This window comes from Mesosutterella porci (assembly GCF_022134585.1).
Lineage (GTDB): Bacteria > Pseudomonadota > Gammaproteobacteria > Burkholderiales > Burkholderiaceae_F > Mesosutterella > Mesosutterella porci.
In genome coordinates this window covers 57,672-171,137 of record NZ_JAKNCT010000004.1, presented here as the reverse complement: position 1 = coordinate 171,137, position 113,466 = coordinate 57,672, and the positions used below count along the sequence as shown (strand labels likewise).

Here is a 113,466-nt window from a genome sequence, read left to right as displayed (position 1 = left end):
GACGTAGCGCAGGCCGACGTTCCAGCGCCAGTTTTCCTTGATGTCGCCGCAGCTCGTACGCTCGAGGTCGAGGTAGGTGTAGGCCTGCTTGCTGAGATTGAAGTTCGCGCCCACCGCGTACTCGACCCAGCCGCCGTCGAGCTCGTCCTTGTAGGAGCGGCTCGCCAGCGCGTTGCTCGCCTTGTACTTGTAGTCGCCCTCGAACTCATAGGCGCCGGAGACGCGGGCATAGATCGTGCCCTTCTTCTGCGGGAGGTTCAGGCCAGCGCGCACGCCGAGCCGGCCCACCAGAGAGTTGAAGTTGTCCTGGTCGATCGTGGTGCCGCTCGCGGAGCGGAACTTGTCGCCGTCGACATAGCTGTAGGTGAGCTCGGCCTGGGGCTCGACGAAGACGCTCTCGTTCACGTTCCAGTGCCAGCCCGCCTCTGCGCTCAGGCTGAAGGCGTTGTTGTCATAGGAGCCGCTGAAGCCGTTCAGGCTGAAGTCCGTGGAGATGCGTCCGTACTTGCCGATCAGGTCGACGAAGAGGCCCGAGTCATCCATCCAGGTGCCGTAGACGGAGAGCGTGTAGGTGTCGCCGTCTCCGCTGCCCTTCTTGTAGCTCGTGTCGCTGTCGGTGTAGCTGAAGGCCGCGCCGAGCTTCCAGTTGTGCGGCAAGTCGAAGTCCGCGCCCAGCTGAACGGAGTTGTTCTTCGTGGTGAGGTTCTGCGCCCCGTATTCCTGCTCGGAGCCGTAAACGCGGACCCAGGTGCCGACGCCCTTCGCGCTGTCGCGAAGCTCGCCCATGCGCTTTTCGAGGTCGTTCGTCTCATGGCGCCAGGTGAGGATGGAGGCCTTGGACAAGGCGCCGAAGGCTTCCTGGCGGGAGTTCCTGCTCTCGACCACGGCGCCCACGGTTCCGTCGGCCTTGGTCTCGCGGGTGATCGCGCCCACGATGTCGCCTTCAGCCACGTTCTGCACGAGATCGACGCCCTGGGTGCCGCCGTTCACGCTGAGAGACCGCAGGGTGTCGAGGTCGGAGGCGCTCGAAGCCTGGTCAGCGGTGATGCCGACATAGTTTTCAGTGATCTTCGGAGTCGATCCGGAGGCGACCGAAGAGACGTTCACCTTGGCGCTCTTTAGCGTTCCGTTGGTCTTTTCGGCAGCAACGTTGAGGGTGCCGCCCGTGCCCGAGAGGGTGGTGACGTCAACCGACTGGGAAGGCGACTGCGTCACGTTGATGACGCCGTTGTCAAGCTTCACGGAGTTCACGGCGAGGGCGGAGGACTTTTCGCCTTCCTCCCAGGGCTGAGGATCCGTCACGTTCCAGGCGGCGCCGTCGGAGAGCGCGAGGTTCAGCCCGGCCACCTGCCCGTTCTTCTGGATCTCCTCGTCGGTCCAGGATTCCGGAACCTGGCGGAAGACGTTGCCAGTCCAGGAGGAGCCGCTGCCCTTCAGATTGATGTTCACGGTGGCGTCGATCTCGTTGCCGGAGCCGGCAGCGCTGCCCGGCGTCTCGAAGGCGATGTCGCCCTTCAGGACCACGGTGCCGTCGCCCTTCTGGTTGATGTTGGTGGTGGAGTGTCCGCGCACGTCCATGAGCGACATGTTGTCGGTTGCCGTAAGGTCGCCGTTGATCTCAAGATAACCGTTGGAGTAGGCCGACATCGCGTATCCGTTCGGAGCGCTGATGGTGGTCTTTCCGCCGTTGATGACGACAGAGGCGGTACCTTCAGGCGCGGTTTCCTGATCCGTGTTGTTTTGCGTGAGCACGCTCCAGAAGCCGTCGGAGGTGACGCTGATGTTCTGCCCCGCGAGAACGACGTGCCCGCCCTTAAGGGCGAGGACTCCGATCGCACTCTCCCCGCCTGTCGCGCTCACCGTCAGCCGGCTGGTTTCGGAAGTGCCGATGTTCAGCTCGCCGGAAGTTGAGGCCTGAATCGCCCTGGGATTGCCGTAAACCGCAATAGTGTCGCCCGAGGCGGTGCCGACGGCGCCGCTGCCGTTGGCATAGAGCGCCTGGCTGATGGGGTTCGCCTCCGATCCCACCGTAATCGAAGGATCGCCGACCAGGTTAAATGAGGCAGACTGCTGGGCGTCGAGCGTGAGCGCGCCGGCAGACGCAGACAAGGCTGCCGCAGTTACAGCCACAGACAGAAGGCTCAGTGAATATTGCTTCATTGTTATTTCATCCCCCTCAAAATTCGAATGTGCCACCGTGATTATTTCAACCGGTCCCTTGAGCCATGGCCTTCGCGGTCATGTGTAAACTATTTTAAATAGTGCAAAATCTATAAATCCATGGGAGGGGGTAGAGTTTGTTCCATATTGACGTAGAGTATTTTGTGTATATTTTTCTGCCGGAAAATTCGGATTTTGACTTCTGAACTTTTTAGGTGTAAGGTTCAAAGACGTATTTATATTCTGAGGATAGGTTTTCTGATGATCCGCCAGCTGTCCCATTTCGACAGCATGTGCATGTGCATGTGCCAGATGACGCGGCTTTCCAAAGCTGTAGCGTCCGGTTCTGCACGGTCAGAAAAAAGATAGTCCTTAAAGCAGAAAACCAGATCCGCTACAAAGAGAAGAGCCGCAGACAAAACTGCGGCTCTTTTTTTATTCGCATTCGTTTATTCAGGCAGGGAGAATTCAACATGGCAAATCGTCTTACCATTAAGGGCCAGGTCACCATTCCGAAGGAAGTCCGGGATTTTCTGGGGCTCAAGAGCGGGGACTCGCTCGTTGAGTTTCGGATCAATCCGGCCGGCGCGGTCGAAGTCGTGAAGGCGGCCCCCAAAAACCGGGCCTCGGAATCGCGCCGCTCTTCGGCGCGATGTCATGCGCGCCCCGGCATCGATGTCCTGTCGCTGCTCTCCGGGGTCTGCATCTGAGCCTTCTGCGCGCCTGAAAAAAGGCGCGGCTTTAAGAAAAAAGAAGAGAAGCCCCCTTCCCTCTTTTTCAGGCATGGTCCGCTGAAAGCCCGGCACCCGCAGCCCGGGGCCCTCCCTCCCCTCGAGGAAGGAGCTCCCCCAAAAGCGCAGGCGGCCCGCCACGAGGATTCGAGGCGGGCCGGAGGAATAAAAAGCGGCAGTGCCTTTTTTTAAAAGAGCATTGCCAAAAAGGGCTGAGCTTGTATCTTGGCTCTCGGTCTCAGCCTTCCACCGAGTCGGGACGAACGCTGCCTGGCCCCGGCTCCGTGTAAAACTCATGATGGATGTCTGCTCCCTCGCAGATGTAGATCACGGTCTCCGCAATGTTCTTCACGTGGTCGCCCACCCGCTCGATGGATTTGGCGATCCAGGCCGCGATGATCTCGGAGCGCAGGGCTTCGCGCTTCACCCCGTGGGTTTCGATGAGGCCGGCGATCAGGGCGTGGAACACGTCGTCGATGCCGCGGTCAAGCCCGATCACCTGCCGGGCCACGACCGCGTCGCGGTCCTTGAGGGACCGAAGCGCCTCGCGGATCATGAGGTCCGCGGTGCTGAAGGCGGGCGCGAGGGCCGCGGCCATCGTCTTGCGGGCCGGGTCGGCCGGATCGAAGTAGCCGATCGTCCGGGCGATGTTCCTTGCCTCGTCGCCCATGCGCTCCAGATCCACCGAGACGCGGCTCACGCCGAGCATCAGCCGCAGGTCTCCGGCCGCAGGCTGCCGGCGGGCGAATATCGACTCGATCTCCCGGTCGATTCTCACCTCCCAGCCGTTTACCTCGGAGTCCTTGCGGACCACCTCTTCGGCCCGGCCGTCGTCAAAGGCCTGCAGCGCGGCGCCGGCAAGCGCGAGCTGCGCGCGCACGAGCTGCCCCATCGAAAGCGTGTGGGCGAGCAGCTCTTCGAGCTCACCGTCGAATTTCGCGACAATATGCGCGTTCATCTCTTCTTCTCCTTTTTCCGCGCCCGGTCAGCCGAAGCGCCCCGTAATGTAGTCCTCGGTTTCCTTTTTCTTCGGGTGCGTGAACATGTCGGAGGTGGCGCCCACCTCGACGATCTGCCCCAGATAGAGAAAGACGGTGACGTCGGAGACGCGGGCCGCCTGCTGCATGTTGTGCGTGACGATCACCACGGTGTAGTCATTCTTCAGCTCGTCGACGAGGTTCTCGATCTTGGAGGTCGAGATCGGGTCCAGGGCCGAGCAGGGCTCGTCAAGAAGCAGCACTTCGGGCTTCACGGCGACGCCGCGCGCGATGCACAGCCTCTGCTGCTGGCCGCCCGAAAGGCTGGTGCCGGGCCGTGCGAGCTTGTCCTTCACGTCATCCCAGAGCGCGGCCTTCTTCAGCGCCCACTCGACCCGCTCGTCAAGGTCGGCCTTCGAGATCTTCTCGCGCAGACGCACACCGTAGGCGACGTTCTCGTAGATGCTCATCGGAAACGGGGTCGGGCGCTGGAAGACCATGCCCACCCGAGTGCGCAGCGCGCAGTCGTCGACCCCGGGCCCAAGGATGTTCTGCCCGTCGAGCAGGATCTCGCCCTCGGCCCTTATGCCCGGGTAGAGGTCGTACATGCGGTTGAAGGTGCGCAGCAGCGTCGACTTGCCGCAGCCCGAGGGGCCGATGAAGGCGGTGACGCAGCCCTTCGGGATCGTGAGCGAGATGTCTTTCAGGGCCCGCGAGCTGCCGTAGTAAAAGTTCAGATGCTTCACCTCGATCTTCGCCTCGCGGGCGCGCGGATCAGTCGAACTGGTGAAAAGCGATTCATATCCGTTCATAGTGGCTTGCTTTCCAAATAACCGTTAGTGTTTGCCGCGGCGGAACTCTCGGATGAGAATGGCCGCAAGGCTCATGGCGAAGACGAGCACCACAAGGACCACGGAGGCGCCGTACTGCAGGGGCCTGGTCGCCTCGATGTCGGTGCCGGAGGTCGCCATCACGTAGATGTGATAGGGCAGTGCCATCACCGGCTCGAAGAGCGAGACGCCCTCCTTCGGCGTGAAGAAGACCGCGCCCGTGTACATGATCGCGGCGGTTTCGCCCGCGGCGCGGGCGAGCGCAAGGATCGCGCCGGTCATGATGCCCGGCAGCGCCGAGGGCAGCACGATCTTCATGATCGTTTCGCGGCGCGTGGCCCCGAGGGCGAGGCTCGCCTCACGCCAGTCGCCCGGAACCTGCTTCAAGGCGCTTTCCGTCGTGTTGATGATGATGGGCAGCGACAGCACTGCAAGCGTGAGGATCCCCGAAAGGAGGCTCACCCCGAACCCGCAGAAGACGGAGAAGAACGTTAGGCCGAACAGCCCGAAGACAATCGAGGGGACGCCTGCGAGGTTGGCGATCGAAAGCCGCAGCAGCACCACCGCGGGCGTGTCGCGGCTGTACTCGTTCAGGTACACGGCGCTCGCCACCCCGAGGGGCAGCGCGAAGAAAAGCGCCCCCAGCGCGAGCAGCGCCGTACCGACGATGCAGGGGAAGACCCCGCCCGCGGTCATCATGTCGCGCGGCGGCTGCGTGAGGAAATCCCAGCCGAGCACGGGCCAGGCGTTCACGATGAGCACGCCCAGCACGCCGAAAAGCGCAAGGACGCTCGCCGCCGCCGCGAGTCTCATGGCCGCAAAGCCTGCGAAGCCCGCGGCCTGCCGCAGCCCGAAATTTTTGAGTTTCATGATCCCTCCTTCAGCGCAAAGCGCCGGGTGAGGTTCCAGGCGATCACGTTGAAGACGAACGTAATGAAGAAAAGGACCAGGCCTGCGGCATAAAGCGCGTGGTAGTGCTCGCCGCCCACGGCGGCCTCGGCCATTTCAGCAGCGATGCCGGCGGTGAGAGGACGCACGGGGTCAAAGAGACTTTCGGGAAGGATGCCGGCCCCGCCCGCGACCATGAGCACTACCATCGTTTCGCCGATCGCACGCGAAATCGCGAGCATCACGGCCGTGCCGATGCCGCCCAGGGCCCAGCGCAGCTCCACGCGGCAGAGGGTCTCCCAGCGGGTGGCTCCGAGCCCGAGGCTTGCCTCGCGCATCTGGGCGGGCACGTTGTTAAGCGCGTCCTCGGAGATTGAGGCGATCGTCGGCACGCACATGAAGGCGAGCATCAGCCCCGCGTTGAAGAGGTTGAGCCCCGTGGTGAGGTTGAACGTCTGCTGCAGCCAGGGCGCCACGACCACAAGGCCGAAAAAGCCGATCACCACCGAGGGCAGCGCCGCCATGAGCTCGATCACGGGCTTGAGGAAGCGGGTCACCGCCGGAGGAAAGGCGCAGTGCATGGCCGCGGCGGTGAGCACTCCGATCGGCACCGCGATCACGGTCGTCACGGCGGCGACCGAAAGAGATCCCACGATCATGGCCCCGATTCCGAAAACCGGAGGATCATCAGTCGGGTACCACTCCGTGGAGAAGAAAAACTGACGCAGGGGGACGTCCCTCAGAATCGGAAACGCCTGCGTGAAAAGAAACACGACAATGGCCGCGAGCGCGAGAACGCTCACGGCTGCAACGGCTGCGAGGGAATTTCTGAAAAGCCCCTCGTGCCTGTCGCCCGCGGGGGCGGCCGCAGAAGAAGTCATTCGATTGAGCCTTGCATTAAAGGCTCCCGCGAAAGGGAGGAGAGAAACCCCCGCGGGAGCACTTTTTTTCAGTAGGAACAGCCGGACCGGTTACTTGCCAAGAGGAACGTAGCCCGCCTTGGCGACATACTGCTGGCCGCTCCTGCTCAGGGTGTAGTCGATCAGCTTCTTCGCGTCGCCCGCGGGAGCCTTGGCGGTGAAGAGGAAAAGGTCGCGGGCGATCGGCCAGGTCTTCTTGCGGGCGGCTTCAGCGGAGGGCTTGACGCCGTTCACCGAGAGGCCCTTCACCTGCTTGCCGAGATAGCCCACGCCGATGTACCCGATCGCGTTGGGGTTGCCGGCCACAGCCTGGACAACGCCGCCGTTCGAGCTCTGCAGCAGCGCGCGCTGGGAGACGCGAGTCTTGCCCATCACGAGCTCCTGCCAGCATTCGAACGTGCCGGAGGAGGAGTCGCGGCCGACCACGACGATCGGGGCGTCAGAACCGCCCACTTCCTTCCAGTTCTTCACGTTGCCGGCGAAGATCCCGCGGATCTGATCCTTGGATAGGCCCGCCACCTTGTTCTTCGGGTTCACCACCGGAATGATGGCGTCATGAGCGATCGTGATCTTCACGGGCTTGATGCCGTGCGTTCCGAAGTCAGCCACTTCCTTTTCCTTCATGTCGCGGCTGGACATGGCGATGTCGGTCGTGCCGTCGCGCAGAGCCTTGATGCCGTTGCCGGACCCGGTTCCGGAGATCGTCACCGTGATGTCCCTGTGCTGCTTGTGGAAGGCCTCGGTCACCTGCTGCATGATCGGCAGCACCGTGGTGGAGCCGTTCAGGTTCAGGGTGCCGGCGAAGGCAGAGGAGGAGAACATCACGGAGGCGGCCAAAAGGGCAGCGACGGCAGCCTTGGAACGCAGGAACTTGAGAGTCATCTTTTATTTTTCCATCAGTAGAAAAGAATTCAAGTGCGGGTGCTTTCCTCCCGCACAGGTTGAAAGTATGGAGAGGCGTTGTGTCAGCCCCGTGACGGTTTTGTGACGGTTTGATGACAGAAAAATAAATTCACTCAGACTTTTGATTTTTTTGCATTAGACGCAGGCCTGCCGTCGAACAGGCGGCAGGCCCTGAGGAAAAATCCGGCTGGGGGAAAAAGGGCTTTCCCCCGTTTCTTCCATAACCAGCCCCCGCCGAGAGGTCCTGCGGCAGGCGCCTCTCAAACCCCCTGTGCCAGGTTGAACAACTTACATTATTTTAAATGTTAAAAAATATTGATATATCATTTTTATGAACTTGCTTTCTGCAATTGCAACGCGGCGGTCTTATGCGCGTTCTGGTACACGGCTGACTCCGGCAACCTCCTCGTGTCTGCGGGGTACTCAATCAGCGGGGTCAGCTCCAATATGCTTAACGCCGGCCTCATCTACCGCTTCGGCGGCGACTTCAGGCACGCCGTGGACTACAGGCAGGTCGCGCTTGACGCTAAGAACCGCTCGAATGATCTCCAGGCACAGCTTTCTGCCTCCAGGACCCGCGAGGAAAACATGGCCAAAGACCTGCAGGCGGCCCGCGATCATTCCAATCAGCTGGAGTCTGAGCTGACTGCTGTCAAGGCGCAGCTTTCCAAGCTGGCTGCAAAGGTGGAGGCGCTTACCGCCAAGTAAGCCGCTTAAGCGGAAAGAAGCCCTTGGCTCCCCCCGCCCGACAGGGAGCCGGGAAACGTGAGAAGGGGATTTTTCAATCGAAGAATCCCGGTGGGATCTCCGGCTCAAGGCAAACGAGCCGGGGATCCCTTTTGTTATGCCCCCTGCCACGGCCGGCGCCAGCTTTGTCTGCAGGAAATCAGTCATCCGGGATGATTTGGCCAGCCCGATCCGACTGACTTGCTTCGCCTTGCCTAGCGGCTTTCCCCTTCCAAAGAACCTCTCTCTTTCACAGGCCGGTCCTTTCCGGACTCCTGGCGTCCCTGACGGAAAGGTGCGGGCAATAGCGGCGATTAACTTTTTATAATTTTTAATTAGATTTATAAAAACAGTGATTCATAATTTTTTCAACATTAGAAATTCAGAAATACTGTGCTGAAATTTAGATCCGCAGCCTAAAGCCTCCAATGGCTGTCTGAACTGCGCTGCGGCCTTCTTGCGCCTGCTATTCCCGGCAGCACCATGCGCCCTTTCAACCTCTTAGAAAATCCTCTTGCTGCTTTTTCGCGCGCTTAAACTTGAATCCCGGCGCGTTCCGCGCCTGACTTCGGAAAATCACGCCATGGCCGAGCCGCTTCCCAGCAGAAACATCAGTCTGAAAAAAAGCCTTTTCAACAAGGACTTTGAGATCTTCCTGAGCCTCTGCGAGACTCGCTCCTTTCGAAAGACGGCGCAGCTCGCGGAGCTGTCAGTCGCCTCGGTCTCGCGAATTTTGAGCGAGCTCGAGGCCTCGCTGGGGGTCCTTTTGTTCGACCGCTCGCGCCGCCCCGCCTCGCTCACGGCCGAAGGCCGCCGCCTGGAAAGCGAGCTGCGCCCCTGCATGCGGCAGTTTGAAAAAAGCGTTACGGAAATCCGGCTCATGAGCCGCATCAGGCCTTCCCTCAGGATCGGCTTCATCGACAGCTTTTCCTACGACATCGCCCCGGCCTTCATCAGAAAAATGGCCCCGTCGCTGCAGAGGATCTCGTGCCTCACGGGAGGCGCGGACCGCCTCTGCGAGCGGCTTGCCGCTCGGGAAGTGGACGTCATCCTTTCCATCAACCCCTGCTTTGAAGCCCCGGGACTGCGCCGCTTCGAGCTGCTCACCGAACCCTCGGTCATCATTTTCCCACGCAGCGCAGCCCCCGCAGCCTTCAGTCCGGGCAGCTGGCGAGAGCTCGCCTTCTGCGGTCTGCCCTTCATCCACAACTACCGCTCGAGCGGCGGGGGCAGGCTTGAGGACGGGCATTTCCAGACCCACGACATCCCCGTCTGCGGCAACATCTACACCGACAGCATCGGGATGCGCATGAAGCTCGTGGCCCAGGGGCTGGGCTGGGCCATTATCCGACCGCTGTCTCTGCTGCAGCACCTGGAGCTCCTCGAGGAGCTGCGCGTCCTGCCCTCTCCCCCGCCGGGACTGTCAAGATCCATCTACGTCCTTGCGGAAGCGAGCGTCCCCTCCGAGCTCTTCACCAGGATCATCACGGAGCTGCACGGCATCATCCGGGACGATATCCTCGGGCGCATCGCGCCGCTGCTGCCGCAGGGGACTGCGGGCATCGAGCTCCGTCCTCTGCCCGAAGCCCCGAAGGACTAGCCCTGGCAGGCCTGCCCGAAGGCAAACGGAATGGCCGCCATCACGGCTGCGGCATCTGAGAGCACCGCGTCGTTTACGAGAAAGGCGGGATCGTGCTGAGGCTGGCCAACGCCCTTTCCCTCGTCCTTCATGCCCATGAAGTAAAGACAGGACGGAACCCGGGCGGAATATTCACGAAAGTCCTCCGAGCCCGTGAGCATGTCGACGTCCTTCACACGCCCGCTTCCTAGAATCGCGCCTGCCGCGCTGCGCACCACCGAGACCATCGCCGGGTTATTCATCACGGCCGGCCCGTTGATGAGGAGGCTGTATTCGGTCCTGCAGCGATGGGCCTGCGCGGTGAGCGATGCAAGCTCCCCCAGCCGCTTGCCCATAAACCGCACCAGATCCTCGCGCGCTGCCCGGATCGTGCCCGAGAGCGTTACTTCCTGCGGGATCACGTTGGTCGCGGTCCCCCCGTGGATGGTGCCCACCGTGATCAGTGCGGGTTCGATCGGACTCGTTTCCCGCGAGACGATCGTCTGCAGACCGCAGACGATCTGGGAGGCCGTCGTGACCGGATCGCACCCCAGGTGAGGGCTCGCGCCGTGAGTGCCCTTGCCGATCACCTTCAGGCTGAAGCGCCCCGAAGCCATCATAGTCGCGCCCTCGCGGACAAAGACCTTCCCGGCCTCGAATATCCCCCAGACGTGCATGCCGAACATCGCGTCCACGCCTTCGAGCGCGCCGCTGCGCACGACGTAGCCCGCCCCAGAGAGCGGCTTTTCAAAAATCTTCGTGCGCGTCTCTTCCGCGGGCTGGAAAAAGATTTTCACCCGCACCGGCAGATCTTTCTCGTATAGCTTCAGGATTCGGGCGGCAGCGAGCATGCAGGCGGCATGGGCGTCATGCCCGCAGGCGTGCATGACCCCGGGGTTCTTCGACTGGTAGAGCAGCCCTGTCTGCTCGGCAATCGGCAGCGCGTCGATGTCGCAGCGCAGCCCCACGCAGCGGCCGCCCTGCCCCACGTACGTGCAAAGCCCCGTTCCGACCGGGCCGAACCCCACCTGGATGTCCCTGTAGCCAAAGGACTCAAGCTCCCTGCGGATGAACTCCGTGGTGCCCGTCTCCTTGAAGGAAAGCTCGGGGTTCTCGTGCAGATGGTGCCTCCAGCCCACGATCGAGTCCTGCATTGCGCGGGCCTCGGCCTTGATTGCCTCATAAATATCAGGATTCATATTGCGCCTCTTTTATGTCCGCCCGGGCCGTCCCTTCCTCCCCCTCCCCCCCCAAAAAAAAAATGAGAGAAAGAGGCGGTCGGGACCGGCCTGCTTCAGCCCAGAAGAAGATAGTTGCCGATCATCATCACGATCCAGCCCCCGAGCATCGGGATCGCCGTGCGGCGGATGATGGCGATCGGCGTGATGCCGGCCGCGGCGGCCACCACAATCGTGGCGCCCGCCACTGGCGAGATACCGCGGGCGAGCCCCGCCGTAAACTGCATGGAGGAGATGAGCTGGGTCACGTCCCCGCCCAGGCCCGCGGCCACATCGGTCGCGATGGACCCCAGACTCGTGAGCGCGCCCACGCCGCTGCCTGTGAGGAAGGCGACGATCGCGATCAGACCCGAAAGGACACCGGCCATCCCGGTCATGCCGAAGCCACCGTAGTTCGCGCATTTGAGAAGCAGGTCAATCAACCCGCACAGCTTGATGCCGGTCGCGAAGATCTGAGCCGCGATAATGAGCGAGACGATCGTGGTGAAGAGCGACCCCATGCCCTTGATCATCGCCATTGCGTCCTCGCAGACCTTCATCAGGTCGCGGCGGCGGATGAGCTCAACCACGACGCCGATGATCCAGGCGAGAAAGAGCGCGGTCACGGTATTGAGCTGGATCGACTGGTAGCCGAACTTCGAGAACACGCAAAGGAGCGCGATCGGCAGCACCGGCAGAATCGCATAGCCCGAGGGGCCGACCGGCATCAGCTTTCCGCTGTCAAAAACGGAGTCCGTATAGACGTCATCATTCTTCCGGTCGTAGTAGCGCTGAACGAAGAAATTGAGCACCGCGATCGTGATGATCATCGGGATCGCAACGGGCAGCTGGTACTGAACGAAATAGACAATCGGCTCGATGTCGGCGATTTTGGCCGCGAAGAGGGCCGTGCCGGTGCCGGGCCCCATGCCGATCGTGCCCGAGCAGAAGATGGCGGCCGCCGCACCCGCCCGGGAGACTCCGAGCTTGAGCAGGATCGGGTACATCGTGGTGAGCAGCAGCATCGCCAGCCCTCCGTGGCTCGGGACGACCGGGCACATCGCCGCGCCCAGCATATAGCAGAGCGCGAGCACGAGGTACGGGCTCTTAAGCGCCTTAAGCGGGGAAATGCAGACCTTCACCAGGGCGCCTGAAGCGCCGATGCGCTCCATGTACTTCGCAAAGCCCCCGGCCACCATGATGATCATGCCGATGCCGGCTACCTGCTTCACGCTCGCGAGCCGGATCAGGTCGACGAGGTCGAACCAGACAAGCCCCGTGGACTTCGCGCCTTTGGGGAGGATGTGGTCGGCCCCGAACAGGATCGCAATCGCGATCATGATCAGGCCCGAGCCCAGAAGGACAATGACAGTGGGATATCGCTTGATGACAAGCCACCCTGTGGCAATGGTCACAAGCACCGCTAGAAATGACGCCAGATATTCCATGGTGAGGTCTCCTCATGAAAACTGCCTGTTGTTCTGGAATTGCGCGGATTCAGAAACAACTATCTGACTTCGCGTCAAATTTTTAAATCATGTTTCGCGGTGCGAAAAATGACGTTTTATTTTCTGCCGGGCCCTGCGGTCAACAGAGGCGGCTCAAAAAAGCCGCCGGCGGAATGAAGGCTGGCGCCGGCAGAATCACGCTTTCATTGTTATTTAATAGTTATAAACAATCGTTCTATGATTTTTTCAAGGTGAAATAAAAAGGTTGCCCCGGCTGCCTGACGTCGTGCGCTCAAAAAAAGCGCAGACCTTCCGCCCTTAAAGACGGGGAGACAAAGGAGAACTTCCCCGGATTTTCCTAAAGGAGCAGCGTTCGGCAGGCGGCTTTCTCTTGCCCGCCGCCCCGAAACCCTTGGCAAAGCCCTTTTTCCCCCGATGCTGAGACTTCAGGCCGGGGACGGCGCCCCGGCCCTGCCCCCTCTTTGCTTCCTGCCCTTTTGGCCTATCCCCTGCGCTCAAGGCCCCGCCGCCCTTCTTTCGGAGGAGAGGGAAAACCTGAGTGGCTTTGTCGGATATTATTCGTAAAATAAAAATCATTCTCGATACGAACCAAAGGGCCTCGATCGCAGAAACGCTTTTTTCGGCCCTTTTTTACGCCAAGGAAAAACATCCATGTCTCTCATCAACAAGGAAGTTGCCGACTTCACCGCCTCCGCCTACCAGGCCGACAAGTTCATCACCGTGAGCAAGAAGGACATTCTCGGCAAGTGGTCCGTCTTCATGTTCTATCCCGCGGACTTTACTTTCGTGTGCCCGACCGAGCTCTCCGACCTGAACGACCAGTACGAGGCCTTCAAGAAGATCGGTTGCGAAGTTTTCTCCGTGTCGACCGACTCCCAGTTCGTGCACAAGGCCTGGCACGACGCCTCGGAGACGATCCGCGCGCTGCGCTTCCCGATGCTCTCGGACAGCAACCATGAGCTTTCCCGCGACTTCGGCGTGCTCATTGAAAAGGCGGGCCAGGCCGAGCGCGGCACCTTTGTCGTGGACCCCGACGGCCGCATCAAGGCCTACGAAGTGGTGGACGGCAACATCGGCCGCAACGCCGAGGAACTGCTGCGCCAGGTCGAAGCCCTGCAGTATGTGCGCGAGCACGGCGACCTCGCCTGTCCCGCCCGCTGGAAGCCCGGCAAGAAGACCCTGAAGCCCGGCATTGATCTCGTCGGAAAGATCTGATCGCTCTTTTCCCGGGGGCTGAACCCCGGGAAAAGCGGCCGGAATTGCAAACACGCTGCAGTTTTGGGGCGGCAGAATAAGAATCCCCTAAAAAGAGGGCTTAGTCTGCCGCCCAATATGTTGCCCGGCGCAGAGGCAGCCCGCCTCTGCAAGGAACAAGGTGGCGACAGACTGCTGAATTCAGCGTCAAGAGAAAAGAGTCCGCCTTTTTCCGTTTTATCAACTTAAACGGGGCAGACTTTTTAAGGGACAAGAGGCAAAAGCAGCCAATCCGCTTTCAGGAAACCCACGCCTCTGTTATTTATAGTAAGTTTTATACCATTGGGCGAATTTCCCCAGCCCTTCTTCAATGGTCGTTTCCGGCTTAAAGTCAAAATCGCGCTGCAGCTCGCTGACATCGGCATAGGTCTGGTACACATCGCCGGGCTGCATGGGCAGATATTCCTTTTTGGCTTTTTTCCCCAGGGCCTGTTCCAGGACTTCGATGAAATGCATCAGCTGTTCTGGCTGATGGTTGCCAATGTTATAGACTTTATAAGCGTCGCCCAGTTCATTTTTCCTGGGCGGATTGCACAGCATGTGTTCAATGCCGGTAACGATGTCGTCCACGTAGGTAAAATCCCGGTACATATCCCCGTGGTTGTAGATCTGGATCGCTTCTCCCCTGCGGATTTTATTGGCAAACTTGAAATAGGCCATGTCCGGGCGGCCAAAGGGCCCATAAACCGTAAAGAAACGCAGTCCCGTTGCCGGAATCCCGTACAGATGACTGTAGGCATAAGCCATCAGCTCGTCAGACTTCTTGGTCGCCGCATAGAGACTGATGGGATGATCCACATTGTCGGCCGTTGAAAAAGGCGTTTTCTGCTGATTGCCATACACAGACGAGCTGGATGCGAACAGCAGATGCGCGACTTTATGTCGGCGGCAGGCTTCAAGGATATTGAAAAAACCCACAATATTGGAATCAATATAAGAACGGGGATGGTCGATGCTGTAACGCACCCCGGCCTGGGCCGCCAGATTCACAACGATATCCGGATGAAAGGACTCAAACAATCCCATCACGGCTTTTTCATCGGCCAAATCACCTTTGACAAAGGTGAATCGCGGAAACCGGCCAAGAATAGCCAGGCGGCTTTCCTTTAAAGAAACATCATAGTAATCATTGAGGTTGTCAAATCCAAGGACAGAGGCCCCCAGCGACAGCAGCCGCCTGGCCAGATGAAAGCCAATAAAACCGGCCGCCCCGGTTATCAATACTTTGCTTGTTTTGTCAAACGCTTTGAAATCTGCCATAACAGTCGGCACCCTGTCTTTGTTTCAGGCACGGGAAAAAACAGCCCGCGCATATGCTTTCTAATTGGCTTCGCCTGATTCTTCAGCCTGGCTGATTAGAAATAATCGCCGAAGCACGGCCCTTTAGATTTTACAGCGATCCGTAAATCCCTATTGCGGCAGCCGAATCGTTTAAAGATGCAGTTTATAGCGCATCCGCAGCCACGAATACCAAAATATCCCCTTAAAATATCCCGCCAGATTTCCATGCTTTTTCTGATATCGTCCCCACTGTTGGAAATCATGATAATTTTCAGGTTTTTTAATCGGCAGAATATTCGTAACAGTGGGCCAGGGCGATAAAGCATTATATTTGCGCCATTGGGCATCGAAGGGCGTCAGGACCATGTTCCACGGCTTTCTTCTTCCGGCCCAGTGAATAAACACTCCCTGGTCAGTATCATAATCATCTCCGCCGTCCGTTATATTATAGGCATGCGGCAGAAAATAAAGATTTCCGTCAAAAACCAAATTCAGTATATCCTGGCTTTGCCCTAAAAAACGCTCTTTCGGTTCGCATTGGAAAGAAAAGGCTTTTTCCGTAATATGGTCTTTCTCCCACTGCTTACAGTCCACTAGCATAATGCCATCGTTGAAATATCTTCCATTCTTTAGCTTCAAATATTCAGATCTGTATTTGACGGAATCAGGACGATCAGCGGCCGCGGCTATGGCATAGCCTTTCATATCCAGGTGCATCAGAGGCTTTAATGAAGAAATGCACATGGTATCGGAGTCCGCATAAATATACCTGTCTGCATATTTTCCCAATACCTTCGGCATATACAGTCTGACGTAGGTTACACGTGAGAAACGTGAAACCTTAATATGGAAATCCTTAAACGGCTCCATATTCACACGATATAAATAGCAGCAGCAGTGAAATTTCTGGGCTGTTTTCCTAATGTTTTCCTCACTGCCATCGCTGTACCCGTCTGTAAAAATGTGAAATGAAAGCGACGCACCCTTATTGTTTTCTATGACAGAAACCATTGAGGCGCCCATAAACGGAATATACGCATCGTTAACGTTATAAGAAACGTGAATTTGCTCCCGGGCATCGTCGGCTGGCAGATAATTAAATATTTTTTCTGACGCAATAAAATGAGATACATCAAAAAACGACGATTCAAACTGTTTCACGATCCTGTTCCTCCGAAGCCGCAGAGATTATTCACAAGCATAAATTAATCAATCAGGCGCATGATCAACGATCCAGGCAGCAAATAGGGTAATTACCGGATTTCAATGAGTCAAGCATTGGTAATTAAAGGCATTTAAGAAATAAGGGCGCCCTTTTGTTTTCCAATGAAGGTTTCATGGCGGATGGCCGCTGAGTAATGCTCCGCCACAGGGGCTGACCCTCTCATTAATACAGCGTGAAAAGCCTGTACAGAAATGCGGCTCTCAGAGGACATCCTTCTGTCGTCCGGCACACGGCAGACGGTCCGCCCGGGAGTAAAAAAAAGCATCGAGAATTGTTCACGATGCTTGATTTTCTCGAACCTCCCGGAGTCCTGGAAGACCAGAAAACCGGGAGCCCGAGCTTCAGGCAGCCTTAAAGCTTTCAGCGCCTTCCGTCCGGGCGGTCTCCCGGACCCCCGCGCTGCGGAGCCGGCCCCCTCGCATCGCGCGCAGGCGGCATGGCGGCCGGATGCCGACGGCGGTATTCAGGGGCGTAATGATGGCGGTACCAGTCGTTCTTCACGAAACGCACCGGACGGCCGCAGGCGTCGTAGCGGCTGCAGTAGTGCCTCCAGTCGCGGCGTTGGGCTTCCGGAACGTTGAGATACAGGATCGAGGTCCCGGCGATCGCCGCGCCGATCGCGACGATCGGGGTCGAGTTCCAGACGTCAGGCCGCAGGCCGTTCACCATCGGGATAGCGCCCCAATAGCCCGAGTCGCCGATTGAAATATTGACCTGGGTGGCCGCACCGGCCTGAGCCGCACCGATCATGAGCGCGGCTGCTGCCGCAGCAGCCTTGCCTGCCATGCTGTTCATGTGATTCTCCTTTTCCGGGCCCCGGAGAGAAGCCCGGTGCTCACAAGCATACCCGTCCGGAGCGGAGGAAACCGTCACGAATTTTAAGTTTGGGCCCGGAATGGTTACAGCCTGTTGTCAGCTGTAACAAATCAAGCCGCGCCGGGCTTGAGCAGATCGCGGGTGAGGCGCTTGTAGATCTCAAGCGCGTTGGTCACCTGCTCGGGGACCCCGTACTCGTTGTCGCCGTGCATGTTGCCGCCTGAGGGCCCGAAAGTGACCACAGGAATGCCGAGCGAGACCGCGAGAATGTTGGAGTCGCACACCGAGGGGTCGTAGGCTACCGGCAAATCCACCCCGGTCACATCGCGGTAGTGGCGCTGCAGGGTCCGCACGAGCACGTGGTCTTCCGGTATGGCGAAGGCCTGCATGTAGGGGCTCTTGCGGGGCTTGAGCCGCACGGAGACCTTGCCGCCGAGGCCCAGGGCGTTCGCCGCCTCCATGATCTGCGAGATACAGAGCTCCGCGGTCTCGCCGGGCACCACGTAGCGGTCGACGAACATGTAGCAGCTGTCGGGGACGACAAGCGCCCCGGCGCTGCCGCCGCTCAAGTAACGGACGCACCAGGTCCCGCGGTTGAGCTTCGGGTGCGAGAGCGTGGGCAGCGCTTCGATCGCGGCGGCGAGCTTCCCCGCGCTGATGAGGGCGTTCTCCCCCACCTGCGGGTAGCGGCTCGCGTGGCCGGCCTTGCCCTTCACCGTCACCTCGAAGCTGAAGCGTCCGCGGAAGCCCACTGCGACGTTGTCATAGCGGCACTCGGCCATCAAGGCGAGGTCCGCATGGATCACGTTCTCTCGCACGAGCTCGTAGGTGCCCTGCGAGAGCCCCTCCTCATCGGAGACGAAGCAGGCCATGATCTTCCCTGCGAACTCGCTGCGGTGGGCGCTGAAGTAGCCGATGGTTGAGAGGATGGCGGCGTCTCCTCCCTTCATGTCCATGGCTCCGCGGCCGTAGACCTTCCCGTCGATCAGCGTAGGCTTGAAGGGATCGGTCATCCAGGCCTCGCGGTTCACGTCCACCGTATCGATGTGGCCGATGAAAAGCAGCGTCGGGCCGGGCCTTCCGCTGTCGAGAACCGTCCAGACCGAGGGGCGCTCGTTCTTCTCGTCTTCCGGGAAATAGCTCATATGCACGATGAGCCCGAAGGACTCGAGCGTTTTCTTCACATACTCCGCGGCCTTAGCCTCGTGGCCCATGACGGAGTCGATGCTGATCAGGTCGTACCAGCGCTGAAGAACTTCTTCCATGATTTTCTCCCCTCTGAGTCAGTTCGCCTCGGAAGCGGCCCCGGCCTGCGAATTCCCGCTACGGCGGGGCAGCTTTGCCGAGCCGATGCCCGTGAGTGCGATGAAAGCCGAAAAGACAATGGACAGCCAGAGCATCGGCGCATAGGGCAGGAACGCGAGGTTCGCGACACCCAGAGTCGCCGCCGTGTAGGAGCCGGTCGTCGACCAAGGCACGAGCGGAGCAAGCCCCGTGCCGGTGTCGAGCATCATGCGCATCAGGTTCTTGCGGTCGAGCCCGTACTCCGAGAACATATCCTTCGTCATCGTGCCGATCACCGGATAGCTCACGTAGTAGGCGCCCGTGATGAGGAAAAAGAGCGCGTGCAGGCACATGATCGAAAAGCTCATCACGCGGGGGCTCGTAGCAAGGCGCTTCACGAAGTCGAGCAGCACGTCGGCCACGCCCGCGGTGCGCAACGGCGCGCCGAAGATGCCCGCCGCCATCAGCAGCCCGATCGTGCTCAGCATGCTGGTGAAGCCGCCGCGGTTGAGCATTTTGTCAACGAAGGCCGACCCGGAATGCCCGGAGTAGCCGCTGTAGAGGCTGGTGAGGACGGTCTTCAAGTCCATGCCCTGAAGAATCATGGCGAGGACCGCGGCCACCGCAATGCCGGCCACGAACGTGGGCAGCGTGGGCTTCTTCCAGACGATGAGCCCCACCACGACCACGAGCGGAAGCAGCGTGATCACCGACAGGTTGAAGGTGTGTGCGAGAGTCGTGAGGATCTCGTCGTAGACTGCGCTTTCAGCCACACCGCTCTGGAAGGAGCTGCCGTATATGAAGAAGAAGACGAGGCTGATCAGGTAGGCCGGCCCCGTGGTGAGAAGCGCGTGCCAGATCCCGGACATGAGCGGGGTGTCCGTAACGGTGGCCGTGATCACGGTCGAGTCGCTCAGGGGCGAGATCTTGTCGCCGAAGAACGCCCCCACGCAGACCGCGCCGGCGGCGGCCTCCATCGGGACGCCCAGGCCGGAGGCGACGCCCATGCAGGCGACGCCCACGGTGGCGAGCGTTCCCCAAGAGGTGCCCGCGAAGGTGCTCATCAGCGTGCACAGAATGCAGGCGACCGGCAGGAAGAGCGCCGGAGTGATCACCTGCATGCCGTAGTAGACCATGACGGGGATGGTGCCCGCGGCCATCCAGCTTCCGATCAGGACGCCCACGGCGAGCAGAATGAGCATTGCGATCAGCATCGAGGCGATGATGTCCTTGATGCCCGTCTGCAACTTCGAGTACGGGACGCCGAAAAGCACCGCCATAAGGCACATGACAACGCCGTCCACGGCAAGCACGATGCGGACGTTCACGGAGAGACCCATGAGGCCGTAGACAATGATGAGGACGCCCACGACAAGCATTGAAAGGGCCTGCCAGGGCTTCACGATGGTATGTTCTGATTTCACTTCATTCTTTCCGTTTAAGAAAACCCACCCGCCTCCGGTGCTGCTTGAAAAAAGGAGGAAGGAGACGAAAAGGCCAGAACCCAACCGGGAACTCAGCCTTTTTCCCCTTCGGGGCGAACGAAAAGAATGTTCTTCGAAAAAAGAAAAAGCGCGAGAGTAACCGGCAGCGCTCCGCCCGCGCGAACGACCGTCCCGCGGGCGACAGTCCGCAGGATCTTCTCCTGCGGCCCAGATCCGAAAAACTCTGAAGCAGCTTCTTCGGTCTTCGGCGGTTCCCCCTTTGGCAGCTTCCGGCTCTTCAGCCCTTTGTGTGGAAGCCGCGACTCATGAGTCCCGCGCCTCTGCCTTGTAACGAAATATTTTAGAAACTAATGCTTCCCGCGGCAATGAGGACTGTGCCTTAGTCTTTTAGGCCGCCGGGGCGGCCCCTTCACCCGCCGAAGTCTTAACTCCCTCTGGGTAACGGGGCCTTCAAGACCGGAGCCCGGGGCCTGGGGGGTTCAGCGCTGCTTTTCGATGAGGGCGTAGAAAGCCTCGCCCGCGCTCACCGACTCGACCACGGTGCCGCCCGGGCATTCGCCCCCGGCGCCCGGCAGCGGCTCATGCGAGCAGAGGATTTCAGGCTGGCGCTTCAGGCGCTCGGGATGGTTCTGCAGCCGCGCGATCACCTCCTGGCCCGGGTAGCAGCCCTTGTTGAAGGAGACCCCGCCCAGTTTCTCAAGCCCCACCGCCTGGGGGAGAAAGCGGCCCGAGGTAGCCGCAAAGACCATGGGCAAGCCGCAGGAGATGTCGGCGAGCCACCACAGCCCCTCGGGGGCCTTCGGGGCGTCAAGACGCGAAAGCGCCCCAGGCTCCCCGAGGACGATCACTCGCGGGAACGCGGCCTCAAACGCCGGCACCCGCCCGGGATCCGCGTCTGACACCCGCACCGCGGTGAGCCCCTCGGAACGCGAGGCCTCCCAGGGCTTTTCGGGCACCGAGAGCCCCGCCGCCTCGAGCACCCGCGCGGCCCCGCCCCCGGCAAGGCCGGAAACGCGGAGGCTTTCGGTGACATCCTCGAACTTCACCTTCGAACGGAAGACATAGAGACGTATTTTTTTCAGGAATGCCGGGGCGAGGCCGCGCGGAATGAGAAGAAGAAAGCTCTCGGTAGCCTCGCGCACGATCCGCGGGGCGGCGATCAGCCGCCCCTGGGCGTCAGCCCAGCCGGTGAGCTTCGCCCCCTCGCCAATGTCGGAGATGCGGCTGCAGAAGAGCCGGTCGAAAAATCCAAGCGCATCCGCGCCTGAGGCGCGGATTACCGAAAGCGACTCAAGCGGCGAGAGCGCCGCCCCCTGCCCGAGCCCGCGGCAGTCCTGCGGGCTTACCGCCCAGCTTCCTTCCTGCATCATGGCCTGATGGCTCCTTTTCATCCTGGCTGCAGGCGCTTTTCGCGCGCCTGTGCTCCACAATGCAGGAAAGGATACCCGAGTTGGAGAAAAACTGCGTTCCCTGGGGAGCCCGCTTGACCGTGTTCCCCCTGAGCACGCCAAAATTGTCGAGCCTTCCCGGATCAGCAGATCAATCTCCCGCTTTACCGTATCTCGGTAAAAGTAAAAGAGCGTCTTCTTCCCGTTGCGACACCAGCTCTTCAAGATTTCCATGACGACGAAATTTTCGAAGAACACACCTGCGTTGTATGCCTGCCTCAGCGCTGAGAGCCAGGCGGCTGGCGCAGCCACGCGGCAAATTCTGTGTCCGTGAAGTAGAGCCGGGACTTTTTGATGAGTGTTTGCCCAATATTCTCGCAAAAGGGCGAAAGCAGATAGACGCCCCCCGCCGCCACGACCCCATTGAGCCATCCCCAGGCCGTTTCTGCCGCGACGCCGGCTTCCTTTTGAAGCGGGCCGAGAGCGAATTCCTGTCCATTGCGGGCGTCCAGAACTGCGACGAACTTCTCAAAGACCAGGATGTGCCGAACCCCGGCTGCCGGGATGCCCTTTTCAACGAACGCTCCGGGCAGATTCTCAAAAAACGGCCCTTCTGATCCGGATCATCCTGCGCCGCCGCGGGCCAGGAACCCTGCCCGATGATCTGCCGGATCTCTTCCTGTGTCAGGGAATCGAGGCTGTCCGGAGAAAGATCTCCGGCCGACAGAAAAAGTCTCTGCCGCAGTCCTTCCCCCTGCCGTTCATAAAGATTCAGGGGAAAAAGCTCAGAGGAGACCGCTCGTCTGGACGAAGCCCTGGTGATCACGACCTCCCGCATCCGGGGAAGACAACCGGAGTTCAAAGGTTTCAGACCGCCTAAGGGAGCACCTCATCTGAATGGCTGAAGAAAAAAACAGAGCTCTTGTGCATTCAGGCCGCCCCCCGCAGGCACCCGGGGCAAAAAATCACTGCTGCACAAAGGGCTTTGCCTTTATTGAGCCAGAGCTCAATGAAATAAAGACAACAGTCTCTGCTTCCTGCGCCTTCCTGACTGCCCGGGGCTGCTCTCCAGCCTGCTGCCCAGTCAAACGCCCCGGAAAGCGAAGCCTTCCGGGGCGTTGCTGTTCTTCTTAAGAAGCTGTTTTCCCGAGCTCAGCGGCGGATCACGACGCCAGCCTCGGGAGTGAAGGCCGCCTCGATGATCGCGCCCTGCTCCACGAGCTTCGTGCCGGGCAGGAACGGCACCGACATCGAGTAGGGCTTTTTCTGCCCGGAGCCGGGCAGCACCACGTCGTAGTCGACCCGGTCGCCCTCGAAGTAGCGGTTTACGATCTCAAGCGGGAAACCCGATTCGCCGGGCTGCGCGATCCGAAGATTTTCGGGACGCACGACAAGCAGCGCCTCTTCGGCCTTCTTCGGGGGATTCTGCCGGCCCATGCGGGCGCGCAGCTTCCGGCCGCCCACCTCGAAGAGCGCGTAGCCGTTCTCGTCGGAATCGAGCCGCCCCTCGATCAGGTTCGCCTGTCCGATGAAGTCCGCGACAAAGGCCGTGGCCGGGTCCTCGTAAAGCTCCATCGGAGTGCCGAGCTGCTCGATGTGGCCGTGGTTCATCACCATGATGCGGTCCGACATCGTGAGCGCCTCCTTCTGGTCGTGCGTGACGTAGAGGCAGGTGACGCCGAGCTCCTGCTGGATGCGGCGGATTTCCGAGCGCATGTGCAGCCTCAGCTTCGCGTCGAGGTTCGAAAGCGGCTCGTCCATGAGCAGCAGCTGTGGACGCAGCACGAGCACGCGGGCAAGCGCAACGCGCTGCTGCTCGCCGCCCGAGAGCTGGTTGGGATAGCGGTGCTCGGCCTTTTCGAGGCCCACCATCGCGAGCCCCTCGCGCACTTTCTTCGCGATTTCAGAGGAGGACTCGCCCCTCACTTTCAGGCCGTAGGCAACGTTGTCGAAAATCCTCATGTGAGGAAAGAGCGCGTAGTTCTGGAAGACGAAACCCATATTGCGCTCGTTCGCGGGGAGGTTCGTGACGTCGCGGCCGTCGAGCAGGATGCTGCCGTCAGTGGGCGAGGCAAAGCCCGCGACCATGCGCAGCGTCGTGGTCTTCCCGCAGCCCGAGGGCCCGAGGAAGGTGAGGAACTCGCCCGGGGTCACCTCGAGGTTCACATGGTCGACCGCCCAGAACTTTTCATTGTCCTTCACATAGCTGCGGCAGAGGTTTTTAAGGGTAAGAGCAACCGACATTTCAGTGAACTCCGATAGCGTCGCCGCTGCGGCAGAACAGGCGCGCGAGAAGCGCCATCACGCCCGAGGCGATGAAAATGAGGATGATGAGGACGATGGAGAAGGCGCAGGCCTGGGCGAACTGCAGCTCGGTCATGCACTCGAGAATCCGGGTCGTGATGAGCGACCACTGCACCGACACGAGGAAGATCGTCGCGCTGATGGCGGTCATCGAGTGGATGAAGAGGTAGCGCATGCCGGCGAGCACCGCGGGCAGCACCATCGGGACCGTGATCGAGAAGAAAGTACGCACCGAGGAGGCTCCGAGGCTGCGGCTCGCCTCTTCGATCGAGGGGTCGATCTGGGTGAGCGTGGCGATCACGTTCCGGATGCCGGCCGAGGAGTAGCGGAACACATAGGCCGCGATCAGGATGTAGACGGTGCCGGTGAGCACGATCGGCTCGCTGTTGAAGGCGAGCACGTAGGCGATGCCCACCACGGTGCCGGGCAGCGTGTAGTTAAGGAGCGAGACGGTCTCGAGCAGCTTGCTGCCGCGCACCCGCAGCCTCGTGGTGACATAGCCCACGACCACGGCGAGCAGCCCGCCCAGAGGCGTGCCGATCACGGCGATGAGCAGCGTGTCCTTGATCGCCTTCATGCCGAAGGTGAAGACGTACTCGTAGTTCTCGAGAGTGAACTCGTTGTTCACGCCCCAGACCTTCACGACTGAACCAAGCAGGATGATGGCGTAGATGTAGAGGATGAAGGCCGAGAGCAGCGCCACCACGCCGACGATGAGCGAGGAGAGCAGCAGCCCCGGACCCTTCACGCTGCTTCTGCCGCCCGCCTTGCCGGTCACCGTGACGTAGCTCTTCCTGCCCACCCAGTAGTTCTGCAGAAAGTAGACGACCAGGGCGGGGATGAGGAGCATGAACGACAGGGCCGAACCGCCCTTGAAGTCATACATGCCGGTGATCTGCAGATAAGCCTGCGTCGGCAGCACCGGGAAGGAGTGGCCGCCCAGGACCTGCGGCGTCGCGAAGTCGGCGAGCGAGCAGGAGAAAACGAGCAGAAAGGCGTTGGCGATGCCCGGGGCCGCAAGCGGCAGCGTCACCGTGCGGAACACCCTCAGGCTCGAGGCGCCGAGCGAATAGGCTGCGTCCTCGAGGTTGGGGTCGATGCGCGAGAGAATCGTCGAGAGCGTCATGAAGGCGACCGGGAAGTACGTGAGCGACTCGGAAATGTAGGTGCCCCAGAAGCCGTAGAAATTGAAGTCGTCGATGCCGAAGAAATCGAGCAGGATGCCGTTCGGACCGAGCGAGAGGGTGAGTGCGATGCTGCTCGTGAAAGGCGGGGAGATGAGCGGCAGCAGCGTGACTGCGCTCACCGCGAGCTTGAGCCAGGTAGGCAGCCCGAGGCGGGTCACCGCGTAGGCGAAGATGAAGCCGAGGATCGTGCCGGTGAGCCCCACCGAGCAGCCGAGCAGGATGCTGTTCACCGCGGCGCGCTGATCGTACCAGCTGCCGAGGAAGGGCTTCAGGTTGTCGAGCGTGAAGCTGCCGTCCACGAAGAAGGCAACGCCCAGAAGCCGCAGGAAAGGATAGATGACGAAAACGCCCAGCAGCAGCCAGAGCATGAGAACCGTCAGTTTCGTGCTCAGGTCGCGCTGCGTCGTTGCTGCGCTGTAAGCCATGATGAGATAGGTCTAAAAGGCTGTGCGGAAAAGCGCGGGCGGCTGCGGGGAAAAGCGGCCCCGGGTAAGAAATGCGGGCCGCGGCAGCGGCCGCCGCGCGCGAAAGCGGCCCCTTTCGGAAGCTTCCGGAAGGGACTTCGCGCCTGCGGGGAAAAGGCAGGCGCGGTCGCGCTTCTTACTTGATCACTTCGTTGATCCAGCGCTCGGTGTAGGCCTTGCGGTGCGCGCCCTTCCAGGCGACGTCCACCGACACGGTCTTAATCTTCGAGAGATCGAGCAGCGGGTTCGTCGTCTTCACGTCGCGGCGGGTCGGGACGTAGTTGATCTTGTTCTTCACGATGAACTCGGCGAATTTCTTGGAGGCCGCCCAGTCAACGAACTTCTTCGCCTCGGCCGAATGCTTCGCGCCCTTCACCACGCCGGTCGCCTCGATTCCGAAACTCACGCCGTCGGACGGATAGGTGATCACGACCGGGTAGCCCTGCTGCTGGATGTCCAGGGCGTCGACGATGTAGAAGATGCCCGAGGCGCACTGGCCGGTCGCGATCGGCATCGCGCCGCCCGCGCCGCTCTTCGTGTACATCTGCACGTTGGCGTTGAGCTTCTTCTGGAACTTGAAGGCTTCTTTCTCGCCCTTCACCTTAACCAGGGAGTAGATGCGCTCGGTGGCGGTGCCGGAGGTGCGGGCGTCGGCCATCTGAAGGTTGTTCTTGTAGCGGGGGTCAAGCAGGTCGTCCCACTTGGTCGGGGGATTCATGTGATTCTTCTTCAGGAACTTGGTGTTCGTGAGGAAGCAAAGCGGGATAATGCCGATGCCGGTCCAGTGATTCTTGGGATCGCGGAACTGAGCCGGAATCGCGTCGGAATCCTTCGGGCGGTAGGACTCGAACACGCCCTCGCGGACGCCTGCGGCGTAGGTGTCGGCCGGGCCTCCGAGCATCACGTCAACCTGGGGATTCTTCTTTTCCGCGGTGAGCCTCGCCAGCGCCTCTCCCGAGGAGAAACGCAGGAAGTTCACCTTGATGCCGGTATCCTTCGTGAACTGCGCGAAAACCTTGGAGGCGTACTTTTCGGGCATGATCGAATACGCATTCAGTTCTGCCGCGGACACCGAGCCCGCCAGCACACAAAGCCCCATGAAGAGGGCCGAGAGCCTGAGTTTCATAAATTTATCCTTTTGGTATGGTCCGTGCGCCCTCCGTAAGCCGCTTGCACAGGGCGACATGGCGCCGTCCGGGTCGAGCCGGTGGGAGGCTCTTTCGGAAGCGCGCTTTTTTATACCTAAAAAGTCATGACAAGGCAAGTGCTTATAACCCCTTTTACCATCCGCTCCGTTGCCTTCAGCTTTCCAGGGGAAGGACCTTCGGTTTGATCCATGTCAATCTGCACCGTTCTTTTATTGCTAATGATTCTTATTTCCAATATGATTCTCGTATCAGGTCCACGGGGTCGGACCTGGTGAAAGCAGACAAGACCGCGGAGCGTCTCCTCTCCGCCGTCTTTGGGTAACTTTAGGGTGTGGCGCACTGGCTGCCACACCCCTTTTTTCCCCTGCGCTCTTTTATACTGTGATTTTCAACGGCTTAACTTTCAGGGCTGCAAATGAGACAGTGCATGGATGCGCCCAATCTGCATCGCCGGCTGAGGAAAATCATCGGCCAGGTCCAGGCTATCGACCGCATGGTCGACGAGGACATTCCCTGCGAGGACGTGCTCTCGCAGATCAGCGCGGCCAAGACCGCCCTGCACCGCTGCGGGCAGATCGCGCTCGAAGGCCACATCAGGCACTGCGTCCGCGACGGCATCGAGCACGGAGACGCCGAAAAGACGATCGAGAGCTTCACGAAGGCGGTCGAGCGCTTTTCCAACATGGGCCGGTGAGGGCGCGGCGGCCGGATGGCTTGACAGGGAGCGGGGGTGCATTATACCGATACCCCTATGTGTATAAGGAACAGCCATGTCCTTCTCCCTCGGGCTCGAGCGCCGGGAAGGCCTCAGCCGCAGCATGCCCGTGCTTCTTCTTGCCGTCGCGACCCTGGCGGCGAGCCTGTTTTTCCCGGGCCGCTTCATGCTTTGACATCCGCGCCGACGTCCTCGTCACGATCGCCCTTGCCGCCTCAATCGCCCCGGACGAGGTTTTCGCCGCAGGCGAGGTCGCGCTTGTCATGCAACTGGGCTCCCTGCTCGAGGATAAAACGGCCGCGCGGGTATCGAGCGGCTCGTGAGGCTCACGCTGAAGACGGCCTGCGTCCTCTCGGGCGGAGCCGAAAAAGTGATCCCCGCCTCTGAAGTGCGCTTGGGCGACCGGCTCCGGGGCCTGCCCGGCGAAACCGTTCCGGTCGACGGCGCCATCGTTTCGAGCTCAGCCTCGGTTGACGAGTCGGTCATAACCGGGGAACCGATTCCCGTGGGCAAAACCGCGGGCAGCGAGGTCACCAGCGGCACCACGAACCAGTTCGGGGCCTTCTTGATGAGGGCCTGCCGCACCTGCGGGACCTCTCGAGGCGGACGATGACGACGATCTGGCTGAACCTCGCCTTCGCGATGCCGTTCTACTTTGTCGCAGTCGCCCTCGCTGCTACGAAAATCCCCACCTCCGTCAACGAAGCCCTGGTCTTCAACGCGGGCTCGGTCTTCGTGACCGTCTGCTCGGCGCTACTGCTCAACTGGAAGAAAGGAGGCGGCTCCGGGCCCACGGCTCTTGAAGCCTGAAGGCCCTGCCGCGGGCTTCGGGGTTCTTCCGGCCCCTAGCCGGGGCCGCCCGAAGCCTGCAGGGTGCCGGCCGCCCCGGCCTGCGCCCGCTCGAGGGTCTCGCGACGGTAACCCCAGCCCGCGAGGCACCCCTCCCCGGGGGTCTGATTGAGGAGATGAAAACGGACCCCGCGCCGCACGAAACTGCCCGCGCAGTGCCAGTGCCCAAAATACCAGTCCCTCACCCGCGGCAGCCTCTGAAAGATGGGCTCGAGCGCGTCCTCCGTCGCGCGACCGGAGATCCACTCGGGCTTCAGGCCGCAGATCCCGCACACCTTGTCAAGGCAGCCCGCGGGGCAGGTGTGGGAGACCACGGCATCGACCGAATCGAGGTCGCTGCGCTTGAGAATCCGCTCGAGCTCCTCCTGTCCCATCTCCTCTTCGGCAAACCAGGTCCTGCCCTCCTCGCGGTACGCGCGGTCGATGGAGAAGGCCCCGCCCGCGAAAAGCACGCGCCGGCCCCGGATCACCGCGGTGCTGCCGCGCGGCGCGTAGTAGAGACCGGGCGCGACGCGGATCGGCTTTTCCCAGCCGCGGGTTTCCACGAGGCGACGCAGCAGCGCGTGGTTTTCATGGTTGCCGTCGCAGAAGAAAATCCGGGTGCCGGGATGCCGCAGCCCCTCGTGGAAAAAGCCCTCCCCGGCGCCTTCCTCGAAATCGCTCCGGCGCCAGTAGCCGAAGTCTCCCGCCACGATGCAGACCGAGGGCCGGAGGATCCCGAGCGCCCCCTGCAGGAAGGAAAAGTCGGCGTGCGTGTCACCGCAGAAAAGCACCTTGTCGAGGCCGTGCATGCGAGCAGTCTCCAAAGAAAGAAGGCGGGAAAAGCCCCGGAGCGGCAGGCGCCGCCCGGACCGGACTCATTTTATTATGGTGGAGGGCGCGGCACGCCGCCCCCGGCTTAGAGCAGGGGAAGAACGCATTTTCGCGCGCACCGCTGAAAAAAGGAGGGCGGGCAATGGAAGGAAAGAAAAAGGCAGGGGCCGGCAGCCACCCCGCGGGCTGGACCGAAGGCGCGGAAGAGCTCCGCATCAAAGTCCGCGGGCCCATGATCCGGGTCATTTCCGAAGCGGTCTATTCGCAGGCGATCGGATCCCGGCAGGCCACGCAGCTGCGGATGACGCTTTTCGTGCCGAACTCGCCCGGAGCGCACCCCGCGGTGCTCTTTTTCCCGGGCGGCGGGTGGCTGCAGGCCGCAAAGGATCGCTTCATCGAGTGCCGCCTCGCCCTCGCCCGGGCGGGCTTCGTGGCGGCAACCGCCGAGTACCGGACCCTCCCGCAGGCCTTTCCCGCCCAAGTGCAGGACGGCCGTGCGGCCGTGCGGTTCCTGAGGGCGCACGCCTCCGATTTTTCGGTCGATCCGACGCGCATCGGCGTCATGGGGAATTCCGCGGGCGGCTGGCTCGCGCTCATGGTGGCTTTCAGCGGCTCCCGCAAAGGCTGGGACTCGGACGAATGGAAGGACTTTTCGTCTGCGGTGCAGGCCTGCTGCGCGCTGCATCCCGTGACGCAGCTCTCAAGCCTCTCCGAAGGTCTTTCACCTGAAGGCCGCGCAGCGCACTCGGGGCCGGCCTCGGCCGAATCGCTCCTGCTGCACGGCATCTCCTTTTCCGGCGCGGGCCGAGCGCTCGACCCCAAAGAGGAGGCTGCCGCGGGGGCTAGCCCCGAAGCGCTTCTGCGGCGGCGCCGCAGAGGCTGCACGCTGCCTCCCGTGCTCCTGATGCACGGCACAGCCGACCGGCTGGTCTCGCCGCTGCAAAGCGCCGCACTCTATGAGCGGCTTCGGGCCCTGGGCTCGCCCGCCCGGTACCTGCTGCTCGAAGGCGTCGACCACTCTTCCGATCCCTCCTGGTACCAGGAGGAGGTGAGCCGCGAGATCGTCCGCTTCTTCCGTCAGGCACTCGGAGCGGTCAGGGAGGCTTAAGGCGCGGGCTTCCGATCCAGCCTTTCAAGCTCTGAAGAGGCCACGGGCTCCATCCATTTGGTCTTCGCACCCTCGCCCGGCACCTCGATCGCGATGTACTGGTCAGCTGCCGCAGGCGGCCCCGTACCGGTACTTTACTCCCGCGGGGATCGAAACCGTGCCGCCCGGCAGAGGCTCGTGCAAGGGTCTGCCCCACTCCTGAAACCAGCCGTGGCCGGAGACCGCGATCAGGATCTGACCGCCGCCGCGGGCAGCCTCGTGCACGTGCCAGTTGTTCACGACGCCCGGGGCGAAGGTGACGTTGTAGACGCCCATCGGGGAGCCGGCGAGCTTCGCGACGAAACTGCTGCCGGTGAAGTAGCGGGCATTGGCGGTGTTGGGCTGCCCCACGGGGAAGGTGGAAAGTCCTTCGGGCGCGGCCGCGGTGTGCTTCCCGTCGTCCGCGTACACCTCGCAGATGATCGGAAACGCGCTCCAGGCCTTGGACCAGCCGCAGTAGAAGGTGAGGTGCGTGACCAGCGCCACGGCCTCCTAGCGCTTGCCGCCGTGCCTTCGCCCGAGGATCGGGTGCGAGCGCAGCTGCGGATACAACCCAGCCGAAAAGAGTGCCGCGATCGTGATGAGGCTGCGGTCGCGCAGCGACAGCACCCGCTCCCTCGCCCAGACCTGCCCGAAAAGCACATCGTCGTTCAGATGGGCGAACTGCGGCGCGAGGTCTTCCAGGCGGTCGTGGCCCGCCGTCTGCTTTTCAAGCCCCGCAGCGGGGTGCAATGCGAGGACAATGGCGGCCGCTAGCCCTGCAATGCATTTCTTCATGATGCTTCTCCCTGTCTGTCAAAATGTGAGCGGCTCTAAGCGCAGGCCCGCCTGCTCAAGGTCGGCTTCCATCAGGGAGGCGATCTGCGCGTTGTTCTCCTCCTCGAAATGGAAGTGGCTGTTGCCGCGGATGCCCTTTTCCGGCAGCGACACGACGCGGCACTCGACACCGCGCTCGGAAAGCGCCTTTGCAAAGACCCGCGCGCTCTCAAGCGACTTCTGCCAGAAGGCGGTGGAGTCGATGTCCTTCGGACCGTTTCCGATGTAGTCGCCGTAGTAGAAAATCACGGGAATGCGGGCCCGGGCTGCGGCCTCGAACTCCGGGGAGCCGGGCTGAGGCGCGCGCCCGGGCTCGATCAGCACGAGGGCGGAGGCCTCGCTCAGATCCGTCTGGAAAACCACCGAGCAACCCTGCGCGTGCGCGATGTAGACCGGCTTCCTGCCGGTCTTCGCGCGGGCGTCAAAGGAACCGGTGTTGGGCGTCATCTGCCTGAAGAACTGGTTCTGGGCGGCGGCGCCCTGCGGGAACTGCGAGCCCGCGTAGCGTTCCAGGGCCACGCGCCCGATGCGAAAGTGCGTGTACCAGGCCTGATCGCCGGGAAGGTAGTCCTTGCCGCGGCCCTTCTGCGTGGCGTCGAGCGCGTCGCCGGTCAGGGAAACCGCAGCCTCGGCTGGTCGACGAGAAACACCGGGTGTCCCATTTCGAGGAAGAGCTGCGCGAACCCCGGGCGGCCGTCCGGCGTCGTCATCCATCCGATGCGCGACTGCCCGTAGCCGTGCAGGAACACGACCGGGGCCCTGCCGGCGCGCGCCGGGATCTGGTAGAAGACACTCGCGTGGTCAACGTGCGCCGTGTTGCCGGCGCGGGTAAAGTCAAGCCAGTTGCGCTTTGTGTCGTAGGCACCCGGCAGCGGCCCGGCCACCGTGCCGCCGGAGGAAAACACGCCCTGCTCCGCAATGGCGAGCGGGGCGGCCTGGGCGGCGGTCCCGGAAAGTGCGGCGGCCATAACCAAACGTTTAAGCATATCCACTCGCAGCCCTTTACAAAAACAATCTTTATATATGAATATATTGAAGAAAAATGATAATGTACAATGACAAAAACGCATTGCACAATCATCTTGACTTATAGCAGGATCGTCTACTATGCCCCGCCTTGTTGAAATCGGTCTGCTGCAGCAGCTTGAAGCCTTCTCAAGGCTGGGAACGCTCTCGGCCGCGGCCGAGGAGCTGCACATCACCCAGCCCGCGCTCACCCGCTCCATGAAAAAGCTGGAGGACCGGCTCGGTGTGACGCTCTTCGTAAGGGGCAGGAACCGCCTGGAGCTCAATGACAACGGGCGGCTTGCGGCCCGCCTCGCCGCCCAGGCGGTGGCGGCCGACGAGCAACTCGTGCGCGAGGTGCGCGCGGCCGACCTCATGCGCCGCACCATCTCGGTGGGCTGCTGCGCGCCGGTGCCGCTGCAGGAGGTCACGCTCGCCCTTCAGCGCCTTTTCCAAGGCAAGACCGTGGCGGCCTCGATCGTCCCGGACCCGAGGCTGCTGCCCGGGCTGCTCGAGGGGACGCTGCAGCTCGCGGTGACGCACGTCCGGCCGCAGGAGCCGGGCCTGTGGTCCGAGCCCTGCGGAGAGGAAACGCTTTTCATCGCGGTGCCGCCCGATCATCCGCTCGCGGGGCGCGTGAGCGTGCGCTTCAGCGACCTCGAGGACGTCCCCTTCCTGCAGTTCTCTGAGGTGGGCTTCTGGTCCGAGCTCGTCCGGTCCCGGATCCCGAGGCCGCACCTGCTGCTGCAGCAAAACCGCGAAGACTTCACCGAAATCGCTGCCGCCACGGACCTGCCCACTTTCTTTACCGATTATTTCTTCAGCCGCGGCGACCGGATCACGCGCAACCGCAGGATCATTCCGATCGACGACCCCGAGGCCCGAGCGGTCTACTACCTGGTCTGCCGCGAGACGGACCTGCCGAAATTCAGACCTCTTTACGCGCGGCTGCCGCTTTTCGGCAGGACGCTGCGCCCCGGCCCGGGCAAAAAGCCGGCGGGCAGCGAGCCCTGAATCCTTAGTCTGCGTCGAAGTTCGGATGCATGTTCGCGTAGCTCGCGAGCACTTCGGGCGTGGCCGTGTAGTAGCGGCGGGTGCCGTCGAGCCTGGCGATCCTCGCCAAGTCCTCTCCGCTCAGGCTGAAGTCGAAGATGTCCGCGTTTTCATCGACGTGGACCGTGCTCTTCGAGCCCGGAATCACGATAAAGCCCATCTGCACGTGCCAGCGCAGGATGACTTGGGCGGGCGTCTTGCCGTAGCGCGCGCCGAGCTCCGCAAAGAGCGGGTGATCGATCAGGCTGCGGTCGCCGTGTCCGAGGGGGTACCAGGACATCAGCCGAATCCCCTCGGGATCGAGCTTCTTCCTCAGCTCGGTCTGAGCGAAAAACGGATGGGCCTCGGTCTGCAGGACCTGGGGCTTCACGCGGGCCCCGGCGAACAACTGCGCGAGCTCCGGAGCCTCGAAGTCCGAGATGCCGATCGCGCGGATCTTGCCCGCCTCGTAGGCTCGCTCGAGCTGCTCATAGCCCGCCTGCCAGTTCCCGGCGGGCTGGTGGATGAACAGCAGGTCGATGTAGTCGGTGCCGAGCCGCCTGAGGGTTTTGTCGACCGCCTGGGGGGCCTCGTAGACGCTCACCCAGAGCTTGGTCGACAGAAAAACGCTGCGGCGGGGCAGTCCCGACTCGCGGATCGCGCGGCCCACGGCGATTTCATTGCAGTAGGCATTGGCCGTGTCGATCAGGCTGTAGCCGTGCGCGAGAGCGTGACGCACCGCTTTCTCCGCGTCCCTCGGGGCGATGAGGAAGGTGCCGAGCCCGAGCGCGGGGATCCGGACTCCGTTGTTCAGTTCAAAGCTGTCCATGATTTTTTCCCTTTTGTCGTCGTTTGCAGAAATTGCAGAAAGTGATCCGGGCCTCAGAAGCCCTGGGAGGCGAGGAAGCGCCGCACCTCCGAGTCGGAAGGCACGCCCATGAAGCAGACGCCGCGGCGCCATCTGCCGCCGCGGGCGGCCTTCTTCAGGTGCCGACCGCTCAAGCCGTAGGGCGAGCCCTGGGAGATCGCAAACGGAATCACCGTCCGGTCCTCGAAGTCGACGCGGCGCATGAACTCATCGAACACCCAGGGGGCTTCGCCCCACCAGAGGAGATATAGCCGATGAAGACCGTGCCCACGCCTTCAAGCCTCGGGCAAGAGGAGAGATCAAGCTCGACCCTGCGCCCGGGCGTCCCCATGCTCGCGGTTCACCCGCGAGGCGCGGTCCGTCCAGCCGAGGTCCGCGTTGCTGTAGGGACGCGCGGGCCGGATCTCAAGCGTGCGACCGCCGGCGGCCGAGGCGATTTTTTCGGCCGCACGGCGCGTAGTGCCAGTGGCCGAGAAGTAAGTCACCAGGACCGAACCTTTGTTTTGTTCCGTCATTTTTATGATCCTCAGTCATTATCCTTTTCGTGACGGATGGAAATTTAGTCTCTGAAATCCGGCTAGTACAATGCTTTATCAGGCTTCTGCTATAACATTTGATTATATTAGCCGGGCGGCGCCCCTTCGGCTGGGAGCCTGCCGCGGCGCGACCGGCCGTATACTCGAAGCTGAACCGGAAGAGGAAAACTCCCCCCGCTTTACCCCCGAAACCTTCTGCAAACATGGACAGCACCAACTCCAACCTCCGCGCGGGACTCGCGGCCGGGCTACTCGCCAACGGCATCTGGGGGCTTTTTCCCCTTTACTGGCATCTGCTCGGCGGGGCAGCCTCCACCGAAATCCTCGCCCACCGCATCGTCTGGTGCCTGGTCTCGCTTGCGGCCGCCCTCGCGCTTACGGGACGGCTCGGGGCATGCGCGCGGGCGGTGCGGGCACTCGCCTCCGACCGCAGGCTCGCGCTCACGCTTTTCGCCGCCACGGTCTTCGCGAGCGCGAACTGGCTCATCAACATCGTGGGGGCCAACACGGACCGGGTGGTGGAGCTCGGCATCGGGATGTTCATCACGCCGCTGGCCACCGTGGGCCTCGGCATGGCGTTCTTTCACGAGCAGCTCTCAAGGACGCGCGTCGCCGCAGTGGCGCTCGCCGCGGCCGGGGTCCTCATCATGATCTTCGAGCTCGGGCGCTTTCCCTGGATCGCAATCGGGGTGTCGGCCTCCTGGGCCGTGTACGGGGCGCTCAAGAAAACCGTCCGGATGGACCCCTGGTACAGCATCACCGTGGAGCACGCGATGATGGCTCCGTTTGCGCTGGCCTGGCTCGCATGGCTCGCCGCCTCGGGCGAAGGCGTGTTTCTCGCTCCCGGGCGCGCCGCGCTGTCGCTCGAGCTCATGGGAACCGGCCTTCTCACCCTGATCCCGATGGTCTCCTTTTCCATCGCGGCGCAGAAGCTGCCGCTCATCCTCCTGGGCATCATTCAGTATCTGAACCCGGTGATGACGCTGCTGCTCGGACTCTTCTGGTTCGGCGAGCCGATCAGCCGGGGCGAGGTGATACCGCTCCTTTTCATCTGGTCGGGCATCGCGCTCTACCTTGTGCCTTCGGCCGTTGCGGCGCTGCGTGAAAAAGCCCGGGAGGCGCTCTGACCCCGGGCGCACGGTGCTGGTTCCCTAAAAAAGACAGGCGGAGTTTCCTCCGCCCCCTTTGTTGTCTTCGGGGCCCCCGCCCGGTCTGGAAACCAGGCGGGAAGCGTCTCCCTTTTTCCTTCAGTTAAGCGTGTACATTGCGATCGTCACCACGACCACCGCGATCAGAACCGGCAGTGCGGTGCGCTTGACGACCTCCATCGGGTTCGCGCCCGCGATGCCAGCCAGAATGATGACGCCGCCGGCCACCGGGGACATCGAGCGGCCAAGGCCTGCCGCGATCTGGGCCACAGCGCCCAGCTGGACCACCGTCATGCCGAAGTCGGCCGCGTGGGGCGTGATCGCCTCATTGAAGGCGAGCGCTGCGGCGTTGCCCGAGCCCGAAATAACAGCCATGATGAAGGGGCCGGCCGCAGCCGAGAACATAGCGACCGACTGCGAGCCCTTCATGGCGTTCACGAGCGCGCCCGTAAGTCCGATCGACTTCATGCCGGCCGCAAAAAGAGCGGCTGCGGCGATCAGGATCACCACGTTGTTGAAGCCGTCGCCCGCGCCCTTGCAGAAGCGCTTCGAGCACTCGCCCGCGGGCTGCTTGTGCACGAGCCCCACGAGCATGCCGAGCGCCGTGCCGATCAGCATGCACACCGGCACCGAGAAGGTCTTGGTGGGCAACAGCCCCACCTGCTTGGAGGCGATCACGAGCAGGAAGAGCGGGACGATCGGGATGAGCGCCATGATCGGGTTTACCTTGAAGTCCCCGTTCACGCCCGAGGCCTTCTCGTCAACGTCCTTCGTACTCCCGACGCCTTCCTTGAGGAAGAAGCAGACCGCGGCGAGCACCACAGCGGCGACAACCACGCCGATCGCCGAGGGCAGCGCCTCCTGCATGATCACCACCATCGCGTCGGCCTCCGGGATCTCGCCCGCCTTATAGGCGATCGTGGCGATCTGAGGATTGAACATGAGCCCCGGGCTGATCACCGAGCCCCAGGTTCCGAGGAAGACGGCCGCGGCGGCCATCACCGGACGGACCCGGAGCGCGATGAGCGCCGGGATGAGCAGCACGCCGACGGCGGCCGCGACGCCCGCGGCCGAGGGCAGCACGATGTTCATGAGCCAGGTGATGATCACCGCGCCCGGCACCACGATCGCCGGCACGTGGGTGAGCGGCCGCACGAGGGCGTTCACCAGGTGATCGGAGCACTTCGTGTAGGTCATGACCGCGCCGAAGCCCATCACCGTGACGATGGTGGGCACGAGACCGCCGTTGACGAGCTGCTTCACGAAGGCGTTCACCGCAGCCGACACCGTGGTGTCGGAGCCGACGATGAACTGCCCGATCACGGCCATGAGCAGGCCCGAGAGCGCGAGAACGAGCCGCGCCTCGTAGTTTTTATAGATGAAGTAGAAGGTGATCAGTACGATCGCAAGGCCAATCCATATCATGCCTTATCTCCTTTAAGTGCCCCGGCGGGCCTTCCTCTGGAGGCAGGGGAAAGGCTTCGCTTCAGCTTGAAAAAATCCGATTCCGCCTTTAAAGCAACGCCTCGAAGGCCGCATCGAGCTTCGCCTTCGCCTCGTCGATCGCCTCGCAGCGCGAGGCGACCCAGCGCTCGTCCTCAGAGAGCCGCCTGCCCGCGGCCTCGAGCCCCGCCTTCGTCGAGGCGGGGGCGGGGGAGCCTGTGCCTACCCTCGTACGGACCACGTAGCCGGGCGAGAGGTACCTGCGGAACTCTTCTTCGGACATCGGCAGCTCCTCCTCTTTGCCGAGCAGTTTTGCCGTCACCTCGCGGAAACACTGCTGCGCCTTCTCGTAGGGGAAGTTCTTCGGGATCCAGCCCTCGCTGCGCGCCACGGTCACCACGGCACTCGCGAAGTTGTGCCCAACCCTGAAGGGCAGGGCGAACTCCATCTGCAGCCCTTCGGCTAGCGCCATCGTGCAGGTCCAGTCGTTTTCCAGCTCCTCTAGCGCCCGGTCCTTGTGCACCCGCAACAGCTCGAAGGTTTTCTTCGCGAGCGCGAGCAGGTGCACCGCCTTCACAAAAACCGCGGTGTTGTCCTCGCTCACCGACTCCTTGTTGTCGTACATACCGAGCGGCAGGTTGTGGGCCCGGATGAAGCACGTGTTCACCGCGCCGATCACGTCTCCCGCCTTCGCGCGGGCCTTATTGATGATGCCCGGGTTCCTCTTCTGTGGCATCGCGGAGCTGCTGTAGGTAGAGTGCTGGTCGAGCAACAGCCAGGGGCGGGTCTGAGCGTACTGCTGCGCGATATCGGCGAGCAGCGTCGAGATGAGCACCGCCGCGCGGCCAGCCACCCCGGCCTCCTCGAGCGGCACGTCAAAGAGACTCACCTGAGAGCTGTCAAGCGAGTTCGTGATCGGGCCGTCGAAGCCCAGTAGCTCGGCGAGCCTCCCGCGCGACAGCGGCCAGGCGGAGTTCGCGAGGACCGCGGAGCCCAGCGCGCAGCGGTTCACCCGCGCGTAGCCCTCGCGCAGCGCATCGAACTCGCGCTCGAAGGCCTCGAGGAACGCCCAGAGGTAGAAGCCCAGCGTCACGGGCATCGCCTGCACGCCGTTCGTGTAGGCGGGGATCAGGGTCTCGACGTGCTGGAGCGCGATCGACAGCAGTGTGCGCCGGAACTCGTTCATCGACTGCGCGAGATCGAGCACCGAGCGGCGCAGCCGCCCCTGGTTGAGGGTGGCGAAGATATCCTGGCGGCTGCGGCCGGTGTGGATGAGCGTCGCCTCCTGGCCACACTGCTCGATGAGAGCCTTCTCTAGCGGCATTATGTCAGAGAGCGGCGGCTCGCCCGGTCGCGTGAACTTCTCCTCGGCCTTCTTCTGCGCCCGGGCGATCCGGCTCACCGTCTCGGGCGGCAGGATCTTCTGCTCGGCGAGCATGACGAGGGACGCCCGGTTGATAATGAGCTCCCAGAAGCCCCAGTTTTCCGCTTCGGCCCGGGCGCTCGTTGAATGAGGAATGTCCCGCCCCCAAGGGCAGGTGTTGGTGATTTCCATAGAACACCTCTTTTTTTCCAAGCCGGGCGCGGCCCGCGCCCTTGAAGAATCCGGGGACGCTGCAACTCATCCGACCGCAATAGCTAATTGCGCCTAGTTTAAGAAAACAGCCCTAGAAACTCAAGATGCCCGCAAAAGCTCCGTCTTACCTGATCTTCAAAATAATTTTTGCTCGACAGGGGTTGATTTCTAATCCGCAATTGTAATAAACGCTTTGGGCCGATCCCCTTCCCTGCGCGGCCATTCGTTGCAAAATTAAAAATCCAGAGAAAATTCTTTTGGTGCGGAAACGAAGACATGGCAGCCTCAGTTCAGACAACCGCCTCCGGGCAAGGCGGACTTCCGATGGCCGCTGCCGTTTCCGGTTCAATCCGGGAGCGGTCTTTTTTTGTCCCGCAAAAAGCCCGCCCTTCCGGGCCTCGCGCGGGAAGCGCCGCTACCGGATGTCAATCATCTTTTCGGTCTGCAGGCTCAGCCTAAGTTTGCCGCTGCGGTTGATGACGTACTCAAAGCACAGCCGGGTGGCCTCCTTGTCCTGAGACTTCGGCTGAAGGCAGAAAAGCTTGTCCGGGTACGCGACCCGCAGCGGCTTCATCCTTTCGAGGTCCGCCTCGTTCCCGATGACATACTTGATCTCGTCAGCCCGGCGGGCCATACGCGGAACGAGCTCCCCGTTCGGGACGCCGAGCTTGGGGGAAACGACCACGTAGACGTAGTCCGGGAAATCGAAGTCGACGTGCCCGGAGGTTTCAACCGCGATGTCCAGCCCCCGGGCCCTGAGCGACTCGCATAAGGGGCCGATGTCCTGCTCGCAGGGCTCGCCGCCCGTCAGGATGACCAGCGGAATGTTTGGGTACCGGCCGGTGATGTCCCGCACGAGCGCTTCCTTTTCAATGAGCGCGCAGCCGGCTTTCCGGTCCTTTACGAAGATTTCCGATGCAGGCACGAGCGAGGCGCACTTCGCGCCGCCCTTCCACGTGTACTTCGTGTCGCACCATGGACACCTCACGGAGCAGCCCTGGAACCTCACAAACACCGCCGGGCAACCGGTTTTCGCGCCCTCGCCCTGCACGGAGGGGAAAATCTCGTTGATGTAGTAGCTCGTCATCTCAAAGCGAAAAAGCCGCCGAACATTTTCTTGTCTCCTCCACTTCGCACCTGACGAGGGTCACGCCCGTTCCCTCGAGCTGCTTCGGGGCGACGACCCGGACCAGATGCTCGGCGATGTTCTCCGCGGTCGGGTTGAACGGGACGAACACGACCGCCGGGTCGAGCCTTCGCAGATCTTCGGCGATCGGATCCTTCTCCCAGATCAGGAACCGGTGGTCGTAGTTTTCCTCAAGCCACTCGCACAGCCGCGCCTTGATCACGCTGAAGTCGATGACCCTTCCAATGTCGTCGCGGTCCCCCGCGCAGGTGAAGGTGATCCGGTAGTTGTGCCCGTGAAGATGCGCACATTTCCCTTCATGGCCGCAAACCCTGTGGCCGCAGGAAATATCATGATATCTGGTGCAGGTGATCATTTCGCTGGATCCCTTAATGCCTTCGTGAATCGGATTATCTCAGAAGATTCTGCGCGCGGCCGAACCGGGCGGCGCAGCGCGCGGCCTGCAAAAGACCCGCCGGCATTTCCGAAACCTCTTTTCGGAAATGTCGGCGGGCCGTCGGAAAGCCGCTGCGCTGCGACTCAGCGCAGCGGTCTTCCCTCAAAAAAAGCGGGCGGGGAAATATTAAAGCGATTTCACCGCTTCGCTCAGGCGCTTCATGGCTTCGACCAGATAGGAGCGCGGGCTGGCCACGTTCATGCGGACAAAACGCTCGCCCTCGACGCCGAAGGTATTGCCGGGGTTCAAACCGAGCTTCGCCTTCTCGACCATGAACTTGTCGAGCTCGGCCTGGGTCTTGAAGGGCAGTCCGCGGCAGTCGAGCCACAGCAGGAACGTGGCGTCAGGCATATAGGCCTTGATCTGCGGAATGTTCTTCGTGATGTAGTCGACCACGTAGCGGTGGTTCGCCTCGACGTAGTCACGGATCTGGTCGGCGTAGTAGTCGCACTCCGTGAAGGCCTTCACGTAGCCGGCGATGCCAAAGCACTCGCGGCCGAGCTTGCAGGAGGCGAGGGCCGCCTGGTACTGCTTCTGCACTTCGGGGTTCGGGGTGACGACCGAGGAGGTGCGCAGGCCCGCAATGTTGAAGGTCTTGGCCGGGTTCACGGCGACCACGCACATGTTCTTCGCCTTCTCAGAGAGCTTCGCGAAGACCTGGTGCTTATGGGGCGCGAACACAAAGTCGGAGTGCACCTCGTCGGCGAAGATCGTCACACCGTTGGCCGCGCAAATGTCGGCCATGCGGTTGAGCTCCTCGGCGGTGAAGCAGCGGCCGGTCGGGTTGTGCGGATTGCACAGCATGAAAAGCTTGCACTTCGGATCCTTCGCGCGGGCCTCGAAATCCTCCCAGTCGATTTCCCAGCGCCCGTTCACGAACTTGAGCGGGTTGTTGGAGGCGTAGCAGCGGTTTTTCACCGTCACGGCCGTGAAGGGGGGATAGATCGGGGTTTGCATCAGCACCTTGTCGCCCGGCTCGCAGAACGCCTTCACGGCCACGGCGAGCGCCGTGCCGGTGGAGGGGACGAAGTCGACCATGTTCTCAGTAATGTCCCAGTCGTAGCGGACCTTGCACCAGCGCACCGTCGCCTTTTCAAAGGAGCCTTCCTGCACGTAGGGATAGCCGTAGATGCCGTGCTTGGCCACCTTGATCATCTCATCGATCACGGGCTGCGGGCATTTGAAGTCGGTGTCCGCGATCCACAGCGGCAGCACTCCCTTCGGGTACTTGAGCCACTTGGAGCTGTTGGTATGGGTGCGGTCAACCACTTCATCGAAATTGTGCTTCAGGGTCATTTTCTACTCCAAAAAAGAATGCGGTTGGATTCAGGGGCAGCTCCCGCCCGAGCGGGAGCCTGCCGCCTGAACTTAGTACCAGAACATGAAATAAGCCACGAGGGTCACGATCGTAGCCACAAACATCGGGATGCAGGTGCGCTTGGCGACCTGGAAGGAGGAAACGCCGGCGATGCCCGAAATGGCGATCAGGGCTGCCGTGATCGGCGAAGAGACGCGGCCGAAGGAGACGAGCACCTGAAGCGGGAAGATGAGGGAAACGATCGGGGCGCCGACGGCATGAGCGATCGGCGGGACGAGCGGGGCGAACGAGAAGAAGGCCGCGTTGCCCGAGCCCATGATGAAGGCCATGATCCACAACAGCAGGCCGCCGATAACCACCATGGCGGCAAGCCCGAAGCCCGCGTCATTGGCCGCGGAGATCAGGGTACCCATCGCACCGGACTTGATCAGACCCTGGGCGAAGTACTCGCCGCAGATGATCAGGGAGACGACGCCGACGAGGATCTTGCCCATGCCTTCAAAGAAGAGCTTGAAGGTGCCGAGGATCTTGCGCAGGTCGCGCCAGCGGATCAGCTCGAAGATGATCGCGATGATCGTGGAGATCACCATGGCGGTCACCACGTCCATGCGGATCGTGGAGCCGGCCACCTTCGAGAAGAAGATGATCAGGAACAGCGGGATGATCGGCAGGATGGCGTAGATGCGGGGCGCATCGACAGGCTCCTTCACCGACTTCTCGCCCGCGAAGGTCTTCACGTGCTCAGGATCGAAGTGCCAGCCCTCGCGCTTGTCCCACCAGGCCTGGACGAACATCTGCACGAAGGTGAGGATGACGACAAGGCCGATGAAGAGCGGCAGCTGGTAGTACACGAAGTACTCGGAGACGTCCATCTGAGCCACCTGCGCGGCCATGTTGGCGTTGCCCGAGCCCGGGCCCACGTCCATGAACTGGCAGCAGCCGATCACGCCCAGGGCGGAAAGCGGGCTCACGCCGGAGCGGACGAGAATCGGGTAGAGCGTGCACATGAGCAACAGCCCGAGACCCGCATGGGACGGCACGAAGATCACCATGATTTGCTCGACCAGGAACGCAGCGCCCAGCAGCAGGTACGGGTTCTTGATCTTCTTGAGCGGCTTTTCAAAAACCTTGAAGAGCGCGCTCGAGGCACCGACGTACTCCATGTAGCGGGAGAAGCCGCCGATCGCCATCAGCATGAGGCCCAGGCCGCCGATGCGGGTGGCAAAGCGCGTGCTGAAGACCTTGAAAATATCGAAACCGCCGAAGTGCGTGGTCTGCTTGGCCGGCAGCAGGTCCCCGAGGCCGAAGATCCACGTGCAAGTGAGCAGAATCAGGCCGCCGATGAACAGCGCGGCCTGCGGGTAGTAGCCCTTCACAAGCAGGTAGACCACGATCACGAGGGTTATGCCGGCAATGACGAGGCTTAGCATAAGAATCCCCTTTGGATGTTTTTTGAGTGTGTTTTAAACGATTGCTACCGCCGGTTTCTCAGCGCACGGCGATCGCTTCGACTTCGAGCTTCGCGCCCTTCGGGATAGCACCCACCTGGAAGCAGGAGCGGGCGGGAGCATCCTTCGGGAAATACTCCGCGTAGACCTTGTTGAAGACGGCGAAGTCAGCGATGTCGGCAAGGAAGCAGGTGGTCTTCACGACTTTGCAACAGCAGGACCCGGCCTGCTCGAGAATGGCCTTCACGTTTTCAAGCGACTGGCGGGCCTGGGCCTCAATCCCCTCGGGGATTTCACCGGTGGCGGGGTTCACGGGAAGCTGCCCGGAAACGAAAATGAGACCGCCAGCCGCGATGCCCTGGGAATAAGGTCCAATCGCCGCAGGGGCCTTGGGAGTTGCAATAACTTCCTTTTCCATTCGAAAACTCCTTTGAAATTGAAAACTGCAGACCGTAGTTCAGACTCCGCCTGAGCCGGCCTCCCAGGTCTTGCCGCTGTCCTTACCGGAATCAGCAGACCTCCATCAGAAGGAAAGCCCTCAGTCCTCAGGGGTAGTACATCAAGTCTAAATACCGGTATACCAACGAACGATATTGTGAACCCGGAACGGTTATGTTCTGAATTATTACTTACCCCCGAACATAAGCGGAAATCGAAACTTGATTTATTGAAAATTGAAACGATGATTAAGACCGTATTTTCATTAACTTAGTGAGCTATTCAATACGGCGGAGCCGGGAGGATTTGTAGATATGGAGAAAGTTCTTAGGGTAAAGTACTTATATCGCTCTGCAAGGTGTGCGGACGCAGGGCATCAGCCAAACCGCCGCCTCCAGATAAAAGCGGGTCTGCCTGTGGCTTTGGCTGAAAAGAGCGCTAGAGGCCGGCCGCCGCTGCGATGTCTCCGGTGCTCATGCCGGCTGTAAGCGCGCGGTACTCCCCTGCCCGGGTCTTCACGACCCCCATAGGCAGGCCCCGCGTCCCGTTCCAGCGAGCGAGCTTGGAATTCGCCCAGACCTTCATACGTACCTCCTGCGGCAGCTTCCAGACCTCCTTCTGGTCCACGGGAAGGCCTCGGAAGGCTTCGTCCCCGAAATGCTCGACATGTTCGTCCAGCTTTTTCCAGGGATCCCCGCTCATCAGGATCATCGTCGCCTGCGGGTCGGAGTTGAAATTGACGGCCGCAATCGGCAGCCAGTGGACGCAGAGCCTGTCGGCCAAGGGCTTCGCAGCGCGGAAAAGAGCCATACTCTTCGGGCACTGGAGATCGATCGCCACATAGGCCTCCACCCTCCCCTCGGGTCCCGGCGTCGGCACCGTCCAGCCTTTCTCGGCGAACTCGACGAACATTTTCTCTCCGTCCCAGGCGGGCGGAGGCAGCGCGGGTTTCAATGCCATTTCATAGGCGCAGGCAGATGCAATCATTCCGAACTCATTATTTGAAGTCAGATCGATTGAAGGAAGTATGCCACAAAAGGGGATGGCAGATAAAGCAAAGCCGCATCCCGGAGTCTCTTGTAACCGGGAAGCGGCTTTGAAGGTCCAAGGCAGAGGCACAGCCTCCGCCCTTCCTCAGCTAAAGGAAATCAGAACTTGTGGACCAGACCGAAACCTGCCTGAACCTCATTCGGGTTGGGGTTGCTGTTAGCTTTTGCGTAAGAAGCGCCCTTCGCCTTTTCCTGAGCGTAACCGACAAGGCCGTAAACGCTGGTCCGCTTGGAGAAAGCGTAGGTGTAGCCCGCCGCGACGTTCCAGCGATGGAACTTCACATCAGAATCGTCGATATCCTTTGCATCGCGATAGCCGACTGCGGCGAGGAAATTACCGCCAAAGGCTGGAACTTTCGTGCCGAGCTCAAGACCCCAACCTTTAACCGCGGTCGTATTCTTGTCCTTGTTCTCGACCTTATGCGTCACATTCTTCAAAAGCTTGAACGAATCCACAACGGAGCCGACGTCTTCGTTATCGAAGTAAGTCGCTTTGGCAAAGACCTTTGCAGGTCCAAAATCATAGTTGCCGCCAAGAATGATGCTATAGCCGTCATCGACGTGATATCCTTTTTTGCCGGTCTTAGAGTCGTACTGATTGCCCCACATCGTATAGTCGCCGACAAGCACCACCTCGTACTTCGGTGCTTTGTACTGAAGGCCCAGGGCCGCGTAGCGGGTCGCTCCAGCCGTATTTTCATTGGCGTCCTTTTCCTTCTGGCTGTCTCCCTTGAAGGAATACATTGCTCCGGCCCTGAAGCCGCCGAACTTCGGAGTCATGTACGCGAGCGTATTGTCATAGCGGGTATAAGCCGAGCCTGTGGAGCCATTGCCCTTGGCGGTGTCGCCGTAGGTCATACCGAAGGCGGAAACGCCGCCCAGCATGGAGACCGAACCGCCGATGCCGGCAATGGACATCAATCGGCCGGCATAAAGAGTACCGTACGCGCCGGAGACATTCACCTGAGCCTCACGGCCGAAGAGTCGGCTGCCCTGAGTGCTCACGCCGTCATCGGAGGTGAACCCGGACTCCAGGACGAACCCGACCTTGGCGTTGCCAATGTCTTCCGTGCCCTTCAGGCCCCAGCGGGAGCCGGTGGTGAAACCGGACTTCATTTCGAACGTGTCAGTCGAATCAACCCCCTTCTTATCCAGATCCTGGTGGGTGTAGACGAGGCCTGTATCAATGCGGCCGTAGAGGGTCACGGACGGGGCTGCGAAAGCAGAAGCTGCAAAGGCTCCGAGGATCGCAACCGCAACCAAAGACTTTTTCATCATATTTTCTCTCCTACCAATGAAATTGAATTTTGGATGATGAGGGCAGATCTCATCCGTTGAAACTAGTCCAATAGTGGCACTGCTTCGGGCGTTTGTCGGTAAGCAATAAAACAAAAGAGTTTTGCATGATCTGCAAAGCTCTATCAAGAAAACGCCTAAGGCATTAAATCCTAATGAATTTTATCTATACAGATCCAAATTCCCCGGCAGAATCCTTCTGTTGCGGAAACGTAACACCGATGATTTAGCCCATCGCCCTTTGCCTTTTCCACAGAAAAGAAGAACCGCAATTCGGAATACCGAAATGCGGTTCTTTCGCTTCAAGTTCAAGGCGGAAAGCATGTTCCGCCTTTTTCTCAGCTAAGAGAAATTAGAACTTGTGGACGAGGCCGAGGCCGACCTGAGCGGCGTTCGGGGTGCGGGCATCCTGACCACCCTTAGCCTTTTCCTGAGCGTAGCCAGCGGCAGCGTAGACGTTGGTGCGCTTGGAGAACGGATAGGCGTAGCCGACAGCGGCGTTCCAGCGATGATACTTGATGTCAGTGTGGTCCACATCCTTGGCGTCACGATAGCCGACGGTGGCGAGGAAGTTGCCGCCGAAAGCCGGCACCTTGGTGCTGACTTCAAGGCCCCAGCCCTTGACAGCCTTGGTCCCGTTGCCAACGACCCCCGTGTCTTTGTTAGTAGCATCAAAAAGCTTGAAGGAGTCAAGAGCGTTGGCAGCGTTGTCGAAGTAAGTGGCCTTGGCAAAGACCTGGGCAACGCCGAAATCGTAGTTACCGCCGAGGACGATGGTGTAGCCATCATCAAGATCCCTACCGTACTGATCATTGCCCCACATCGTGTAGTCACCAGCCAGGACGCCGGTGAACTTGCCGCCCTTGTACTGCAGGCCGGCAGCAGCGTAGCGGGTGGCGCTCGCCTTATTCTCAGCACCACTCACATCTTTCTTGTCCTTATTCTTCGCGAGGTCATTGCCCTTGAAGGAGTACATCGCAGAAACCGTAAAGCCGGCCATCGTCGGGGTCTTGTAGGCGATGGTGTTGTCATAGCGGTCGTAGCCGGAACCAGTCGAGCCCTTCATCGTGCCGACAATGCCGTAGCCGTTCGGGAAGGCGGAAACGTTGCCCAGAAGGCCGAGAGAGCCGGCATCGCTCACGATGGTGGCGAGACGGCCGGCGTACAGAGTACCGTAGGCGCCGGAGACGTTCACCTGAGCCTCACGGCCGAAGAGACGGCCATCCTGGCCGCTCGTGCCGTCGTCAGAGTTGAAGCCGGACTCGAGGACAAAGCCGACCTTGGCGTTGCCAATGTCTTCCGTGCCCTTCAGGCCCCAGCGGGAGCCGGTGGACCAGCCAGTCGTCATCTCGAGCGTGTCGGTGGAATCAACGCCCTTCTGATCCAGATTCTGGTGCGTATAAGCGAGGCCCGTATCGATGCGGCCGTACAGAGTCACGGACGGAGCAGCGAAAGCAGAGGCGGCAAAAGCGCCGAGCAGAGCAACTGCAACAAGAGACTTTTTCATTTGATTTAAAACTCCTAATCCAGCCTCGGCTGAGGCTTCTTTGGTTAAGAACAATCGGACATAACCCGAATGTCCCCTGTGTCTATCCTGCCAAGACTTGCCGACTTAGGATATAGGGTTTTTACCAATAATTCGCCGGCCTTCTGTTTTAGAGTGCATGTATTCATTTGTTTTCACTGTATAAATTTATAAATTGAAAAACTCAGGTCTTTTAGTTTTTTTACATTGAAGTGTTGTTAAAAAGCAACATTTCCGTTTCCGCTGTCGTTTCAACCGATCTAAGAGGAGCTTTAAAAAGCTGCTTTGCCACAGCCGAGCCCCCTGCGGCGCTCAGCTCAGCGCAGTGCTTAAAAAAACACCGCTCCGTCAGCTTTGTCCCTGTACTGTTCCCCGCCGCCCCCGGAGCTGGCTTAATCGAAATCAATTTTCCATTCACCGCAACGGGAGATTTTTCCCTGCAGTCTTCATCTCTCCAGCCAACCGCGTCTAACCTGGTCCGTCAGAGACAGACAGACGCGGCATGCGTCTCCCCGCGCATCTTTCTTCTGAGGCTTAAATACCGGCCGCTCCCGAATCAGATTCGGGGCCTGCTTGATTTTCCTTGCGCGGCCGTGCTGTAAAAACGCACCAGAGCCGGTTGACGGACACCCTTCTTCCAACCCCAAAAGGTTCAGGAGTCCGGCTATAACAATGACCGTTTAGAACTAACCCTAAGCCGCCGTTTCAGGATCCCGAGCGGCGGCGGCTCCGGAATCCCAGCTGCTTGAGCCATGGGTTGTAAATCTTCTGAACGAAGGAAGGGGAAGCAAGCTCGGCTCGCAGCCAGCCCGCGAACTCCTCCGACGAAGAGCCCTTCGGATTCATGTTCTGGGCTTTGAGCCACTCGAAAAAAGCATGCGCATTGAAGCCGGTCGCCTCGACCTTTTTGGCGTTCCGACCCGCGAGCCAGTCCGCGTACATGGGGATCTGCCGCATGGAAAGCGTCGCCTGCGCTTCCGTGAGCACCGTCTGGGCCTTCACCTGCGCTGCGCCCTCCTCGTACTTCGCGGGTTTACCGCTGGGAAGCACGGAATAGGGCTTGGGCTGGAGATGGAAGATCAGCCTCGTCACGCGATTGTGTTCGCCCTTCTCGATTTCGAGCTCAAGCCCGAACTTTGTATAGGGTGAAGCGTTGATCTGCCGCACTGCGACGTCGAGAATCCGCTGCTTGAAATTGCCGAAGAGCCGGTAGGCGCTTCCCAGGTTGAGCGCCTTGCGCAACTCCTCCACCGTCGTGATGAACGTCCTCTTCGGATGGTTCTGGTACTGGAGCGCCATCGTGTAGATGCGGACCGCGTAAACGCTTTTGAGGCCTTTCAAATCCACGAGCTCGAACTCAGTGAACCGCTCCTTCAGCTGCTGGATGAACGGAATGAACTGCTCGGTGAAGTTAAACCCGATTTTTCCATCCCCGTAAGACAGGGCTGCGAGGAAGTGGAACTGCACGTAGTTTTTCTTGTCCGGGTGCTTTTTATAGGCCTCATACTGAGTCCTGAAGCCGCTTCGCAGCGACGGAAAGGCGTCGAGCGCACTCATGGAAATCGTGGCCGAGCTGTGGAAGAGCGTCTGCGAAGCCTTGGAAAGCGCTGCATACACCTCCTGCTTGCGGGTTCCGAGCATCATCACGTCCTCGGCTGAAACATAATAGGTTTCGCTCGGCCTGATTTCCTCATCGGGCTTCACCGAGGCGATAGCGGCCATAACCACGCGAAGCTCGAACAAATCCAGCTTGTAGGAAGCAAAATTGAGCGGATTCAGGTACCGCACCATTTTGCCGTCTTTTGAATGATTGGCCATCGAAAAACCCGCCTCTGCACAGAATGGAGAAATCGTACGCCCGCATTGAAAAGGCTGCAGGATTTATCCACAGGCCTTGAGCCATAACAACAAAATACTTTGTTATACCCAGGCACGGCAGACGTAATTCGAACGGTACGGCATACGTTATAACAATACACGGCAAAGGTTATATCAACGGTACGGTCTCCGTTATAAAAAAGAGGCCTCTATATATAAAAGAAAAGAAAAGATTTAAAAATACTAAAAAAGAAAGTACAGAAGCTGTGGATAACAAGCTCAGAAAACAGAGCTTCCTCACAAAAAACAGGCACGGCAGACGTTATACCGAACAGCCATTTTTTTTACCATCAGTACGGAAAACGTTATATCAAAAAATGAGCTTCAACACGCATATCGTTGTTTAAAAATAAAAAAACAGATTAACATCGAAAATTCGGCACCTGTCCGGGCTTGTTCTTTCCCTTCTTCAGCCATACACGGCAGACGTTATAGAAAGAACTAAAAGACTCCAGCCCGCTCTGGAACGCAAAAACAGAAAGTTTTTCCCCCCTTTCTGCGTCCTGCATCCCGTGTTTTTAAAAGACATCAAACCAACCGCCCAGCCCTCTTCCCCGCGGATTCGGATTTAAACACAGGAAAAAAAAAGAAACCGAAGACAAAACGGCCGTCACAACCGGTACGGAAGACGTTATAGCGGCTCTCCTTCTACCTGCCCATCGGGTACGGAAGACGTTATATCTCCTGCAGACGGCCCGCCACTCAATTTCAGAAGTCCCTAAAGGGTACGGCAAACGTTATAGCTAAAGAAAAAAGGAAAGCCCGCAAGGGTACGGAAAACGCTATAGCTACGGAAGGAAAGACGATGCTGCGAACAATACGGCATCCGTTATATCTTATTTCACCGAAAGCTTCAGACACAGATCTGCATCCCATTGATCTTAAAAAATTATTTTCAAAAGCGCTCAGGCGTACACCGCAGGCACGGCAAACGTTATACCTAAAGCACCGCTTCAAGAGAGCCGCCGGGTACGGGAAACGTTATTTCATGATGTCTCCTGAAGTACGGAAAACGTTATAGCCCACACGCTCCGAGAGCTTCCAGGCAGCCGGTTCTCTCCAAGCCTTTTTTCAACACTAAATAAACTGTGAAATTAAATTTATTTAATTGTTAAACACACCGAATACAAGCTTGGAACAAACTTAAAACACATTTAATCTGCCTGCCAAAGGCTGGTGCCGGTTTCTGCTCTGCCTGCACCGCGTTTTCCCAAAAAGAAAACTCAATCCAATATTGAATATGTATACAATGTAGATACAATTGTTTAACAGCAATAAAATACCTTGTTTAAAATTTATAATTTGTGGCTTCATCCTCTGCTGTGTAATATTCTCTAGCGGAAAAAGAGGTTGATTTCTCCGCTTTTTCCCAACTCCGTGAAGAGGACGCAAAGTGATCATCGCTGTAGCCAACATCAAGGGCGGTGTTGGAAAAACCAACATCGCCGTTTCCATAGCGACTTACCTGCTCACGCAGAAAGCCAAAACGGTTTTCCTCGTCGACACCGATGAACAGGAGTCGGCCTCGATGGCCCTGAAGGTCCGCAAGATGCTGGGGGTGAAGCCCGCCGTGCCCTTCAAGCTGATCACGGAAGCGAAGGAGCTCAGCTGGAATCTTGAAGAACTGAAAAAACAGTACGACTACGTCATAGTCGACGCGGGGGGCCGCGACACAGAAGCCCTGAGGGCGACGCTTCTTCGCACAGATATTCTTCTGGTCCCCTGCCCTCCCGGAAGCACCGACATCTGGTCTTTCAAAAAGAAGCTGGGCAGAATCGTCGCCGATGCCAGAAAAATCGGAGGCAAATTCAAGGCCTACAGCTTCCTGTCCCGGGCTGACGCGAAGCTCGGCTCGGCCGACAACATCAACGCTCAGAAAATCATCGAGCAGGTGCCTGAATTTAAGTTCGTCGATGCGAGAATAGTGAACCGCAAGGCCTACGGCATCGCTCTGGGTTCCGGGAAATCGGTCTTCGAGCTTCGGCCGCGCGATATCAAGGCCTGCAACGAAATCCGGTATCTGGTTGAAAAAACCATTCCGTTGTGATGGATGTAATACAATGTGTTAAAACTGCTGAATAAATACATTTCAGCTGTTTAGTACTGTTTCTAAAAATTTTCGAGTGCCAACATGCCTAATACCTTCTTTGATCCGGATATGGATGAAAACAGCTCTGCCCCTGCGGAAAAAGAAGAAGCCGCAGACGGCTCCCTCTCGGCGAAGGAAAGAGAGTTCGTGCAGAGAAAGCCCGGGCGGCCGCGCCTCATCAACAAGCGCCAGCAGCTCACAATCTACCTGCCTAAGGAAAAACTGCAGGAAGTTGATAAGGTGGCAAGCGACTACGGAATGACTCGAAACGGTTTCATCAACGCGGCGATTTCCCAGGCTCTGAACAACGGCCTCATGGTTCGCTGAAGGCTTGCCCGAGCAAAACACCGGGCGCCTCCGGGCGGTCTTTTTTTCCGCGCAGAGATCCGTGCTGCTCCGGACAGCGCCATCCTCAAGCCGCCCTTTCACCTCCTCTCCCGGGGGAAGCGGCGCTGAAGACCGGACGAAAGGCACACACCGGAGCTCTTCGCGTCTCAACGTTCCCCTTCACCTTTCCCTTTTTCCTTTGTTAAATTTCTGGCGGTTCCGGCCGCAGACCGCCATTTCACTGTCGCTCTGAAACCCTTTATCTAAATTTTCAAAATATTTGAAAATAATTCAAATCTGATTTTTTCAACATTAAATAAAGTTTTTTAATGCTAGAAGTTCAACGGCCAGCACTTCTGGCAGATGCAGAATAACGAAAGGCAGAGTCGTTTTTTTACACTATTTTAATTGTGTAAAAACATCGCTCTATAATTTTATTGATTCTTTAAAACATGGCAGGCGGAGGCCTGTTTCTGCAACTTTCCCAGAGAAGTCTTGGAGACGGAAAAAAGTAAGGCCCAGAAAAGGGGCGCTGTTCTTCCGGTTCCGTAAAGCAGAGATCCCCCTTGCCGGCGATAACGTAAACAAAGAAAAGAAAAACGTATATTTTGAAAATGTATTAAAAATTCTGAAAAATAATGAATAACATGCTAATAAATATTAAAAAACAATATTAATCAATTAAACCAAAGTTTGACAAAGCACCGGGAAGAAAGAGAGGAGCTTCCTCAGGAGCCATAGGAGAAATGAGGCCTGCAAGGAGATCCAGAAAAAGGCCTGAGGAAAAGTGGGGCAGCAGGGATCCGCGGTGTCCAGCCAGCCCCGCTGAAAAAGCTCCGATAAGGCGGAAGGAGCCTGATGCAACTTTACCGCCCAGGCTGGCCCGCAGGGTGACACGTCCGGCGGGATCGGAAGCAAGCCGGCTGCAATGCTACACAGAGGGTTTTCTGCTTATTGGACCATAACGTCTCGAAAGACCTTAGGCTCTGCATCCGGGCGTCGGGAGGTCTTGAAGCTTCCAAAGTTACATCCGAGTTTGGAGATTCATCTAGAAAAAAACTAAAGCTCTGCCCGGAATGAAAGGCAATTAATACAAGTTTTATAAAATGTTAATAAACAATTATAACCAATTTAAACGATTGTTTGAAATGTTCTCAAAGCTGAAAGCCTTTACCCGAAAGAGGCGGGCAGAGGCTACGCTTTCAAGGTTCCCCGAGGATCAGTAGGGCTGCAGGCGCCAGGACCGTATGCCAACCGTCGAGTGACAGACGGCCAGGAGCACGGGAAGAAGCGAGGCCAGGAAAAAGAGCGGAGCCTGCAGCCAATGGAAGGGGCCCGCGGGAACGACCGCCGAGGTAAGAAAGAGGGCGCTCAGGGCTGCGAGGACCACAAGCATCGAGCCGCAGATTCTCGTCGGCAGCTGCACGATTCCGACCAGGAAAGCGGCGCAGGCCGAGAAAAGCGCTCCGAAGAGGCACGTCAGGGCGAGGAGGGCAGAGGCGCTCCATTGAAAACCTGTGCTGTTCAGTCCGATGGAGTTCAGAAGATAGGGCAGGGAGTAGACCGCGGCCCACCAGATCGCGCAGAACAAAATAAGCGTGCGTTGCGGGAAGGCTCGCCACTGCCAGGGCTGCTTGTACGGGCCCATCGAAGAAAAGGCCTTCCGGCGGCCCCAGGCGAGGAATGCGCTGTAGACTCCCGCGCAGACGAGCCAGTCGATCAGACCGGTTGCGATCACGTGGGAGACGAAATGCGCTCCCTGCATGACTCTCGTAAAGCCGCAGAAAGATCCAAAGAGGAGGGCGAACCAGAAAGCAGCCCGTACAAGCGGCCGGCTTATGCCTCTCAAGGCGAAGTAAAAGGCGAAGAAAACAAATCCCGTTCCCGCGTGCCCCGCGGGCCAGCAGTTCCCAATCTGCGGGAAAAGAGAAAAAGAGGGGTTTGTGAGGGAAAAAGTTCCCCCGAACTCGCCCAAATCCCAGGGGCAGGCGACGCCCGTCGTCCGCTTCAGCCACCAGACCAGAACTGCGCCGCACGCCATGGCCGTGAGCACATAGATTTCACGCAGCGTCGTGAGATCTCTGGGCAGGGAGCGGTTCTTTCTCCAGCGGAGGGCGAGGCTTGCCATCATGGCAAGGGCGACGGAGAAAGTAATGAACTTGGTCGCTGTGTGGGTCCAGAAGACAAAGGAATCGCTTCGATGCCATCCCCAGCCCTCCGTGAAAAAAAGATGCGAGATTGACAGGTCGAGGGCGTGGGGCGGGTTGATGACGAGAATCGTCAGAAGCGCGAGCGGCACGACCAGGCACGAAAAGAGGGAGAGGGGCGGAGGATTCTCCGCTCCGCCTGAAATATACCTGCCGCTTTTCACGTTTGCTGCGTCCGTCATTGCTCGCTCCAGCTTGGGTTGATCACCGGTAGCAGTATCCGGCGGAGGCGGTCAAGAACCCGACAAGGCTGCGTCTAAAGAGCGTCAAAATGGACCGACATTTTAAAAATATTTTTTGAATTTAAATAAATATTTTAAAAATTGAATTATTCGTGTATGAATGTTGATTAAATGTTTAAACAAATGAGAAACAAAGCGGGCAGAAAGCGGCGGCGGAGCCGGAGCAGGAAAAGGCTGAGCTTTGAGCCACGAAAAAATATTTCTTGAGCAACCATGCTGGGAGCGGTAGTCTGGAAGCCGCCGGGCGCAGGCTTCCACAACGGAAGATTTCTCCCCGGATCTAAAAAAGGAGACTGCTGATGGCTATGCAGATAACAAGAAGAGGCTTCCTCAAGGGCGCAGCGGCGGGCGCTGCCGCAGCGGCCGCGGCCCCTGCCCTGGCGATTGACAGCGAAGCCGACCTGCACTGGGATCGGTCGGCGGACCTCGTCGTGATCGGCTACGGCAATGCGGGCTGCAACGCGGCGATCGAGGCTGCCCGATGCGGGTGCTTCCGTTCTGATTCTTGAAAAGATGGGGCAGGGCGGGGGAAACGTGTCGGTTTCAGCCGGCGGCTTTGTCGTTCCCACCGACAAGAAGGAGTATTTCACATATCTAAAGACGCTCTACGAGCTGTCGCGCTCGGAATGGGATGAGCAGATCCTGAGGGTCTTTTGCGAGGAGTCCGCTGAGCTTCCGGCGTATTTCGCCCGGCTAGCGCCGGAAGCGAAGATCGCGGTCTACGGGCATGCCGGCTACCAGCAGCTTCCGGGTGCGGGGAGCGTGAACAAGATGTCGTTGCGAAACGTCCCGGGCAAGAAGGGAGGAGACCGGCTCTTCGGGGTGCTCGCGCGCGCTGTTGAGAAGCGGGGCGTCCCGGTGCTGCTCAATACGCCTGCAAGGCGGCTCATCGTTCGGAAGGGAGAAGTGGTGGGCGTCGAAGCGGAGCAAAAGGAAAAGACGCTCCGAATTCGAGCAAACAAGGCGGTTCTCATTGCCTCCGGCGGCTTCCAGTGCAATCCGGATCTGATGAAGAAATACGTTTACGGGAATCCCATGTCGTTTCTCGGCAGCCCCGGCCACACGGGCGACGGGCTTTTGATGGCTCAGTCAGTGGGGGCGGGCCTCTGGCACATGAACGCGGTCTCCGCTCCGCTCGGTGTGAACGTGCCGGGGGTGAAGGCGGGCATCGCGCTCGTCACACGGCAGCCCGCCTTCATCTGGGTCGACCAGGACGGAAGGCGGTTTGTCAACGAGAAGAAGCTCGACTACCACTGCTCCTGGATGGCGGTGAACGGCTTTGACGCGATCAACCACCGCTACCCGCGCATTCCCTGCTTCATGGTGATGGACGAGACCTACATCAAGGCCGGTCCGATCGCGACTGCCGGCGCTTCGGGCTACGCCATCAACCGCGAGGGCTATGTCTGGAGCCGTGACAACAGCCGTGAGATCGCCTCGGGCGTCATCGTGAAGGCTGACACGCTCGAAGAGCTCGCGAAGAAGCTGGGCATGCATGATCCGAAGGTGCTGGTCGGGCAGGTCGAGCGCTGGAACCGGGACCTGAAGGAAAAAGGCGTCGATACAGAATTCGGCCGCACTCTCACGGCAGACCCGAAAATGAAGACCATTTTCGCCGGCCGTGACGTCAGGGCTTGGTCCGCGCCTTTATCTGAGAAAGGGCCCTACTACGCGATGAAGCTGGTTCCCGTGCTTTACCACACGATGGGCGGCCCCCGCCACTCCATCCGCTCCGAGTGTCTGGATCCTTATGGAAAGCCGATCCCAAGGCTCTTTGTGGCGGGCGAGGCCTCGTCGATCTGGGGGCTCACCTACCAGGGGGCCTGCGCGAACGCGGATGCGATCATTTTCGGGCGGATTGCGGGCCGGGAGGCGGCCAAGCTCAAAAGCTGGGCCTGATGACGCTTAAAAAAGAAATTCCGGCTCCGGGGCGTGTCCCCGGGGCTGTGTACCTTATCTAGAGCTATATTAAATTTATTAAAACAGCCTTTTTTGATTTTTTCGAAATTTAAACAATGTTTATTAATTTTAAAACAACAGTGATGAGCCTCTAGATAGAATAAACTTTAGGAAAGTTTAATTCAATGTTTATTAATTGCTGAAGACGTTTATAAAATTTAAAAAGCATTAAACACATTGTTTTAACGATAGAAAAGCTTAGAGACCATGAGAGGGAGGTCTCGGAAAACTGGCGCCGCGCCGGGGGCCTGCCTGCGTGGAGGCGCCAAAAGAGAGGTGGAATGCTTAAAAACACTGTTTCAATCATGAATCACTATCGAAATAATTTTAAATAATATTGAGATAATGTGGGGTGAAGAAGTCAGGCAATGGCGGGTAGCCGCCGGTCCTTCGGGTTCAGATGCCGACTTTTACCGTTTCTAAAAATCAAAACAATGGTAAAAAAATGTTTAAACAGATTTAAAGAAGATTGCTTTGATTGGGGCTCTTCCTGCGCAGCAGCCTGCAGCTCTTTTTGAGGATCGGGGAGACGCCCTCGAGCTCGCGCATCATCCGTTCCCTGAAAGCGGCTGTGGCCGCTTCGGCGACCACCTCGAGCCTCTCCGGCAGCAGTCTGCCGGAGACCGCCCACATGGTTCTCGTCACTCGGCGGCTGCCGGGCAGCGGTCCCGAGTGCACGCCCTTCAGGAACTGGCGGCCGCACCAGAGGTTCGTGGGCGGGATAATCGTCCAGCCCTCCTGCTGGGAGACAAGCCCGACCAGCGTGTTGGCGAGCTCCGTCACCGTGCAGAAGTTAGCCGCCGTAGTGCTGCGGGCCCGGTCGCGGTGGTCGATGACGCCCGCCATCGTGACGTCCATCAGCTTCAGGATTGCGGTCATGTCCTTCACGCAGGGCCAGAAGTCGGCGATCACGTCCATCGACTCCATGGTGAAGGCATAGGGCACGCCCTTGTAAGTCATCCACACAGCGTCGAAGTCGCTCTTCACGCGTGCGCACAGCCCGGCTGTCGTCTCGAACGTCCAGGGGGTCTTCTTCTGCGGCATGATCGAGGAGCAGACCGCGCAGCTGTCGGAGACCTCGACGTAACCGAAGTCGGGTGTCGACCAAACCCGCATGTCAGTGGTCATGCGGGCGATGGTGTTCGCCATGATGGAAAGCGCTCCCATCACCTCCATGAGGTAATCCCTCGAGCAGACGCAGTCGATCGAGTTCCGCACAATGTCGTCGAATCCGAGCAGCTCCGTCGTGTACCTTCTGTCGATGTTCCAGGTGGTGCGCCCATCGAGCCGCCGCCCAGCGGATTGAGGTTGATCGAATCCCAAGCGCGCGAGAGCCTCGAGTAGTCGCGGGCGAGGGCGAGCGACACGGCCGAGAGGTAGTGCCCAAAGGTCATCGGTTCGGAGGGCTGCAGATGGGTGTAGCCCGACATCACGGCGTCTTCGTTTTGCCGGGCGAGAGCGATGAGCGTCCTGCGGAACTTGTTAATGAGGGTGCAGGGGTCGAGGTAGGCCTTGCGGGTCACCATGCGGTCGACGGTGGCGTGCAGGTCATTGCGCGAACGGGCCGTATGCTGCTGGCCTCCCACCTCCATGCCGACCCGACCGATCAGGTAGTTCTCAAGGTTGAAGTACATCTCCTCGAGCGCCGGGGTGATCTCGAAGTCGGGCTTGTCGCCCATCGCCGCCATCTTCCGCGCGACCTCCAGGTTCCGCGCGACCTCCAGGATCTTCGCCGCGGCGGGGGCGCCGATGATGCCCTGGCGCGCGAGCATGAGGACGTGGGCCTTGTTGATGTCGATGTAGCTCTGGTAGGAGCGCTCCACTTCCTCGTCGGTGAGGGTGGGCTTGATCATGTATCCATCACTTCCGGGGCCGGCGGCTCCTTGAGCCGGCCGCGTTCAATCGCCTGTGCCATTGCGAATTATCCTCTTCATAAAACAGAAACCGGGCGTCGGATCTGCCCGCTACTTCATTGTGGCGTTGGGCCGCCGGCGGCCGCGAGGAACCTATGGAAAACTTATCCATTAGCTTTAATTCTGTTTAATTTGGGACCTTGCCTGTCTGTCCCGCCACGGTTTTTCCGGAGACTGCACGCCCATGAATAAGCGGCGTTTAAGAAGATCATTTAAATGAATTAATCATTTTGCGGACAAGCCCTTCTCTCGTTTAAAAAGCGAATGCGGTTTGAATGTTTTAATTTGAGAGGAGAGGGCTTCTCATGCCGAAGAAAATCCACAACCTTCCCATCACGGGAATCGCGAGCTTTGCCAAGTACCCCATCTGCACGAACCTCGACGAGCTCGACGCGGACGTCTGCGTGATGGGCATTCCCTACGACCAGAGCACGCCTTACCTTACAGGTTCCAAATTCGGGCCGAGGAGGATCCGCGAAGTCTCCTGCCACTACGGCCGCGGCGATGAGGGTTTCTGGGACCCGGAGCGGCAGGAGCAGTATCTGGCCGCGCCTGTGAGGGTGGTCGACGGGGGAGACGTGGACATCCATCCGATGGATTTCCATGAAACCTTCGACAACATCACAGAGACCGTAAGGAAAAACCTCTCCAAGGGGGCGCTTCCCGTCATGATGGGCGGCGACCACTCGGTGACCTATCCCGAGGCCCGGGCTTTTGATCAATTCGAGGACCTCTGCATCGTTCAGTTTGACGCGCACCTGGATTTCGGGCAGCGCACTTACACAAACGGTAGCCCTATGAGGCTCATCTCGCAGCTACCCCACTTCAAGAAGATGTGCCAGATCGGCATGCGGGGACTGGGCAGCAACACGCGCGAGGACTTCCAGGCTGCGTATGACTTCGGCTCAGTCGTGATCCCCGCGCGTCAGGCGCTCGAAATGGGAGACGCCGAGGTGATCAAAAAGATCCCGCAGGCGAAAAACTACTTCGTCACGATCGACATCGACGGCTATGACATGAACACCGCCCCCGGAGTGGGCTCCCCTTCGCCCGGCGGCCTCAACTACGTTTTTGAAACCGACGTGCTCGAGGGCATCGCGAAAAAGGGTAACGTCGTGGGGTTCGACCTCGTGGAGGTGGCCCCGCAGTACGATCCCACGGGCATCACGCCGAGGTTGGGCGCGATGACGATGCTCGCCTTCATGGGGTTTATCATGAAAGAAAAGGAGAAGAAGGGGCTGCTGAAGCACCGTTCATGATCCCCTCTGCGACGCGGCTTCAATGAGGCCGCGGCGGCTTTGCATCGGCGCCCGAGCTGAGGTTCTGCGGTTTGGGCGCCGCGCTTTCTCCTCTATGCACGGAGGTTCGGAAAGAGGACCCGTGCGCTTGCTTCTCTCCTCTTTCCTCATCTGCCCATGGTCTGTCCATGGCGCAAGGAAACAGAAAATGACCCTTCCGCAAGATACGACCCGGGGCCGGCCCATCAGCCGGAAAAACCGTGCCCTCACGCGCAGTCAGGCGCTTGAAATCGTTCGCGCGTCTGACCACTGCGTGCTCTCCACCTGCGACAAGGCGGGCGTTCCCTACGGAGTGCCGGTGACGCCGGTTCTCGTGGACGAGGTGATTTACTTTCATGCCACCGCAAGGCCCGAGAGCCGCCGCCGGGAAAACCTCCTCATGAACCCGGCGGTGAGCCTGTGCTTCATCGGCAAGTCGACTATCATCGAAGACCTCTTCGGCGTGGACTACGCGAGCGCGATCGTGGCGGGGAAGGCGAGCCTTGTCACCGAAGAGGACGAAAGACTGCGGGCGATGAGAGCGATCATCGCTCGACACGCGCCCCATAATCCCCCGGAGCTAAACGAGTCCTATCTTAAAAAGGGACTGCCGTTCACCCAGGTCTGGAAGGTGGAGATCGAAAGTGTGACGGGGAAGGCCCGGGTCGGGGCTGAGCGCTGGAAGTCCGGCGTGTCGCTTAAAACCCTGGAGAGATAAGCCTTGCATTCATCTATAGACACCGGCGCGCTCTGCGTCGTTTTTTCCAGTCGCAGCGGCAACACGGAAAAGCTCGCCCGCGTCGTGTCCTCTTCTCTGTCTCTCCCCGGGCCACGGCGCGCGTCAGACGCTCCGCCCGAGCCCGGAGCGCTCACCTTCTTCGGTTTTTGGATCGACAAGGGCGCGATGGACGCAGAGTCACTCGCTTTCCTCAGGCGGCTTGACGCCGCGGCCGCAAAGGCTGGCCGTACCGCTCGCGCCGCGCTTTTCGGGACCATGGGTGGAGACCCTGCGGGACCGAGGGCGAAGAAATACGAAAAGACAGTTCGCGAAGCGCTCGCGCGGGAGTGCCCGCATCTTGCCGTGGTGTCCCTGCAGCTCTGGCAGGGGAGAATCGCCCCGGAAGTGGTCGCGTCGCTTCGTGCGCTTTACCCCCTCTCTCCTGCGACGCTGCGGTCGATCAAGGAGGCCGCGAAGCACCCGGACGAGAAGGACGAAGCTTCCACCGCGGCTTGGGCGCTTGAAGTGGCTGCTCCGGCCCCGGCTTTCTGAAAGAGCCCCGCCCGGAAGGACGGGCCTCCCTTCTTCTTTTACTTTTCCAGGGCTTCGGCAGCGGCGTTCTGGCCCGAGAGCCGCCCGAGTACGATCGCGATCGTGAGGCCCTGCCCGTACTGGCTTGCCGTTTCGCCTGCCGCATAGAGCCCTGGGATCGGCCGCCCGCCGCGCGAAAGCGCGCGGCACTTCAGGTCGCGCATGACGCCCCCGAAGGTGGTTTGGCCCGCGGGGCTGACTTCTGACCGTAAAAAGGCGTCTTGTCCAGCCGCGAGAAGATCAAGACTTTGCGGCCGCATTCGGGATCCTTCTCGAGCCGTAGACCGATTCCCAGGCTTCAAGCGTCTTTTGAAGTTCGGAGGCAGGCAGCCCGAGCTTCCCGTTGAGCTCCGGCACGGTCTTCCTCTCGACGAAATAGCCGTTTTCCCTGTAGCCCTGCATCACCTTTGTGCGCTCCACCGAGGCTTCGTCGAAAGATGAGCCGGGTGCAATCCCCCCTGGGGGGTGCCGCGCGCTTCAGGCGCGGTTTCGGCTGTGCGGCGGAGGCAGGAACCGCGTGATCACGGCCGCAAAGACCGACAGCAGCACAACCAGCGCCATCGTGGAGGAAATGCCCCACTTGTCCCCGAACCAGCCGAGGGCCGGGGCAAGAATGCCGCCCGCGCTGAACGAGATGCCGAGCGTGATCCCGGAGGCAAAGCCCACGCTTTTCGCGAGATAAGACTGCCCGAGCACGACGAAAGGCGAATAAGTGATGTTGAAGGCGAGGCTGATCGGGATCAGCATCGCGTAGACCCAGGCGAGGCTGTGCGGCAGGACCGCAAGCGCGATTGCGGGCACGAGCAGGAGGCTCCCCAGCCGGACCATTTTGACGCAGCCGAACCGGTCGGCCAGCGGGCCGCCGAGGAACGTGCAGACGATGCCCGAAAGGGCGATCACGGTGAGCGTCGCGCTCGCGGCTGAGTTAGAGGTCCCGAGTCCGTAGATGCAGTAAAGCGGCAGGAAGCTCATGATCCCGGTGTAGCAGACCGAGCGCAGGACGATGAAGGCTGATAGCTTCCCAAAAGACTTCCAGTCGTTTTCCCGATCTTCGGCGGCCGCGGAAGGCGCTTTTCCGGAGGAGGACTTTAAAGGAGCGGGGGCGGACGCCCGGATGCGGCCGCCGAAAAGCAGTAGCGGCACGCCAAAAAGAACCGAAACCACGCCGTAAAACGCAAGGCCCTTAAGCCCAAAGGCTGTGAGCAGGGCGACCGCAATGAGAGGGCCGAGCCCGAAGCCGCCGTTGCCGCCCACCGAGAAGATGCTGATCCCGGTGCCGCGTTTTCCGCCCGAAATGGCGTTCACGAGTTTTGCGGCCTCCGGGTGGAAGATGGCGCTGCCCACGCCGGAAATGAGGATCGCGGTGAAAATCGCCCAGTAGTTTGTGAGAAAGCCCGCGAGTGCGAAAGTGACGCCGCAGAGTATGAGCCCCAGTCCCATGAACCAGTTCCTAGGCCCCCGGTCAGCAAGCCACCCGAAGATGGGCTGCACGATGGTCGACAGGCATGACGAGGCGAACATGAAGCCCGCAACCGACTTGTAGTCGAATCCGTAGGCCGCGATGAAAAAAGGCAGCACGGCGGGCAGCGACCCCAGGTTGAGGTCGGTGAAAAAGTGCGAGATGGCTAAAAGCCCAAGATATTTCTTATTCATAGAGTTTCAGGGAAGGAGAGCTTCGAACCCCGGCAGGGCGGGTGTTTTTGAGGGGATGAAAAGGAAGCTTACTGCGAAAGGATCCCCCGCGTCACGAAGGGCCTCGAAGGAGAGCTGAGTCCGCAGGAAAGGGCGCCTGCTTGACGCTCTTTTGACGTGCTCTTGACAGTCTCAGGAGTTCAATGCTCAGCGTGAAACTGTTCTCTTATCGAAGAGCTTTATGTATTCAACGATGAGGCTCAGGCCGATTTCCCCGCTGCAGTGGGCCGTCTGGTTTCTGCTGCCGGGGGCGGTTCTCGCCTGGATAGTTTTTGCGACTCCCCACGCGCTGGACATCGCGCTGAGCAGCCCCTTTTATTTTTCTGACGGCTTCTCCCTTAACCGGGCGCCCTTCATGCTCTTTCTGCACCGGGTGGCCCGGGTGGTGCCGATCGGCACGGCCGTCCTTGCCCTGGTGATCGTCCTGCGCACCCTGCGCGCCCGAAAGGCGTCCGGCGGGGGCTTCCTCGACCTGAAGCATCTCTTCTACCTGCTGGCCGCCATGCTCGCCTGCGTGATGCTCGTGAAGTTCCTGAAGACGACGACCGGGGTCTACTGCCCGGTGCGGGTCGACGTGTTCGGGGGCGAGGAGCCGATCGCCTCTCCCACCTTTTCCTGGTCTGCGCGCCCGGGCCACTGCTGGCCCTCAGGGTTCGCGGGAACAGGCTGGTGTCTTTTCGCGCTTTATTTCGCCTTCCGGGACCGGAGCGCCCTTTATGCGAAAAGGGGGGTCGCGCTCGCACTGGGGGTCGGCCTTTTCTGCAGCGTCGTGCAGGTGATCCGCGGCGAGCACTTCTTCACCCACGTGCTGGGTACCGCCCTGATCGACTGGCTGGTGTGCGCGTCGCTTTACGTGCTCTTCTTTGCCCGGGACATCATCCGCGCCGCGGTTCAGAAGAAAAGCGCCACGGCGGGCTCAATGACATTGAGCTCTTTTTCAAGCAGGAAAAAAATCGCGGCAGGGCAGGCGGCCGCGGCAATCGGCGCGGCGGGCGTGACTTCATGCCGTTCAGGAACCAAATGAGAAACAGCAGGAAGAGAAACGTGCTGAGATAAAAGCCGATCCCGGAGATGAGGACAATCCAGGCCTGAAGGGAAAGGAACAGGATCACAGTCTTTCCGGACAGCGCCCCGGGCGCTTCAAAAAAGGGCTTGAGCCCTCTTTTGGTGCGTTTCACCGGGGCGTGCGCTCTTCCTTTGGGATCAGGCGGCGACGTAGGGGAGGATAAAGAGCGCCAGGGCGAGGACGCAGGCCGCCGCTACGACCGCGACCCAGATCCGGTATTCGCGGTCCATTGCGGCGCGCTCCTTCGGATCAGGCTGGTCGGCCGCCCCGGAGGCCTTGAGGTCGAGCGAGAACTCGCCTCCGCGGCCGTACCTGCGGCTGCAGACGAGATAGATCGCGATTCCGATCACGCACCAGACGATCCCGGTCACAAAGGCCTCGCGGTCGAGCTGCGTCATCATGGCGAGATAGATGAGGGCGCTCACCGGCGCGCCGACTGCGATTAAGGGAGCCCTGTAGGGGCGCTCGAGCTCCGGGTGGCGGCGCCGCAGGGCCCAGGCTGCGACGATTCCGATCACATAGTAGAAGAGGTCGGCGAAAAGCGAGAGCGAGGCGATGTACATAAGGGAGTTGGTGGCGATGAGCGCGACCGTGAGTACGCCCAGCGTCGCCACCGCCACGTACGGGCACTGGAAACGGTTGGTCTTCGCGAAGATTTTCGGCATCGAGCCGTCGCGCGCCATCGAGAAGAGGTAGCGCGGGGGTGTTGAAATGGAGGCGTTCAGGGTCGAGAAATCGCCACCGAAGGCGATTCCCGCTGCGAGTAGCGCGAGCGGGAAGCCGAGGATTCCGGCCGAGACCATGGCCTCGGCAAACGGCGCCTCGGCCGTGGAGAGCGCCGTAAGATGCTCGGCTGGCGTGATTCCGATGAGGTACCACTGGAAAAGCGCGTTCACGGCGAAAACCACGAACGGGGCGAGAAACATTGCGCGGGGGATGTTGATGCGGGGGAAGCGGATCTCCTCGCCCATCGCGACGCACGCCTCAAAGCCCGCGAAGCACCACCAGATCATGCAGGTGGCGGAGAAGAACCCGAGCGCGTCGGTCTTGGGCAGGAACGCCGGGGCCTGCACGAAGTAGGGCAGGTGCACGTTCGGGATCATGGTGAGAAACCAGATGGCGGCCACTCCCCAGAAGAAGAACATGAAGGCGTTCTGCAGCCGTCCGGTGAGCTCGACCCCGAAGAGGTTCGCGGCGATGAAGCCGAGCGTCACAATCGAGGCGAGGACGACGTCGGAGATCGGCAGCTCCACCCCGAAGGCGAGGAAGATCGTGCGGAAGTAATAGCTGAAGGCGAGTGCCTCGCCCCCGGTCACCGCGACAAGGGAAATGATGAAGTTCCAGCCCGCGAGCACCCCGGCTCCGCGTCCGAGGCCTAAGGAGGCGAATTGGTAGGTGCCCCCGGCGTAGGGCAGCGCCGCACCCATTTCGCCGTAAAGCAGCGCGGGGTAGATGCTCACTACGAGTGCGAGCAGCGTGGCGAGGATCACCGCGGGGCCGAGGGTTCCCACGACGTTGGAACCCGTGGTGAAAAGTCCCACGCCGATCACGGAGCCTGCTGTGATCGTGATCGCCTCCCGAAGCCCGAAGCGGCGCCGGAGGCCTCCGGAGGCCGGGGCGCTGTTGATGGATGTTGTCGACAAAATACGTTCTCCCTGAATATGGCTTCCCGGGGGCCTGCGGCCCGCCGGTGAGGAAAATGAAAATCACTCCCGGGGACAATCATAAGCAAGTGCGCCGGGGAAAAGGGTCCGGGATTTAGGCGAAAAGCCTGAGACAAAAAGGAAACGAAGGAGGCGGACTTTTGGAGAAGGGAGGACCCCGGAAACGGGGTTCCTTCCCTCCTTAGTGCTTGGTGCGGCGGATAATGAGGTTCCCGAAAAACTGGAAGATGCTGATGATCGCGAGGATCACGAACACCGTGATCCAGATCATGTCGCGGTAGCCCATTTGGTAGCCGTAGCGGATCGCGAAGTCGCCAAGTCCCCCCGCGCCGATCGCGCCCGCGATCGCGGTGATTCCCACGAGGCTTACGAACGTGATCATGGTGACGCGGGTAATGCCCGGGATGCTCTCCTTCAGGTACACCCCGGTGATGATCTCAAGGGGCGTGAGGCCCATCGCCTCGCTTGCCTCCACGAGCCCCCCGTCGACCTCCGAGAGCACCTGCTCGATCTGGCGCGCGAAAAAAGGCACCGTGCCGAACACGAGCGCGACGAAGGACCCCGTGACGCCCGAACCCGTACCGACGATCAGGCGCGAGAGCGGGATCAGCAGCACGATGAGGATGATGAAGGGAATCGAGCGGATGATGTCGATCGCGCGGTCCGTGAAGGTGAAGATCCCGCGGTTTTCGAGGATGCCGCCGCGGCGGGTCGTCACGAGGACGACCCCGGTCGCAACGCCCAGGAACCAGGCGATCGTGCCCGCCACCGCGAGCATGATGAAGGTCTGCTCGAGGCAGGTGAGCAGCTCCGGCCAGAGCCGCTCGAGGTTCGGAGCGATGCGGAAAAGAAAGTCAACCATGTCAGAGCTCCTCCACCGTTACGCGGCGGTCCTTGATGTAGGCGAGCGCCCGGGAGACCGCCTCTTTTTCTCCGGAGAGCGTGACGCCCAGCCGCCCGATCGGGGTGCCGGCCACGAAGTCGACGTTGCCGAAGAGGATGTTCGCCGAGACGCCGAAGAGTCGGTAGAGGTTTGCCATAAGGGGCTCGCTCGTCTCCGAGCCCGCGTAGGTGAGCAGATAGACGGGGGCTCCCCCCGTCACCGCCTTGCGCTCGGTCTGGTCCTCGAGGTAGTCGCGCAGGCTGTCAACGTTGCAGGCCGTGTCGATGAAGCTCTTTGTGATCGGCTGCTGCGGGTGCGAGAAAAGGTCGACTGCGGTGCCGCGCTCAACGATGCGGCCGTGCTCCATCACGGCGGCGTGTCGGCAGAGCGACTTCACCACCGACATCTGGTGGGTGATCACGACCATCGTGATTCCGAGCTTTTCGTTGAGTGACCGGAGAAGCTTCAGGATCGAGCGGGTGGTCTGGGGGTCGAGCGCGCTGGTCGCTTCGTCGCAGAGCAGCACCTTCGGGTCGTTCGCGAGGGCGCGGGCGATGGCGACGCGCTGCTTTTGACCGCCGGAGAGCTGCGAGGGATAGGACTCGGCGCGTTCGCCCAGGCCCACGAGCTCAAGGAGCGACGCAATCTTCTCCTTTTTCTTCTCCGGCGTGAGCGCCGAGTGCCGGAGCGCCATCGCGATGTTGCCCGCGACCGTGCGCGAGGGCATCAGGCTGAAGTTCTGGAAGATCATGCCGATGCGGCGGCGCGCTTCGCGCAGTTGCGGCACCGACAGCTCTGTGAGTTCCACGCCGTCGACGCGAACGCGGCCCGAGTCGGGCCGCTCGAGCAGGTTGATGCAGCGCACGAGGGTTGATTTTCCGGCTCCTGAAAAGCCGATGATGCCGTAGATGTCGCCCTTCTCAACGGAAAGCGAGACGTCGTCCACGGCGGTCACGCGGGCGCGGCCGGTGTCGTAGGTCTTTTTGATGTGTGTGAGTTCGATCATGCAGGGCCCTTACTGTTCGGCCACGCGCCGGGCGTGGTCGGCCTTGATGCGAGCGAGAAGCCCGGGGTCGAGGATGAGGTCGAGCGCGGTGAAGGCGAGAAGCCGGGCGCCGAGCCGGATCGAGGCGAGGCCCGACTCGCTGCAGGCCGCCTTCTTGAAGCCCTCGGTATGCGGAACGAGCTTTTCGCAGCTGATCTTGATCCAGGGCTGGATCGTCGGGACCACCTGGCTCACGTTGCCGACGTCGGAGGAGTCCTGAGCCCGGGGAGCCTCTTCTTCCGGGCAGGTCTCGCCCGCCTCGAGGAGGTGCTTCCGGTAGACGGCGTCGAAGGAGGGCGTCGGGACGAGGTTTTCGACCCGGTTCTGCGTGGGCTTCATCTCGCCTCTCGCGCCCGTCATGAGGGCCGCGCCCTCGACGATTTTCTCCACCTTTCCGTAGAGCGCCTCGAGCTTCGGGGCGGTTGCGGCGCGCAGGTAGAAGTACCCGCGCGCGTAGTCAGGCACCATGTTGGGAGCCTTGCCCCCGTCGGTGATGATGCCGTGGATGCGCACATCGGAGGTGACGTGCTGGCGGAGCGCGTTGATGCCGTTGTAGGTGAGGATCAGGGCGTCAAGCGCGTTGATCCCGCGCTCGGGCATGCTCGCCGCGTGGGCGGCCCGCCCGAAAAATTCGATCGAGACCGGGGCGCAGGCGATGTTCGCGGCCGAGAGCCGGTGGCCGGTCGCGCCCGGGTGGACGCAGAGCGCCGCGTCCACATCCTTGAAAAAGCCCTCGCGCACGAAGCTGCCCTTAGCGCTGCCGTTTTCTCCGCCTTCCTCGCCCGGAGTGCCGTAGACGCGGATCGTCCCGCCGGTCTGATCGACGACGGCCTTCAGCCCCGCCGCCGCGAGCGACGAGGTCGCCCCGAAGAGGTTGTGACCGCAGCCGTGACCGAGACCCGCAAGAGCGTCGTATTCGGCGAGAAACACGATCACGGGGCCGGGCCGCGCGCTTTTGTACTCGGCGGTGAAGCCCGTCGGATGACCGGCGACTCCCACCTTCACGTCAAATCCCTCGGACTTGAGAAGATCGGATAGCCTGCCGCAGGCGAAGTACTCGTGGTTGCTTGTCTCCGGGTGCCCGTGGATGTCAATGGCCGCCTGGCGGTACTCGGGATAGCGCCCGGCGATCCGCTCAAGGATCGCCTCGTGAAGCGCCGTGATGTCCGGCATGTGTTTCTCTCCCCCTAAAGCAATGAAAACAAAAGCAACGGCCCCTTTCGGGGCCGTGCGGGACAGCGGGATCAGTTTACTTCTCAGCGCCTTCCCAGGCGGGGATGAAGGCCCCGTGATAGGTGTCCTTGATGGTCTTCGCGACGTCGGCCGTGTGGTAGGCGTCAACCACCTTCTTGTAGGTCGGGTTATCCTTGTCGGCCGAGCGCGCGACGATGACGTTCACGAGCTTGGCGGCCACGGGGTTTACCTTCGGATCCACGTTCTCGACGAAAATCGAGTCCTTCGTGGGATCAAGGTGCGCGGTGAAGGCGTTGCCGCCGTTGATGAGGGCCGCGGTCACGTCGGGCAGCAGGTTCGCAAGCGCTCCGGACTCAGCCTCCATGATCTTGATCTTCACGTTGTACTTCGTGATGTCGGTCTTGTTCGCGACGTAGCCCTTGGCGGGGTCGACCGTGATGAGGCCGGCTGCCTCAAGCACCTTCAGGGCGCGGCCGCCGTTGGTGAGGTCGCTCGGGATGGCAATCGTGTCGCCGTCCTTAATGTCCTTAATCGACTGGATCTTCTTCTTGTTGTTGAAGACGGCGAGCGGGGCGATCAGCGTGTCGCCGATCGCTTCGATCTTGTAGCCGTGCTGCTTCACGTCGTTCGCGAGGAACGCCTTGTGCTGGAAGGCGTTGAGGTCGATTTCCTTGTCGTTCAAGGCGCGGTTCGGGGTCGCGTAGTCGGAGTACTTCACGAGCTCGACCTTGATGTGGTCCTTCGCGAGCAGCTTGTTCACGGTGTCCCACTGGGCGTTGTAGTCGCCCACGACGCCGACCTTCACGATCTTGTCGCCGGAGTCGGCTTTCTTGTCGCCGCAGCCGGTGAGGCCCGCGGCAAGGACGAGGGAGGCGGCGGCAGCGCCGATCGCTTTGAAAAGGGTGCGTTTCTGCATGGTTGAGGTTCTCTTATAAAAATAATGTTCGTCTGGATGCCGCTTTCGGGCCCGGGCGGCGGCTCAGGGGGCTCGCCTGGAACGAGCTTTTGGGGAAAAGCGTGACGAAAGACAATAATTTTAACTGTTTCCCGCGCGTTTTTGGCACGGGCGGTTCGCTTCAGGGGGGCGAGCCTTCCCCGACGTCCGGCGTCCCGCGGGCTCCGCTGCCCGCGCCTGGGAGAGCGGCGGTCACATTCGGGGGGCGAAGCGGGAATCGACTCGGCTGCTCTTTGTGATGATGTAGTGCATTTCGGTCGGTTCTTCCGGTGAAGTGTTGTTCTTGAATCTGCTGAAAAGCTTACCCCATTTCAAAGCGTGAGCCTCTGGTAATACCTCAGAAGGAGGCGGAAAAAACGCTTCACCTGAGAGCGGCCCGCAGAAAGAGAGGGGCGGGCAATCGAGGGGAAAGCTGCGGCGGTCTACGCTTTTGCAATTTTTGCTGCAACGTGCTAACTTTCACTTCTCGATTTGCGGGTGTCGTATAACGGCTATTACCCCAGCCTTCCAAGCTGGAGACGAGGGTTCGACTCCCTTCACCCGCTCCACTGAATCTGAAGATTGGGGACTTTGCGCTTAAGGTTTTGTTTTTCTGAGCTTTTTTGTATTTCGATCCTTGACACAGCCTTTTCTTCGTAGTCTATAAGTCCCTGAGTTTTGGATTACGTGTTGCAACGCTTGGAGTTCTCTTTCTCTGTCCTCGCGTACAGAAAACGGAGTCTTTCCTGCCGCGGCCTCCCTGGGACCGGTCTCCGAAAAGGTGCGGGATTCTGCGTAGCTGTGGGCAACAGGTTTGATTTTCTCAGGATCTGGTTGTTCATAGATCTTCCCTTCCGGCGTTCGTTCAGGAACAGTCTCTTCAAATCCTGAGTCTTTCTGCGGTTTCTCGATTCCCTGAGTCTGTCCGGCCAACCGTTCTGTTGTCAGAATCCGGCTGAGGGTGCTAGAGAACTTTCTCTCATATGGATTGTGCTTTCTGCTAGTGTTGCTTTTGCCTGTGCTCCGGTGCCGATTGGACATCACTGTTGTCATATGCGAAAATCAAAAATTTAATTTCGAAATGAGAAAAGCCTTATGAAGCAGACAGCCGCCGTCGGCGCGCTCACTGAAATTGCTCTTCGCTCATCGGACTACGGCCGCATTGTTGATGCGTTTCATGCGCAGTGGGGATGGGAGACGCTTGGAGCTCCCGGGCTTGGAGCCAAGGTTGCGGACTGGTACTGCGCCAAGATGATGCAAAGCGTCACATTCGGGCGGCTGCTGATCGCGCCCACGGGCGGTACGGCCGGACTTGCCGTGGGAGGAGTCTTCGGAGATCGCCCCGTCATAGGCGGGGATGCGCACCTGCCGGAGCGCCGCGCGGCGCTGGAAAAGGAAATTGCCGCTCAAAAGGGCGGTCCCGAGACGATTGCACTTTACGACCACATCTCCCGCATCAACGAGCATCTGCGGCGCCAGACCCGTGAAAACGGGCGGGTCTTTGCGGCTGAACTTTATTTTCTCTGGGTTTCGCCGGATTACCGCGGCTGCGGGCTTTCAAGACGCCTTCTCAACGCTGCCATGAAAGCGATGAAGGCGCGGCGCGTAAAGAACTTCTGCCTTTTTACTGATACGAACTGCGACTGGAAGTTTTATATGCGCGATCCCTGGGTCGCCTGCGGTCGTCAGCCTTGGCCCGACGTGCCGGGCATGAGAGGAGGCGCGGGGCTGATGTTCGGAGCCTCGCTCTGATTCGCCCGCCAGGCCTCCGGGCATACTGACCTGCCTTATGGCTGGGGATTTTCACTTCCGACGGCACTCAAAGAGGCATGCCAGCAAGTGAAGAGGCTGGCCTGGATATTGAAAGTTCCCGGTTTCCGTCTTATCTGAAACTGGCATTTGGACAAGGGGCTGTTCGTCGTCCCCGCTTGGATGCTTTGGAAGCCTTGGCCGGCGACCTGTCAGGCCCGGACGTCAGGGGGTGTCTTCCCTTGTTCCCTGGAAGGTGAAAGCTCCTCCTGGTTTTGCACGCAGGCTTATATGGTCTGCGACCGGCTCATCGGCCGGGCGGCACTCAAGAAAAACCAGGACTTCAAAGGAGCGCCGCGCCTTTGCGCAGAAAGCGCTGCGGCCCATCGGCCATCACATCAGCCTCAGGCTGGTCCCTGCGGGATCAATGCGGCGGGGCCTTATCCGTGTCGATGTAAACGCGCCTGTCGACCGGCGAAAGAGCTTGTCCGCAAAAGAGACACGACCTCTTTGCAGCCGGCAGCCCGATCGCCGGTTCGAGGAAAGACCGGTCTGTCATCGTGTTGAATATGGTCCGCTGGTTCTTCACGGAATAACGGGAAGATCTGCTTCAATGGTGCCACACTCGCCTTCATAAGCGGGCCGCAACAAGCCCATAAAAGATTTTCTGGATAAGGTGGGGATTCGAGGCTGAAGAAAAGACGAAAGGCGGTGAACGCCGTTAAGATCATTAATGCCGCCACAACTGTTAATGCAGCGACGCTACCGTCGTGAATGTTTTAGCAAACTCAATCTTGTCGCCAAAACTTGATTTTATGTCCCAACTCCGCTACCCCGGTTTTCTATTAAGAATTTGAAAAGCAATGAAGACGCAAACATCCACATTGACCTGAAGCCTGTGAGCGACGCTGCCTGCCCTGAATGTGGGAAACGGTGTTCTTCTATTCACGAAAGCGCTGGACGGATTGTCAGAGAAGCGCCGTTGCTGGCACGGAACCGGTATGCGTTCATTTTGAAGCACGTCGGGTGCACTGCAACTGCGGCCGTCACAAGATGGAATCTCTGTTCTGGGTCAGTCCCCGCGCCAGAAAAACGAATCTGATGGTCGCCAACATTCAGTCCCTTCTGCGACTCTGCGTATCCATCAGCGAGGTACCTGCCCACTGCCGCCTTGGCGGGGAAACCGTCAAGGCCTGCGACAGGGTTCTCCTCAAATATCTGTTCCAAAATACCGATTTCAACGGGGGAAGCGTCTGGCTATTGACGAATTTGCTGCCCATAAGGGGCATCGGTACGCAACGGTTGCCATGGATCTGGACACCAGTCGCATCCTGTGAGCGGAAATGGGAAAAAGCCGTAGAGACTGAACTGTCCCCACTTTGTGAGACAGAATTAATTGAGCTTCGGAGTGGTTTTACCTGTTACCGCTTCCCTGAATTGTCAGGGGGAGCGGTAACTTAATTTCGCTTGAATGCGTTTCTCATTGTAATAGGCGCAATAGGCTTCAATTTCCCGCCGGGCCTGGTTAAAAGTCAACAGATTTTTGTCAAAGCGCTTGTCCGGGTGGTACAGCCACTCCGTCTTCAGCGTTCCGTTCCAGCCCTCCATGACGGCGTTGTCCCAACAGTTCCCTTTGCGTGAATAGCTCTGCTTAAAGCCGTAATCCCGAGCTTGTTTCCTGAACATCGGGCTGGTGAACAGCACTCCTTGGTCGCTGTGCAGCACAGCCGGTCCGCTGGCCACCGCCTTAAGCGAGTGGAGCGTCTGCATCGCAAGCGCCATATTTTGGCAGGGGCTCATTTCACAGACGACGATTTCGCGAGTGCAAAGATCCATAACGAGCGAAAGATAGAGCCAGCCAGTTTTAGTTGGAATATAGGTCACATCCGTCACAAACACCTTGCCCGGCTCCTGTTGAGTAAATTTGCGATTCAGCGTGTTCTCGAGAACAGTCCCGTCGGTCAGCCGCCCCTTTGTGAGGCTGACTCTGTATGTGCTCTTCCTTCGAATCACGGCCTGGCATCCAAGTTCCTTCATGGCGCGTGCGACTTGGTTGTGTCCGGGTTTTCGTTCATGGCCATCCATGCGAAGGGCTGCCGTCATCCTTCTGACGCCATATCGTCCTTCGTGGCGTTTTTGGAGCACTTTGATGCGATCGCCAGGAGCCTTAGCCGCGAGCACTCTTTTACCAGGATTTCCAATACGGCGGTAAAAGGTGCTCCGGCTGGCACCTGCAATTTCGCAAGCTCGGGCAACGGATACCCCGCTGCGATGTGCGCTCTTAATTGCCGAATCAAGGATGGCACATTGTTTTTTTTGAGCCCAGATGCTCGTCTATGGACTTCAGCAGGCAGTCCAGGACAATCCGCTGTTCCTCAATGGTCCTCCGGGCTGTCTTAAGCTCTTTGGCCACATTTTCTTTGCCGCGGGATGCAGTTGTTTTATCAGGCATGCTCTTGATCTCCGGGGCTTGGCAACGGACCCCTCTTTTGAGGATGGGAGCGCCGAACTTTTCAACGTTTTGCACATACCGACGTATATCGCTGGCGCTCATCCCCAAAGCACAGCCCGCCGCATTGTACGATTGACAAACAGCGTACCCCCTGACAGCCTGCCACGCCATGGCTTCAGTTCTTTTCCGCCAGCTGTTATCCAGGCTCCATGAAACATCACCACGATCAAATGCCGCTTGCCAGTTTTCTACGCTAATGCGGGCCAATCCCAGCTGTTTTGAGATCGTAAAGGATCGAGCTCCCTGCTTCAGTAACGTCAATACTTTTTGACGAATTTCAATCGAGATCTTTTTGGACATGAAAATCCCCAGAAAGTGTCTCACCTTCTGGGGACAGTTCAGACCGGCCGTCTTTCTCCGAGGGTCTCCTTTTAATACAGCCGTTTTTCTCATGCCTGCTGATGAGGCGGGAGAGATAGCTTTTGTCGACCCGCATCGTTTTGGCGATAAAGGCCGCGTTGCAGCCTTCATTCGAGTAGATTTCGTAAAAGATCCTCGCGGCTGTCACTGGGTATTCGGAGCCGCGGTAATGGTCGCCGAGTAGGTTCATGGCCGGCATGTAGAAGCGGTTGAAGGCGCGGACGCGGTGCACGATGGCGGAGGTGCCGTCCCCGCCCAGTTCGGTGGCTTGAACTGACATGGAAGACTGGTTATTTAGTTGATCAAGGCAACTGATTTGACCGCAGCGCTCAGTCTGAGGCGGAGCCATCCGATGCCATTTACAGCCATTGTTTAAATCATATTTCGATTGTTTTTTGATATTTAAATAATTTGAATATTTGAAACCAGGCTTTCTGTTGTGCAGCTTTTTATCGGTCGGGCTCCTGGAGCTGCACCCATGCTCCCCACTCGGGGAAGCATTCCCTTCCTGCTCCGTTCGGTGTGACCAGCCAGATGACGGGCAGGCCCGGGGCATCAGGGAAGGTCCCGTAGCCGTCGGTCGCGTAAATCAGGGCAGCGGGCGGCTCTCCCTCTTTCGCTGTTTTGTCCCGCACCCATTTGAATACCGGCCGAAAGTCCGTGCCGCCCCAGCCCGCTATGGTCCACTGCTCCTTCGGATTCGGGAAATCCCAGGCCTCGAATTCCGAGACGCCCGCAATGTCTGCATCGGCCTGAAGGACCGTGAGGCGGCAAGGGAAAGTCTCGCGGAAGGCCTGAAGCTCAGAGAGGATCTGGCTGATTTCCTCATCCGACATGGAGCCCGAGGTGTCGATTGCGAAAACGATCCATCCCAGGGCCGGGGCGCCGCATGAGGGGAGGTAGAGTCCCTGGGAGATGAAGCGCTTCGAGGGCGGAAAAAGCCTCCAGTCGGTCTTGAGCGTTTCGGTCAGAAAGCGAGCGAGATGCGCGCGCCAGTTGACCGAGGGCTTTGGCCCCGCCTTTAATTCCTCCATCTCTGAGCCGGGGAAAAAGCCTTGGCTTTTCGCCTGCTGACAGAATTCGCGGCGGATTCGGGCGACGATTTTCTTCGCACTCGCGTCTTCCGCGTCGTCCTCGCTTCGGGCGAGCGTCGAAGGAAGCGACTGGGAGTCGACGAGGTCGGCCGCGGCCTCGGCGCAGGGCCCCGGGATCACCCCCGCCGGATCTTTTTCTTCGTCCCGATTCTCCGGGCGCCTTGCAAGGGGGGTGATTTCGATGGACCCGTCAGGGGAGGAAAGAGGCGCCGGCCCGGGCCCGGCGCCGGCGGTTTTCCTGCGGGAGAGAAGGAGGTCGTAAATGGCCTCGGCCGAACAGTTTTTAAGATTTCGGGGAGGCAGCAGCCCGCCCTCTGGAATCGAAAATCCGGCCTCGGCCAGCAGGTTGTTCACGGCGTAGTCGCAGGCGATGTTCCAGGCCCAGGGGTTGCGTGCGCCCCTTCGGTCGCTGTGCTGGAGCACCACGTGCAGCAGCTCGTGGGCGAGGAGCCCGCGAAGCTCTGGCTGCGTGAGGGTGAGGGCGAACTCGGCTGACACGATGATCCGGTAGCCGTCCGTGCAGGCGGTCGGCACTCCGGCCCCAAGCACTCGGACCGGAAGCTCGAGAAGCGCCGTGGCGAGGAAGGGGCGGCGCATCGCAAGGCTCACGCGGGCCTTGAGCACGGCGTTGCGCGCTTTTTCAAGTGTTTCCTGGGAGGCCCGCTGCATGGCTTGCCTCCTCTTCAGCTCTTGAAGAGCGAAGCGTTTTCCTTCATGAACCTGCGGAAGGCGGGCTTCAGCATGAATTTGGGCGAGACCTTCAGCGTGTCGCGCGCGAGCACCACGGCGAATTCCGCGGGGAGCCTGAAAAGGAGTGCTTCGATCGCCGCAGCGCCCTGTTCGGAGCCGCCCGCACCGGAGGCGAGGTGGGTGACAAGGGCCCAGAGGTGGTCGAGCTGCTTGGGAATCGGAGCGCCCTCGGGGTCCTTGAGCAGAGCCTCTATTTCACGTGCGATCGCGGCGTTCCCGGCAAACGCCGCGAGTTCGGCCGCGGGGCCCTCGCCCACAATCCCGGGGAGCACGTCGCGCGCCTCTTTGATCCCTCCGAATGCCTTCAGGGCGTCGGAGGCCATTTCCCAGGACCTGGGCGTCGCAAAGGCGGCGCCTTCCCCAGGCTTTGTGTAGAGGAGCTCCGAGCGGTAGCGCAGCAGCCCTATCACCTCAGGGCGCACGCGGTGACTGAACGCCCATTCGCTCCAGCTGTGGATGTCGGGCTCGAGCGTGAGGTGGATGAAGCGGTTGGCAAGCGCCGAGGACAGCCTGAAGGTCACCGCGCGGTCGGACGCGCGGTTGCCCGCTGCGATGATCCTCCAGCCCGGGGGCAGCGCGTACTCGCCCACGCGGCGGTCGAGCACGAGCTGGTACATGGCGGCCTGGACGAGCGGAGGAGCGGCGTTGATCTCGTCCAGGAAGAGGACTCCGGGCTTCATCTCCGGGGTCGGCAGGAAGGCGGGCGGGCACCAGAGGACCCGGCCGTCCTTCACCATCGGGAGACCCCGCAGGTCCGTGGGGTCAAGGAGCGAAGCCCGCAGGTCAACCACGGGCAGCTTCATCTTCGCCGCCGCCTCCCTCACGATGGAGCTCTTTCCGGTGCCGGGCGCGCCCCAGATGAAGGCGGCCCAGCGGGCTGCCTTAAGCAGTTTTTCCAGAACCTCTGTCAGCCGGCCGGCTCTCATTTTTCCCTCCCGCGCCGGAAGTCCCGGCGCCGATGCCGCCCTTACATTTCCGCTTGAAAAAAACTACTTCCCCAGCCTGAAAAAAAGCTTAATTAAGCGATAGGGACTTGCCCGACTGCCGGGGAAATCCGCGCCTTGCTAACATAAATTCCATCCCCCTTCCTTCCGCAAAAAATCAGGTTTTGCCGGCGATTCGCCGGCTGAGGGAAATACGCCGGGGAGTCTCGCCTCCTTCGGCCTGAAGGCCTCGGGAAGTCGAGTTCTCCTCAGTCGAACTGTGGATTCACAACGCTTCATCTGCGTTCTGCTGCGCATTCCGCAGTCTGACAGTGTTTTGAAGTCCACAGGGTCGCCTTCGGAGACTCCGGAGGAAACTTAAGTGATCAGGAGGGAAGGAGGATGCACGCCTTATGAAAAACTTCCGCCAGGCCAAAGACGAATCGTCGTTTTCCTTGGAAATCCGCGACGCCGTCAATTCCCTGGACTTCGCGATTCCCCGTGCGCTTCCCCGGGGAGATCCCTTTGCGCCTTCCGTCCCGGAGGAATACTGGAAAAAAATCCGCAGCGCAGTGGAGCAGCTGTGGCCCGCCCGGGTCAGGCCCCTTTTCAAGGGCAAGGACGAGGCGCGGGCTTATCAGGAGGCCTGGATCTCTGCCGCGTATTCGCCTTTTTGGGACTGCCTGAGGATCTCCGCGCTCTGGTGCGCCGGGCAGCCGGGGCGGCAGGCTCTTCTTGAAGCTGTGCGGCAGGCGGATGCGGTGCCCCGGCAGTATCCCCCGGCCGCGAGCCCGTTGCTCAAGGCCGTTGAGAGAGGGCCCCACAACCCCTATCTTGACGAAGAGTCTGCCCTCGACAAATACAGGGAGGTCTTTCCCATAGGCAGCTTCACCCCTCCGATCGACACCTGCATGAAGCTGGGACGCCTGGTTGTCGAAAGCCGGCGCAAGCGCCCGGCGTGCGTTTCGGCCTGGGATGTATTCCGCTGCCTGCCTCCGACTCTTCCCCATCTGAGCTGCCGCTGGCTGACCAGGACCCTTCTGGGCTTCGCCGACGCCTGCGCGAGGCTGGGCATCAGGATTAAAAAGATTCCCGCCGCCTGTGCCGCTTTTCTGGGGCGGGATGCTTCGATTGCGATCCGGAGCCCGGCGGTGAGGAGCTTCTTTCTCCTGCCGCCGAAGAAGGACTTTTCGATTGACGTCCGCGCCCCGGCCGGGATGACGCTGCTCGGGTACTTGTTTTACGCTTTCTCAAAGACAGGGGAATACGAAGCGGTCTTCATCGTGTCGGAATCATTGCTGCGGGCCTTCTCGGGCGAGCCGAAGCTTCTTAGGCGGTTCAAGGAATCCCCCGGCTATCAGCTCTTCCTGAAAGCCGCGGTACAGGAGGAGCCGACTCCGAAGGGGCGGCGAGACTGGCTGGGGGAAAGGCGCAGTCTGGAGGGAAATCCCCGGGTGGGCGCCCTCCTGCGGCATCTTTTTGGAAAGATCCTGCCTGGCTGGAACAGGTCGGGCCAGGCCTCCTTCCTGGTGGAATTGGCCAAGGGTGCGCGGGCTAACTGCTACTTTCCACGGGAATACCAGAGGTTCCTTCTGCTGGTGAGCTCCGAGCGGCAGAAACGGCGGCTCGAAGAAAGCGGGCATTGGCTGCAGCTTTTCGACTTGGAAGACGGCTGCCGCAAGGGCGCGGCCAATTGGAAATTCATTCTTCTGCAGGAGAGCTGGGATACTGTCTGGAACGCAAAGGATCGCCTGCAGGAAGAACTGACTGCTGAAAAGGACGCTTCGGCCTACCTGCGCTTCGTGGCTCGCCATCATCCCTCCGGGGATCTGTCCCTGGACTTTTACAACAACAAGAAGATAAAAGAGCGCTTTATTTATGATTTCCACGGCTCCCCACTTTGGGAAAAGGCGGGAGGGGCCTGTCTCGAGCCACAACAAGCTGAAGCCCTCTGCTTCGCTTGGGGGTCTGCTTCCTTTCGGGGCAGGGCGGGGAGCCTCGCTCCGGCCCTGGAGGAGGTCGGGCCGTACTGCCTGGAGGATCTGCTTGCCCTGATGCTCACCCCCGCGGGGCTGAGGCGCTGCCGCGGGGCGCTGCTTCGGGTCCTGCCCCGGGCATCGGCGGATGCGGTGCGTCATATCGCGGACAGATGCGAGGAGGGCGATGTTCTCCGTGCGATCGCACTTCATGGCCCCGAGGAAGCAAGAGTTCCAGCTGCCCTCAGGGCTTACGACCAGCTTGCGCCGGGGAAAGCCGCCGCGCTCGGGCGGAAGCTTTTCCTCGCGGGCCTGCCTGTCAGGCTTGCTCCGGGATGGCTCGACCGGGGAAGCTGGAGCGCAGAAAAACTTTTCCTTGCGCTGTGCGAGCTCTGCGGAGACCCGGACAGGGCGGGCCTGCGCCAGGCGCTCGAAGCCTGCGCGCCGGAGCCGGCGGGCAGCAGGCGCCTTTCCAGGAAGGCGCGGCTTATCGTTGCCCGGCTTGCCGCCCGAGCCGCGCGCCGGTTTGAACCCGGCGAAGCGGGAGCAGCCCCCGGAGCGCTTTCTGCACGGGAGGTCGGGCTCGCGGAATGGCTTCTTCGGGAGGCCCGCTGCTGCGCCTGGGGGGCGGCCTCTTACAACGGCCCCGGGCAAAGCATCGCCCCCGCCTTGAATGAGATTGGGCCGAACTGCCGGGAAGATCTGCTTGCCCTGATGCTCACCCCCGCGGGAGTGAGGCGCGGCGGCGGGGCGCTGCTTCGGGTTCTGCACAAAGCGCCCGCAGAGGCAGTTCTCGAAATCATTGACCATTGCACCGATGTCGAAGTCCTCCAGGCGATCGCGCTTCATGGCCCGAAGGAAGCGCGGGTCCCGGCGGCCCGGCAGGCTTTTGACCGGCTAAGGCCCCAAAAGGCTATCGAGCTCGCGAAGAAGTTTTTTCTTGCAGGCCTTCCCGTCAGGCTCGCCTGGGGATGCCGGGATGTCAAGAGCTGGACTCGGGAAAAGCTTTTCCTCGCGCTCTGCGCCTCCTGCGACAAGCGGGATGCAAACGAACTGTGCGAGGTGCTGGATGTCTTCGCCCGGAGCTTCCAAGGCCCGGATGCAGAGGCCGCTGCCCGCGGCACGCTGGAAGAGGTTGCGAGGCTTGCCGCCCGGGCAGGGCGGCTCCTTGTGTCCGCTGAAGCGGGGCTTGTGGCGGGACTTTGGCCCGGCAAACAGGCGAGGATCGTGAAATGGCTCATTTCCGCGATGGACTGGAAAGCCGCCCCGGGCTGCCGGTTGCAAAAAAGCTACCGCAGGTTCCATATCCCGAAAAAGCATGGCGGGAAGAGGCTCATTTCGGAACCGATTAAAAAGCTCAAGTTCCTGCAGCGCGGAGTCCTTGAGCGCCTGATCGCTCCCTTGGGCGCGCACCCGGCCGCGATGGGGTTTGTGGCCGGCAAGTCCATCGCAGACAATGCGTCCGTGCACTCGGGCCAGCCCGTGGTGGCGGTGGCCGACGTCCACAACTGCTTTCCCTCGGTGGCCTGGCCTGTGCTGTACCGGGTGCTTGAAAGGGACCTGGGCCCCAGGCTGGGGGCTCCCGCCTGCGCCCTCATCGCCGACCTCTGCACGCTGGACGGGGGGCTCCCGATGGGTTCTCCCGCCTCTCCGGCGCTCTTGAACCGGGTGCTCTTCAAGGCCGATGAAATCCTGGCCTCTGAGGCGAAGCGGAAAGGCTGCCGGTATACGCGCTACGCGGATGACCTCGCTTTTTCGGGAGGCGAAGGGGCGGTCGGGCTCATCGCGCGGGCGGGGTCGGTCCTCTCCGCGGCGGGGCTCAGGCTCGATCCCAAAAAATCCAGCGTCTTTCGGCGCGGGCGCCGTCAGGTCGTCACGGGGCTTACGGTGAACGCGAAGCCCGACGTCTCCCGGGACTACAGGCGCCGGGTGCGCGCAGCGGCCGACCGCTGGAGGAAGGGCCTCGAGCCTTCCTGGCTGGGCTGTCCCGTGACCAGGGAGCAGCTGCTCGGCCGCATCGCCTTCGTGAATATGACTTCGGCCGAGGAAGCCGTCCGGCTCCGCAAATGGATGAGAGAGGGCGACCGGCTCAGAGGAAAGAAAGGCAAGGCAGCATGAGCGGAGAAACCATCACAGTGGCTCTCGCCGATGCGCTTTTAGCCCTCCGTGAATTCCAGCGTCTGGGACTCAAGGCGGAAGTCCGGGAGGTCCGCGCCGCCATTCACGAAGCAGCGCTTGAAACGGATGAGAGAACCGGGCGGATCCTGCAGCACCTGCCGCAGGCGCCGGTGCCCTTCAAGGCGGAGCGCATCGTGATCGACCTCATCCGCATTCTTGCGGATGCGAGCCGCGACACCGGGCTTGAGTTCTTTGTGAAGGACCGGAAGCTTGCCGTTTTCTCAGGGCTTTTCGTGCGGAGCGGCCGGGTGACCTTCGATTATTTCGGGCAGTCGTATTACCCGGGCCTTGCGGTCTACGGCACCCGCCTGTCTGACTGGCTGGACGGGGCGGACGAGGATTTGGAGAGTATCCGGGAAGGTCCGCGCGGCGCGGCGCTTTGCATCTCCGATGACGCCGCCCGGCTGAGAATCTTTTCTCGCGAGAACGCGCACGGCTTTGACGGGTTCAGCGGCGAAGGCCGGGTGCCTGTCCGCCTTTATTTCCGGACAGGCTCCGCACTCCGTTTCCGGGCTCTGGGCGAGAGGCCCCTCTCTTACCGCGAAGGAGCCTATGAGGTGGGGCTCTCCGCCGAAGACCTGATGGAATGCATGGCTGCAGGGTTCGAAAAGAGCGTCCTCGCCGCGGGCTGCGCCTTCATGCGTTTCCCGGATCCCGTGGATGAGGTCACTGCAGGCTGCGGCAAGGTGTTCTTGAATGCCGTGCACGGATACTCTGGCCTTGCCGTTTCAACCCATAGCGAGAAGTCTTTGTCGAGCCTTCATCCGCTGCTTTCGCTCCCAATCGATTTGTGCCCCGTCCTTTTCGAGCACTTCGCGAGCTTCACCTTTCCCAATGAAGAGGAATTCGTGCGCCTGATCTTCAGCTATGGGCGCTGAAAAGGAGACTGCCGATCTTCAGCCCCACTCGTGCTTCATGTGCAGGAGGATGAGGACGGTCGAAATGACGGCGCAGGAGAGGTGCAGCGCGAGCCACGGCAGCCCCGGGAGGAAGGCGGTGCCCCAGTGGAAGTTCGCGAGGAGCGCAAGCCCCGAGAGGTAGAGCAGCACCATGAAGAGCGCGAGCAGGAGAATCACCGCCGCGTCCCCGGCGGGCGTCTTCGTGTACTTCAGGTGCGGGAGGCTGCGGTAGAAGTCGAGGCTTGCCGCGTTGTGCCAGATAAGGGCGAGAAAGAGAATCCCCGCGATGATTTCATGGGCCATCCCCGGCAGGAAAAGTCCGGCGAATGTGAGAATGAAAAGGGCGAGACAGATGATGGCCATTGGCGAATTCCTGTGGACGGAGGAAAAGGGCTCTCCGTGATTATAAAAGGGCGCAGGAACCGGAACGAGCGGCGGGGGTGGCCCCTCCTGAGGGCCGACGGGGAAAGCGGCCCGGCTTCCAGCCGGTCGCGTTTTTATAAGATTCAAAGTAATCAGAAAACAATGGTAAAAAATATTTTTAAACTCTCGCTTTTCCCCGCCTGGGCGCTGCTCAGGAAGCGGCGGCTTCCCTGAGATTTCGGAACAGGGATCCCTTTTGCAGCAGCTCAGCGGGCCGGCCCTGCTCCGCGATCCTGCCTTTATCGAGCACGACAACCCGGTCCGCTTCCTCAGCCATGGAGAGGCGGTGGGCGATGACAAGGCACGTGCGTCCTTCCATGGGCTTTCCGAGGGCCGCCTTGAGGGCGGCTTCCGTCCGGAGGTCCAGGGCGCTCGTCGCCTCGTCGAGGATCAGGACGGGCGCGTCTTTCAGTAGGGCGCGGGTTATCGAGATCAGCTGCCGCTGGCCCCCCGAGAGGCTCGAGCCGGCCTCCCCGACCGGGGTGTCGAGCCCGCGCGGGAGTGCCGCGGCCAGAGGCCGCAGCCCGGCGGCCTCGGCGGCTTTCTCAATCTCCGCCTGCGGCGCCCCAGGCCTTGAGAAGGCGATCCCTGATCGTGCGTTCGAGCAGCACGACCTCCTGCCCGACATAGGCGATCGAAGAGCGAAGTGCGGAAAGCGAGTATTCCCTGAGGCCGGTCCCGTCGAGGGTGACCCTGCCTTCCGTGGGATCGCGGAACCGCGGCAGGAGCGAGGCGAGGCTCGACTTCCCGCAGCCCGATTCGCCCACGAGCGCGAGCTTCTCCCCCGGGGCAATTTCGAGGTTCACTTGCCTCAGGGCCGCTTTGTCCGCTCCCGGGTAGGTGAGGCTCACGTTTTCAAAGGCGATGCGGCCGGGACGGGGCCCCGGCGGCTTCGTCCCCGCATCGCTCTCCAGAGGTTCGTCGAGCATCTCGAAGACGTTCGAGGCGGCTGCGGAAATGGCTGTGAAGGTAGCGTTCAGCCCCGAAAGGTTCTGAACAGGCGTCTTCAAGAGCAGCAGCGCGGTGAGGAAGGTCACGAATTCCCCGAACGAGAACTGCCCGGCCTGCGCCTGCAGGAGCGCCGCTGCGACGACGAGGGCCACCCCGGCCATGGTGATCAGCTGCGAGACCGGGGTGCCCAAGGCCTTCATGCGGAGTGTTTCGTAGGCCGCAAGGAAGGCCTCTCGGTTGATCCGGGCAAAGCGCTTTGCCTCGAAGCCGCAGGCCCCGGCAAGCTTGACGGTCGCCCAGGCCGCGTACGTCTCCTCGACCCGGGAGATCATTTCGGCCACCATCTGCTGGCTTTGCTTCACGGAACGCTTCATGCGGCGCGAGATGATCCGCAGGGCCCAAGCGAGCGCGGCCCGATTACGAAGCTGATGAGCGTTAGGCGCCAGTTCTGCCAGAAAAGGACTGCAAGGAGCGAGGCGACCTGCAGCGAGTCCCGCACGAGGACCGTGAAGGCGCCGATCGAACCCGAGAGGGCGAGGTTCGCCTCGTTCACGAAGCGCGAAGCGATGACGCCAGAGGACCACCGCGCGGCGGTTTCCTCGGGCCAGTGCAGCAGCCTCGAAAAGAGCCTGCCGCGCATGTCGCGCAGGATTTTCTGAGTCACGCGGGCAAGGAGCGCGCTCGAGCAGAGCGTGCACAGGGAAAAGAGCAGGGTGACCGCGATAAGCGCGAGCGGTGCCGCGGCGCTCCAGTCTCCGGAGCTGTAGAAGCTCAGATCGGTGAGCCGCCCCAGGAGCGTCGCCGTGAGAAACGAGCAGGCCGCCGTTCCGGTGAGAAAGATCGCCGCTGCGGCAAGCTCCAGGGCGTGGGGCCTGAGGCAGGGCAGCACCGCGACGATCACCGGGGCGAGGGCGAGGCACACGAGCGAGAGCTTCCAGTCATGCCAGAGCAGAATGGCTGTGAGGAAAATAACCTGGGCGGTGTCGCGAAAGAGGGTGATGCAGTTCTTCGCGGCGCCCGAGAGCGCCGCGTTCGCCTCGTTTGCGAACCGCGAGGCGGCCTCGCCCGCAGTGGTTTCAAGGTGGGCCTGGGCGGGCCAGTGAAGAATACGCTCGAACATCTCCTGGCGCAGCGTCTCAAGCACCCCCTGGCTCACCCGCCCGAGGAGGGTCTGGCTCATGTACATGCTCGCGCCGTGCAGCGCTGCAATGAGGACGGGGGCCGCGGGGGCCGTCCAGGCAATCCAGGCCGCGCGGCCTCTGCAATGCTCATGGGCTTGCTCCGGGGATGAAAAAGGGTCAGAGGTTTTGGCGCAAACACTAGCCGCGCCCGGAGCAAAAAAGCGTCAAGAAGACAGGGTCCGGAAAATAAGGTTATACAATGTTTTTAAATTTTATAAAAATAGTTATACATGATTTTATAGATTTTATTTCAGCATTGGTTTATTGAAGAATTTGAAACAGATTTCTGCGAAGATTTTCACGCTGTCCGGTGCTAAGTTTGATCTCAGCCGGAACAAACGGGGAAACGGATAATGAACGATGAAGCCAAATGGCAGGCGGTTCTTGCGATGGACAGGACGAAGGACGGGCTTTTCGTTTACGGGGTGAAAAGCACGGGGATCTACTGCCGGCCATCCTGCGCTTCGAAAAAGCCGAAACGGGAGAACGTCCTGTTTTTTAACACCCCCGCCTCGGCGCGCGAGGCGCTCGACGGGCTCGGGGTGAGCCGGGAGCGGCTCTCGGAGGCGTACTGCCGGGCCTGGGGCGAGTCGCCCAAAAAAACGCTGGAGGCCCTGCGCTTCGAGGAGGCGAAAAAGAGCCTCGCCGGGGGCGTCTCGATTCTCAACGCGAGCGCGCTGCTCCACTTTGAGAGCGTCTCGGGCTTCTACGCGTTTTTTCGCCGGATGGGCGGCCTCACGCCGCGGGAATACCTGAAGGAGTGCGGGCGCGAGGAACAGGTCCTGCTGCTTGATTCGCCCCTCGGGCGGCTGAGGCTCAGCTCCATGGCAGGCCGCGTCACCGGGGTGCGGCTCGCCGCCGCGGGGGAGAAAGGCGGCGAGGATCCGGGGCCCGAGCTCTCAGAGCTCAAAAACGAGCTTCTTTCTTATTTCAAAGGAGAGCTGCGAGCCTTTCAGGTGCCCGTGGCGGCCGAGGGGACGCCCTTCATGAAGAAAGTCTGGAAGGCCCTCTCGGAAATCCCCTACGGTCAGACCATGACCTACCGGGAGCTCGCCCAGAAAATCGGCTGCCCTGCCTCGGCGCGGGCGGTCGGCATGGCCTGCAGGCGCAACCCCCTTCTGATTGTCGTGCCCTGCCACCGGGTGGTGGGTTCGAACGGCAGCCTCACGGGCTACGCGGCAGGGGTGAAGGCGAAGGCCTGGCTGCTCAAGATGGAAAAACGGGCGGCCGCGAACTGAAAAAACTGCGGGTCCTTCCGCCGAAAGGCGCAGGAGGGGCGCTGGGGAAAAAGCGCCCCCCTTCAGGGAGCAGGAAGAAAAGGGAGGCAGCGGGCCGTTCAATGCTCGCCCGGCTTACTTCAGGCGCAGGGCGCGGCGGATGATGTAGTGCACGTCGGTCTGGTCGATGAGGCCGGTGACGTTCGCGGCCTGGGGGCCGTAGGCCGCTACGCGCACCTGGGTGCCCGTGTGCGTCATATCCACCTTGTCGCCTTCCGGAACGGCCGTGCCGTAGCCGATCACCATGACGCTGCCGTCGGCTGTGCGCAGCTTCTGCGTGAGGCCCGGGCTCGTGGTGTCAAGCGGCAGGATCTGGCTCGAGTGCGCATGGTCGGCCGTGACGATCACAAGCGTGTCGCCCTTTTTCTTTGCGAATTCGAGCGCGACCTGCACGGCCTCGTCAAGGTCGACCGTCTCGCCGAACTGGCCGCAGGGGTTCGCGGCGTGGTCCTGCTTGTCGATCGAGGCGCCCTCAACCTGCAGGAAGAAGCCCTTGGGGCTGCCTTTGAGCAGATCGATCGCCTTGCGGGTCATCGCAGCGAGGTTCGGGATGTCCCGCGTGCGCTTCGCATTGTTCGTGCAGGTGACAACCGGGGTGTCCTTGGCGTAGCCCTTCTCAACCGCCCTCGGGCCCTGCCAGCGCACCGGCATATTGCCTTCGGCGAAGAGCCCGAGCAGCGGGGCCTTCTGGTTTGCGCGCTTCACGGCCGCGAGCTCGTCGGCGGTTCGGACCACCTGGAAGCCGCGCTCGCGGGCCTGCTCCATCAGGGGCTTGCCTTTCCACTTGCCGGCCTTCGCCTTTTCAGCAAAGCTCTTTGCGCCGCCGCCCAGCGTCACGTCGGGACGGGTGTTGAGCAGCTGCTCGGTGATGGAGCCGAGGCCCCCGTTTTCAAGGGCGTTCTTCGGGCACTGCTTGGAGGTGCGCTCCGGGCCGTAGCACTTGCGCGCGGTCACGTGCGAGACGAGGACGGCGGGCGTCGCGTCCTGGATTTCCGAGGTGGTCACGTTGCCCGTGGCCATCCCCGCGGCCTTCGCCATTTCAATGAGCGTCCTGCGGGGATTGCCCTTGATGTCGACGCCGATCGCGCCGTTGTAGGTCTTCACTCCGGTCGACCAGGCGGTGCCCGAGGCGGCCGAGTCGGTCACGTAGTTGGGCGTGCCTGAGTCCTTGTTGAGCGAGTAGTGAGTGTAGGAGCCGGTGAAGGGCAGGGCGTCCAGCCCCTTGAAGAAGCCGCCCGCGCCGAGCGCGTAGTTGCGGGCGCCCGTGATCTCGGCGTAGCCCATGCCGTCGCCGATCATCAGAATCACGTTCTTCGGGCGCTTCGGGCTGATGAGTGCCTTGATCGCGGCGCTCTGGTCGCCGTGAATGCGGGCCGCCGCCCCGGGCTGCGTGAGGTCGTTGCCAGTGGCCGGGCGGTCCATGAGGCCCTGGGCCATGACGCCGGCGGAAAGTGCCGAGAGAACGCCGAGAGAGATCACTGTCTTAAGCATGTCTTTTCTGTCTGCCTTTTGTGTGTCGGTTGGAACTTGCCCAATCCTACGGAGGCGCTGTGACGGAAAGACGACAGTTTTGTGACGATTCAATGACCCGCCTTGGGGTGGTTTCCCAAGTTGCAGAGGCCCTCGGTTTTTCAGATTGAAGGCAGGGCGGAGGTGGAATTTTTAATTTTCATAGTTCGGAAATGCCTTTTTATCAGCAAAAAGTATTAGGTCGAATTACTCAGAAAATGGGATGATGATGTGAATTTCGATGGAATTTTATTGAAAGCAATTTAAATAAATATTTATATAAAACATAGATTTATATTAAAACATTGAAAATACAAATAAACAGAATTTTTAAATTAAAAATCAAAAACATTTAAAAGATTAAATTTAAATCAATTTAACCGTTATTCTAAATATGAATATCGGTAAAATTACAATAAAATCAATTATTAATAATTATTTTCGAATTGTGAAAAATAGTTTTTTGTAAAATGATAAAAATTTTAGATTTGATAAATGTCAAACTAAAAAAATCAGGCGCTCTGCAAAATGCAATTCAAGGAAAAGATCATGAATCTGGAATCGCTTACATATCGACACTTAAGAGTTTTTCTGGCTCTGTACAAATCACGCAGCGCGAGCAGGGTGGCAGAAGAACTGAAGATGACGAACTCGGCCATCACCCGGACGATCGCCTGTCTGCGCGAAATTTTTTCCGACCAGCTGTTCGTAAGGACTAACAAAGGCTTCGAGGTTACGGCCAAGGCTACGGAAATCGCTCCCTTCATCAGCCACCTGACCGAACAGTATCGGAAACTCGACAAAGAGTTTGCGGGATTTCAGCCGGATCAGTCCGAAAGCTACTTTGAAATACTGCTTTACGACGAATTCTGCTTCGCAGTTCAAAAGGTCATCCGCGAGGAAATCCTTCCGGTAGCACCGCACATGCATTTCAACGTGCGCATCCTGAACTACGACTGCGGATCCGACATCGCCAGCGGAAAAGTTGATTTTGCCGTTGTCTATGAAGGTTTCGATGACAAGCGGCTCAATTACGAATGCTTTGCGCACACCCACGACATCTACCTTCTCTTTAGGAAAGGGCACCCTCTTGAAGGGCGGACGGATTTGACTGTGGAGGATCTGGCGCGCTATCGGGTCCTCGAAATAGACAACTACGACGATCTGGCCTGCCCTCTCCTCGTGGAGGTCTGCAGACAGTACGGGGGCCAGATGGGGATCGACGAATACACCGAAAGTGTGTCGGCTGCATTCCAGACACTGGCTGAGACGGATTCCGTCACGGTGGTCTGCAACCAGTTCACGCTCAATTTCGCGGATTCTGTGAAAAACCTGAGCTATGTCAGGCTGCCTGCAGCCATCCAGGGGCGCATCAAGGCGATGCGCAATCAGGTGAGGCCGATCGGAAATTACGTGGTTTATGGAAACGCCAATCAGTCTCAGGCTTTCCGTTTTGTGAAGGACAAGCTTGTCGGAGGGCTGGGACAGGCCTGGCAGGCGGCAGAAAAAATGCGGAGGTGAACAGGATCGGACAATTTCAGAATCGGGTTTCAGAGCAAGATTGACTTCATTTTAATAATAAAAACAAATAAATAAATAGGAGACAAACTATGAGAGTTTCTCGTCGTGATTTATTGAAAGGTGCGGGGGCTACTGTTGCAGTAGGCGGCCTGTCCGGCCTCATGATTGGCTCCGCGAGCGCAATGCATTCCGTTGGCGCCAATCCGGTGCTGCTTGATAAGCGCAGTGGGACGGTGAAGTACCACAGCTGCCTGAGAAACTGCGCTGACCGCTGTCTCATGAAGTTCCGCGTCCAGGACGGACGCATGACCTTTGTGAGCGGCGCCGAGGAGCAGTTCAAAACCGGAACGTGCCCCTGCGTGAAGGGCCAGACGTACGTGGAATACACCTATGCACCCGACCGGATCCTGCACCCGATGGTGCGGGTAGGGGAAAAGGGTTCCGGAAAGTGGAAGCGCATCACCTGGGACGAGGCATGGGATATCCTCGTCAAGAAAACCAATGAAGTCGTAGAAAAATACGGTTCTGAAGCCGTACTGCCGTATTCCTACTCCGGCAACTACGGTGCGATCGGCATGAGAGCCGCAGGAGACCGGTTCTTTAACCGCCTCGGCTCCTCTGTGCTGGACCGTTTGGTCTGTACGGAAGGCGGCGTCGCGGGCTACGGCAGCGTGCAGGGCACGACCGACGGCCCGGATCCCGAAACCATTCCGGGGTGCGACTGCTATGTGTCCTGGGGCTTCAACGAAACCGTTTCCAACGTCCATGGCATCAAATACATCAACATGGCACGTGACAACGGCGCGAAAGTTCTGGCCGTCAACCCCAACCGTACTCCGATCTGCTCCCAGGCCGATGTCTATCTGCAGCCCCGTCCCTCGACCGACGCGTATGTGGCGGTTGGGGTAATGAAGTACATGCTGGAGCACGGGCTCGAAGACAAGGAGTTCATGGAGAAGTGCTGCATTGGCGCCGACAAAGCCGTGGCCCGCATCAATTCCATTTCCTGGGACGAAATTGTCAAGACAACGGATCTTAAGCGTGAAGAGATCGAGGAATGGGCCAAGGTCTACTGCAATGCGAAAAAAGTGATCATCCGCGGCGGCTACGGCATGCAGCGCAACTTCAACGGCGCGCGCATGACTCGGGCGATTGGCATCATGCAGGCGATGCACGGGATGTTCGACAAGCCCAACGCCGGCATCATCTATGACAACGTCCGGCCGATCACGGGTATGAACCTGGACAAAGGCAGGGGTAACTTCCTGCGCAAGGGCGAGCAGCAGCACGTCAACATGACGGATTTGGATACTGCCCTTCTGGGAGAAAACCCGACCACTGAGGGGCGCAAGATCAAGCCGATCCATGAGCTCGTCATCTACAACGGCAATCCCGTCGCCGTCTCCCCGAACGTGAATCAGGTGATCCGCAACCTGAAGCGCGATGATCTCTTCGTGGTCGGCTTCGACATGATCATGACTGACTCCATGCAGTACTGCGACCTGTTGCTGCCGGCCTCCACCCAGTTCGAGACAGACGACATCATCGGCGACTATCAGTGCTGGTTCGTCCAGATCTGTGAGAAAGTCATCGAACCGCTGGGCGAATCGAAGCCGAATCTCACTTTCTTTGAGGAATGGGCCCATCGGATGGGCTATACGGATCCTGCTTTCGATGAGACGGCCTTTGACATCATGCGCGACTTCCTGACGGATGCCGCCCCGTGGTACAAGGGCGTGACGGTTGAACGGCTGCAGAAGGAAAAGTTCATTAAGCTGCCGCTGCCAGAAAGCGTGCCTGTCCGCCATGGCCAGAAGTGCGGGACGCCTTCCGGAAAGATTGAGCTTTACTCCGAGTCCATGAAGAAGGCGGGATTTGATCCGGTGGTCGATCTTGGATTGCCGGAAAGCGAAATGCCTCCGGAAGAAAAGAAGCTCCCCTTCCGCATGCTCTCGCCCGGCATCCCCCAGCGTGTCAATTCGTCCTTCTACAACGTGAAGTACATCCGCGCCTTCAATGCCTACGAGTGCGAAATCAATCCTGCTGACGCCAAGAAGCTGGGCATTGCGGCAGGAGACCGCGTGAAGCTTTCCAACCAGCGCGGAACCGCATACTTCATCGCGCGCCTGACCACTCGCGTGCGCCCGGGCGTGGTGAGGACAACCAAGTGCAACTGGCGCTCCACCAATCCCTTCGGTCACAACACGAACACCAACAGCCTCACGACAGGCAAGCTCTCGGACTTGGGCGGCGGCTCTGCATATCACTCGACCCGCGTTGCGGTGGCAAAGGCTTAAAGGAGGCGAACTCAAATGGCAGAAAACAAACTTCAGAAAGGCTTCATTTTCCGTCAGGAAAACTGCGTGGGTTGCGGTGGCTGCACGATCGCCTGCCAGATCCACAACGAGCTGCCGGAAGACGTCCGCTTCCGCAAGGTTGATCTCTATGAGGTGAAGGACTCCAGAGGCAGGATCCGCGACGTGTGGCTGTCTCATGCCTGCATGCACTGCTCGAACCCGAGCTGCATGGCTGTCTGCCCGGCCGGCGCGTTCCTGAAGCGCGACGACGGCATTGTTGTGCTGGATCGAAGCAAGTGTACGGGTTGCGGACTTTGCAGGAGCGCTTGCCCGTACGATGCCATCGTGATCAGCAAAAAAGACGGCAAAGCGGCCAAATGCAATATGTGCATCGAGCTGCTCGATGCCGGCCTGAACCCGGCCTGCGTCGACGGATGCCCGATTAAGTGCCTGAAAGTGGGCAACACGGCTCAGGTCCTCAACCAGACTCCGGATGCCTCCCGGCAGGGCATTGGCTATCGCGACGGCCCCAACAGGCCCAACATGGTCATCATCAGGAGGCGCAGATAAAGATGGTCACAAGAGAGGGATGGGCTGGCGCTCGCGACTTTTTCCTTGCGTTTAAGGAAGGCTGCCAGAACGCCGGAAAAAAGGAAACTTTTCAAAGGCTTTCCAGCTGGGCGCAGAACCATGGCGAAGAAGCCCTGGCCCGGGTTGCCGGAAAGTTTGCCGGCAGCGCCGAGGCGGCTGAGGTGGATTTCAACCGCATGTGTATCGGTCCGGGGAAGCTGACTGTCCCTCCCTATGAAAGCGTCTGGCGCACTCACACCCGCATCCTTAACAATCGCTACTCGGCGGCCGTTCTCCACTCTTATGCGGAAGTCGGCCTTGCACTGGATCCCCGCTTCAATGAAATGGCCGATTTTTTCGGCAACGAGCTGGAATTTCTGTATTACCTCGCATCGCTGCTGCAGGCTCATGAGAAAGCCGGGCATGCGGAGGTCTGTGAAGCCCTTGCCGAGGCGGCGGACCGCTTCTGGGCGGAACATCTTGGACACTGGGCTCATGATTTTCTGCTGGCCTTCGCCCAAGATGCGCAGGAAGAGGTCTGGAAGGAGTGGGCGCGGGTTCTCGATCGAAAACTGAGTTCACTTTTTGAAGGCGTCAGTCTTTCGCAAGACATGACGGGCATGGAAAAAACCATTGCCGTACCTTCAGCCAATTCAAGGAACTGCTATGCAAATCATTAAATATTTGACGGCCTTTGGACTTGGTGCCGCAGGTTCGGCCGCATGGGCTGCGGACAAGGCGGCACAGGAAACCGTTGAGCATATGCCGGAATTCTGGTCTGAGGTCCAGGAGCATGCGGTCAATGCCGATGTGCCTCAGCTGCTGGGATATCCCTCGGACCCCAGCCTGACCATGACGTACAACCCGGATGCGGTGAGCTCGGGCTATCTCGGCTTCCTGCAGGCAAGCACCACGATTGCGAATTTCATCTTCGCAGCCGTAGTGCTGGTCGCAGTCTTGTTTGCCGTATTCGTGATGATCAACGGACGCGCCAAGCTCGAGCATGGCTTCTCCGGCAAGCTGATCCCCAGGTGGTCCAAGCTGGACGTCTTCCTTCACTGGCTGACCGGCATTCCCGGAGTCGTGCTTATCCTGACGGGTCTGGTCATTGGCGCGGGGCGCTTCTGGCTTGAGCCGGCGATGTCCCCGTCCCATTTCTTTACCCTTGTGAGCGGATCCGTTCAGCTGCATAACTTCTTTGCCTTCCCGTTCCTGATCGGCGCCGTGATCATGATGGTGAAATGGATGAAGCGCCAGATGCCGGAAAAGGGCGACGCGGCCTGGTTTGCGAAGCTGGGCGGCTACATCAATCTGGGGAAAACAAAGGCCGAACATCCTGCTGCCGGCTTTGCCAACGCCGGCGAAAAGGCTTTTTTCTGGACGTTTGTCGTATTCGGCCTGTGCCTGATCGTGACCGGTCTGATGATGCTCTATCCGGCCGCTTTCGGCGGTGTCTCTAAAAACTCAGCTCTTCTCGCTCTCATTATTCACATTGTGAGTGCCATTGTTCTGAGCGCCTTCTCTGTCGTGCACATTTACATGGGCGCGGTCATGAGCGAGGGAGGAATCGAGAACATGCTCTCCGGAAAGTGCGATGAGAACTGGGCGATCCAGAACCACAGCCTTTGGTATGAGAAAGTCGCCAAGGGAAACTAACTTGGGATTTCTCCGAGATCTTTAACTCTCGACAGGGCGAGGCGCAGCTGCGCCCCGCTCTGCCGGCACTGAAAAGCAAGCAGCCATGATTGATCGAAGAACTTTGTTGAAAATGATGGCCGGCGGCATGACTCTGACGTTTGTTCCAAGCGCGGAAATTTTGGCGAAAACAAAAGGCAAACGTTACGGGATGGTTTTTGACGTCAGACGCTGCACCGGCTGCCTTTCCTGTACGGTGAACTGCTCCATGGAAAATCGGATCGGAGATGCACGGAGAAGAACGACCGTAGGACAGGTCGAACTCCGCGGCCCGACCGGCGGCGAGGCTGTGATCTCTATGCCGCGCCAGTGCAATCACTGCAGCAATCCGCCCTGTGTGCAGGTTTGTCCGACCAAGGCGACCTACAAGCGCAGCGAGGACGGCCTGGTAGTGATTGACTATGACCGCTGCATCCACTGCATGAACTGTGTTCCTGCGTGCCCTTATGGAGCCAGGCAGCCCGACAGCTCGCACAAGACTCCTCCTGAGAAGTGCAACTTCTGCATTCACAGGCTTCAGGCAGGGTTGCTCCCTGCCTGCGTCGAAAGCTGCATCGGGCATGCCCGCATCTTTGGCGACCTCAATGATCCAAATAGCGAAATCTATAAAGTGATCAGCAGCAGCAAGACATACGCGCTTCTTACTCAACACGGAACCAGGCCCAACATTTTCTATATCGGACTGCCTGACTCGGTCAAGGACGAAGTTCTGCTGAAGCTCGACAGCAATGACTGGCAGCGGTAAGGAGAAGCCATGCAAGAGAAGAAAATCAGATACGGTCTTGCCTCCGAACCTGAAATGAAGAAAACCGGGGGCACAGTTGAATTAAGACCCGGAATTCGCCTGGGTTTTACCAAATGCTTTACCTGCAACAACATGTGTGGCATCCGCTACAGGTATGACGAAAGGGAAGGGCGTCTGACACGCGTAGCCGGCAACCCTTACTGCGAGGTTGTAACGGGCGGCAGGCCTCTGCCGCTTTCTACCCCGGTGCGCAAGGCCTATGAGATGCTGACAGGCGATTCCGGTCTTTCCCATCGAGCAACCACCTGCGGGAAAGGCGCGAGCGGTCCCGATGTTCTTTCTGATCCCTATCGAATCGTCAAGGTTCTTAAGCGCGCAGGAAAGCGCGGAGAAAACAAATGGCGTTCGATTCCCTATGAACAGGCCCTCAGAGAAATCCTTGAAGGAGGGGATTTGTTCGGCGAGGGGCGCGTGGAGGGGCTACGGTCGATTCGCGACCTGAAGACTCCCGTCAAACCGGGCAGCCCGGAGTTCGGCTCCAAGGCCAACCAGCTATTTGCCACTTTTAACGAGGAGGACACGATCCGCGGCGGGCTTTTCAGCCGGTTCGTGACCAAAGGCTTCGGAAGCGTCAACCTCGTCTCCAAGCATGCTTATTGCGGATCTTCCGTGGGGATCGGTTATTCTCTGGGGCTCGGTCCGTCCATTGAGGCGGGCATGTGCGACATCGACTGGAACGATTTTGAATACGGAATATTCATTGGCACGGCGCCCGGCAGTTCCGGAGCGAGCCTGAACCGGCTGGGATTTGGGGCGGCAGACGCGAGGACGGCGAGAAAAGCTGAATATGTCTGTGTCGACCCTATTTTGAGGAATCCTGCCGCTGCCGAAACCGGGGCTTCGTGGCTGCCCATCATTCCGGGCGGGGACTGCGCGTTTCTGTATGCCCTCGTTCGAGTCATCATCGACCGGAAATGGTACAACGCTGACTTTTTGAGGGTTCCGTCTAAATCCGCAGCCGCAAAAGCGAAAGAGGTCAACTGGAGCAACGCCGCCTGGCTCGTCAATGTGGAAAGCGGCTCGATGGCGGACGCGGCGGAGTTTGGGCTAGGAAAGAAAGGCGAAGGGATCGTTCTGGTTGGGGGACGGGCGGTTTCCTCTGAGAAAGCGATTCTCGGCGATCTTGACGCTCAGGTGACCCTGAAGGCTCTGTCTGGCAAATCCGTTCGCCTTGCCACAAGCTTTGCTCTTCTGAAGCGCGAGGCTCAAAAGCATTCGCTTGCAGACTACAGTCGTCTGTGCGGGATACCGGCAGAGAAGATTACCGCTGTGGCGGAAAAATTCACTCACCATGGCCGCAAGGCCGCCGTGGTTTCGAACACAGGCAACTATACGGCTGACGCCCCCATGGTGGGCTGGCTGATCTGTATCCTCAACACGCTGATCGGCTCGCATGACGCGCGGGGCGGCGCCATTTATGGAAACGGCGCCCAGATGGGGTTTGAGGGAAGATACGATCTGAATACAGTCTCCGGGGCGCCAAAGCTGGACGGGCAAAGCACGGTGTGCCTCAACATGCCCTATGAAGAATCTACAGAATTCAAGCAGAAGGCGGCGAAGGGCCTTAAGCCTTATCCGGCAGGACATCTCTATCACAACATGAATCCAGGGTATGGGGCCTCGAATGCCGCGGAGATGCTTACGGCTCTTGCCAACAAATCTCCTTATCCGGCTAAAGCGCTGCTGACTTGGAGGAGCAACCCTGTTTACGCAGCTGCTTCTTTTAGCAGGCAGGCTGTCCGTGCTTTGGCTGATCCCCGGACCCTGCCGCTTTTTGTGTCGATAGATGCCTACATCAACGAGACCAATGTCTATGCGGATTACATTATCCCGGATCATGTGATGTACGAGGATTACGCCTGCGACCGCACCTGGGGGAGCTTTGACCAGTGCGTTGTGGCCGGTGCTCCTGTGTCCGAGTCCCGGACGGTGAAGGACGCCCAGGGCCGCAGAGTCGGCATGGAGCGCTTCCTCATAGACTGTGCTGTAAAACTGGGGCTGCCCGGATTCGGTCGTTCCTCGATACCGGTTAAAGACGGTTCTCCGGTCGATCTGCTGGATCCGGAGGACTGGAGTGTGCGCTACATTGCCAATGTGGCAGCCCAGTGCAAAGGGCTGCCACAGGTAACAGACGAGGATCGTAAATATGCCGGACTCGTTCACGCTATGAGGGACGTGACAGCGCGAGTGACAAAGGGCGAAGCCTCGCAAATTGAGGCTTTGTTCTCACGAGGAGGCTATTACGCTCATGAAGAGCGCTATGACGGCCAGTTTATGAAAAACGGAGGCGGCAAATTCCTGCAGCTATTCAACCCTGCCATGGCAGCGCTGCATAACTGCTACAGCGGAAAGAAGTACCCAGGAGTGCCAGTGCTGGACGAGCCTCGTTTTTTTAATGGCGACCCATGGTCGAAAATCTGGAGCAGCCAGCGTTTTCCGCTGCGCTTCAGTTCCTACAAGCCCATCCTGAGATCCCCTTATTCTGCCGCTTTCGAACATGATCTTCGGGTCAGTCCCCGGAACTTCATATTTATAAATAAGACAACGGCTGCCCGGCTGGGGCTTAAAGACGGTGACAAGGCTCGCTTGGTGAGCCCGAACGGGCTTTCTGCCGAGGGAGTTTTAAAGTGTGTTCAAGGCGTGGCGGCAGGGGCGGTTTGCGTTTCCCATTGCTTTGGGCATACAGGGTATGGCGCTAGGGACTGCCTGATTGATGGGCAGACGATTCGGGCAGACGCTCGGCGCGGCAGCGGTATTGCCGTTAATCGTTTGATTCCTCAGGATCCTACCCGGCCCGGTCCGGCTTCGCTCTTGTGCGATGTTTGGGCCGGCGGCAACTGCCGCAGCGGTATCCCGATGAGGGTGGAGAAAGCCTGAGCCGTAGTATTGCAAAGACTTCTCCCACATTCGGTTTGATGCGGCAGAGTCATCGCTGACATCGCCGGTAAGATTGTGGTACACCTCTATGCCAGAACTGTCCGGGGCGGTTCTGGCACTTTTTTAAGCTTTTTTCAGCTTCCAGAAAGCAGAATTCCTTCTCTGTCCTTTCAAGGAAAATAAAGGAAGAATTGCCGGGAAGCGTATTTTCCTTTTTTATCTGAGCCTGTGAAATGAGCACCGTGGTCATTGGGATCATGGCCTTTTTTATGACTGTCGGAGCGGTGGACAAAGCCCTCTTTGACAATCGGTTCGGCTATGGCAGGGAGTTTGAGCGGGGGTTAAACACGATGGGACCGCTTGCTATGGTCATGGTCGGCATTATGTGTGCTGCTCCGGCCCTGGGAGCGTGTATCGGCCCATTTTTCGGTAGGCTGTTCGAGTCCGTAGGATCGGATCCGGCACTATTTGCGGGGATGGTGCTGGGAGTAGATATGGGCGGTTTGCCACTAGCCCAGTCCATGGCTCACAGCAGTGAGGCGGCGGTTCTGTCCGGGATTGGTTTAGGAGGAACGTTCGGCTGCATTCTGACCTATGCGATGCCTCTCTCTCTTTCCATGTGCGGTTCGGAGAGTCGTTTGGATGTTTCCAAGGGACTGGTCATCGGCATTATCGCCGCTCCCCTCAGTCTTTTTGGGGTCGGTCTGGCGGAAGGCTATGCCATGAGCTCTCTTCTGAAACTAGGCATGCCCGCCTTCATCTTTGCGGCTACCGTAGCCGGAGCCCTTGCTTTTTTTGCGGAAAAAACGGCTCAGGTCTGCCTTCTTGTTTCCCGTTTTTTGGTCGGCGCCTTCATTCTGCTGCTGGCAGTTGCTGCACTTGAAAATTATTTTGGTTTTGTGCTGATTCCTGGGATGGCCCCTATGGGCCGGCAGTTTGAGCTCATTGGGGAAATCAGTGTGATGCTGGCGGGGGCCTATCCCTTCGTACTGTTTATCCAAAGGCACTTTGCGGGACTGCTCCATGCATTCGCTTCGTTTTTAAAGATTGATGACTCTGCAGCTTTGGGAATGATTGTCGCTCTCGCCAATCCACTGCCGACGTATACTTTGTTCGATCAAATGACCCGGCGGGGCAGGGTGATATGCTCGGCATTTTCTGGCCCCGCTCTTTGCCTTTTGGGGGATCAGCTGGGATTCGTATCGGCTGTATACCCGGCCGGAATCTCCGCGCTTTTTGCAGGAAAGCTGATAGCGGCCGTGGCCGCCCTGATTATGGCTCTTGCCTTAGTTGATGCCGGGTGAAAGTGCAGAAGAAACAGTTAGGATGGATGTCTTCTTCTGAGGTATGCCCTTTTATCGGAGCCCTGTGATTTCAGGGAAAAAAGCGGGCGAAAGGGCGCGGCCTTTCATAAAATAGAGCGCATGAAGATCGACTGGGCCGTTGTTCTCGTCTTTCTCTTTTACGCCGCCATGGGCTACGCGCTGTACCGGGGCTTTCTCTGGGCGGGAGCGAGCAGGCCTATGGCCCAGACGGTGGGGGTGCTCTACACCCTCTTTTTCGCCTGGCGCACGTTCTGGCGGCGCTGAAAGGGCCGCTCCGCCTTTTCTCTTTTCCGGCTTGGAAAGGCGGGCTTACTTCGCCCCGAGCTCTTTCATCAGGTGGCGGTCGAACTGCGACTGCCACTGCTGCACCTTCCGGTGCGCAGTGCGGTTTCCACCCTCGTCCCGGGCTTCGCTCAGGCCCCTGCTGTTCAGGAAGTGGATCTGGTACCAGTGCTCGCCGTAGTCGATCCGGTAGCGGGCCTGCATGGGCTTTCTGTCGCGGTCGAGCTTCTTGTAGACGACGGTCACCGCGCCCCGGCGGTCGGCTTCGACGCTGTAGCCCAGCCGTCCCGCCGTGTCGAGAATCGCCTGGCGGATGCGCTTTGCGCCCGCCTTGGTCTCCCGGCGCGGCAGCTCCTCGACCCGGACGCCGGAAAGCCCGCAGCCGGACAGGAGCGCGGAAGCGGCAAGCGCCGCGGGAAGGGCAAGCAGGATTCTTCTCTGCATCATCTGTTCTCCTTGAGGTGGGATCGGCGACAGAGGTCATTATAAAGAGTAAAGAGGGACTTTTTTGTTCCTCGCATCATCCCGGAGGCCGGGGCCGGGGTTCGGCGGAAAGTATTGACCGCCGGGTCCGGGCTGTGACATGATGTAGCTGGTATTCCGGAATACAGGAATACCGACACATGACAGGGATGCGCCGCTCTCTCTCGCTCCCGGTTCGGGAGCGGCCCGCGCGGCGGGGGCCGGATGACGGCCCTGCTCGTCCCCTGGGAGAGAGACTTATGACAAAAAACCAGCTCATCAAGCTCGCGGTGTGCTTCCTGCCGCTGCTGCTGCTTCTCACCGATCCGCCCTCAGGCATGAATCCCAAGGCCTGGGGACTCTTCCCCTTCTACGTGGCCACGATTCTGGGCATCATGCTGCATCCGCTCACCGAGGCCGCGATCCTCATGATCTTCCTCGGCCTCTACGCGGTCTGCATGAAGGGCCAGCAGGTGGCCCTTTCAGGCTTCGCCCTCAACATGACCTGGCTCGTCGTGGGCGCCTTTGTGATCGCGCAGGCCTTCCGCGACACGCAGCTCGGCAAGCGCATCGCCTACCACCTGATCGGGATTTTCGGGCGCACGTCCCTCGGGCTCGGCTACGCCGCGGCCTTCTCTGACTTCGTGATCGCGCCTGTGACGCCGTCCAACGCGGCGCGCACGGGCGGCATCATCTTCCCGATCTTCCGGTCGGTCGCCGAGGCCCTGGGCTCCACCCCCGAGCACAACCCCAACGCAATCGGAGCCTACCTCTCGCAGCTGCTCTACATCGTGACGATGTGCACCGGCATCACCTTCCTCACGGGCTACGCCGCCAACACCGTTGCCTGGTCGATGACCGAGCAGATTCTCGGCATGCAGGTGAGCTGGCTGCAGTGGACGACCTGCTTCATCGTGCCCGCGGGCATCGTGTTGCTGCTCGCGCCCTGGCTGATCTACAAGATCTACAAGCCCACGATCACGAAGATCGACAACAAGAGGATCGCCCGCGAGGGGCTGGAGTCGATCGGGCCGATGAACAGGAACGAGAAGGTGCTCTGCGTTCTCTTCCTCGCCGCGATCGCGCTCTGGGCGACCTCCTCCTACACCGGGATCAACAGCACGGCCGTCGTCCTCGGCTTCATCTCGCTTTGCCTTCTCACCGGGATCCTCAAGTGGAAGGACATCGCGGTGAACGGCCAGATCTGGTCGACGCTCGCCTGGTACGGCGGCATCCTCGGCATGGCCGGCGCCCTGAACAAGTTCAAGTTCTTCAACTGGATGGCCGACTGGCTGCAGACGCTCGTCGACTTCTCCTCCTTCAACCACGTGGCGCTTCTGATCCTGCTGGTCTTCGCCGGCACCGGCTGCCGCTACCTCTTTGTCTCCTGCGGCGCCTACATGGCCTCGGTGATCCCCGTGCAGTACACGATCGGACTGGCCGCGGGGCTGCCGAAGTGGGACATGTTCCTCGTGTTCCTCACCTGCGGCGTGATGGGGGCCCTCGTGACCCACTACGCGAACGCGGCCGGCCCCGTGCTCTTCGGCGCGGGCTATGTGCCTCTGAAGAAGTGGTGGGCGACCGGCCTTTTCGTGACGCTGCTCTCCTACGTGATCTTCGCGCTGATCGGCGTGCCCTACTGGAGGATGCTGGGCCTGTTCACGTCGCTTTAAAGGCGGTTTGGCGCGCGGGAAAAGGGCGGCGCTGTCTCCTGCCTCCTTTTTCCCTTGCGGGCGCAGCCCTCCCGGCCTGCCTCACGCCCCTTTCCGGGCGGCGGCAGCGGACCGGGAGGGCTTTTTTGCCGGCCCAGGCTGAAGGGCTTTCCCTCAGCCCGGGCCGCCCGGTCCCTTCCGCGGCAGCGCGAGGATCACCATGTTCGCGATCACCATGGCCGCTCCCGCCGCCTCCGGGGCGGAAAAGGGCACCCCGAGCAGCGTCACGGTGAGGATCACCGCGGTGAGGGGCTCGAAGGAGGAGAGCAGGCTCGTCACCGAGGCGGGCACATAGGAGGTGCTCTTCAGGTAGCAGCCGAAGGCGAGCACCGTGCCGAAGATCACGATGAAGGCGTAGAGGCCGGCCGACTCCCAGGTCCAGCGGGCGCCGCCTGCGAAAGGCGAGGTAAAGAGCAGGTCGGCCGCACCTCCCAGGGCCATCGCCCAGCCCACCGCGAAGCGCACGCCCGTGCGGCGGATGACCGAGCCGGGCTGCAGCGTGCAGAACGCCCCGAACCCGGCCGAGACGATGCCCCAGGCGACTCCGGAGACGGAGAAGTCGAGGCTGGAGAGCCGGCCCTTGGAGACGAGCAGCGCCACCCCGGCCATCGCGAGCGCGAGGCACAGGACTTCGCGGCCCCGCAGGAGCCTTCTCTCGCGCGCCGCGAGCCAGAGGATCACGAAAAGCGGCACGAAGCCCACCATGAGCGAGGCCGTGCCGGCGTTGGCCGCGTCAATGGAGAGGAAAAAAGTGAGCTGGATGAGGACGAAGCCCGCGCCGAGGACCGCGATGTCGCGGAGGTTGCGAAGGTCGGAGAAAAGTGGCCTCAAAAGCCCGCGCCGCGAGAAGAGCGCCTCGAGGGCGAGCATGAGGGCGCCCGCCCCGATCAGCCGGATCGACACGAGGTCCTGCGGCCTGAAGCCAAAGCGCGTGAAAAGCACCTGCGCGGCCACGCCCATCGAGCCGAAGCAGATCCCGGAGAAGGCGGCGAGAAAGACGCCCTCGAGCGTGCGCAGCGCTGTCCTGCGCTCAGGCATCGGCTGCGGCAAGCTCTTCGAGCCTGACCCTTGCGATTTTCGACAGCAGCGTCGCCGCGGCGGGGAGCACCTCGTCGTTGAAGTCGAAGACGGGGCTGTGTACGCCCGCGGTGTGGTCCTCGTCGCGGATGCCGATCCGGATCATGACGCCGGGAACTACCCGCTGGTACTCGGCGAAGTCCTCCGAGCTCATGAAGGGCTTCATGTCGGGCACGACGTGCTCCCCTCCGAAGAGCTTCTGCGCGATCCCGGCCGCCTCGAGCGTCCGGTCGCGGTCGTTGATCACGGCGGGGGTCTTCCGCTCGTAGCGGATTTCGGAGCTGCAGCCGTTCGCGCGGGCAGTCTCCTCGGTCATGAGCTGCACCTCGCGCTCGATCTGCGAGCGGACCTCTTCGGAGTACGTGCGCACCGTTCCGCTCATGGTGAGCAGCGGCGGGACCACGTTCTGCGCCTCGTAGCGCCCGGCGTTCAACGAGCAGACCGAGACCACCGCGGGCTCGATCGGGTCGACCCGGCGCGAGACGATGCTCAGGAGCGCCCCGTAGAGCTGGACGCCGGCCGCAATCGGGTCGATCCCGAGGTGCGGGCGCCCGCCGTGGGTGCCCCGGCCGTGGATTTTGATCCAGAAGTTGTCCGAGGAGGCCTGAAGAGGCCCCGCCCGGAAGCCGAAGACTCCCTTGGGCAGCATCGGCTCGTCGTGCGCGCCGTAGATCTCCCGGATGCCGTATTTCTGGAAGACGCCCGAGTCGACCACCGCCTTCGCCCCTCCGGTCGGCTCCTCGCAGGGCTGGAAAATGCCGATCACGCGGCCCGCAAAGCTGCGGTCCGTGGCGAGGTGCCGCAGCGCCCCGAGAAGCCACGTCTGGTGCCCGTCGTGCCCGCAGGCGTGGCAGCGCCCCTTGATCCGGCTCGCCCAGGGGCGGCCCGAGAGGTCGTCGATCGGCAGCGCGTCGATGTCGGCCCGAAGGGCGAGCGCGGGCCCCGGGCGGCTGCCGTTCACCACGGCGATCACGCCGTTCCTCACGGTCTTTTGATCGATCTCGTCCGCGCCCCAGCCGCGCAGCAGCCCCGCGATCCGCTCCGCGGTCTTCGGCGTTTCAAACCCAAGCTCGGGGTTCTCGTGGATCTCGTGCCGGATCGCTGCGAGCTCGTCGGCCCAGGCGGCGATCTCCGGGAAGACCTTGTCCTTCAGAACGAACTCCATGGAGCTCCTCCACAATAAAAAATCAGGATGGGAAAAGGTTATAGCACCAGGCTCGGGGGCGGTGAGAAAAGCAGCTAAACTAACGAAAACGGCGGCCTTTCCCCCGCCGCTTCCACCCCTCTCAAGTCAAAAGGAAAAACAGCTGATGCTTAAAGTTTACGGAAGCCCGATGTGCCCGGACTGCAGAGCCTGCAAGGCGAATTTCGACCGCTTCGGCATTGCCTATGAGTATCTCGATGTCACGGGAAGCCTGAAGAACCTGAAGCAGTTCCTGATCTACCGCGACTCGAACCCGGTCTTCGACCGGCTGAAAAAAATCCACGACATCGGGCTGCCCGCCTGCGTGGACGAGGACGGCACGATTTTCACCGACTGGGAAGGCTACCTGAAGGGAAAGGGCTTCAAGCCTTTCGCGGTCGAAGCCTCCGCACCGGCCTGCAGCGTGACCGGAAAGGGCTGCTGAAATCAAGGGCGCAGGGGGAGTCCGGCTTTCCTCCGTTGCAGCCTTTGGAAGATGATCAAAAGCCCCCGGGAAATTGTCTTTCCCGGGGACCCTTGTTTTTCAGGACTGCCTGCGAATGGGATTTACAGGGTCTTGAAAACCTTCTTTGCCTTGCCGTTCGCGCTTCTCAGATCCCAGATCGTCTTCGTGACCGAGCGGTCGAACGCCCTCGGATTGTGGAAGCCGCTCGAGAGGTCCGTGAGCCAGTAGTCGCGGGTCGAGAGGTACTGCTCGTAGGCCTCGGTGAGGGTCTTCAACTCCGCCTGCGGCAGCGTCGCCTTCTTCGCCTTCACGGCGGCGAGCATCCGCTGCGCGTCCTTGGCGGCCATCTCCATCTTCTGGGTGCGGATCCTGTAGGCCTGCTGGATCGACTCGATCGTGTAGAGCGCCTGGCCGGGGTTCGTCCAGTTGTCCCTGGAGCCCGGACCGTGGCATTCGCTCCTCATGCAGGTGTTCCGGACCTTCAGCTTCGCAAGGCTCGGCTGGTGCTCGAACGTGCCGTCCTTCTTCTTCGCGAAGTGGCAGTCGGTGCAGGTGACGCCGGCCTGGCCGTGCCTGCTGTTGATCAGGATTTCAACGTTCGGGTGGTCGGAGCCGTTGATGTACTTCACGCCGGTGAGCCCGTTCGTGCCCTGGTTCCAGCCCTTCTTCTTGAACCACTCGTAGGTCTTCACCGGGTCGCCCAGGAACTCGGTCGAGTAGGGGCTCACGCCGGCCTTGGCGAGTTCCTCGCGGGTGACGGGTTTGCCGGTGTCATTGTGCTTGTAGTTGAGGTAGCGGTTGGCCGCGTTGTGGCACTGGCCGCACTGGTAGTTGGCGTTGTAGTCGGAGAGGATGCCGATCTTGCGCGTGAAGCCGCGCACGCCCATGTCGATCACCTCCATCGACGGGAAGGCCTTGCTGCCCTTCTTCGCCTGCCTCTGGTAGGTGTTTCCGCGGCCGTTCTTTCCGGTCATCGATTCGATCATCGGCGCGAAGATCACGCGCGGCTCGGCCGAGTGCGGATCGTGGCAGAAGCTGCAGTTGAAGCCCGAGTGCGTGCCTTTCAGCATCGGGACCACCTTGCTGTCGAAGTCATAGCCCTTCGGGTTGGGCGCGGTCACGTCGTAGGCGTACTCCAGCATCGTCTCGGAGGTCTTGCAGAGCAGGCAGCGCGAGTCCTGCTGGCCCTCGCGGCCCTTATGCGGCCGCCAGCCGATGCCGATTACGTCGCCCTTCATCAGGTCGCCGTTTTGCGGGAAGTCGTCGATGATGTTCTTCCAGTGGTCCTCCTGAGGCGCGCCCTGCGCGACAAGGGACTTGTACTTGAAGCGGCCGTTGGCGCGGTTCGCGATGAAGTCCGACATGAGCCCGGCGTGGAAGCGCGGGAACTTGTGCTGGATCGCGCGCGGCCACCCGTCGTCCTGGTCGCGCACGAAGCTGTAGTCGTTCATGCCCTTCTTCTGGGCCCATTCGTAGTGGTACTTGGGATTGAACAGGTCCTTGTGCTGCTCTTTGTGGCACTGGGAGCAGGAGCCGTAGTCAAAGCGGGTCTTCGGGCGGTTGGCGGCCGAAGGGGCGGAAGTGTGCCCCGCGGGCACCGTGTGGCAGGAGCCGCAGTTCACGTTCCTGTGCGCCCCGCGGTTGTGGAGCTTCGCCACCGGGGTGTGGCAGGCGAGGCACTGCTGCGGGTTCTCGACCTTCTGCGCGGGCGGCGTGAGCGGCGCGGCCCGTGTCAGGGCCTCGGCCGCCGGGGCGGCTCCAAGGGCGGTTGCGGCGCAGAGCGCGAGCGCTGCCGGAAATGCTTTCCCTTTCATGATGGGCTCTCCTTCGTAGAGTTTTTTTATAAAAGCAATGAAGCCAATGAAGCCGTGGCTTGAACATTGAAGCCATTTAAGCATCAGTTAAGATTTCCAAATAGACCCATTTTGGAAATAAATCATGGATCCAAAACGGAGCCAAAAAGGCGGGAAAGAGGCCTGCTTTTAGAAATTGAAAAATTAAATTATTTAAAAACAGTATGATGAATGATTATTTCTTTCTGAGCGCTCCGTCCGGACCTGGTTTTCAGAGGGCGGCCGGCGGGAAATGGCCTCATCATTTAGCCGCAGTTTGGATCTAGTCATTCCGGGGGCGTTTCGGTAGATTGGATCCAATCAAAAACACTTGGATCCATCGTAAAATGCAGGTCCGCTCACTGTTTAAGAACATTCCGCTGCTGCTTTGCGCGGCCGGGGCCGTCGTCACGGCGGCAAGCCTCGTACTCGCCACGGCAAGGCGCGGGCTCGAGTCCGCCGCGGACTCTCCGGGGCTGCTCGCGGGACTTGCGCTTTTCGCGGCCTCTCTCGCCCTTTATCTGGTCCGCAGGCTGCGCCGTCCGGAGGCGAGCCTCGCCTGGGTCTCGCTCGTGCTCCTGCACGCGGGGCTGCTCGCCGCGCTCGCCGGTTTTTTCCTTAACGCCCGGTACGGAGAGAAGGGCTTCGTCTACATCCGCGAGGGCGACGCCGCCTCCTTTTACGTGGACAAAAGCGACAAGGACCGGAAGCTGCCCTTCGCGCTGCGGCTGAACGACTTCCGGATCAGAACCTACCCGAACTCGCTCCGCATCCGCTCCTACGACTCCGACATCACCGTGGAGGACGGGGGAAAGAAAACGAACGTGAAGCTTTCCGTGAACCATCCGTTCTCCTACGGCGGCTACGACTTTTATCAGCACAGCCACGGCCTCACCGCGGGCCTTAATCCGCGGATTCTGGCCAAGGCCGGCCCGCGCGAGGCTGCCCTGGAGCTGAAGTTCCGCGAGACCGCCCGGGTCCCGGGCTGCGGCTCGGTCACCGTGCGCGACTTCATCCCGAGCGCGGTCTTTCCGGACTCCGGCATCCGGGACGCGGGCGTGAAGGGGATCCTCAATCCCGCCTACCTCGTCGATCTCGTCACGGAAAAGGGCGCTCACTTCAGGCGCTGGGTGCTTCCGGCCGCGCCCGAGTCCGAGCAGCTGGGAGGCTGCAGGCTGCGCTTCCTCGACTTCAAGGGGGTGGAGTACACGGTGCTCTCCGTCTCGCGGCTGCCCTTCAGTCCCCTGATCCTGCTGGGCTTCGCACTGGCCAGCGCAGGCTGCGCGGGACTTGCTCTCGTCATTCGGAGGAAAGTGAAATGAGCGCAGAAGAAATGGCCGGGCTCGCAGGGCTCCTTCTCATCCTCGCCGGGCTGCTCGGGCTGCTGGGTGGCCGAGGGCTGCGGCGTTTCTCCTTCATCCCGGCGCTGCCCGCCATGGCCCTCATGGCCTGGGGCTTTGTCCTGCGCTGGCGGGGCTACGCGCAGGCGATGGACGTGAGCTGGTTCGAGTCCTTCCCGGTCTCCACCTTTTTTGAGTCGGCTCTTTTCTTTGCCTTCCTCACGCTCGCGCTCGGGCTCTTCGTCCTGCGCCGCACGGACTCGCGGTTCTTTCCCGCGGCGCTTTTCGGCGGGTGCGGCGCGCTGCTGCTCTTTTTGTCGCTCTCGGGCATCCCCTCGCGGCCCCTGCTTTTCCTGCCGTCGCTCAAGAGCGGCTGGCTCATCGCCCACGTGGCGCTCTCCTTTGCCGCCTACGCGGCCTATGCGGTCGCCGCCGTGCTCTCGCTCGGCATCATCTTCTCCAGCCGGGGCGAGCGGCTCGTGCCGGTGCTGCGGCGGTTGCTCGCCGATGCGACGCTTGTCTTCACCGTGGGCGGCCTCATCTTCGGGGCGGTCTGGGCGCAGTACTCCTGGGGCCGCTTCTGGGCCTGGGATCCGAAGGAGACCTGGGCCTTCCTCACCTGGTGCGCCTACGTGCTGCTGCTGCACGCCGACTGGCGCGGTAAGCTTTCGGGCAGGGGGCTCGCGGCCTGGGCGCTCGCCGACTTCGTCATCGTGCTCTTCACCTACTTCGGCGTGAGCGTGCTTTTCGCCGGACTGCACAGCTACATCTCTTTTTAGGGGAGACGGCATATGGCCGCACGCACTTCAAGCCTCACGCTTGACATTGAGCTCGACACCGGGGAGGGCGCAGCCCCCCTGAAGGACCAGGTCTACCAGGCGCTTCTCGCGGGGATCCGGTCCGGGTCGCTGCGGCCGGGCGACCGGCTGCCTTCCTCGCGCGCGCTCTCGGCCCGGCTCGGGGTGGGGCGCGTCACAGTGACCGCCGCCTACGCGCGGCTTCGCGACGAGGGCTGGCTCGCCCCGCGGGCGGGTAGCGGCAGCGTCGTCACCCTCCCGCCGGGCGACCGGGCGGCGGCCCCGCTGAGCGTCGCCGTCCCCGCGGTGCAAAAGCGCGTTTCCCCGAGGGCCTCGCTCGCGCTCGAAGCGCTGTCCTTCCGCGTGCAGGCGCTGCGGCCCTTCGCGATCGCGAGCCCCGACTACGAAAGCCTTCCCGGCAAGAAGTGGACGCAGATCGTCGCCCGCGTCTCGAAAAGCCCGTGGCTGCACAACGGCTACTGCGAGCCCTGCGGCTACCCGCCTTTCCGCGAGGCGATCGCGAACTACGTGCGCCGCGCGCGGGGCCTTAACTGCGCCCCCGAGGACGTGATTGTGACAAGCGGCATCCAGCAGGGGCTGTCCATGTGCGTGCAGGTGCTCTTCGAGCCGGGCGAGAAAATCCTGGTCGAGGATCCCGGCTACCAGCCGCACCGCCAGGCGCTCGCCTATTTTGGGCTCAGGCCCGAGCCCGTGAGGATCGAAGAGCCGGGGCTTGACCTGGAGGCGGTCCGCTCCTCCGGCGCCCGCGGGATGCTCGTCACTCCCTGCCACCAGTATCCGATGGGCTACCTCATGGGTCAGAAGGACCGCTCCGGGCTCATCGGCTGGGCCGCCTCGAGCGGCGCCTGGCTGATCGAGGACGACTACGACGGGGAGCTGCGCTTCGACGGCGCCCCGCATTCGGCGCTTGCCTCCGCGGACGCGGCCCGCGGCTCGGTGGTCTACCTGGGCAGCTTCACGAAGATGATCTACCCGGGCTTCAACATGGGCTACCTCATCGCCCCGAAGGGGCTCGCGGCGGCCTTCGGGGGCGCGAAGATGCTCAACGACCGCCACGCGAGCGAGGTCCACCAGGTGATTCTCGCCGAGTTCATTGCGGGTGGCCGGTACGAGGCGCACGTGCGCCGGCTGAAAAAGCTCTACAAGGCCCGCCGCGCCGCGATGATCGAGGCGGCGCAGAGCCTTCTCGGCCGCTACGGGCGCATCGTCTCGGGGCCCCAGGGCACGCACCTCGCCTTCCAGTTTTCAATCCCCGTGGACGACAGGAAGCTCGCGCAGTTTCTGAGAAGCGCCTGCGGGCTCGAGCTGCGGACGCTCTCGGAGTGCTGCATCGCAAGGCGAGACCTCTCGGGCCTGATCCTCGGGTTCGCGGGCTTCACCGAGGAGCAGATCCGCGAGGGGATGCACCTCATGGCCAAGGGGATCGAGCGGTTCCTCTCTGGCCAGGGGGAAGGCCGGTAAAGGCAGCGGTTTAGGACGAGGGCAGCGCGGCAATGGTTGATAAAGCGGATCCGAAGCCTTGGCCTGACACTTTTTTTGGAGGAGGAAAGCCTGAAGGAATCCCGCGGGACGGCCCGCGGCTTCAGGCTCCCGGTCCGGAAACCGGACACCCCGGGCCCGCGGGAACGGGCCCTTCTTCCGCCGGGGGACGGCCTCCGCGGACATTTCTGAAGTGAATGAAAGATGCAGGAACGGAAAATGAGGCGGTTCGGGCAGCAGCTCTCCCCGGCCGAGTGCGAAGAGATTCTGAAGGCGGGCCACACGGCGGTCCTCTCCCTTCAGGGCGACGACGGCTTCCCCTACGGCGTCCCGGTCAATTACGCCTACCTCGACGGGAAGATCTACATCCACGGTGCTCCCGGGGGCTACCGGTTCGAGTGCGTGAGGCGCGACCCGAAGGTGTCGCTTGCCGTCATCGCCGAGGGGAAGGTCCTCCCGCTCACCTACGAGACGCGCTACAGAAGCGTGATCGTGCGCGGCACCGGCCGCTATATCGAAAAGGACGAGGACAAGCTCGCGATCCTCAACGCCATGATGGACCGCCTCGCGCCCGGAAGGCTCGAGGAGCGGGCCCGCGAGATCCAGAAATTCAGCTACTTCGCCCTGCTCGAGGTGACCCCGGTTCAGATCACGGGGAAGATGGCGTTCTGCGTCCTTATGGAGCGGCGCGCGAAGGAGGCGCAGAGCGAGGCTTGAAGCGAAGGCGGAAAGCCTGCGCGTTCCGCCTTCACGCAAAAGGTTCGGGCAAAAGCGAAAGGCCCCGCAGGGGGCCTTTTTCCGTCCTCGGGCCTGCCGGAGGGAAGCTGATTCCGGCGTCTCCTTTTTCAGCTCCGGGCCTTCGGGCTGTCCGAAGGAGCTGGGCCCGGCCTTTGACGGCTTTCCGGCCCCGGCCTCTCCCCTTTGCGCTTTTAGAAGTTCCAGCGCAGGCCCGCGTCCCAGGCCCACTTGCGCTCGTAGTTTCCGCCCGAGCCGCGGTCGAAGTCCATGTAGAGCTGAAGGTTCTTCTGCAGCTTCACGGTGAGCCCCGCGCCGTACTCGAGCCACCCCGCGTCGTAGTCCTCGGTGAGGTGCAGCCTCTCGCCGCCGCTTCTCATCGTGACCGAGCCGTTGCCGGACCAGTCGCGGTTCCAGGCGGCCTTTGCGAAGAACTGCACCCGGTCGGACTCGTAGCCCGCGCGCAGCCCCGCGCGCAGCCACAGCGAATTGACGCGGTCGAAGTTCATGCTGATGCCGCCCGTGTCCCTGCCGCTGTCGCCGCTTAAGGTGCTGGCCACCACCTTCACGCCCGGCTCCACGAACCAGCCCGGCCTCACAGGAAGCTTCCAGCCGTACTCGGCGCCGATCGACCAGCCGAGGCTGCCCGCGTCTCCGCTGTGGCGCACGCCCTGCGAGAGGTAGTGGTACTTGGTGTCGATGTTCTCGAACTTGAGCGAGAGGTCGAGATGCTGGCCGTCCTCGCGCACGAACGTGTCGTAGAGGCCGACCCCGAGCGCGAAGCTGTCGCCGCGGCCCGCCGCGTAGGAGGAGTTGCCGTCCATGAACGAGATCGCGGCGCCCGCGTAGTGCCTGCCGTGCTCGGTCTTCGCGGTGAAGAAGTCGACGCCGCCCTCGAACTCGGTGTAGTCGCCGCTGTACTTGAACGCGCCGCCGACGCCCCAGCGGGCGCCCTTCGCGCGGGCCCAGGCGGCGTGGACGCCGTCGGGCGCGACCGTCTCATGCACGTCGCCCAGCCGCCGGAAGAGCGTGTCCATGTCGTTTCGCCAGAGGTTGTAGGCGGTGCCGGCCACGCCCATGAGGCTCGAGGGCGCGGGGAGGTAGCGGCCGTTGTCGTCCCTGGGCGACTGGCTCACGGTCTTCAGGTAGACGTCGGTGCCGTAGGACGGATCGGTGCTCGCGCGCTCGTCAAGCGTGAGCCTGTAGACATAGAGGTCGGTCTGTTGGCGGGGGTTCGCGAGCGTGAAGGACCCTGATTCGGTGCCAAGCCGTGCGAGCACCGTGCCTTCCATCGCGGCGGTGTAGTGCGAGGGGCCAGCGCCGCGCGAGAGTTCGACCGCGGTGGTGCCGGTGTGCTCGTTCCGGACGTAGACGATGTCGTTGCCGGTGTTCGAGCCGTAGTCGACGTCAAGAGCGAGGACCGTAGGATCGTCCTTCCAGTGCCCGATCGTGAGCGTGTCGCCGATGCGGCCGTTCGCCAGCGTCACGACGGCGTTGTGCGAGATGAGGGTGCGGACCGAGGAGCCGCCTTCGGGGCGCCACACCGCGCCGTCCTTCAGCGTGATGTCGAGGCCCGAGCCCGCGCCTTCGGTGCGGGTGACCGCCCCCTCGTCATAGGCCCGGCCTTCTATAAGCGAGCCGGAGCCTTCGGCAAAGAGCGCGACCGAGCTCGAGAGGTCGCTCATGAGGCCGCCCCTGATGACGGAGCGGGTGCCTTCGGCGCCGACTCTGATCGTGCCGCCGGAGAGCGCCCGCGCGGCGTACCCGGTGGAGCCGGCCTCAAGCACGGCCTGCTTTCCGGAGGCGATGATCGCGCCGCCCTCGGCCTTGAGTTCGCCCCGGGCTCCGAGGGCTTCCGCGTCCCGGGCTCCGAGGGTCACCGCGCTCCCCTTCAGGGCTTCGGCGGCCAGGCCGCTCGAGCCGGCTTCAATCGAGACCGTCTTTGCGGCGGCCCGCAGGAACCCCTGGTTTTCGGCCTTGAGTCCGCCCTTCGCATAGAAGAGGCTGCTCGTGTCCGAGCCGAATTCGACGCTGCTTCCCGTCAGCGCCTCGGCGGCGAAGTGAGTCTCATCGGTGAAGAGGGCGATCGTGTCTCCCCGTCCGGTGAGGGTGGAGCCGTTTTCCGCCTTCAGCTCGCCCCTGGCGCAGAGGGTGGAATTTTCGCCTCCCGCTCCCAGGGTGACGGTGCTCGCGTTCAGAGCCTCGGCGGCGTAATGGGTCTTGTCGGTTTCAATGAAAACGTTCTTTGCATTCACTGAAACCAGGCTTCCCTGATTAATATGCAGAGGGTTGTCGGCCTTTATTTCGCCCTTCGCCTTGAATTCCTGGGCGGAATCGCTGCCCAGCGTGATCCGGGCCGAGTTGAGCGCTTCGGCGGCATAGCCGGTGGTGGTTGTGGCGAGCTGCATCGTCTCGGTGCCGTTCGCGGCGATGGAGGCGCTGCCGGTGCTGCCGTAAATGCCGCTGCTGACGACAAAGGCCCCGGCCTTGAGCTCGCCCTGCGCGTAGAACTTCCTGGTGCTCTCGTCACCGAGCGCGATCCGCCCGTAGGGCAGGGCTTCGGCCGCGTAATCCGGATGATCGCTCTCCGCCAGGGCCGAAACGGCGATTTCCCCGCCTGCGAGGGCGGTGATGCTGGATTCGTAATCGGAGTATGCGCCGTGGTCAGCGCCCGCCCTCATTTCGCCCAGGGCGGTGATCTTCTCGGTCGAGGCCGTCCCCAGCGAGACCGCGCCGCGGTTCAGGGCTTCGACCGAATAGCCGGTGGAGCCGGCGGCCACGCCGATCTCTTTGGCGTTCACCGTGACAGCGGTGTCCCTCACGTCGCTCAGCCTGCGGGGAGACTCATAGGCGGCCTTGATTTCGCCTTGTGCCTGGAAGAGCCCGGTGCTCTCCGAGCCAATCCTGATGGTTCCGGCCTCGGAGGCGTAGGCCGCATAGCTGCGGCCGTTGCTGTCCACCGCAATCTGAGTGCCTTTGAGCTCGATGCGGGTGTTCTCTGCGACCTCGCCGGACCGGCGGTTCCAGCCATGGGCCCAGACTTCCCCGTTGATCAGCGTCGTGGTCGTCGCCGCCGCGCCGCCTGAGCCCCGCTCAAGCCCGACCGAGAGGGCCGCGCCCGGCTGCGCCTCGAGCGCCGTCTTGCCGGAGGCGGCGTCGATCAGGACCTGGCTGCCGCGGATAATGGTCCTCTGATTCCCGGGGTTTCCCTCCCAGCCGATCACGCCGCCGTAGATTTCAACCTCCCTGGTCGAGTCCGTGCCGATGAGGAGGTCGGTCGCCGCATTCACAACGACATTTTCATTTTTGCGCAGGCGCTCGTTGCCGCTCAGCTTCCCGGCTGCGGCCTCGGTGCCGTAGATCGAGGCGTCGGCATCGTAAATGGCGATCGTGCTGCCCTTGATTTCAAGCCCGGTGCCGGTGTTGGCCTCGCCCCGCTTCAGGAGGACGCGGCCTTCGATCGTGACCGCCGATCCCTCGTCGCCGATCACCGCGTGGCTGCCCGCCGTGTCTGCCACCCCGATCACAATGGCGTCGTGCGGCACCTCGCCGTTCACGAGGCCCTGGCTCTCCCCGTTGTAGTCCGTGGTGGTGTTGTAGCGGCTGTTGTCCATCGGCAGCCGCGTCGTCGCGGACGTGTCGACAATGGCGATGCGGCCGCCGTGGATGTCAATCCCGATGCCGCTGGCATAGTTGTTGACGATGCTGCCCCTGATCAGGGTGTCCGCGGTCGCCTCTTCGCTGCCGATCCTGATGTCGCCGTAGTGGTCGTTCGCGAACACGGCCATGAGACCTGCGTTCAGAACTTCAATGTTTTTTCCGAACAGGGCATACGAGGAGCGCCTGCTGCTGCCGTAGTTATAGCCGGAGCTTTGCTTGGTGATGGCGCCGATGAACCTGAGCCTGTCGGTGTCGTCGCTGCCGATCCGCACCGTGCTCTGTCCGGTGGCGTCCGTGAGGGTGGTGTTGTACTTCCACCAGCTGCCCTCATACCGTTCCGTGGAATAAAAGTCGTTGTTCCAGCCGTTCACCAGGATGTTTTTGGCGTCAATGCTGACGGAAAGCGGGTTCAAAAGAATAATGCCCCCGTTGATGGCGATGCTTTCCGTGGCTGCAGCGGCGGAGCCGCCGCTGCAGCTGGCCGCGTGTCCGATCTGCAGGCGGTCTTCCTGGGGCTGCGCGGTGCTGTCGACGAGGATGGCGGCATAGTAGTTCGGATCGCTGTGGCTCGCGAAGTCCGAATGGTCCGCGGCGCTCTGGTTTTCAATGGCGTCCGCGTCGCCGTTGGAATTGAGCGTGATGCGGCTGCCGTCAAAAGTGATCGTGGACGCGCCGTCCCTGGAGAAATCGTTGAAGACGACCCGCCCGTTGATGGTCACCTCGGCCCCGGAGCTGCCGAAAACCGGGCGTCCGTCCCTGTCGCCGCTGCCGTTGATCCAGTGGATGGCGGCGGAATTCTGGAAGCGGCCTGAGCTGTCGATGTTCCTTTCGTTCTCGCTTCTGCTTACCGTGAGGCTGCGGCGGGCATTCAGGGCGAGGCCCCCGGCCTCGTTCACCGCAATGCCCTGGCTGATGAGGATGTTGTCCGCGGTCACAGTAAGGCCCTTGTTCTGGCGGACTTCGAGCGAATGGGTGTTATCGGAATAGCCTGAAGTTCTGCCGCTTAAGGCGAAGGTCGAGCCCTCGCCG

At 60.6% G+C, this 113,466-nt stretch carries 99 protein-coding genes, 1 tRNA gene, 1 pseudogene and 1 riboswitch (2 of these 102 running past the window's edge); of the genes and pseudogenes, 38 read left to right on the top strand and 63 right to left on the bottom strand.

Annotation, left to right across the window (positions count from 1 at the left end):
• A protein-coding gene (locus tag MAF45_RS04535) for an autotransporter outer membrane beta-barrel domain-containing protein (RefSeq protein ID WP_237978365.1) crosses the window boundary here: on the bottom strand, positions 1 to 2,160 show its 5' portion. 6 nt of this gene lie to the left of the window's left edge; 2,160 of the gene's 2,166 nt are visible here — the first part of the coding sequence; the start codon lies at positions 2,158 to 2,160; its stop codon lies beyond the left edge, outside the window.
• Positions 2,161 to 2,633: 473 nt separating this feature from the next.
• On the opposite strand from MAF45_RS04535, the gene MAF45_RS04530 reads away from it, so the two are divergent.
• Positions 2,634 to 2,870, top strand: coding sequence for an AbrB/MazE/SpoVT family DNA-binding domain-containing protein (locus MAF45_RS04530; protein WP_237978364.1), 237 nt, complete (start codon positions 2,634 to 2,636; stop codon positions 2,868 to 2,870).
• A gap of 259 nt (positions 2,871 to 3,129) precedes the next feature.
• Here the strand turns inward: MAF45_RS04530 and phoU are convergent, their stop codons facing one another.
• From phoU to MAF45_RS04505, 5 genes are all read right to left on the bottom strand, one after another.
• Positions 3,130 to 3,849 (bottom strand): phosphate signaling complex protein PhoU, encoded by a 720-nt coding sequence (phoU, locus tag MAF45_RS04525; protein WP_237978363.1) that lies wholly within the window; start codon positions 3,847 to 3,849, stop codon positions 3,130 to 3,132.
• Between the two features lie 27 nt (positions 3,850 to 3,876).
• Positions 3,877 to 4,680 carry a phosphate ABC transporter ATP-binding protein PstB gene (gene pstB / locus MAF45_RS04520; protein ID WP_237978362.1) on the bottom strand — a complete coding sequence of 268 codons (804 nt, stop codon included), beginning with the start codon at positions 4,678 to 4,680 and terminating at the stop codon, positions 3,877 to 3,879.
• A gap of 24 nt (positions 4,681 to 4,704) precedes the next feature.
• Complete coding sequence (pstA, locus tag MAF45_RS04515; RefSeq protein WP_237978361.1) at positions 4,705 to 5,568, bottom strand: phosphate ABC transporter permease PstA; 864 nt, start codon at positions 5,566 to 5,568, stop codon at positions 4,705 to 4,707.
• Positions 5,565 to 6,467, bottom strand: coding sequence for a phosphate ABC transporter permease subunit PstC (gene pstC, locus MAF45_RS04510; RefSeq protein WP_237978360.1), 903 nt, complete (start codon positions 6,465 to 6,467; stop codon positions 5,565 to 5,567). Before pstC ends, pstA begins: the two co-directional genes overlap by 4 nt.
• A 90-nt stretch (positions 6,468 to 6,557) precedes the next feature.
• Positions 6,558 to 7,388 carry a PstS family phosphate ABC transporter substrate-binding protein gene (locus tag MAF45_RS04505; protein ID WP_237978359.1) on the bottom strand — a complete coding sequence of 277 codons (831 nt, stop codon included), beginning with the start codon at positions 7,386 to 7,388 and terminating at the stop codon, positions 6,558 to 6,560.
• A gap of 468 nt (positions 7,389 to 7,856) precedes the next feature.
• Between MAF45_RS04505 and MAF45_RS04500 the strand changes: the two genes are divergently transcribed.
• Positions 7,857 to 8,117 (top strand): DUF2968 domain-containing protein, encoded by a 261-nt coding sequence (locus MAF45_RS04500; RefSeq protein ID WP_237978358.1) that lies wholly within the window; start codon positions 7,857 to 7,859, stop codon positions 8,115 to 8,117.
• Between the two features lie 601 nt (positions 8,118 to 8,718).
• Positions 8,719 to 9,735, top strand: a complete 1,017-nt coding sequence (locus tag MAF45_RS04495; protein ID WP_237978357.1) for a LysR family transcriptional regulator — start codon at positions 8,719 to 8,721, stop codon at positions 9,733 to 9,735.
• Here the strand turns inward: MAF45_RS04495 and MAF45_RS04490 are convergent.
• On the bottom strand, positions 9,732 to 10,952 hold the full coding sequence (locus MAF45_RS04490; RefSeq protein ID WP_237978356.1) for a M20 metallopeptidase family protein: 1,221 nt from the start codon (positions 10,950 to 10,952) through the stop codon (positions 9,732 to 9,734). The two genes, MAF45_RS04495 and MAF45_RS04490, sit on opposite strands and share 4 nt — an antisense overlap.
• Positions 10,953 to 11,047: 95 nt before the next feature.
• Positions 11,048 to 12,418 carry a C4-dicarboxylate transporter DcuC gene (gene dcuC, locus MAF45_RS04485; protein ID WP_237978355.1) on the bottom strand — a complete coding sequence of 457 codons (1,371 nt, stop codon included), beginning with the start codon at positions 12,416 to 12,418 and terminating at the stop codon, positions 11,048 to 11,050.
• 672 nt (positions 12,419 to 13,090) lie between these two features.
• On the opposite strand from dcuC (MAF45_RS04485), the gene ahpC reads away from it, so the two are divergent.
• Positions 13,091 to 13,654 (top strand): alkyl hydroperoxide reductase subunit C, encoded by a 564-nt coding sequence (gene ahpC, locus MAF45_RS04480; RefSeq protein ID WP_237978354.1) that lies wholly within the window; start codon positions 13,091 to 13,093, stop codon positions 13,652 to 13,654.
• A gap of 297 nt (positions 13,655 to 13,951) precedes the next feature.
• Here the strand turns inward: ahpC and MAF45_RS04475 are convergent, their stop codons facing one another.
• From MAF45_RS04475 to MAF45_RS04435, 10 genes are all read right to left on the bottom strand, one after another.
• Positions 13,952 to 14,953 (bottom strand): NAD-dependent epimerase, encoded by a 1,002-nt coding sequence (locus MAF45_RS04475; RefSeq protein ID WP_237978353.1) that lies wholly within the window; start codon positions 14,951 to 14,953, stop codon positions 13,952 to 13,954.
• 171 nt (positions 14,954 to 15,124) lie between these two features.
• Positions 15,125 to 16,135 (bottom strand): glycosyltransferase family 8 protein, encoded by a 1,011-nt coding sequence (locus MAF45_RS04470; RefSeq protein WP_237978352.1) that lies wholly within the window; start codon positions 16,133 to 16,135, stop codon positions 15,125 to 15,127.
• A 424-nt stretch (positions 16,136 to 16,559) separates the two neighbouring features.
• Positions 16,560 to 16,994: a hypothetical protein gene (locus tag MAF45_RS04465; RefSeq protein ID WP_237978351.1), complete on the bottom strand. Its 435-nt coding sequence runs from the start codon at positions 16,992 to 16,994 to the stop codon at positions 16,560 to 16,562.
• A 131-nt stretch (positions 16,995 to 17,125) separates the two neighbouring features.
• Complete coding sequence (locus MAF45_RS04460) at positions 17,126 to 18,280, bottom strand: M20 family metallopeptidase (RefSeq protein ID WP_237978350.1); 1,155 nt, start codon at positions 18,278 to 18,280, stop codon at positions 17,126 to 17,128.
• An 18-nt stretch (positions 18,281 to 18,298) separates the two neighbouring features.
• Positions 18,299 to 19,723 (bottom strand): Na+/H+ antiporter NhaC family protein, encoded by a 1,425-nt coding sequence (locus MAF45_RS04455; protein WP_237978349.1) that lies wholly within the window; start codon positions 19,721 to 19,723, stop codon positions 18,299 to 18,301.
• A 156-nt stretch (positions 19,724 to 19,879) separates the two neighbouring features.
• A riboswitch (Lysine riboswitch) is annotated at positions 19,880 to 20,075 on the bottom strand.
• Positions 20,076 to 20,223: 148 nt separating this feature from the next.
• Entirely contained in the window at positions 20,224 to 21,390 is a 1,167-nt protein-coding gene (ygfZ, locus tag MAF45_RS04450) for a CAF17-like 4Fe-4S cluster assembly/insertion protein YgfZ (RefSeq protein ID WP_502568684.1), read from the bottom strand.
• Positions 21,391 to 21,410: 20 nt separating this feature from the next.
• Positions 21,411 to 21,698 (bottom strand): DUF8612 domain-containing protein, encoded by a 288-nt coding sequence (locus MAF45_RS11520; protein ID WP_441295219.1) that lies wholly within the window; start codon positions 21,696 to 21,698, stop codon positions 21,411 to 21,413.
• Positions 21,699 to 22,284: 586 nt separating this feature from the next.
• Entirely contained in the window at positions 22,285 to 23,376 is a 1,092-nt protein-coding gene (locus MAF45_RS04445) for an ABC transporter ATP-binding protein (RefSeq protein ID WP_237978347.1), read from the bottom strand.
• A 1-nt stretch (position 23,377) separates the two neighbouring features.
• A complete protein-coding gene (locus MAF45_RS04440) occupies positions 23,378 to 25,048 on the bottom strand; it encodes an ABC transporter permease (protein ID WP_237978346.1) in 1,671 nt (556 codons plus the stop codon).
• A 175-nt stretch (positions 25,049 to 25,223) separates the two neighbouring features.
• Positions 25,224 to 26,213 (bottom strand): ABC transporter substrate-binding protein, encoded by a 990-nt coding sequence (locus MAF45_RS04435; protein WP_237978345.1) that lies wholly within the window; start codon positions 26,211 to 26,213, stop codon positions 25,224 to 25,226.
• 449 nt (positions 26,214 to 26,662) lie between these two features.
• Here MAF45_RS04435 and MAF45_RS04430 point away from each other — a divergent pair, with 449 nt between their 5' ends.
• The 3 genes from MAF45_RS04430 to MAF45_RS04420 all read left to right on the top strand — a co-directional run bounded on the left by MAF45_RS04430 (position 26,663) and on the right by MAF45_RS04420 (position 27,760).
• Complete coding sequence (locus MAF45_RS04430; protein WP_237978344.1) at positions 26,663 to 26,929, top strand: metal-sensing transcriptional repressor; 267 nt, start codon at positions 26,663 to 26,665, stop codon at positions 26,927 to 26,929.
• Positions 26,930 to 27,269: 340 nt separating this feature from the next.
• A complete protein-coding gene (locus MAF45_RS04425) occupies positions 27,270 to 27,563 on the top strand; it encodes a P-type ATPase actuator domain-containing protein (RefSeq protein WP_237978343.1) in 294 nt (97 codons plus the stop codon).
• The gene (locus MAF45_RS04420; protein WP_237978342.1) at positions 27,560 to 27,760 is read left to right on the top strand and encodes a hypothetical protein; all 201 of its coding nucleotides are present in this window, start codon (positions 27,560 to 27,562) and stop codon (positions 27,758 to 27,760) included. The genes MAF45_RS04425 and MAF45_RS04420 overlap by 4 nt, the downstream gene beginning before the upstream one ends.
• Before the next feature lie 35 nt (positions 27,761 to 27,795).
• Here MAF45_RS04420 and MAF45_RS04415 read toward each other — a convergent pair whose 3' ends face one another.
• Positions 27,796 to 28,590, bottom strand: coding sequence for a metallophosphoesterase (locus MAF45_RS04415; protein WP_237978341.1), 795 nt, complete (start codon positions 28,588 to 28,590; stop codon positions 27,796 to 27,798).
• A gap of 164 nt (positions 28,591 to 28,754) precedes the next feature.
• Here MAF45_RS04415 and MAF45_RS04410 point away from each other — a divergent pair, with 164 nt between their 5' ends.
• Positions 28,755 to 29,720 (top strand): alpha/beta hydrolase, encoded by a 966-nt coding sequence (locus MAF45_RS04410; protein ID WP_237978340.1) that lies wholly within the window; start codon positions 28,755 to 28,757, stop codon positions 29,718 to 29,720.
• Between the two features lie 102 nt (positions 29,721 to 29,822).
• Here the strand turns inward: MAF45_RS04410 and MAF45_RS04405 are convergent, their stop codons facing one another.
• The 4 genes from MAF45_RS04405 to MAF45_RS04390 are packed head-to-tail and all read right to left on the bottom strand — an operon-like array spanning position 29,823 to position 31,561.
• Positions 29,823 to 30,245 carry a cupin domain-containing protein gene (locus MAF45_RS04405; RefSeq protein ID WP_237978339.1) on the bottom strand — a complete coding sequence of 141 codons (423 nt, stop codon included), beginning with the start codon at positions 30,243 to 30,245 and terminating at the stop codon, positions 29,823 to 29,825.
• A 6-nt stretch (positions 30,246 to 30,251) separates the two neighbouring features.
• Entirely contained in the window at positions 30,252 to 30,536 is a 285-nt protein-coding gene (locus tag MAF45_RS04400) for a carboxymuconolactone decarboxylase family protein (protein ID WP_237978338.1), read from the bottom strand.
• 18 nt (positions 30,537 to 30,554) lie between these two features.
• Positions 30,555 to 31,289 carry an alpha/beta hydrolase family protein gene (locus MAF45_RS04395; RefSeq protein WP_237978337.1) on the bottom strand — a complete coding sequence of 245 codons (735 nt, stop codon included), beginning with the start codon at positions 31,287 to 31,289 and terminating at the stop codon, positions 30,555 to 30,557.
• Complete coding sequence (locus MAF45_RS04390) at positions 31,187 to 31,561, bottom strand: alpha/beta hydrolase family protein (RefSeq protein WP_237978336.1); 375 nt, start codon at positions 31,559 to 31,561, stop codon at positions 31,187 to 31,189. The genes MAF45_RS04395 and MAF45_RS04390 overlap by 103 nt, the downstream gene beginning before the upstream one ends.
• Before the next feature lie 121 nt (positions 31,562 to 31,682).
• On the opposite strand from MAF45_RS04390, the gene MAF45_RS04385 reads away from it, so the two are divergent.
• Positions 31,683 to 32,594: a LysR family transcriptional regulator gene (locus MAF45_RS04385; RefSeq protein ID WP_237978335.1), complete on the top strand. Its 912-nt coding sequence runs from the start codon at positions 31,683 to 31,685 to the stop codon at positions 32,592 to 32,594.
• A gap of 4 nt (positions 32,595 to 32,598) precedes the next feature.
• Here MAF45_RS04385 and MAF45_RS04380 read toward each other — a convergent pair whose 3' ends face one another.
• Both MAF45_RS04380 and MAF45_RS04375 read right to left on the bottom strand, forming a co-directional pair.
• Positions 32,599 to 33,441, bottom strand: coding sequence for an aldo/keto reductase (locus tag MAF45_RS04380; protein WP_237978334.1), 843 nt, complete (start codon positions 33,439 to 33,441; stop codon positions 32,599 to 32,601).
• A 53-nt stretch (positions 33,442 to 33,494) separates the two neighbouring features.
• Positions 33,495 to 33,995, bottom strand: a pseudogene (locus tag MAF45_RS04375) (flavodoxin).
• 224 nt (positions 33,996 to 34,219) lie between these two features.
• Here MAF45_RS04375 and rarD point away from each other — a divergent pair.
• Positions 34,220 to 35,143, top strand: a complete 924-nt coding sequence (gene rarD / locus MAF45_RS04370; protein ID WP_237978333.1) for an EamA family transporter RarD — start codon at positions 34,220 to 34,222, stop codon at positions 35,141 to 35,143.
• A 120-nt stretch (positions 35,144 to 35,263) separates the two neighbouring features.
• Here the strand turns inward: rarD and dcuC (MAF45_RS04365) are convergent, their stop codons facing one another.
• The 11 genes from dcuC (MAF45_RS04365) to MAF45_RS04315 all read right to left on the bottom strand — a co-directional run bounded on the left by dcuC (MAF45_RS04365) (position 35,264) and on the right by MAF45_RS04315 (position 48,658).
• Entirely contained in the window at positions 35,264 to 36,589 is a 1,326-nt protein-coding gene (gene dcuC / locus MAF45_RS04365; RefSeq protein WP_237978332.1) for a C4-dicarboxylate transporter DcuC, read from the bottom strand.
• Between the two features lie 88 nt (positions 36,590 to 36,677).
• Complete coding sequence (locus tag MAF45_RS04360; RefSeq protein ID WP_237978331.1) at positions 36,678 to 38,162, bottom strand: lyase family protein; 1,485 nt, start codon at positions 38,160 to 38,162, stop codon at positions 36,678 to 36,680.
• A 436-nt stretch (positions 38,163 to 38,598) separates the two neighbouring features.
• Entirely contained in the window at positions 38,599 to 39,270 is a 672-nt protein-coding gene (locus MAF45_RS04355) for a 7-carboxy-7-deazaguanine synthase QueE (RefSeq protein ID WP_237978330.1), read from the bottom strand.
• Position 39,271: 1 nt separating this feature from the next.
• Complete coding sequence (locus MAF45_RS04350) at positions 39,272 to 39,685, bottom strand: 6-pyruvoyl trahydropterin synthase family protein (protein ID WP_237978329.1); 414 nt, start codon at positions 39,683 to 39,685, stop codon at positions 39,272 to 39,274.
• Between the two features lie 207 nt (positions 39,686 to 39,892).
• Positions 39,893 to 41,062, bottom strand: a complete 1,170-nt coding sequence (locus tag MAF45_RS04345; protein ID WP_237978328.1) for a MalY/PatB family protein — start codon at positions 41,060 to 41,062, stop codon at positions 39,893 to 39,895.
• Between the two features lie 72 nt (positions 41,063 to 41,134).
• Positions 41,135 to 42,514: a C4-dicarboxylate transporter DcuC gene (dcuC, locus tag MAF45_RS04340; protein ID WP_237978327.1), complete on the bottom strand. Its 1,380-nt coding sequence runs from the start codon at positions 42,512 to 42,514 to the stop codon at positions 41,135 to 41,137.
• Positions 42,515 to 42,572: 58 nt separating this feature from the next.
• Positions 42,573 to 42,950 (bottom strand): RidA family protein, encoded by a 378-nt coding sequence (locus tag MAF45_RS04335; RefSeq protein ID WP_237978326.1) that lies wholly within the window; start codon positions 42,948 to 42,950, stop codon positions 42,573 to 42,575.
• Between the two features lie 458 nt (positions 42,951 to 43,408).
• Positions 43,409 to 43,957, bottom strand: a complete 549-nt coding sequence (locus MAF45_RS04330; RefSeq protein WP_237978325.1) for a Tat pathway signal protein — start codon at positions 43,955 to 43,957, stop codon at positions 43,409 to 43,411.
• A gap of 161 nt (positions 43,958 to 44,118) precedes the next feature.
• On the bottom strand, positions 44,119 to 45,297 hold the full coding sequence (locus MAF45_RS04325; RefSeq protein ID WP_237978324.1) for a porin: 1,179 nt from the start codon (positions 45,295 to 45,297) through the stop codon (positions 44,119 to 44,121).
• 370 nt (positions 45,298 to 45,667) lie between these two features.
• Complete coding sequence (locus MAF45_RS04320) at positions 45,668 to 46,822, bottom strand: porin (protein ID WP_237978323.1); 1,155 nt, start codon at positions 46,820 to 46,822, stop codon at positions 45,668 to 45,670.
• 723 nt (positions 46,823 to 47,545) lie between these two features.
• A complete protein-coding gene (locus tag MAF45_RS04315; protein WP_237978322.1) occupies positions 47,546 to 48,658 on the bottom strand; it encodes a replication initiation protein in 1,113 nt (370 codons plus the stop codon).
• Positions 48,659 to 50,111: 1,453 nt separating this feature from the next.
• Here MAF45_RS04315 and MAF45_RS04310 point away from each other — a divergent pair.
• The gene (locus MAF45_RS04310) at positions 50,112 to 50,765 is read left to right on the top strand and encodes an AAA family ATPase (RefSeq protein ID WP_237978321.1); all 654 of its coding nucleotides are present in this window, start codon (positions 50,112 to 50,114) and stop codon (positions 50,763 to 50,765) included.
• 84 nt (positions 50,766 to 50,849) lie between these two features.
• A complete protein-coding gene (locus tag MAF45_RS04305; protein ID WP_237978320.1) occupies positions 50,850 to 51,134 on the top strand; it encodes a ribbon-helix-helix domain-containing protein in 285 nt (94 codons plus the stop codon).
• A gap of 1,219 nt (positions 51,135 to 52,353) precedes the next feature.
• On the opposite strand, the gene MAF45_RS04300 is transcribed toward MAF45_RS04305, so the two are convergent.
• Positions 52,354 to 53,523, bottom strand: coding sequence for a phosphatase PAP2 family protein (locus MAF45_RS04300; RefSeq protein WP_237978319.1), 1,170 nt, complete (start codon positions 53,521 to 53,523; stop codon positions 52,354 to 52,356).
• A gap of 359 nt (positions 53,524 to 53,882) precedes the next feature.
• On the opposite strand from MAF45_RS04300, the gene MAF45_RS04295 reads away from it, so the two are divergent.
• Together MAF45_RS04295 and MAF45_RS04290 are read left to right on the top strand one after the other, a co-directional pair.
• Positions 53,883 to 54,092, top strand: a complete 210-nt coding sequence (locus MAF45_RS04295; protein WP_237978318.1) for a twin-arginine translocation signal domain-containing protein — start codon at positions 53,883 to 53,885, stop codon at positions 54,090 to 54,092.
• Between the two features lie 25 nt (positions 54,093 to 54,117).
• On the top strand, positions 54,118 to 55,482 hold the full coding sequence (locus MAF45_RS04290) for an FAD-dependent oxidoreductase (protein ID WP_237978317.1): 1,365 nt from the start codon (positions 54,118 to 54,120) through the stop codon (positions 55,480 to 55,482).
• Positions 55,483 to 56,001: 519 nt separating this feature from the next.
• Here the strand turns inward: MAF45_RS04290 and MAF45_RS04285 are convergent.
• Entirely contained in the window at positions 56,002 to 56,760 is a 759-nt protein-coding gene (locus MAF45_RS04285; protein WP_326520673.1) for a lyase family protein, read from the bottom strand.
• A complete protein-coding gene (locus MAF45_RS11260) occupies positions 56,709 to 57,395 on the bottom strand; it encodes a lyase family protein (protein ID WP_283206994.1) in 687 nt (228 codons plus the stop codon). The genes MAF45_RS04285 and MAF45_RS11260 overlap by 52 nt, the downstream gene beginning before the upstream one ends.
• Positions 57,396 to 57,760: 365 nt before the next feature.
• Here MAF45_RS11260 and MAF45_RS04280 point away from each other — a divergent pair, with 365 nt between their 5' ends.
• The 3 genes from MAF45_RS04280 to MAF45_RS04270 all read left to right on the top strand — a co-directional run bounded on the left by MAF45_RS04280 (position 57,761) and on the right by MAF45_RS04270 (position 60,002).
• A complete protein-coding gene (locus MAF45_RS04280; protein ID WP_237978315.1) occupies positions 57,761 to 58,714 on the top strand; it encodes an agmatinase in 954 nt (317 codons plus the stop codon).
• A 187-nt stretch (positions 58,715 to 58,901) separates the two neighbouring features.
• Positions 58,902 to 59,450 (top strand): pyridoxamine 5'-phosphate oxidase family protein, encoded by a 549-nt coding sequence (locus MAF45_RS04275; protein WP_237978314.1) that lies wholly within the window; start codon positions 58,902 to 58,904, stop codon positions 59,448 to 59,450.
• Positions 59,451 to 59,453: 3 nt separating this feature from the next.
• The gene (locus tag MAF45_RS04270; RefSeq protein WP_237978313.1) at positions 59,454 to 60,002 is read left to right on the top strand and encodes a flavodoxin family protein; all 549 of its coding nucleotides are present in this window, start codon (positions 59,454 to 59,456) and stop codon (positions 60,000 to 60,002) included.
• Between the two features lie 38 nt (positions 60,003 to 60,040).
• Here the strand turns inward: MAF45_RS04270 and MAF45_RS04265 are convergent, their stop codons facing one another.
• The 3 genes from MAF45_RS04265 to MAF45_RS04255 are packed head-to-tail and all read right to left on the bottom strand — an operon-like array spanning position 60,041 to position 61,694.
• Complete coding sequence (locus MAF45_RS04265; RefSeq protein ID WP_237978312.1) at positions 60,041 to 60,301, bottom strand: FAD-binding protein; 261 nt, start codon at positions 60,299 to 60,301, stop codon at positions 60,041 to 60,043.
• Positions 60,282 to 60,461 carry a hypothetical protein gene (locus tag MAF45_RS04260; RefSeq protein ID WP_237978311.1) on the bottom strand — a complete coding sequence of 60 codons (180 nt, stop codon included), beginning with the start codon at positions 60,459 to 60,461 and terminating at the stop codon, positions 60,282 to 60,284. Before MAF45_RS04260 ends, MAF45_RS04265 begins: the two co-directional genes overlap by 20 nt.
• A 57-nt stretch (positions 60,462 to 60,518) precedes the next feature.
• Positions 60,519 to 61,694, bottom strand: a complete 1,176-nt coding sequence (locus MAF45_RS04255; RefSeq protein ID WP_237978310.1) for an MFS transporter — start codon at positions 61,692 to 61,694, stop codon at positions 60,519 to 60,521.
• Between the two features lie 220 nt (positions 61,695 to 61,914).
• Between MAF45_RS04255 and MAF45_RS04250 the strand changes: the two genes are divergently transcribed.
• On the top strand, positions 61,915 to 62,757 hold the full coding sequence (locus tag MAF45_RS04250; RefSeq protein ID WP_237978309.1) for a phosphatase PAP2 family protein: 843 nt from the start codon (positions 61,915 to 61,917) through the stop codon (positions 62,755 to 62,757).
• A 179-nt stretch (positions 62,758 to 62,936) separates the two neighbouring features.
• Here the strand turns inward: MAF45_RS04250 and MAF45_RS04245 are convergent, their stop codons facing one another.
• From MAF45_RS04245 to MAF45_RS04225, 5 genes are all read right to left on the bottom strand, one after another.
• Positions 62,937 to 64,442 carry an APC family permease gene (locus tag MAF45_RS04245; RefSeq protein ID WP_237978308.1) on the bottom strand — a complete coding sequence of 502 codons (1,506 nt, stop codon included), beginning with the start codon at positions 64,440 to 64,442 and terminating at the stop codon, positions 62,937 to 62,939.
• Positions 64,443 to 64,644: 202 nt separating this feature from the next.
• Positions 64,645 to 65,325, bottom strand: a complete 681-nt coding sequence (locus MAF45_RS04240) for a methionine ABC transporter permease (RefSeq protein ID WP_237978307.1) — start codon at positions 65,323 to 65,325, stop codon at positions 64,645 to 64,647.
• A 1-nt stretch (position 65,326) separates the two neighbouring features.
• Positions 65,327 to 66,352, bottom strand: coding sequence for a methionine ABC transporter ATP-binding protein (locus MAF45_RS04235; protein ID WP_237978306.1), 1,026 nt, complete (start codon positions 66,350 to 66,352; stop codon positions 65,327 to 65,329).
• 9 nt (positions 66,353 to 66,361) lie between these two features.
• Positions 66,362 to 67,564: a M20 family metallopeptidase gene (locus tag MAF45_RS04230; protein ID WP_237978305.1), complete on the bottom strand. Its 1,203-nt coding sequence runs from the start codon at positions 67,562 to 67,564 to the stop codon at positions 66,362 to 66,364.
• Between the two features lie 76 nt (positions 67,565 to 67,640).
• Entirely contained in the window at positions 67,641 to 68,501 is an 861-nt protein-coding gene (locus MAF45_RS04225; protein WP_237978304.1) for a MetQ/NlpA family ABC transporter substrate-binding protein, read from the bottom strand.
• Positions 68,502 to 69,013: 512 nt separating this feature from the next.
• On the opposite strand from MAF45_RS04225, the gene MAF45_RS04220 reads away from it, so the two are divergent.
• A tRNA-Gly gene (locus MAF45_RS04220) sits at positions 69,014 to 69,088 on the top strand.
• Positions 69,089 to 69,116: 28 nt separating this feature from the next.
• On the opposite strand, the gene MAF45_RS04215 is transcribed toward MAF45_RS04220, so the two are convergent.
• Positions 69,117 to 69,572 carry a hypothetical protein gene (locus tag MAF45_RS04215; protein ID WP_237978303.1) on the bottom strand — a complete coding sequence of 152 codons (456 nt, stop codon included), beginning with the start codon at positions 69,570 to 69,572 and terminating at the stop codon, positions 69,117 to 69,119.
• A 42-nt stretch (positions 69,573 to 69,614) separates the two neighbouring features.
• On the opposite strand from MAF45_RS04215, the gene MAF45_RS04210 reads away from it, so the two are divergent.
• Positions 69,615 to 70,271 carry a GNAT family N-acetyltransferase gene (locus MAF45_RS04210; protein ID WP_237978302.1) on the top strand — a complete coding sequence of 219 codons (657 nt, stop codon included), beginning with the start codon at positions 69,615 to 69,617 and terminating at the stop codon, positions 70,269 to 70,271.
• A 1,437-nt stretch (positions 70,272 to 71,708) separates the two neighbouring features.
• Here the strand turns inward: MAF45_RS04210 and MAF45_RS04205 are convergent.
• The 5 genes from MAF45_RS04205 to MAF45_RS04185 form a co-directional block, all read right to left on the bottom strand.
• Positions 71,709 to 72,554 carry an IS3 family transposase gene (locus tag MAF45_RS04205; protein WP_326520672.1) on the bottom strand — a complete coding sequence of 282 codons (846 nt, stop codon included), beginning with the start codon at positions 72,552 to 72,554 and terminating at the stop codon, positions 71,709 to 71,711.
• A gap of 7 nt (positions 72,555 to 72,561) precedes the next feature.
• Positions 72,562 to 73,080: a hypothetical protein gene (locus MAF45_RS04200; protein ID WP_237978301.1), complete on the bottom strand. Its 519-nt coding sequence runs from the start codon at positions 73,078 to 73,080 to the stop codon at positions 72,562 to 72,564.
• The gene (locus MAF45_RS04195) at positions 73,058 to 73,420 is read right to left on the bottom strand and encodes a MarR family winged helix-turn-helix transcriptional regulator (RefSeq protein WP_237978300.1); all 363 of its coding nucleotides are present in this window, start codon (positions 73,418 to 73,420) and stop codon (positions 73,058 to 73,060) included. Before MAF45_RS04195 ends, MAF45_RS04200 begins: the two co-directional genes overlap by 23 nt.
• A gap of 169 nt (positions 73,421 to 73,589) precedes the next feature.
• Positions 73,590 to 74,903, bottom strand: a complete 1,314-nt coding sequence (locus MAF45_RS04190; protein ID WP_237978299.1) for a vWA domain-containing protein — start codon at positions 74,901 to 74,903, stop codon at positions 73,590 to 73,592.
• Between the two features lie 14 nt (positions 74,904 to 74,917).
• Positions 74,918 to 75,910: an AAA family ATPase gene (locus MAF45_RS04185; protein ID WP_237978298.1), complete on the bottom strand. Its 993-nt coding sequence runs from the start codon at positions 75,908 to 75,910 to the stop codon at positions 74,918 to 74,920.
• A gap of 410 nt (positions 75,911 to 76,320) precedes the next feature.
• Between MAF45_RS04185 and MAF45_RS04180 the strand changes: the two genes are divergently transcribed.
• Positions 76,321 to 80,001, top strand: coding sequence for a reverse transcriptase family protein (locus MAF45_RS04180; RefSeq protein WP_237978297.1), 3,681 nt, complete (start codon positions 76,321 to 76,323; stop codon positions 79,999 to 80,001).
• Positions 79,998 to 80,939, top strand: coding sequence for a hypothetical protein (locus MAF45_RS04175; RefSeq protein WP_237978296.1), 942 nt, complete (start codon positions 79,998 to 80,000; stop codon positions 80,937 to 80,939). Before MAF45_RS04180 ends, MAF45_RS04175 begins: the two co-directional genes overlap by 4 nt.
• Before the next feature lie 18 nt (positions 80,940 to 80,957).
• On the opposite strand, the gene MAF45_RS04170 is transcribed toward MAF45_RS04175, so the two are convergent.
• The 4 genes from MAF45_RS04170 to MAF45_RS11385 form a co-directional block, all read right to left on the bottom strand.
• Positions 80,958 to 81,323, bottom strand: a complete 366-nt coding sequence (locus tag MAF45_RS04170) for a hypothetical protein (protein ID WP_237978295.1) — start codon at positions 81,321 to 81,323, stop codon at positions 80,958 to 80,960.
• A gap of 211 nt (positions 81,324 to 81,534) precedes the next feature.
• Positions 81,535 to 82,011 (bottom strand): ATP-binding cassette domain-containing protein, encoded by a 477-nt coding sequence (locus tag MAF45_RS04165; RefSeq protein WP_237978294.1) that lies wholly within the window; start codon positions 82,009 to 82,011, stop codon positions 81,535 to 81,537.
• Positions 81,929 to 82,708, bottom strand: a complete 780-nt coding sequence (locus MAF45_RS11255) for an ATP-binding cassette domain-containing protein (protein WP_283206993.1) — start codon at positions 82,706 to 82,708, stop codon at positions 81,929 to 81,931. The genes MAF45_RS04165 and MAF45_RS11255 overlap by 83 nt, the downstream gene beginning before the upstream one ends.
• Entirely contained in the window at positions 82,705 to 83,535 is an 831-nt protein-coding gene (locus MAF45_RS11385; RefSeq protein ID WP_326520671.1) for an ABC transporter transmembrane domain-containing protein, read from the bottom strand. The genes MAF45_RS11255 and MAF45_RS11385 overlap by 4 nt, the downstream gene beginning before the upstream one ends.
• 333 nt (positions 83,536 to 83,868) lie before the next feature.
• On the opposite strand from MAF45_RS11385, the gene MAF45_RS04155 reads away from it, so the two are divergent.
• A complete protein-coding gene (locus tag MAF45_RS04155; RefSeq protein WP_237978293.1) occupies positions 83,869 to 84,753 on the top strand; it encodes a bifunctional transcriptional activator/DNA repair enzyme AdaA in 885 nt (294 codons plus the stop codon).
• A gap of 114 nt (positions 84,754 to 84,867) precedes the next feature.
• On the opposite strand, the gene phoA is transcribed toward MAF45_RS04155, so the two are convergent.
• The gene (phoA, locus tag MAF45_RS04150; protein ID WP_237978292.1) at positions 84,868 to 86,283 is read right to left on the bottom strand and encodes an alkaline phosphatase; all 1,416 of its coding nucleotides are present in this window, start codon (positions 86,281 to 86,283) and stop codon (positions 84,868 to 84,870) included.
• Between the two features lie 546 nt (positions 86,284 to 86,829).
• Here phoA and MAF45_RS04145 point away from each other — a divergent pair.
• The 9 genes from MAF45_RS04145 (at position 86,830) to MAF45_RS04105 (ending at position 97,655) form a co-directional block, all read left to right on the top strand.
• Complete coding sequence (locus MAF45_RS04145) at positions 86,830 to 87,822, top strand: LysR family transcriptional regulator (protein ID WP_326520670.1); 993 nt, start codon at positions 86,830 to 86,832, stop codon at positions 87,820 to 87,822.
• 89 nt (positions 87,823 to 87,911) lie between these two features.
• Positions 87,912 to 90,119 carry a molybdopterin-dependent oxidoreductase gene (locus MAF45_RS04140; protein ID WP_237978290.1) on the top strand — a complete coding sequence of 736 codons (2,208 nt, stop codon included), beginning with the start codon at positions 87,912 to 87,914 and terminating at the stop codon, positions 90,117 to 90,119.
• 15 nt (positions 90,120 to 90,134) lie between these two features.
• Positions 90,135 to 90,689 (top strand): 4Fe-4S dicluster domain-containing protein, encoded by a 555-nt coding sequence (locus tag MAF45_RS04135; RefSeq protein WP_118076063.1) that lies wholly within the window; start codon positions 90,135 to 90,137, stop codon positions 90,687 to 90,689.
• 2 nt (positions 90,690 to 90,691) lie between these two features.
• Entirely contained in the window at positions 90,692 to 91,369 is a 678-nt protein-coding gene (locus MAF45_RS04130) for a TorD/DmsD family molecular chaperone (RefSeq protein ID WP_237978289.1), read from the top strand.
• Complete coding sequence (locus MAF45_RS04125) at positions 91,356 to 92,345, top strand: formate dehydrogenase subunit gamma (RefSeq protein ID WP_237978288.1); 990 nt, start codon at positions 91,356 to 91,358, stop codon at positions 92,343 to 92,345. The genes MAF45_RS04130 and MAF45_RS04125 overlap by 14 nt, the downstream gene beginning before the upstream one ends.
• A gap of 190 nt (positions 92,346 to 92,535) precedes the next feature.
• The gene (locus tag MAF45_RS04120) at positions 92,536 to 93,129 is read left to right on the top strand and encodes a 4Fe-4S dicluster domain-containing protein (RefSeq protein WP_237978287.1); all 594 of its coding nucleotides are present in this window, start codon (positions 92,536 to 92,538) and stop codon (positions 93,127 to 93,129) included.
• 9 nt (positions 93,130 to 93,138) lie between these two features.
• Positions 93,139 to 96,066, top strand: a complete 2,928-nt coding sequence (locus tag MAF45_RS04115; RefSeq protein ID WP_237978286.1) for a molybdopterin dinucleotide binding domain-containing protein — start codon at positions 93,139 to 93,141, stop codon at positions 96,064 to 96,066.
• Between the two features lie 233 nt (positions 96,067 to 96,299).
• A complete protein-coding gene (gene eutH / locus MAF45_RS04110) occupies positions 96,300 to 97,370 on the top strand; it encodes an ethanolamine utilization protein EutH (protein ID WP_237978285.1) in 1,071 nt (356 codons plus the stop codon).
• A 120-nt stretch (positions 97,371 to 97,490) separates the two neighbouring features.
• On the top strand, positions 97,491 to 97,655 hold the full coding sequence (locus MAF45_RS04105) for a hypothetical protein (protein WP_237978284.1): 165 nt from the start codon (positions 97,491 to 97,493) through the stop codon (positions 97,653 to 97,655).
• Positions 97,656 to 97,700: 45 nt separating this feature from the next.
• Here MAF45_RS04105 and MAF45_RS04100 read toward each other — a convergent pair whose 3' ends face one another.
• Entirely contained in the window at positions 97,701 to 98,120 is a 420-nt protein-coding gene (locus MAF45_RS04100; RefSeq protein WP_237978283.1) for a hypothetical protein, read from the bottom strand.
• A 275-nt stretch (positions 98,121 to 98,395) separates the two neighbouring features.
• Here MAF45_RS04100 and MAF45_RS04095 point away from each other — a divergent pair, with 275 nt between their 5' ends.
• On the top strand, positions 98,396 to 99,808 hold the full coding sequence (locus MAF45_RS04095; protein ID WP_237978282.1) for a DASS family sodium-coupled anion symporter: 1,413 nt from the start codon (positions 98,396 to 98,398) through the stop codon (positions 99,806 to 99,808).
• 153 nt (positions 99,809 to 99,961) lie between these two features.
• Here MAF45_RS04095 and MAF45_RS04090 read toward each other — a convergent pair whose 3' ends face one another.
• Positions 99,962 to 100,885, bottom strand: coding sequence for an EamA family transporter (locus tag MAF45_RS04090; RefSeq protein ID WP_237978281.1), 924 nt, complete (start codon positions 100,883 to 100,885; stop codon positions 99,962 to 99,964).
• Entirely contained in the window at positions 100,878 to 102,089 is a 1,212-nt protein-coding gene (locus MAF45_RS04085) for a M20 metallopeptidase family protein (RefSeq protein WP_237978280.1), read from the bottom strand. Before MAF45_RS04085 ends, MAF45_RS04090 begins: the two co-directional genes overlap by 8 nt.
• Before the next feature lie 145 nt (positions 102,090 to 102,234).
• Between MAF45_RS04085 and MAF45_RS04080 the strand changes: the two genes are divergently transcribed.
• Entirely contained in the window at positions 102,235 to 102,552 is a 318-nt protein-coding gene (locus MAF45_RS04080) for a glutaredoxin domain-containing protein (RefSeq protein ID WP_237978279.1), read from the top strand.
• Between the two features lie 122 nt (positions 102,553 to 102,674).
• Here MAF45_RS04080 and MAF45_RS04075 read toward each other — a convergent pair whose 3' ends face one another.
• On the bottom strand, positions 102,675 to 104,387 hold the full coding sequence (locus tag MAF45_RS04075; protein WP_237978278.1) for an ammonia-forming cytochrome c nitrite reductase subunit c552: 1,713 nt from the start codon (positions 104,385 to 104,387) through the stop codon (positions 102,675 to 102,677).
• Positions 104,388 to 104,752: 365 nt separating this feature from the next.
• On the opposite strand from MAF45_RS04075, the gene MAF45_RS04070 reads away from it, so the two are divergent.
• The 4 genes from MAF45_RS04070 (at position 104,753) to MAF45_RS04055 (ending at position 108,759) form a co-directional block, all read left to right on the top strand.
• Entirely contained in the window at positions 104,753 to 105,727 is a 975-nt protein-coding gene (locus MAF45_RS04070; RefSeq protein ID WP_237978277.1) for a cytochrome c biogenesis ResB family protein, read from the top strand.
• Positions 105,724 to 106,524 carry a cytochrome c biogenesis protein CcsA gene (gene ccsA, locus MAF45_RS04065; RefSeq protein ID WP_237978276.1) on the top strand — a complete coding sequence of 267 codons (801 nt, stop codon included), beginning with the start codon at positions 105,724 to 105,726 and terminating at the stop codon, positions 106,522 to 106,524. Before MAF45_RS04070 ends, ccsA begins: the two co-directional genes overlap by 4 nt.
• A gap of 12 nt (positions 106,525 to 106,536) precedes the next feature.
• Complete coding sequence (gene pdxR, locus MAF45_RS04060) at positions 106,537 to 108,024, top strand: MocR-like pyridoxine biosynthesis transcription factor PdxR (protein ID WP_237978275.1); 1,488 nt, start codon at positions 106,537 to 106,539, stop codon at positions 108,022 to 108,024.
• Positions 108,025 to 108,261: 237 nt separating this feature from the next.
• The gene (locus tag MAF45_RS04055; RefSeq protein ID WP_237978274.1) at positions 108,262 to 108,759 is read left to right on the top strand and encodes a pyridoxamine 5'-phosphate oxidase family protein; all 498 of its coding nucleotides are present in this window, start codon (positions 108,262 to 108,264) and stop codon (positions 108,757 to 108,759) included.
• A 212-nt stretch (positions 108,760 to 108,971) separates the two neighbouring features.
• Here MAF45_RS04055 and MAF45_RS04050 read toward each other — a convergent pair whose 3' ends face one another.
• Positions 108,972 to 113,466: the 3' portion of an autotransporter outer membrane beta-barrel domain-containing protein gene (locus tag MAF45_RS04050; RefSeq protein ID WP_237978273.1), read on the bottom strand. The gene runs 1,826 nt beyond the window's last position; the window shows 4,495 of its 6,321 coding nt (coding positions 1,827-6,321); its start codon lies beyond the right edge, outside the window; it ends in the stop codon at positions 108,972 to 108,974.

Coding starts and splice junctions, on each gene's coding strand:
- ccsA (WP_237978276.1), top strand. CDS start 105,724: ATGAGCGCAGAAGAAATGGCCGGGCTCGCAGGGCTCCTTCTCATCCTC.
- MAF45_RS04155 (WP_237978293.1), top strand. CDS start 83,869: ATGAACGATGAAGCCAAATGGCAGGCGGTTCTTGCGATGGACAGGACG.
- MAF45_RS04490 (WP_237978356.1), bottom strand. CDS start 10,952: ATGAATCCTGATATTTATGAGGCAATCAAGGCCGAGGCCCGCGCAATG.
- MAF45_RS04385 (WP_237978335.1), top strand. CDS start 31,683: ATGCCCCGCCTTGTTGAAATCGGTCTGCTGCAGCAGCTTGAAGCCTTC.
- MAF45_RS11255 (WP_283206993.1), bottom strand. CDS start 82,708: ATGAAGCGTTCCGTGAAGCAAAGCCAGCAGATGGTGGCCGAAATGATC.
- pdxR (WP_237978275.1), top strand. CDS start 106,537: ATGGCCGCACGCACTTCAAGCCTCACGCTTGACATTGAGCTCGACACC.
- phoU (WP_237978363.1), bottom strand. CDS start 3,849: ATGAACGCGCATATTGTCGCGAAATTCGACGGTGAGCTCGAAGAGCTG.
- MAF45_RS04250 (WP_237978309.1), top strand. CDS start 61,915: ATGTATTCAACGATGAGGCTCAGGCCGATTTCCCCGCTGCAGTGGGCC.
- MAF45_RS04355 (WP_237978330.1), bottom strand. CDS start 39,270: ATGACGAGCTACTACATCAACGAGATTTTCCCCTCCGTGCAGGGCGAG.
- MAF45_RS04135 (WP_118076063.1), top strand. CDS start 90,135: ATGGCAGAAAACAAACTTCAGAAAGGCTTCATTTTCCGTCAGGAAAAC.
- dcuC (WP_237978355.1), bottom strand. CDS start 12,418: ATGGAATATCTGGCGTCATTTCTAGCGGTGCTTGTGACCATTGCCACA.
- MAF45_RS04120 (WP_237978287.1), top strand. CDS start 92,536: ATGGTTTTTGACGTCAGACGCTGCACCGGCTGCCTTTCCTGTACGGTG.
- MAF45_RS04070 (WP_237978277.1), top strand. CDS start 104,753: ATGCAGGTCCGCTCACTGTTTAAGAACATTCCGCTGCTGCTTTGCGCG.
- MAF45_RS04190 (WP_237978299.1), bottom strand. CDS start 74,903: ATGCAGCGGGCCTCCCAGGAAACACTTGAAAAAGCGCGCAACGCCGTG.
- MAF45_RS04395 (WP_237978337.1), bottom strand. CDS start 31,289: ATGGATGACGACGCCGGACGGCCGCCCGGGGTTCGCGCAGCTCTTCCT.
- MAF45_RS04475 (WP_237978353.1), bottom strand. CDS start 14,953: ATGGCAGATTTCAAAGCGTTTGACAAAACAAGCAAAGTATTGATAACC.
- MAF45_RS04415 (WP_237978341.1), bottom strand. CDS start 28,590: ATGCACGGCCTCGACAAGGTGCTTTTCTGCGGTGACACGCACGCCGAC.
- ahpC (WP_237978354.1), top strand. CDS start 13,091: ATGTCTCTCATCAACAAGGAAGTTGCCGACTTCACCGCCTCCGCCTAC.
- MAF45_RS04460 (WP_237978350.1), bottom strand. CDS start 18,280: ATGGAAGAAGTTCTTCAGCGCTGGTACGACCTGATCAGCATCGACTCC.
- MAF45_RS04230 (WP_237978305.1), bottom strand. CDS start 67,564: ATGCCGGACATCACGGCGCTTCACGAGGCGATCCTTGAGCGGATCGCC.
- MAF45_RS04195 (WP_237978300.1), bottom strand. CDS start 73,420: ATGTCAGTTCAAGCCACCGAACTGGGCGGGGACGGCACCTCCGCCATC.
- MAF45_RS04055 (WP_237978274.1), top strand. CDS start 108,262: ATGAGGCGGTTCGGGCAGCAGCTCTCCCCGGCCGAGTGCGAAGAGATT.
- MAF45_RS04225 (WP_237978304.1), bottom strand. CDS start 68,501: ATGCAGAAACGCACCCTTTTCAAAGCGATCGGCGCTGCCGCCGCCTCC.
- MAF45_RS04080 (WP_237978279.1), top strand. CDS start 102,235: ATGCTTAAAGTTTACGGAAGCCCGATGTGCCCGGACTGCAGAGCCTGC.
- MAF45_RS04410 (WP_237978340.1), top strand. CDS start 28,755: ATGGAAGGAAAGAAAAAGGCAGGGGCCGGCAGCCACCCCGCGGGCTGG.
- MAF45_RS04140 (WP_237978290.1), top strand. CDS start 87,912: ATGAGAGTTTCTCGTCGTGATTTATTGAAAGGTGCGGGGGCTACTGTT.
- dcuC (WP_237978332.1), bottom strand. CDS start 36,589: ATGATATGGATTGGCCTTGCGATCGTACTGATCACCTTCTACTTCATC.
- MAF45_RS04185 (WP_237978298.1), bottom strand. CDS start 75,910: ATGAGAGCCGGCCGGCTGACAGAGGTTCTGGAAAAACTGCTTAAGGCA.
- MAF45_RS04435 (WP_237978345.1), bottom strand. CDS start 26,213: ATGAAACTCAGGCTCTCGGCCCTCTTCATGGGGCTTTGTGTGCTGGCG.
- pstC (WP_237978360.1), bottom strand. CDS start 6,467: ATGACTTCTTCTGCGGCCGCCCCCGCGGGCGACAGGCACGAGGGGCTT.
- MAF45_RS04210 (WP_237978302.1), top strand. CDS start 69,615: ATGAAGCAGACAGCCGCCGTCGGCGCGCTCACTGAAATTGCTCTTCGC.
- MAF45_RS04445 (WP_237978347.1), bottom strand. CDS start 23,376: ATGTCGGTTGCTCTTACCCTTAAAAACCTCTGCCGCAGCTATGTGAAG.
- MAF45_RS04075 (WP_237978278.1), bottom strand. CDS start 104,387: ATGAAAGGGAAAGCATTTCCGGCAGCGCTCGCGCTCTGCGCCGCAACC.
- MAF45_RS04170 (WP_237978295.1), bottom strand. CDS start 81,323: ATGGCCATCATCTGTCTCGCCCTTTTCATTCTCACATTCGCCGGACTT.
- MAF45_RS04115 (WP_237978286.1), top strand. CDS start 93,139: ATGCAAGAGAAGAAAATCAGATACGGTCTTGCCTCCGAACCTGAAATG.
- MAF45_RS04200 (WP_237978301.1), bottom strand. CDS start 73,080: ATGTCCAAAAAGATCTCGATTGAAATTCGTCAAAAAGTATTGACGTTA.
- pstA (WP_237978361.1), bottom strand. CDS start 5,568: ATGAAACTCAAAAATTTCGGGCTGCGGCAGGCCGCGGGCTTCGCAGGC.
- MAF45_RS04280 (WP_237978315.1), top strand. CDS start 57,761: ATGCCGAAGAAAATCCACAACCTTCCCATCACGGGAATCGCGAGCTTT.
- MAF45_RS04320 (WP_237978323.1), bottom strand. CDS start 46,822: ATGAAAAAGTCTCTTGTTGCAGTTGCTCTGCTCGGCGCTTTTGCCGCC.
- MAF45_RS04105 (WP_237978284.1), top strand. CDS start 97,491: ATGAAGATCGACTGGGCCGTTGTTCTCGTCTTTCTCTTTTACGCCGCC.
- pstB (WP_237978362.1), bottom strand. CDS start 4,680: ATGAACGGATATGAATCGCTTTTCACCAGTTCGACTGATCCGCGCGCC.
- MAF45_RS04145 (WP_326520670.1), top strand. CDS start 86,830: ATGCAATTCAAGGAAAAGATCATGAATCTGGAATCGCTTACATATCGA.
- MAF45_RS04315 (WP_237978322.1), bottom strand. CDS start 48,658: ATGGCCAATCATTCAAAAGACGGCAAAATGGTGCGGTACCTGAATCCG.
- MAF45_RS04530 (WP_237978364.1), top strand. CDS start 2,634: ATGGCAAATCGTCTTACCATTAAGGGCCAGGTCACCATTCCGAAGGAA.
- MAF45_RS04090 (WP_237978281.1), bottom strand. CDS start 100,885: ATGCCTGAGCGCAGGACAGCGCTGCGCACGCTCGAGGGCGTCTTTCTC.
- MAF45_RS11260 (WP_283206994.1), bottom strand. CDS start 57,395: ATGATCAAGCCCACCCTCACCGACGAGGAAGTGGAGCGCTCCTACCAG.
- MAF45_RS04430 (WP_237978344.1), top strand. CDS start 26,663: ATGGATGCGCCCAATCTGCATCGCCGGCTGAGGAAAATCATCGGCCAG.
- MAF45_RS04235 (WP_237978306.1), bottom strand. CDS start 66,352: ATGATCGAACTCACACACATCAAAAAGACCTACGACACCGGCCGCGCC.
- MAF45_RS04255 (WP_237978310.1), bottom strand. CDS start 61,694: ATGAATAAGAAATATCTTGGGCTTTTAGCCATCTCGCACTTTTTCACC.
- MAF45_RS04330 (WP_237978325.1), bottom strand. CDS start 43,957: ATGATTGCATCTGCCTGCGCCTATGAAATGGCATTGAAACCCGCGCTG.
- MAF45_RS04400 (WP_237978338.1), bottom strand. CDS start 30,536: ATGAAGAAATGCATTGCAGGGCTAGCGGCCGCCATTGTCCTCGCATTG.
- MAF45_RS04350 (WP_237978329.1), bottom strand. CDS start 39,685: ATGATCACCTGCACCAGATATCATGATATTTCCTGCGGCCACAGGGTT.
- MAF45_RS04085 (WP_237978280.1), bottom strand. CDS start 102,089: ATGGAGTTCGTTCTGAAGGACAAGGTCTTCCCGGAGATCGCCGCCTGG.
- MAF45_RS04420 (WP_237978342.1), top strand. CDS start 27,560: ATGACGACGATCTGGCTGAACCTCGCCTTCGCGATGCCGTTCTACTTT.
- MAF45_RS04325 (WP_237978324.1), bottom strand. CDS start 45,297: ATGATGAAAAAGTCTTTGGTTGCGGTTGCGATCCTCGGAGCCTTTGCA.
- phoA (WP_237978292.1), bottom strand. CDS start 86,283: ATGCTTAAGACAGTGATCTCTCTCGGCGTTCTCTCGGCACTTTCCGCC.
- MAF45_RS04175 (WP_237978296.1), top strand. CDS start 79,998: ATGAGCGGAGAAACCATCACAGTGGCTCTCGCCGATGCGCTTTTAGCC.
- MAF45_RS04360 (WP_237978331.1), bottom strand. CDS start 38,162: ATGGAAATCACCAACACCTGCCCTTGGGGGCGGGACATTCCTCATTCA.
- MAF45_RS04240 (WP_237978307.1), bottom strand. CDS start 65,325: ATGGTTGACTTTCTTTTCCGCATCGCTCCGAACCTCGAGCGGCTCTGG.
- MAF45_RS04100 (WP_237978283.1), bottom strand. CDS start 98,120: ATGATGCAGAGAAGAATCCTGCTTGCCCTTCCCGCGGCGCTTGCCGCT.
- MAF45_RS04095 (WP_237978282.1), top strand. CDS start 98,396: ATGACAAAAAACCAGCTCATCAAGCTCGCGGTGTGCTTCCTGCCGCTG.
- MAF45_RS04505 (WP_237978359.1), bottom strand. CDS start 7,388: ATGACTCTCAAGTTCCTGCGTTCCAAGGCTGCCGTCGCTGCCCTTTTG.
- MAF45_RS04180 (WP_237978297.1), top strand. CDS start 76,321: ATGAAAAACTTCCGCCAGGCCAAAGACGAATCGTCGTTTTCCTTGGAA.
- MAF45_RS04295 (WP_237978318.1), top strand. CDS start 53,883: ATGGCTATGCAGATAACAAGAAGAGGCTTCCTCAAGGGCGCAGCGGCG.
- MAF45_RS04465 (WP_237978351.1), bottom strand. CDS start 16,994: ATGAACAGCATGGCAGGCAAGGCTGCTGCGGCAGCAGCCGCGCTCATG.
- MAF45_RS04390 (WP_237978336.1), bottom strand. CDS start 31,561: ATGCTTAAACGTTTGGTTATGGCCGCCGCACTTTCCGGGACCGCCGCC.
- MAF45_RS04335 (WP_237978326.1), bottom strand. CDS start 42,950: ATGGAAAAGGAAGTTATTGCAACTCCCAAGGCCCCTGCGGCGATTGGA.
- MAF45_RS04500 (WP_237978358.1), top strand. CDS start 7,857: ATGCTTAACGCCGGCCTCATCTACCGCTTCGGCGGCGACTTCAGGCAC.
- MAF45_RS04125 (WP_237978288.1), top strand. CDS start 91,356: ATGCAAATCATTAAATATTTGACGGCCTTTGGACTTGGTGCCGCAGGT.
- MAF45_RS04380 (WP_237978334.1), bottom strand. CDS start 33,441: ATGGACAGCTTTGAACTGAACAACGGAGTCCGGATCCCCGCGCTCGGG.
- MAF45_RS04130 (WP_237978289.1), top strand. CDS start 90,692: ATGGTCACAAGAGAGGGATGGGCTGGCGCTCGCGACTTTTTCCTTGCG.
- MAF45_RS04275 (WP_237978314.1), top strand. CDS start 58,902: ATGACCCTTCCGCAAGATACGACCCGGGGCCGGCCCATCAGCCGGAAA.
- eutH (WP_237978285.1), top strand. CDS start 96,300: ATGAGCACCGTGGTCATTGGGATCATGGCCTTTTTTATGACTGTCGGA.
- MAF45_RS04345 (WP_237978328.1), bottom strand. CDS start 41,062: ATGACCCTGAAGCACAATTTCGATGAAGTGGTTGACCGCACCCATACC.
- MAF45_RS04300 (WP_237978319.1), bottom strand. CDS start 53,523: ATGACGGACGCAGCAAACGTGAAAAGCGGCAGGTATATTTCAGGCGGA.
- MAF45_RS04265 (WP_237978312.1), bottom strand. CDS start 60,301: ATGCGGCCGCAAAGTCTTGATCTTCTCGCGGCTGGACAAGACGCCTTT.
- MAF45_RS04215 (WP_237978303.1), bottom strand. CDS start 69,572: ATGACAACAGTGATGTCCAATCGGCACCGGAGCACAGGCAAAAGCAAC.
- MAF45_RS04440 (WP_237978346.1), bottom strand. CDS start 25,048: ATGGCTTACAGCGCAGCAACGACGCAGCGCGACCTGAGCACGAAACTG.
- MAF45_RS04165 (WP_237978294.1), bottom strand. CDS start 82,011: ATGTCGGGCAGGAGGTCGTGCTGCTCGAACGCACGATCAGGGATCGCC.
- dcuC (WP_237978327.1), bottom strand. CDS start 42,514: ATGCTAAGCCTCGTCATTGCCGGCATAACCCTCGTGATCGTGGTCTAC.
- MAF45_RS04495 (WP_237978357.1), top strand. CDS start 8,719: ATGGCCGAGCCGCTTCCCAGCAGAAACATCAGTCTGAAAAAAAGCCTT.
- rarD (WP_237978333.1), top strand. CDS start 34,220: ATGGACAGCACCAACTCCAACCTCCGCGCGGGACTCGCGGCCGGGCTA.
- MAF45_RS04305 (WP_237978320.1), top strand. CDS start 50,850: ATGCCTAATACCTTCTTTGATCCGGATATGGATGAAAACAGCTCTGCC.